General features: G+C 40.6%; 89 protein-coding genes, 1 tRNA gene, 2 pseudogenes and 1 other annotated feature (1 of these 93 running past the window's edge). Of the genes and pseudogenes, 43 read left to right on the top strand and 49 right to left on the bottom strand.

Translation table 11 applies throughout. The features are described 5' to 3' along the window. Together clpB and H6G06_RS15200 are read left to right on the top strand one after the other, a co-directional pair. Window positions 1–1,816, top strand: the 3' portion of a protein-coding gene (clpB, locus tag H6G06_RS15205; RefSeq protein ID WP_190561547.1) for an ATP-dependent chaperone ClpB. Its footprint begins 869 nt before the window's first position; the window shows 1,816 of its 2,685 coding nt (coding positions 870–2,685); its start codon lies beyond the left edge, outside the window; the stop codon is at window positions 1,814–1,816. A gap of 87 nt (window positions 1,817–1,903) precedes the next feature. Further along, on the top strand, window positions 1,904–2,479 hold the full coding sequence (locus H6G06_RS15200; protein WP_190561545.1) for a Uma2 family endonuclease: 576 nt from the start codon (window positions 1,904–1,906) through the stop codon (window positions 2,477–2,479). 129 nt (window positions 2,480–2,608) lie between these two features. Here H6G06_RS15200 and H6G06_RS15195 read toward each other — a convergent pair whose 3' ends face one another. The 5 genes and pseudogenes from H6G06_RS15195 to H6G06_RS15175 form a co-directional block, all read right to left on the bottom strand. Then, on the bottom strand, window positions 2,609–3,061 hold the full coding sequence (locus H6G06_RS15195; protein ID WP_190561542.1) for a type II toxin-antitoxin system VapC family toxin: 453 nt from the start codon (window positions 3,059–3,061) through the stop codon (window positions 2,609–2,611). Continuing rightward, on the bottom strand, window positions 3,058–3,306 hold the full coding sequence (locus H6G06_RS15190; protein ID WP_190561540.1) for a hypothetical protein: 249 nt from the start codon (window positions 3,304–3,306) through the stop codon (window positions 3,058–3,060). Before H6G06_RS15190 ends, H6G06_RS15195 begins: the two co-directional genes overlap by 4 nt. An 821-nt stretch (window positions 3,307–4,127) precedes the next feature. After that, a pseudogene (locus H6G06_RS28135) lies at window positions 4,128–4,256 on the bottom strand (type II toxin-antitoxin system HicB family antitoxin); the annotation flags it as partial. 54 nt (window positions 4,257–4,310) lie between these two features. Continuing rightward, window positions 4,311–4,442 (bottom strand): type II toxin-antitoxin system HicA family toxin, encoded by a 132-nt coding sequence (locus H6G06_RS15180; protein WP_338422943.1) that lies wholly within the window; start codon window positions 4,440–4,442, stop codon window positions 4,311–4,313. Window positions 4,443–4,446: 4 nt separating this feature from the next. After that, window positions 4,447–4,836 carry a hypothetical protein gene (locus H6G06_RS15175; RefSeq protein ID WP_190561538.1) on the bottom strand — a complete coding sequence of 130 codons (390 nt, stop codon included), beginning with the start codon at window positions 4,834–4,836 and terminating at the stop codon, window positions 4,447–4,449. 229 nt (window positions 4,837–5,065) lie between these two features. On the opposite strand from H6G06_RS15175, the gene htpG reads away from it, so the two are divergent. Next, window positions 5,066–7,033 carry a molecular chaperone HtpG gene (gene htpG, locus H6G06_RS15170; RefSeq protein ID WP_190561536.1) on the top strand — a complete coding sequence of 656 codons (1,968 nt, stop codon included), beginning with the start codon at window positions 5,066–5,068 and terminating at the stop codon, window positions 7,031–7,033. Window positions 7,034–7,405: 372 nt separating this feature from the next. On the opposite strand, the gene H6G06_RS15165 is transcribed toward htpG, so the two are convergent. Together H6G06_RS15165 and H6G06_RS28130 are read right to left on the bottom strand one after the other, a co-directional pair. Beyond that, window positions 7,406–8,707: a Rid family detoxifying hydrolase gene (locus H6G06_RS15165; protein WP_190561534.1), complete on the bottom strand. Its 1,302-nt coding sequence runs from the start codon at window positions 8,705–8,707 to the stop codon at window positions 7,406–7,408. 686 nt (window positions 8,708–9,393) lie between these two features. Then, window positions 9,394–9,534 (bottom strand): annotated as a pseudogene (locus H6G06_RS28130) (ISH3 family transposase); the annotation flags it as partial. Between H6G06_RS28130 and H6G06_RS15160 the strand changes: the two are divergent. The 3 genes from H6G06_RS15160 (at window position 9,522) to H6G06_RS15150 (ending at window position 18,661) form a co-directional block, all read left to right on the top strand. Then, window positions 9,522–13,715 (top strand): non-ribosomal peptide synthetase, encoded by a 4,194-nt coding sequence (locus H6G06_RS15160; RefSeq protein ID WP_190561532.1) that lies wholly within the window; start codon window positions 9,522–9,524, stop codon window positions 13,713–13,715. The pseudogene H6G06_RS28130 and the gene H6G06_RS15160 sit on opposite strands and share 13 nt — an antisense overlap. Before the next feature lie 17 nt (window positions 13,716–13,732). Further along, window positions 13,733–16,999, top strand: coding sequence for a non-ribosomal peptide synthetase (locus H6G06_RS15155; RefSeq protein ID WP_190561530.1), 3,267 nt, complete (start codon window positions 13,733–13,735; stop codon window positions 16,997–16,999). A gap of 126 nt (window positions 17,000–17,125) precedes the next feature. Then, entirely contained in the window at window positions 17,126–18,661 is a 1,536-nt protein-coding gene (locus H6G06_RS15150) for a glycosyltransferase (protein WP_190561528.1), read from the top strand. A 23-nt stretch (window positions 18,662–18,684) separates the two neighbouring features. On the opposite strand, the gene H6G06_RS15145 is transcribed toward H6G06_RS15150, so the two are convergent. Further along, a complete protein-coding gene (locus H6G06_RS15145) occupies window positions 18,685–18,822 on the bottom strand; it encodes an alpha/beta fold hydrolase (protein ID WP_190561526.1) in 138 nt (45 codons plus the stop codon). Between the two features lie 438 nt (window positions 18,823–19,260). Here H6G06_RS15145 and H6G06_RS15140 point away from each other — a divergent pair, with 438 nt between their 5' ends. Then, window positions 19,261–20,181, top strand: coding sequence for a hypothetical protein (locus H6G06_RS15140; RefSeq protein ID WP_190561524.1), 921 nt, complete (start codon window positions 19,261–19,263; stop codon window positions 20,179–20,181). Window positions 20,182–20,874: 693 nt separating this feature from the next. After that, entirely contained in the window at window positions 20,875–25,584 is a 4,710-nt protein-coding gene (locus tag H6G06_RS15130; RefSeq protein ID WP_190561520.1) for a non-ribosomal peptide synthetase, read from the top strand. A gap of 130 nt (window positions 25,585–25,714) precedes the next feature. Here H6G06_RS15130 and H6G06_RS15125 read toward each other — a convergent pair whose 3' ends face one another. The 3 genes from H6G06_RS15125 to H6G06_RS15115 all read right to left on the bottom strand — a co-directional run bounded on the left by H6G06_RS15125 (window position 25,715) and on the right by H6G06_RS15115 (window position 28,069). After that, window positions 25,715–26,257: a hypothetical protein gene (locus tag H6G06_RS15125; protein WP_190561518.1), complete on the bottom strand. Its 543-nt coding sequence runs from the start codon at window positions 26,255–26,257 to the stop codon at window positions 25,715–25,717. Window positions 26,258–26,376: 119 nt separating this feature from the next. Next, window positions 26,377–27,657 (bottom strand): LbetaH domain-containing protein, encoded by a 1,281-nt coding sequence (locus H6G06_RS15120; protein WP_190561516.1) that lies wholly within the window; start codon window positions 27,655–27,657, stop codon window positions 26,377–26,379. Between the two features lie 184 nt (window positions 27,658–27,841). Continuing rightward, the gene (locus tag H6G06_RS15115; protein WP_190561514.1) at window positions 27,842–28,069 is read right to left on the bottom strand and encodes a hypothetical protein; all 228 of its coding nucleotides are present in this window, start codon (window positions 28,067–28,069) and stop codon (window positions 27,842–27,844) included. A 565-nt stretch (window positions 28,070–28,634) separates the two neighbouring features. Here H6G06_RS15115 and H6G06_RS15110 point away from each other — a divergent pair. After that, complete coding sequence (locus H6G06_RS15110) at window positions 28,635–29,354, top strand: cation diffusion facilitator family transporter (RefSeq protein WP_190561512.1); 720 nt, start codon at window positions 28,635–28,637, stop codon at window positions 29,352–29,354. A 377-nt stretch (window positions 29,355–29,731) separates the two neighbouring features. Here H6G06_RS15110 and H6G06_RS15105 read toward each other — a convergent pair whose 3' ends face one another. Next, on the bottom strand, window positions 29,732–30,163 hold the full coding sequence (locus H6G06_RS15105; protein WP_190561687.1) for an NUDIX domain-containing protein: 432 nt from the start codon (window positions 30,161–30,163) through the stop codon (window positions 29,732–29,734). 344 nt (window positions 30,164–30,507) lie between these two features. Between H6G06_RS15105 and malQ the strand changes: the two genes are divergently transcribed. Further along, window positions 30,508–32,016 carry a 4-alpha-glucanotransferase gene (gene malQ / locus H6G06_RS15100; RefSeq protein ID WP_190561510.1) on the top strand — a complete coding sequence of 503 codons (1,509 nt, stop codon included), beginning with the start codon at window positions 30,508–30,510 and terminating at the stop codon, window positions 32,014–32,016. Between the two features lie 233 nt (window positions 32,017–32,249). Here the strand turns inward: malQ and H6G06_RS15095 are convergent, their stop codons facing one another. Beyond that, window positions 32,250–33,050, bottom strand: a complete 801-nt coding sequence (locus H6G06_RS15095) for a helix-turn-helix domain-containing protein (protein ID WP_190561508.1) — start codon at window positions 33,048–33,050, stop codon at window positions 32,250–32,252. Between the two features lie 27 nt (window positions 33,051–33,077). Continuing rightward, window positions 33,078–33,842, bottom strand: coding sequence for a pseudouridine synthase (locus H6G06_RS15090; RefSeq protein WP_190561506.1), 765 nt, complete (start codon window positions 33,840–33,842; stop codon window positions 33,078–33,080). 173 nt (window positions 33,843–34,015) lie between these two features. Between H6G06_RS15090 and H6G06_RS15085 the strand changes: the two genes are divergently transcribed. Continuing rightward, complete coding sequence (locus H6G06_RS15085; protein WP_190561504.1) at window positions 34,016–34,738, top strand: LmeA family phospholipid-binding protein; 723 nt, start codon at window positions 34,016–34,018, stop codon at window positions 34,736–34,738. A 69-nt stretch (window positions 34,739–34,807) separates the two neighbouring features. Here H6G06_RS15085 and H6G06_RS15080 read toward each other — a convergent pair whose 3' ends face one another. Both H6G06_RS15080 and cbiT read right to left on the bottom strand, forming a co-directional pair. Beyond that, window positions 34,808–35,695, bottom strand: coding sequence for a phosphatidate cytidylyltransferase (locus tag H6G06_RS15080; protein ID WP_190561502.1), 888 nt, complete (start codon window positions 35,693–35,695; stop codon window positions 34,808–34,810). 63 nt (window positions 35,696–35,758) lie between these two features. Further along, window positions 35,759–36,361 carry a precorrin-6Y C5,15-methyltransferase subunit CbiT gene (gene cbiT, locus H6G06_RS15075; RefSeq protein WP_190561500.1) on the bottom strand — a complete coding sequence of 201 codons (603 nt, stop codon included), beginning with the start codon at window positions 36,359–36,361 and terminating at the stop codon, window positions 35,759–35,761. Between the two features lie 82 nt (window positions 36,362–36,443). On the opposite strand from cbiT, the gene H6G06_RS15070 reads away from it, so the two are divergent. Both H6G06_RS15070 and tatA read left to right on the top strand, forming a co-directional pair. Beyond that, window positions 36,444–37,838, top strand: coding sequence for a serine/threonine protein kinase (locus H6G06_RS15070; protein ID WP_190561685.1), 1,395 nt, complete (start codon window positions 36,444–36,446; stop codon window positions 37,836–37,838). Between the two features lie 40 nt (window positions 37,839–37,878). Beyond that, on the top strand, window positions 37,879–38,046 hold the full coding sequence (gene tatA / locus H6G06_RS15065; RefSeq protein ID WP_190561498.1) for a twin-arginine translocase TatA/TatE family subunit: 168 nt from the start codon (window positions 37,879–37,881) through the stop codon (window positions 38,044–38,046). A gap of 536 nt (window positions 38,047–38,582) precedes the next feature. On the opposite strand, the gene cphA is transcribed toward tatA, so the two are convergent. Together cphA and H6G06_RS15055 are read right to left on the bottom strand one after the other, a co-directional pair. Further along, window positions 38,583–41,285 (bottom strand): cyanophycin synthetase, encoded by a 2,703-nt coding sequence (cphA, locus tag H6G06_RS15060; RefSeq protein WP_190561496.1) that lies wholly within the window; start codon window positions 41,283–41,285, stop codon window positions 38,583–38,585. 172 nt (window positions 41,286–41,457) lie between these two features. Next, window positions 41,458–42,321 (bottom strand): cyanophycinase, encoded by an 864-nt coding sequence (locus tag H6G06_RS15055; RefSeq protein ID WP_190561683.1) that lies wholly within the window; start codon window positions 42,319–42,321, stop codon window positions 41,458–41,460. 715 nt (window positions 42,322–43,036) lie between these two features. Between H6G06_RS15055 and trmD the strand changes: the two genes are divergently transcribed. The 8 genes from trmD (at window position 43,037) to argH (ending at window position 50,051) form a co-directional block, all read left to right on the top strand. Continuing rightward, window positions 43,037–43,768 carry a tRNA (guanosine(37)-N1)-methyltransferase TrmD gene (gene trmD, locus H6G06_RS15050; RefSeq protein WP_190561494.1) on the top strand — a complete coding sequence of 244 codons (732 nt, stop codon included), beginning with the start codon at window positions 43,037–43,039 and terminating at the stop codon, window positions 43,766–43,768. A gap of 36 nt (window positions 43,769–43,804) precedes the next feature. Next, the gene (gene ispF / locus H6G06_RS15045) at window positions 43,805–44,287 is read left to right on the top strand and encodes a 2-C-methyl-D-erythritol 2,4-cyclodiphosphate synthase (protein ID WP_190561492.1); all 483 of its coding nucleotides are present in this window, start codon (window positions 43,805–43,807) and stop codon (window positions 44,285–44,287) included. A 23-nt stretch (window positions 44,288–44,310) separates the two neighbouring features. Then, entirely contained in the window at window positions 44,311–44,889 is a 579-nt protein-coding gene (locus tag H6G06_RS15040) for a hypothetical protein (protein ID WP_190561490.1), read from the top strand. Between the two features lie 11 nt (window positions 44,890–44,900). Beyond that, on the top strand, window positions 44,901–45,530 hold the full coding sequence (locus H6G06_RS15035; protein ID WP_190561488.1) for a PIN domain-containing protein: 630 nt from the start codon (window positions 44,901–44,903) through the stop codon (window positions 45,528–45,530). Window positions 45,531–45,555: 25 nt separating this feature from the next. Further along, a complete protein-coding gene (locus H6G06_RS15030) occupies window positions 45,556–47,343 on the top strand; it encodes an ABC transporter substrate-binding protein (RefSeq protein WP_190561486.1) in 1,788 nt (595 codons plus the stop codon). A gap of 99 nt (window positions 47,344–47,442) precedes the next feature. Next, window positions 47,443–48,228, top strand: a complete 786-nt coding sequence (larB, locus tag H6G06_RS15025; RefSeq protein ID WP_190561484.1) for a nickel pincer cofactor biosynthesis protein LarB — start codon at window positions 47,443–47,445, stop codon at window positions 48,226–48,228. A 102-nt stretch (window positions 48,229–48,330) separates the two neighbouring features. Then, window positions 48,331–48,573, top strand: coding sequence for a hypothetical protein (locus H6G06_RS15020; RefSeq protein ID WP_190561482.1), 243 nt, complete (start codon window positions 48,331–48,333; stop codon window positions 48,571–48,573). Between the two features lie 86 nt (window positions 48,574–48,659). Then, entirely contained in the window at window positions 48,660–50,051 is a 1,392-nt protein-coding gene (gene argH, locus H6G06_RS15015; protein WP_190561480.1) for an argininosuccinate lyase, read from the top strand. 192 nt (window positions 50,052–50,243) lie between these two features. Here the strand turns inward: argH and H6G06_RS15010 are convergent, their stop codons facing one another. Beyond that, complete coding sequence (locus tag H6G06_RS15010; RefSeq protein WP_190561478.1) at window positions 50,244–50,411, bottom strand: hypothetical protein; 168 nt, start codon at window positions 50,409–50,411, stop codon at window positions 50,244–50,246. A 526-nt stretch (window positions 50,412–50,937) separates the two neighbouring features. On the opposite strand from H6G06_RS15010, the gene H6G06_RS15005 reads away from it, so the two are divergent. Further along, window positions 50,938–51,432, top strand: coding sequence for an NUDIX hydrolase (locus H6G06_RS15005; RefSeq protein ID WP_190561477.1), 495 nt, complete (start codon window positions 50,938–50,940; stop codon window positions 51,430–51,432). A 221-nt stretch (window positions 51,433–51,653) separates the two neighbouring features. After that, window positions 51,654–52,466: an alpha/beta fold hydrolase gene (locus tag H6G06_RS15000; protein ID WP_190561681.1), complete on the top strand. Its 813-nt coding sequence runs from the start codon at window positions 51,654–51,656 to the stop codon at window positions 52,464–52,466. On the opposite strand, the gene H6G06_RS14995 is transcribed toward H6G06_RS15000, so the two are convergent. Both H6G06_RS14995 and H6G06_RS14990 read right to left on the bottom strand, forming a co-directional pair. After that, the gene (locus H6G06_RS14995; RefSeq protein ID WP_190561475.1) at window positions 52,467–52,685 is read right to left on the bottom strand and encodes a hypothetical protein; all 219 of its coding nucleotides are present in this window, start codon (window positions 52,683–52,685) and stop codon (window positions 52,467–52,469) included. Between the two features lie 11 nt (window positions 52,686–52,696). After that, complete coding sequence (locus H6G06_RS14990) at window positions 52,697–53,500, bottom strand: pantothenate kinase (protein WP_190561473.1); 804 nt, start codon at window positions 53,498–53,500, stop codon at window positions 52,697–52,699. Window positions 53,501–53,610: 110 nt separating this feature from the next. Here H6G06_RS14990 and H6G06_RS14985 point away from each other — a divergent pair, with 110 nt between their 5' ends. The 3 genes from H6G06_RS14985 to H6G06_RS14975 all read left to right on the top strand — a co-directional run bounded on the left by H6G06_RS14985 (window position 53,611) and on the right by H6G06_RS14975 (window position 58,214). Further along, window positions 53,611–55,359: a diflavin flavoprotein gene (locus H6G06_RS14985; protein WP_190561471.1), complete on the top strand. Its 1,749-nt coding sequence runs from the start codon at window positions 53,611–53,613 to the stop codon at window positions 55,357–55,359. A 306-nt stretch (window positions 55,360–55,665) separates the two neighbouring features. Continuing rightward, window positions 55,666–57,378, top strand: coding sequence for a diflavin flavoprotein (locus tag H6G06_RS14980; RefSeq protein ID WP_190561469.1), 1,713 nt, complete (start codon window positions 55,666–55,668; stop codon window positions 57,376–57,378). A 272-nt stretch (window positions 57,379–57,650) separates the two neighbouring features. After that, window positions 57,651–58,214, top strand: coding sequence for a Uma2 family endonuclease (locus tag H6G06_RS14975; RefSeq protein WP_190561467.1), 564 nt, complete (start codon window positions 57,651–57,653; stop codon window positions 58,212–58,214). 5 nt (window positions 58,215–58,219) lie between these two features. Here H6G06_RS14975 and H6G06_RS14970 read toward each other — a convergent pair whose 3' ends face one another. After that, window positions 58,220–58,765 carry a GIY-YIG nuclease family protein gene (locus H6G06_RS14970; protein ID WP_190561465.1) on the bottom strand — a complete coding sequence of 182 codons (546 nt, stop codon included), beginning with the start codon at window positions 58,763–58,765 and terminating at the stop codon, window positions 58,220–58,222. A gap of 305 nt (window positions 58,766–59,070) precedes the next feature. Between H6G06_RS14970 and H6G06_RS14965 the strand changes: the two genes are divergently transcribed. Continuing rightward, complete coding sequence (locus H6G06_RS14965; RefSeq protein WP_190561463.1) at window positions 59,071–59,448, top strand: hypothetical protein; 378 nt, start codon at window positions 59,071–59,073, stop codon at window positions 59,446–59,448. A 405-nt stretch (window positions 59,449–59,853) separates the two neighbouring features. Here the strand turns inward: H6G06_RS14965 and H6G06_RS14960 are convergent, their stop codons facing one another. The 5 genes from H6G06_RS14960 to rpsT form a co-directional block, all read right to left on the bottom strand. Beyond that, a complete protein-coding gene (locus H6G06_RS14960; RefSeq protein WP_190561461.1) occupies window positions 59,854–64,032 on the bottom strand; it encodes a DNA-directed RNA polymerase subunit beta' in 4,179 nt (1,392 codons plus the stop codon). A 107-nt stretch (window positions 64,033–64,139) separates the two neighbouring features. After that, complete coding sequence (locus H6G06_RS14955; RefSeq protein WP_190561459.1) at window positions 64,140–66,017, bottom strand: DNA-directed RNA polymerase subunit gamma; 1,878 nt, start codon at window positions 66,015–66,017, stop codon at window positions 64,140–64,142. 261 nt (window positions 66,018–66,278) lie between these two features. After that, window positions 66,279–69,623 (bottom strand): DNA-directed RNA polymerase subunit beta, encoded by a 3,345-nt coding sequence (gene rpoB, locus H6G06_RS14950; RefSeq protein ID WP_190561456.1) that lies wholly within the window; start codon window positions 69,621–69,623, stop codon window positions 66,279–66,281. An 881-nt stretch (window positions 69,624–70,504) separates the two neighbouring features. Continuing rightward, on the bottom strand, window positions 70,505–71,308 hold the full coding sequence (locus H6G06_RS14945) for a TatD family hydrolase (protein ID WP_190561679.1): 804 nt from the start codon (window positions 71,306–71,308) through the stop codon (window positions 70,505–70,507). 72 nt (window positions 71,309–71,380) lie between these two features. Further along, entirely contained in the window at window positions 71,381–71,677 is a 297-nt protein-coding gene (gene rpsT, locus H6G06_RS14940; RefSeq protein ID WP_190561454.1) for a 30S ribosomal protein S20, read from the bottom strand. Between the two features lie 443 nt (window positions 71,678–72,120). On the opposite strand from rpsT, the gene hisD reads away from it, so the two are divergent. Next, complete coding sequence (hisD, locus tag H6G06_RS14935; RefSeq protein ID WP_190561452.1) at window positions 72,121–73,422, top strand: histidinol dehydrogenase; 1,302 nt, start codon at window positions 72,121–72,123, stop codon at window positions 73,420–73,422. 175 nt (window positions 73,423–73,597) lie between these two features. Continuing rightward, window positions 73,598–74,026, top strand: coding sequence for a universal stress protein (locus tag H6G06_RS14930; protein WP_190561450.1), 429 nt, complete (start codon window positions 73,598–73,600; stop codon window positions 74,024–74,026). Between the two features lie 78 nt (window positions 74,027–74,104). Here the strand turns inward: H6G06_RS14930 and H6G06_RS28000 are convergent, their stop codons facing one another. Next, window positions 74,105–76,135 carry a tetratricopeptide repeat protein gene (locus H6G06_RS28000; protein WP_190561448.1) on the bottom strand — a complete coding sequence of 677 codons (2,031 nt, stop codon included), beginning with the start codon at window positions 76,133–76,135 and terminating at the stop codon, window positions 74,105–74,107. Then, a complete protein-coding gene (locus H6G06_RS14920) occupies window positions 76,092–76,544 on the bottom strand; it encodes a helix-turn-helix domain-containing protein (RefSeq protein ID WP_190561446.1) in 453 nt (150 codons plus the stop codon). Before H6G06_RS14920 ends, H6G06_RS28000 begins: the two co-directional genes overlap by 44 nt. Window positions 76,545–76,751: 207 nt before the next feature. Here H6G06_RS14920 and H6G06_RS14915 point away from each other — a divergent pair, with 207 nt between their 5' ends. Together H6G06_RS14915 and H6G06_RS14910 are read left to right on the top strand one after the other, a co-directional pair. Then, entirely contained in the window at window positions 76,752–77,525 is a 774-nt protein-coding gene (locus H6G06_RS14915) for a 2OG-Fe(II)-dependent halogenase WelO5 family protein (protein ID WP_190561444.1), read from the top strand. Window positions 77,526–77,609: 84 nt separating this feature from the next. After that, a complete protein-coding gene (locus H6G06_RS14910) occupies window positions 77,610–78,320 on the top strand; it encodes an alanyl-tRNA editing protein (protein WP_190561442.1) in 711 nt (236 codons plus the stop codon). Between the two features lie 813 nt (window positions 78,321–79,133). On the opposite strand, the gene H6G06_RS14905 is transcribed toward H6G06_RS14910, so the two are convergent. Next, window positions 79,134–79,520: a hypothetical protein gene (locus H6G06_RS14905; protein WP_190561677.1), complete on the bottom strand. Its 387-nt coding sequence runs from the start codon at window positions 79,518–79,520 to the stop codon at window positions 79,134–79,136. 124 nt (window positions 79,521–79,644) lie between these two features. Here H6G06_RS14905 and hslO point away from each other — a divergent pair, with 124 nt between their 5' ends. After that, window positions 79,645–80,550 carry an Hsp33 family molecular chaperone HslO gene (hslO, locus tag H6G06_RS14900; RefSeq protein WP_190561440.1) on the top strand — a complete coding sequence of 302 codons (906 nt, stop codon included), beginning with the start codon at window positions 79,645–79,647 and terminating at the stop codon, window positions 80,548–80,550. 164 nt (window positions 80,551–80,714) lie between these two features. Further along, window positions 80,715–82,808, top strand: coding sequence for a chromosome segregation ATPase (locus tag H6G06_RS14895; RefSeq protein WP_190561438.1), 2,094 nt, complete (start codon window positions 80,715–80,717; stop codon window positions 82,806–82,808). A 315-nt stretch (window positions 82,809–83,123) separates the two neighbouring features. Here H6G06_RS14895 and crtD read toward each other — a convergent pair whose 3' ends face one another. Further along, window positions 83,124–84,638 carry a C-3',4' desaturase CrtD gene (gene crtD, locus H6G06_RS14890; protein ID WP_190561436.1) on the bottom strand — a complete coding sequence of 505 codons (1,515 nt, stop codon included), beginning with the start codon at window positions 84,636–84,638 and terminating at the stop codon, window positions 83,124–83,126. Between the two features lie 157 nt (window positions 84,639–84,795). On the opposite strand from crtD, the gene H6G06_RS14885 reads away from it, so the two are divergent. Further along, window positions 84,796–85,515 carry a hypothetical protein gene (locus H6G06_RS14885; protein ID WP_190561434.1) on the top strand — a complete coding sequence of 240 codons (720 nt, stop codon included), beginning with the start codon at window positions 84,796–84,798 and terminating at the stop codon, window positions 85,513–85,515. A 350-nt stretch (window positions 85,516–85,865) separates the two neighbouring features. Here the strand turns inward: H6G06_RS14885 and H6G06_RS14880 are convergent, their stop codons facing one another. Continuing rightward, a complete protein-coding gene (locus tag H6G06_RS14880) occupies window positions 85,866–86,333 on the bottom strand; it encodes a hydrocarbon-binding protein (protein WP_190561432.1) in 468 nt (155 codons plus the stop codon). Window positions 86,334–86,837: 504 nt separating this feature from the next. On the opposite strand from H6G06_RS14880, the gene H6G06_RS14875 reads away from it, so the two are divergent. The 6 genes from H6G06_RS14875 to H6G06_RS14850 all read left to right on the top strand — a co-directional run bounded on the left by H6G06_RS14875 (window position 86,838) and on the right by H6G06_RS14850 (window position 94,602). Then, a complete protein-coding gene (locus H6G06_RS14875; protein ID WP_190561430.1) occupies window positions 86,838–88,115 on the top strand; it encodes a M16 family metallopeptidase in 1,278 nt (425 codons plus the stop codon). Window positions 88,116–88,241: 126 nt separating this feature from the next. Continuing rightward, window positions 88,242–89,114: a fructosamine kinase family protein gene (locus tag H6G06_RS14870; RefSeq protein ID WP_190561428.1), complete on the top strand. Its 873-nt coding sequence runs from the start codon at window positions 88,242–88,244 to the stop codon at window positions 89,112–89,114. 73 nt (window positions 89,115–89,187) lie between these two features. Beyond that, window positions 89,188–89,805: a 2OG-Fe(II) oxygenase gene (locus H6G06_RS14865; protein WP_190561426.1), complete on the top strand. Its 618-nt coding sequence runs from the start codon at window positions 89,188–89,190 to the stop codon at window positions 89,803–89,805. A 469-nt stretch (window positions 89,806–90,274) separates the two neighbouring features. Beyond that, window positions 90,275–91,999: an adenylate/guanylate cyclase domain-containing protein gene (locus tag H6G06_RS14860; protein ID WP_242039707.1), complete on the top strand. Its 1,725-nt coding sequence runs from the start codon at window positions 90,275–90,277 to the stop codon at window positions 91,997–91,999. 200 nt (window positions 92,000–92,199) lie between these two features. Further along, complete coding sequence (locus H6G06_RS14855; RefSeq protein WP_190561422.1) at window positions 92,200–92,652, top strand: SRPBCC family protein; 453 nt, start codon at window positions 92,200–92,202, stop codon at window positions 92,650–92,652. Between the two features lie 78 nt (window positions 92,653–92,730). Continuing rightward, window positions 92,731–94,602, top strand: a complete 1,872-nt coding sequence (locus tag H6G06_RS14850) for a serine/threonine-protein kinase (protein WP_190561420.1) — start codon at window positions 92,731–92,733, stop codon at window positions 94,600–94,602. A 117-nt stretch (window positions 94,603–94,719) separates the two neighbouring features. Here the strand turns inward: H6G06_RS14850 and rplL are convergent, their stop codons facing one another. From rplL to H6G06_RS14800, 10 genes are all read right to left on the bottom strand, one after another. Continuing rightward, window positions 94,720–95,109: a 50S ribosomal protein L7/L12 gene (gene rplL, locus H6G06_RS14845; protein WP_190561418.1), complete on the bottom strand. Its 390-nt coding sequence runs from the start codon at window positions 95,107–95,109 to the stop codon at window positions 94,720–94,722. Window positions 95,110–95,207: 98 nt separating this feature from the next. Next, window positions 95,208–95,759 (bottom strand): 50S ribosomal protein L10, encoded by a 552-nt coding sequence (gene rplJ, locus H6G06_RS14840; protein ID WP_190561416.1) that lies wholly within the window; start codon window positions 95,757–95,759, stop codon window positions 95,208–95,210. 124 nt (window positions 95,760–95,883) lie between these two features. Further along, window positions 95,884–96,052, bottom strand: a sequence feature (ribosomal protein L10 leader region). Window positions 96,053–96,113: 61 nt separating this feature from the next. Continuing rightward, a complete protein-coding gene (gene rplA / locus H6G06_RS14835) occupies window positions 96,114–96,830 on the bottom strand; it encodes a 50S ribosomal protein L1 (RefSeq protein WP_190561414.1) in 717 nt (238 codons plus the stop codon). A gap of 151 nt (window positions 96,831–96,981) precedes the next feature. Next, complete coding sequence (gene rplK / locus H6G06_RS14830; RefSeq protein ID WP_190561412.1) at window positions 96,982–97,407, bottom strand: 50S ribosomal protein L11; 426 nt, start codon at window positions 97,405–97,407, stop codon at window positions 96,982–96,984. 6 nt (window positions 97,408–97,413) lie between these two features. Continuing rightward, window positions 97,414–98,043 (bottom strand): transcription termination/antitermination protein NusG, encoded by a 630-nt coding sequence (gene nusG, locus H6G06_RS14825; protein WP_190561410.1) that lies wholly within the window; start codon window positions 98,041–98,043, stop codon window positions 97,414–97,416. Further along, window positions 98,043–98,264 carry a preprotein translocase subunit SecE gene (secE, locus tag H6G06_RS14820; RefSeq protein WP_190561408.1) on the bottom strand — a complete coding sequence of 74 codons (222 nt, stop codon included), beginning with the start codon at window positions 98,262–98,264 and terminating at the stop codon, window positions 98,043–98,045. The genes nusG and secE overlap by 1 nt, the downstream gene beginning before the upstream one ends. Before the next feature lie 186 nt (window positions 98,265–98,450). Continuing rightward, a tRNA-Trp gene (locus H6G06_RS14815) sits at window positions 98,451–98,523 on the bottom strand. Window positions 98,524–98,677: 154 nt separating this feature from the next. Next, on the bottom strand, window positions 98,678–99,040 hold the full coding sequence (gene rplS / locus H6G06_RS14810; protein ID WP_190561406.1) for a 50S ribosomal protein L19: 363 nt from the start codon (window positions 99,038–99,040) through the stop codon (window positions 98,678–98,680). 514 nt (window positions 99,041–99,554) lie between these two features. Beyond that, the gene (locus H6G06_RS14805; protein ID WP_190561404.1) at window positions 99,555–102,773 is read right to left on the bottom strand and encodes an efflux RND transporter permease subunit; all 3,219 of its coding nucleotides are present in this window, start codon (window positions 102,771–102,773) and stop codon (window positions 99,555–99,557) included. 56 nt (window positions 102,774–102,829) lie between these two features. After that, complete coding sequence (locus tag H6G06_RS14800) at window positions 102,830–104,215, bottom strand: efflux RND transporter periplasmic adaptor subunit (RefSeq protein ID WP_190561402.1); 1,386 nt, start codon at window positions 104,213–104,215, stop codon at window positions 102,830–102,832. A 561-nt stretch (window positions 104,216–104,776) separates the two neighbouring features. Between H6G06_RS14800 and H6G06_RS14795 the strand changes: the two genes are divergently transcribed. The 3 genes from H6G06_RS14795 (at window position 104,777) to H6G06_RS14785 (ending at window position 106,543) form a co-directional block, all read left to right on the top strand. After that, window positions 104,777–105,319, top strand: a complete 543-nt coding sequence (locus H6G06_RS14795) for a phycobiliprotein lyase (protein ID WP_190561400.1) — start codon at window positions 104,777–104,779, stop codon at window positions 105,317–105,319. A 297-nt stretch (window positions 105,320–105,616) separates the two neighbouring features. Next, the gene (locus H6G06_RS14790; RefSeq protein WP_190561398.1) at window positions 105,617–105,952 is read left to right on the top strand and encodes an RNA recognition motif domain-containing protein; all 336 of its coding nucleotides are present in this window, start codon (window positions 105,617–105,619) and stop codon (window positions 105,950–105,952) included. A 222-nt stretch (window positions 105,953–106,174) separates the two neighbouring features. Beyond that, complete coding sequence (locus tag H6G06_RS14785) at window positions 106,175–106,543, top strand: Dethiobiotin synthetase (RefSeq protein ID WP_190561396.1); 369 nt, start codon at window positions 106,175–106,177, stop codon at window positions 106,541–106,543. A gap of 23 nt (window positions 106,544–106,566) precedes the next feature. On the opposite strand, the gene H6G06_RS14780 is transcribed toward H6G06_RS14785, so the two are convergent. The 7 genes from H6G06_RS14780 to H6G06_RS14750 all read right to left on the bottom strand — a co-directional run bounded on the left by H6G06_RS14780 (window position 106,567) and on the right by H6G06_RS14750 (window position 114,631). Continuing rightward, window positions 106,567–107,178 carry a hypothetical protein gene (locus H6G06_RS14780; RefSeq protein ID WP_190561394.1) on the bottom strand — a complete coding sequence of 204 codons (612 nt, stop codon included), beginning with the start codon at window positions 107,176–107,178 and terminating at the stop codon, window positions 106,567–106,569. Window positions 107,179–107,384: 206 nt separating this feature from the next. Then, on the bottom strand, window positions 107,385–108,428 hold the full coding sequence (locus H6G06_RS14775) for a zinc-dependent alcohol dehydrogenase (protein ID WP_190561392.1): 1,044 nt from the start codon (window positions 108,426–108,428) through the stop codon (window positions 107,385–107,387). 92 nt (window positions 108,429–108,520) lie between these two features. After that, window positions 108,521–110,737, bottom strand: coding sequence for a CHASE2 domain-containing protein (locus tag H6G06_RS14770; protein WP_190561390.1), 2,217 nt, complete (start codon window positions 110,735–110,737; stop codon window positions 108,521–108,523). Window positions 110,738–110,749: 12 nt separating this feature from the next. Further along, window positions 110,750–111,550, bottom strand: coding sequence for a DUF928 domain-containing protein (locus H6G06_RS14765; RefSeq protein WP_190561388.1), 801 nt, complete (start codon window positions 111,548–111,550; stop codon window positions 110,750–110,752). Window positions 111,551–111,830: 280 nt separating this feature from the next. Beyond that, on the bottom strand, window positions 111,831–113,000 hold the full coding sequence (locus H6G06_RS14760; RefSeq protein WP_190561386.1) for a beta-ketoacyl-ACP synthase: 1,170 nt from the start codon (window positions 112,998–113,000) through the stop codon (window positions 111,831–111,833). Between the two features lie 121 nt (window positions 113,001–113,121). Beyond that, on the bottom strand, window positions 113,122–113,907 hold the full coding sequence (locus tag H6G06_RS14755) for a peptidylprolyl isomerase (RefSeq protein WP_190561384.1): 786 nt from the start codon (window positions 113,905–113,907) through the stop codon (window positions 113,122–113,124). Between the two features lie 154 nt (window positions 113,908–114,061). Beyond that, window positions 114,062–114,631, bottom strand: coding sequence for a photosystem I assembly protein Ycf4 (locus H6G06_RS14750; RefSeq protein WP_190561382.1), 570 nt, complete (start codon window positions 114,629–114,631; stop codon window positions 114,062–114,064). Between the last annotated feature and the right edge of the window lie 712 nt (window positions 114,632–115,343).

The raw sequence follows: 115,343 nt of genomic DNA, 5'->3' as shown, positions 1-115,343 counted from the left end.
AGTTGGTGCAGGTTCTAATCAACAAGGATCAATGGACGCAGGTAATTTACTTAAACCCATGTTAGCACGGGGTGAGTTGCGTTGTATTGGTGCAACCACATTAGATGAATATCGCAAATTCATTGAAAAAGATGCAGCTTTAGAACGGCGGTTTCAACAGGTATATGTAGACCAACCAACCGTAGAAAATACAATCTCGATTTTACGCGGTTTAAAAGAACGTTATGAAGTGCATCATAACGTCAAAATTTCCGATTCTGCTTTAGTAGCAGCCGCAACTTTATCAGCGCGTTATATTGCAGATCGCTTTTTACCAGATAAAGCCATTGACTTAGTAGATGAAGCCGCAGCTAAGTTAAAAATGGAGATTACCTCCAAACCTGCGGAGTTAGAAACCATTGATAGACGCTTGATGCAGCTAGAAATGGAAAAGCTGTCCTTAGCAGGAGAAGACAATAGTATTTCCCCAACTCGAGAACGATTAGAACTGATTCAGGAAGAAATTGCCACTTTAACCGTCAAACAGCAAATATTCAATGAGCAATGGCAAGGTGAAAAGCAGTTATTAGAAGCAATTAGCACTTTAAAGAAAGAAGAAGATGCGCTTAGGGTGCAGATTGAACAAGCTGAAAGAGATTATGATTTAAATAAAGCTGCTCAATTGAAGTATGGCAAATTGGAAGGAGTGCAGAGAGAACGGGAAGTTAAAGAAGCGAAACTCCTAGAAATTCAAAGCCAAGGTTCTACCATGCTGCGAGAACAAGTGACAGAAGCCGATATTGCGGAAATCGTCGCCAAATGGACTGGAATTCCTGTAAATCGTCTTTTGGAATCAGAACGGCAAAAATTACTGAAACTAGAAAGCCATTTGCATGAAAGGGTGATCGGACAAGAAGAAGCAGTTTCCGCCGTCTCTGCGGCTATTCGTCGCGCCCGTGCAGGGATGAAAGACCCCTCCCGCCCCATTGGTTCATTCTTGTTTATGGGACCAACTGGCGTGGGTAAAACAGAACTCGCTCGCGCTTTAGCTGAATTTCTCTTTGATTCTGATGATGCTTTAGTGCGGTTGGATATGTCCGAGTACATGGAAAAACACTCGGTTTCCCGGTTAGTGGGTGCGCCTCCCGGATACATCGGTTATGAAGAAGGCGGTCAACTTTCCGAAGCAATTCGCCGTCATCCCTATTCTGTTGTGCTTTTAGATGAAGTAGAAAAAGCCCATCCCGATGTGTTTAATATTCTGCTTCAGGTATTAGATGACGGTAGAGTTACTGACTCCCAAGGACGAGCAGTGGATTTTCGGAATACTGTCATAGTAATGACTAGCAACATCGGGAGTGAGCATATTTTGGATGTATCTGGTGATGACTCCAAGTATGATATGATGCGGAATAAAGTAATGGAAGGTTTAAGAAGTCACTTCCGCCCCGAATTTCTTAACCGCGTCGATGATCTCATACTTTTCCACACCCTCAGCCGTTCGGAAATGCGGCATATCATCCGTATTCAACTCAAAAGAGTCGAAAAACTCCTGCAAGAGCAAAAAATCTCCTTTGAGATATCACAAGCAGCCTGTGACCACCTTGTTGAAGCCGGATATGATCCTGTTTATGGCGCACGTCCGCTAAAAAGGTCAATTCAGCGGGAAGTCGAAAACCCCCTTGCTACCAAGTTATTAGAAAATACCTTTATTTCTGGTGACACAATTATCATTGATAAAGGTGAAAATGGTCTTACCTTCGCTAAAAAACAGTCAGTAAAAGTGTCAGTGGGGAAAAAGACTGTGAAGTTATTAGAAGCATCTTCTGATGTGTAAGTATATACAGCTTATGGGGTTGGATAGGATAATTAACCCCACAAGATTATGTTGCATTACCTAATATATTTACCGAGGTGATTTTCTATGATTGCAACTCCCAGTTATAACTATATTTCCCCTGAAGAATATTTAGAATTAGAAGAAACAAGCCCTATCAAATATGAATACAGACAGGGACAAGTTTATGCAATGGCAGGTGCTAGTAATACTCATGTAGTTATTACTCTCAATATTGCTTCAATGTTAAGAAATCATCTGCGTGGAAGTGGATGTCAAGCTTATGTTTCCGACACAAAAGCGCATATTGAAACAATGGATATTTATTATTATCCTGATGTAATTGTTAGTTGTGATTCAAGAGATAAAGCCTTTAATAACTTTTTACGTTATCCCTGTTTAATTATCGAAGTTTTATCACCAACTACAGAAGCTTTTGATAGAGGTGATAAGTTTGCTGACTATCGTAATTTAGATTCACTTCAGGAATATGTGTTAGTCAGTCAAAATAAAATCAATGTAGATGTTTTCCGTCGTAATTCAGAAGGACAATGGGTATTGTATAGTTATGGAAAGGAGGAAAATTTACATTTAGCAAGTGTAGATTTTCAATGTTCTATAAATGATGTTTATGAAGATGTGAATTTTGAAACTCCCTCTTAATTTGGCAAAGCATCTAATTGTCTGAATCAGGATGTCCAGGATTATAGGATTTACAGGATGATTTGAAGATAGTTCTTCCTTATCAAATTCAGGATAACATATATTAAATTGCAAGTTAATAGCTGTTTATTAATTAATATCTTTCCATACAGATGGATCTTTTACCAACTGGGCAATATGTTTTCCTAGTCTTATAAAATGTTTAGAGTTGAATGTCAATAAAATATCTACATTTGCTTTTATGGCTGTTTGAGCAATAATTGCATCATAAATTCCACCTCCTGTAATATTGAGATGCGTAACATTTTTTAAAACTTGTAGATAGTCAGCACTTTCTAAATCAACAGTATGAAAAGATTCAAGATTGTTAATGATTATGTCATGAACTTGTTGAGTGCTGAGAGGTTTGGGTAAAGGCAATCGTGTTATGACTGCATACAGTTCTGCTATAGAATGGGTTGAGATATAACCTGAAATACTTTTGTTTCTAACTCGTTGTATCCAAGGAAGACTGATAGCATGATTTGGATGTGCTTCAATCATAGCTGAAACCAGAATATTTGTGTCGAATAGTGCTTTCATTGTGATGTAATATCGTTGATTCTTTCTTCACGGACAAAATAAACCCAATCAATATCCGGTAAAGAACCTTGTGCTTTAATTACCATGAAGCCGTCAATGCAATTCAAAAGGCTTTCATCTGTTTCAGTGATTGAGGATGATAGTTGTGGTTGAAATTGGAGAAGATGTAAAAAATCAAGTAATTGTGAAACTATATTTTCTGGTGCTTGTTCAATTTCATGAATCAATTGCTCTTTTATAGTCATATACTTTCCTCCTGTTATTTTTAGATTAACATTTTTTATAAAAAATAAGCTGATTAGATATTAAACAGGTTTTATGTATTGTTGTCGGATGTTTCAAGAATAATTGTCTGAATCAGGATGTCCAGGATGATAGGATTTACAGGATGATAGATACAAGAGTGATTATTGTGGATGATTTATAGATTTCACTTGAATCACTGTGCCATTTTCTATCTAAACAGGTTTCGATTTATGGTTTTAGTAGTTCTAATGGTTTTTGGTAAGTTAACTATGAATTTTACGTAAATTATACATACTTAGTTGAGTGAAAATTTCCCACAAAATCGTACTATATTGATTTAACTCAAACATGAATTATTCAGGATTTGAGTAATTTATCAAGTATTTTGACACTTATAATCCTATACATCCTGATTCAGACAATTAGTTTAGTAAGAATTTATCACAAAATCGCACTATATTGATTTAACTCAAACATGACTTATTCAGAATTTGAGTAATTTATCAAGTAATTTGACAGTTATAATCCTGTAAATCCTATCATCCTGGATATCCTGATTCAGACAATTTTATGATTGCAGTGAAAACTTGTTTTTATGTATTGCTATCAGAGACCATTTATAAAGTAAATCTTTAGACAACAAGACGACGTAACATAATACGAGTCATGACAGCATATATAGCTGCTTCAGAGATTATTTCAAGATACCCACACCAATATGCGTGAGATAAAATTCCTCTCCTTCTGATTCCCGTAACGCATCCAAATAAGCATCAATACCACGAGGTTGAGGAATTTCACTATCTTGAAGATGGAAAACTAGGGCTGAACGCATATTCTCTAAAGTTGTTTCCAGTGTCTCACCTGTAGCAACGCAACCCCACACATCAGGGGAGTATGCGGAAAATCCTGTTTCGGTTTTTTCCAGAACGATCAGATATTTATCCATTATTTGAGTCCTGCTTGTCTGAGAATGCTTCCTAACGTTCCTTTTCTGACATCATCACTTATTTTTCGATACCGTTACCTTACCTAGCTTTGTTGGATGTTTAAACTGACGATGACTACCCTCTGTTCCTACCAGATACCAACCATCTGATTCAAGCAAGTTAATAACTTCTCGTACTTTCATCATAGATTCAGAAATTACTGAAGTTGTTTGTTTGACTGCCGCCTGTACCAGCTTGTGAAATGTTAATCTGTTTACCAATAATGTTAATTGTGCCACCTGCTTTCACTGCTTGATACTTGTCCGCAAATGTGGCATTTTCTTCTACATCAGCGGTAGTAACCAACTCCGCAAAAATCGGATCGGGTGGAATTTGGTTAAGGACTTCTGGATTGAGATTTAATGCTTCTGGATTACCTGCTGCTAATGCTGTGGCTGTTTCTGGGGAATGGTTGCGGATTTTAGCGATCGCTTCACCAACCTTTTTTGTTAAACTCTCACTAAATGTCTCACCGGATTTTTCTAAGGCTTTGGTCAGAAATATGGTAGCAATGGCGATCGCTAAAGTTGTAGGTTCCATGATGTTTTTATTGAAACAGTCTAATATCCCATTGCATCATAATTACTTAGAACTTTCAACTAAAATTCTCTTCCCAGTCCCTAGTCCCCAGTACCCAGTCCCCAATCCCCACAGATGGTAGTGTAATCCGAATCATTATTAAGAGGTATTCCTTACCTCAAAAAAGACATAGATCGACGAAAATTGATTTTCAGAATTATCAGCAAGCAAGTAAAACAGACGGTTAACTATGCTAGAACAAGGCACTATCAGTATACATACTGAGAATATTTTCCCAATTATTAAGAAGTCTCTCTATTCAGACCACCAAATCTTCTTGCGGGAACTGGTATCCAACGCTGTAGATGCCATCCAAAAATTAAAAATGGTCTCCCGCGCTGGTGAGTATAATGGAGACACAGGCGAAGACGAAATTACAATTGCCATTGATAAAGATAAAAAGACTCTCTCCATCTCCGATAACGGTATTGGGATGACAGCAGAGGAAGTCAAAAAATACATTAACCAAGTTGCTTTCTCCAGTGCAGAAGAATTTATTCACAAATATGAAGGGAAAGCAGACCAGCCAATTATTGGACACTTTGGTTTAGGTTTCTACTCCTCCTTCATGGTGGCAAAACAAGTAGAAATTGATACTCTCTCCTATAAAGAAGGTTCTCAAGCTGTTCATTGGACTTGTGATGGTTCACCAGCATTTACCTTAGATGAGTCTTCCCGCACTACTCGCGGTACTACTATTACCCTCACTTTAATGCCAGATGAGGAAGAATATTTAGAAGCTGCGAGAATTAAGAATCTAGTCAAAACCTACTGCGATTTTATGCCCGTACCCATCAAATTAGATGGGGAAGTATTGAATCAACAAAAAGCTGCTTGGAGAGAATCTTCTAGCAATTTAACCAAAGAAGATTATCTAGAATTTTACCGCTATCTTTATCCTTTTCAAGAAGAACCTTTGTTATGGGTGCATCTGAATACAGATTATCCGTTTATTATTAACGGGATTTTGTATTTTCCGAAAATGCGACCTGATGTAGATGTAACCAAAGGACAAATTAAGTTATTCTGCAATCAGGTTTTTGTGAGTGATAACTGTGATGAAATTATTCCCCAATTTTTACTACCAATGCGGGGTGTAATTGATAGTACAGATATTCCTTTGAACGTTTCTCGCAGTGCTTTACAAGGCGATCGCACCGTAAAACGAATAGGAGATTATATCGCTAAAAAAGTCGGCGATAGACTCAAAGAACTTTACCACGACGACCGCGAACAATACATCAATGCTTGGAAAGATTTAGGAACATTCGTTAAATTTGGTGTTCTCAACGATGAGAAATTTAAAAAACAAGTCGAAGACATCCTCATCTTCCGCAGCACTGCTAAATTAGAAACCAAACCCGCAGAAACACCCGCAGTAGAAGTTCAATCTTCAGATAGTGATGTTTGGCAAGATGTCACCCCATCTAATACCAGCAGCACACCATATACCACCATCAAAGAATATCTAGAACGCAACAAAGAACGCCACGAAAATAAAGTTTTTTACTGTACCGATGAAGCGGGTCAAGCCACATACATCGCATTACATAAAAACCAAGGTTTAGAAGTCCTATTTATGGACTCTTTCATTGATACCCACTTTATTAACTTCTTGGAAAGAGAATATCAAGATGTTAAATTTACACGGGTAGATTCTGACCTTGATAATACATTATTAGATGATAAATCCGGCGAAATTGTTGACCCCACAACCAATAAAACCAAGAGTGAAATTATCAAAGAATTATTTGAAAAATCACTCAACAAACCCAAAGTTAATATCCGCACCGAAGCCTTAAAATCAGACGACCCCCAAGGAACGCCACCAGCAATGGTATTGTTACCAGAAATTCTCCGTCGTTTGCGGGATATGAACGCCATGATGCAGCAGCAAAATGCTGAATTTCCCGAAGATCATATTTTGTTAGTAAATACTGCCCATCCCTTGATTCAAAACCTCGTTAATCTCAATCAAGGTAGCATTATTCAAGGTGATGGAGAATCACCCACAGCGCAGTTAACAAAAATGATTTGTCAGCACGTTTATGATTTAGCGTTGATGTCTCAAAAAGGCTTTGATGCTGAAGGAATGAAATCCTTTGTGGAACGTTCTAATGATGTGTTGACCAAGTTAACAGAACAAGCGAGTAAATAGATCGGGTTTTAGGCTGAACTTTTAACTTACGCAAAATTCAAGGGTTTAGCATTGCTAAACCCCTACCTTGTCATTGTTGACATATTTATTTTTACATAGTTCTTCCTTATCAAATTCAGCACAACAAATTTTAAATTAGTTGTCAACCCCCAATACTCTTTTTTTGCGTTGAGTCAAAAGAGAAGAAAGCCATTTTCATAGATTACCAAGGAAGCCAAACGGCTTTACAAAGAATATATAGAACAAGAAAAACAACGTGCTGAAAGATTAGCTGTACAACTGCGTGCAGCAGGTATTGTAAAACTTCGCCCAATATCGAACCAGAAAACTAAAACTTTGATAAAACTATGGTGGGCATTGCCCACCGTATAATTAACCAATTACAGCAATACACTCAATCTCTACTAACACATTTTTAGGTAAACGCGACACCTCAACACAAGCACGCGCAGGGGCTGTATCTTCAGAAAAATATTTTGCATAAACCGCATTGACAGCGGCAAAATCATTCATATCAGCTAAAAATACACCTGTTTTAACCACATCATTAAAAGTAGCGCCGGCTTCTTTCAGGATAGCTTCAATATTTCTCATCACCTGTTCCGTTTGCTTGGTGACATCATCGGTATAAACAACATCACCTAAACGGGGATCAATAGCAATTTGTCCAGCAACAAACAGCATTTGTCCAGAAGCAAGAATAGCTTGATTATAGGGTCCAACTGGTGCAGGTGCTTTATCGGTACGGATAACTTGACGAGTCATAACGATCTCTTTTGGTAAGGGTGCATCTGATTTAATGAAGTCTAAATCAACATCTGTTGTGAAAACTTCTCCATCTGGCATTATCGCACCTGTGAGGTCAGCATTATTAAAGGTTGCACCATATATATTTGCGCCGGTTAAATCTGCTCTTCTCAGGTTTGCACCATCGAGATTTGCTCTAGTAAGATTTGCCCATCGCAGTTTAGCTCTTTCTAAATTTGCTCCTTGCAGAATAGCTTTTTTAAGATTTGCACTGCTAAGACTTGCTTCTGTAAAATCTAAATTAGCTAAATTCATACCTGACAAATTAACTTCAGATAGATTTGCTTTATGAAATTTAGCTCCTTGAATTTTGGATTTTTGTAACTTGGCTTCACTTAAAGTTGCCAAAGTAAAATTAGCTCCAATTAAGTATGCTTCTTCCAAATTGGCTTTATTCAACAAAGTTTTACTCAAATTTGCTCCGGATAATGAAGCTACAGCAAGATTAGCATTAGTAAGATTTCCACCACTGAGGTTTGCTTGATCTAGGTTTGCAAATAATAATTTTGCATTACTTAAATTTACTCCTATCAAATTTGCTTCTTGTAAGTTTGCAGAGTTAAACTCAGTATCATTCAAAGTTGACCAACTCAAATCAGCACTATTCAGGTCAGCAAAAGTAAATGTTGCTGAAGAAGCAGTCACTGAATAGAACTGTGCATTTTTGAGAGATGCTTTAGTTAGATTTGCAGTGGCAAGATTGGCTTGATTTAAATTTGCTTTCTCTAAATCTGCTCCACTCAAATTTGCACCGTATAGGTTTATCTCACCCAAGTCAGCACTTTTGAGATTTTCTTCACTCAGATTTGCTTGTTTAAAATTCCGTTCTCCAGCAGCGTATTTCTTCAGCAGTGTTTCAGCGTCCATAATAGCACCATTAAATATTGTTTTAAAAGTATAAAACAATGCTTAACGCTAAAGTACAAATCTCATAGCAGAATTCCGTGAAGACGAAATGAATAAACTCACTAATGAACTCAATATCAGTAAACCAAAAAGTTTTTCTCCGAAGAGCGATAGCGAAGCGCCCCGTAGGAATCGCTAAGTATTATGCAGTGCGTAGTAATTTAAAGTACAGAGTATAATAACTTGTAGACAACCATATATATTAAAAATACTTATACACTAGACATCTCCGGTAATTAAATGTGCGTGGTTTGAAACCCTTGTAGAGACGTTCCGGCGGAACGTCTCTACCATATTTCCGGAGAGGTCTACTAATAATTAACAAAACAAGATACTAACCGCAAGGAAGATAAATAGTTCCAAAAAGCATAAGTAGGTAGGCGGGAAAATTTCAAGGTATGTCATTGCGAACGGAGCGTAGCGGAGTGAAGCAACCGCAAGGGTTTTGATGATTTTACATTTTGTTACATAGTTAGGTTTATTTGTGCCTACCTACTTAGACAAATATCTCATGCCGTTTGTTTGCCGGGAATAACCCCAACAGGGCGTTACAGCACTTCCCTTCGGCGAAGGCATAGGAGGCACTACAACGCCCGCTATCCCTAGACTAAACGCTGTCGGGACCACTTTTCTTAAAATATTTAAACTACCATTAATAGAAGTTTTACAATACCAACGAATAATAACCTCAAAACTGGATTTTTATTATTGGTTCTAATACAGCAAAAGTTTTTGATTCGGTAACTACTTTCAATCCCAAATCGTTGACGATAATATGGATCAATATATTCTCGGTAGCCTCACGGCTGATGAAGAACTCAATTTTTCTGATGAAGCAGAGGTTTTTGTCTTCCCCACTTCTTTCGCCCAGCAGCGATTGTGGTTTCTCGACCAATTAGCATCGGGCAATCCATTTTACAATGTGTCAACAGCACTTTGCCTGAAAGGTTCCCTCAACTTTACCGCATTAAAGCAGACATTCAACGAAATTGTCCGTCGCCACGAAACCTTACGCACTACGTTTGTTATGGTAGAGCAGCAACCAGTGCAGGTAATCGCACCCAGCTTAACCATACCTCTTCCCTTAATAGATATACGCAATTTCGATCAAGAATGTGAGATACAAGTACGGCGCATTGCAACCGCAGAGGCTCAACATCCTTTCAATCTCACCACCGGGCCATTGCTGCGAGTGAAGCTGCTACAACTAGATGAAGCAGAATATGTACTGCTGCTAAATCTACATCACATTGTTGCCGATGGCTGGTCAATTGGGGTGCTAATTAGAGAACTGGGGGTATTATATAAAGCCTTTGTAGAAGATCAGCGATGTTTGGTGTCTACACTTCTGCCAGAATTACCCATTCAGTATGCAGATTTCGCCCAATGGCAACGAGAGTGGCTGCAAGCAGTGGGAGAAAACGGCTGTTCGCCTTTACAAACGCAGTTAGCTTATTGGCGAAAACAATTAGACGGGATTTCAGCCCTGAATCTCCCCACCGACAGAGTAAGACCAGCAGTTCCAACTTACAGGGGTGCAAAACAATTTTTAGAACTACCACACTCCTTAACTCAAGCGATAGAAGCACTTAGTTACCAAGAAGATGTAACCTTGTTCATGACAATGCTGGCAGCATTTCAGACTTTGCTCTATCGCTACACACAGCAAGAGGATATTGTCGTAGGTTCAGCGATCGCTAATCGTAACCGTAGCGAACTAGAAGGGTTAATTGGTTTTTTTGTCAATAGTTTGGTGCTACGCAGCGATTTATCAGGGAACCCGACGTTTCAAGAATTATTAAATCGAGTGCGAGAGGTGACTTTAGGAGCATACAGCCATCAGGATTTGCCCTTTGAAAAGCTGGTGGAAGAACTTCACCCAGACCGAGATTTGAGCCGGCATCCCTTATTTCAAGTCGTATTTAGCCTGCAAAATACTCCTATTGAAGCACTAGAGTTACCTGGGTTAAAGCTTTCATTATTCGACTTCGACAGCAAAATTGCAAAGCTTGATTTAGAGTTCCATCTGTGGCGAGACTTGGAAACTCTCAAAGGAGAAATCGTGTATAGTACCGATTTATTTGATCAAAGCACCATTACGCGAATGCTGGGACATTTCCAAATACTGTTAGAAAGTATTGTTGCCAATCCAAAACAGCGTATTTCAGATTTAGGTTTGCTTACTGAAGGAGAACGACAGCAATTATTAATTGATTGGAATGACACTAAGAAAATTTACCCAGATAACAAATGTTTCCATCAATTATTTGAGGCGCAGGTGGAGACAACTCCCGATGCGAACGCACTAGTATTTGGTAATCAACAACTCAGCTACAAAGAGTTAAATATACGTAGCAATAAACTTGCACATTATCTCAGAAAAAAAGGTGTACAAACTGAATCTTTAGTTGGCATTTGTGTGGAGAGTTCACCAGAAATGATAATTGCCATATTAGGCATTTTTAAAGCTGGCGGTGCATACCTTCCTTTAGATTCCAGCTATCCTCAAGAGCGTCTTAACTTCATGTTGAAAGATGCACAAGTTTCAGTTTTGCTGACACAAGAAAAATTACTTCAACATTTTACAGAATTATCGAATCCAATTATTAGTATAGATAAAGATTGGGCAACTATTACACAACATAGCCGAGAAAACCCAACCAGTTGCGTAACACTTGAAAACTTAGCTTATGTCATCTACACTTCTGGCTCAACAGGGCAGCCAAAAGGCGTTTTAATCGAACACCGAGGATTGGCTAATTTAGCAGCAGATCAGATTGAGGTTTTTAACTTGCAACCGAGTAACCGCATTCTGCAATTCGCATCATTAAGTTTCGATGCCTCAATTTTCGAGATTGTCATGGCATTGCAAACAGGATCAACCCTTTATTTAGCAAAGAAAGAATCTCTTCTACCTGGAAAAGCTTTACTTCAACTATTAAGCGAAAAAGCTATTACTCACGTTACTCTCCCACCTGCGGTTTTGGCAGTTTTACCTACAGAATCATTACCTGCATTACAAACTATTATTAGTGCGGGTGAATCATGTTCTGAGGATATAGTAAAACGTTGGTGGAATCCTAGCCGTAGGTTTTTTAATGCTTACGGGCCTACTGAAGCAACCGTTTGGTCAACTGTTGCCGGAATTAAATCTGTGAGTGAAAAACCGCCTATTGGTCGCCCAATTGCTAACACTGAAATTTATATATTAGATAAGCATTTACAACCTGTACCAATTGGGATTTTAGGTGAATTATACATCGCTGGTGATGGACTAGCACGAGGCTACGTCAATTGTCCTGAATTAACTGCAAAAAAGTTTATTCCCAATCCTTTTAATAGTAAAAAAGAAGCACGGCTTTACAATACAGGTGATTTAGCTCGATATCGACCAGACGGTAATATTGAATTTTTAGGTCGCATCGATAACCAAGTAAAAATTCGCGGTTTTCGTATTGAATTATCAGAAATTGAAACAGTTATAAGCCAGAATAATAAAGTAGAAAAAGCAATTGTAATTACTCAAGGTAATCTATCTGATAACAAGCATTTAGTAGCTTACATTGTTTCTAAGTCACCGCCGGAGCAAACAATTATTGAATTACGTGAATTTCTAAAAGAAAAATTACCAGAATACATGATACCAAAAGCTTTTGTAATTCTGGATTCTTTGCCGTTAACGGCTAATGGCAAAGTGGATCGTTATGCGCTAAAAGTAGTTGATAGTCAAAGCCGCTCAATCAATAAAGCCTTTCTTGCTCCTCGGACTCCAACTGAATCAACCTTGGCAAAAATCTGGGCTGAAGTCCTTAATGTTGAGAATGTAGGTATTCATGATAACTTCTTTGATTTGGGAGGAAATTCGCTGCTGGCTGTACGTTTATTAGACCAAATAAATAAACAGTTTGAGCGTGATTTACCTTTATCTAACCTGTTTTTAAATCAAACAATTGAAAGTTTAGCAATTGCACTATATACAAAAACAGATTCTCTGGCGTGGTCTCCTTTAGTTACGATTCAACCGAATGGCTCAAATCCGCCTTTCTTTTGCGTCCATCCAATATTTGGTGTGGTCTTTCCTTATTATGAATTAGCTCATCAATTGGGTGAAAATCAGCCACTTTATGGGCTACAGCCTATTGGAATTGATGGGGAAACTCCACTAAATCGCATTGAGGATATGGCTACCCATTACATTGAAGCATTGCGCTCAGTACAACCGAAAGGCCCTTATTTTATAGGAGGTTGGTCTTTTGGAGGATGGGTTGCTTTTGAAATGGCGCAACAACTTGAAAATTCTGGGGAAGAAGTAGCTCTACTTGCTGTGCTTGACACGGTAGCACCAATTAAGAGCAATCTACCTTCTTTGAGCAATGCTTTCAAGTTTATTTTTACTACAGTCGTGCCATATATGTGGCCCTTTTTCCTTGATTATTTGCGTCTAATTACTGCTCATAGTAAAAACCGGAATAAAAGTTTAACTTCTCGATTGACTAATTTTCAGAAGTTGATGCGATACTCTTTTTGGGAGTCGCTAACGCTCAAAAGAAATCTGTTCTCACATTTCATCCAAAAGGAGGATGCCACAGTCAACCTTGTATCTCAAGAATCCAAGGGAAGGCTTTTAAGTGAGTCGGCAATTATCCCTATGCTTCGTGTTTTTTACGCCAATAGCCAAGCAGTTCTCAACTACGTTCCGCAAGTCTACCCTAAGCGAATTAATCTTTTTAGAACAAAAGTTCAGTTAAACGTTGCCGAGGAGGAGCCGAGTATGGGTTGGGATCAGTTCGCTGTGGGAGGAACAGAAATTCATCATATTCCTGGGAATCACCTAACTATGCTGAGAAAACCCCATATTCAGGTTCTAGCCGCACAGTTAAGAGGCTGTATTGAGAAAGCACAGACTCTAATTGTAACGAACCGCAGAGACGCAGAGAACGCAGAGAAAATAAAGAGAGATTTTCAGTAATGATTTAGGATTGCTATATGTCTTTTGAAGAGGTTTTTGTCTTTCCAGTATCTTTTGCCCAACAACGGTTATGGTTTCTTGACCAGTTGATCCCTGACAATACTATTTATAATGTGCCGACAGTAATTCGCTTAACAGGTTTGCTTAACTTAACGGCACTGGAGCAGACTTTTAACGAAATTGTACATCGCCATGAAAGCTTACGCACTACATTTATAGTGGTGGATGGGCAACCTCTACAGGCGATTGCACCCAGTTCAACAATACCTATTTCTGTATTAGACCTCCAGCTACTGCTAGAAGATGAAGGAGAGTTGGAAGCAAGCAGGATTATTAATGCAGAGATAGAACATCCTTTCGATTTATCCTCTGGACCATTGCTGCGAGTGAAGTTGCTTGTGCTTTCTAAGACTGAACATATTCTATTACTGAATATGCACCACATTATCTGCGATGATTGGTCTATTGGGGTGCTGATTCGGGAACTGGGAACGCTGTACACAGCTTTTGCACAAAACCAGCTTTCCCCTTTATTAGAACTACCTCTTCAATACGCTGACTTTGCCCACTGGCAACGCGAATGGCTACAAGGAGAAGTGCTGCAAACGCAATTAACTTATTGGCAGCAGCAATTAAATGGTATTTCTATGCTGCATTTACCTACCGACAAACCCAGACCAAGTATACAAAGCTATGAAGGTACAACACAATTTTTTGAGTTACCAAAAAAGCTAATTGATGCATTAGAAAAGCTTTCACAGCAAGAAGGTGTAACTTTTTTTATGATGATGTTGGCAGCATTTAAAACTTTGCTCTACCGCTACACAGATCAAGAAGATATTGCGGTAGGTTCGCCAATTGCTAACCGTAATCGTAGCGAAATTGAAGGACTAATTGGTTTTTTTGTCAATAGTTTAGTCCTACGCAGCAATTTATCTGGAAACCCGACTTTTCGAGAACTGTTACACAGAGTCCGAGAGGTAACACTAGGAGCTTATAGCCAGCAAGATTTGCCATTTGACAAGCTAGTTGAAGAACTGCACCCAGAACGAAACTTGAGCTATCATCCGTTATTTCAAGTAGTGTTTAGTTTCCAAAATGCGCCAATGTCGGCACTAGAACTACCTGGATTAGTGCCTAGCTTTATGAATATTCATTTAAAAAAAACGCGTTTTGATTTAGAATTACACTTATGGAAGTGTTCTGACGATTTCAGGAGCTTATGGGGTGCAGACTGGGAGTATTCTGAAGGACTTCGTGGCGTAATAGTTTACAACACAGATTTGTTTGATAAAGCTACTATCAGCAGAATGCTAGAACATTTTAAAATTCTGTTGTCGAGCATTGTTACCAATCCAGAACAGTGCATTGCAAAATTACCGCTTTTAAGTGAAGCGGAGCTACATCAGGTATTAGTGGAGTGGAATAATACTAACACAAATTATCCTCATCATAAGTGTATCCATCAATTGTTTGAAGAACAGGTACAACATCATCCTGATTCTATAGCATTAGTATTTGGTGATGAAAAACTTACTTATCAGGAATTGAATAATCGTAGCAATAAAGTAGCATATTATTTACAAAAAATCGGGGTTTGTTCAGAAAAATTAGTAGGTATTTGCATTTCACAGTCTATAGAAATGATAGTTGGCTTATTAGGCATTCTGAAAGCAGGAGGAGCATATCTTCCTTTAGATCCCAGCTATCCTCAAGAACGCCTAAAATTTATGCTGGAAGACGCACAGGTTTCAGTATTGCTAACACAAGAAAAGTTGCTCAAGCATTTTGAATGTTTCTTGAATCCAATTATTTGCATAGATAAAGACTGGGAAATTATTACTCAAGAAAACAAAAATAACCTTGAAATTAGCGTTACCTCTGACAATTTAGCTTATGTTATTTACACTTCCGGCTCTACAGGCAAACCCAAGGGAGTAGCTATAATTCACAAAGCTGTAAATCGGCTAGTGTGCAATACAAACTATATAAAATTATCATCATCAGATAAAATCGCCCAAGCCTCAAACACTTCTTTTGATGCAGCAACATTCGAGATTTGGGGAGCGTTACTTAACGGCGCTCAACTTGTAGGTGTTAGCAAAGATGTAATCCTTTCGCCTCATGAATTTGCATTACAGCTACAACAAAAAGAAATTAGTGTCTTGTTTTTGACAACAGCTTTATTTCAACAGATTGCTAGAGATGTTCCGCAAGCTTTTGCAACTTTGCGATATTTACTATTTGGTGGCGAAACTGTTAATATAAGATGGGTGAAAAAAATTATCCAACATGGTGCGCCAAAGCATTTGATTCATGTCTATGGTCATACGGAAAATACCACATTTTCATCTTATTATCATATCCAAGAATTACCAGAATCAGCCACATTTATTCCCATTGGTTCACCAATCAATAATACAGAAATTTATATATTAGATTCACATTTACAACCTTTGCCTATTGGAGTTATTGGCGAATTATATATTGGCGGCGATGGTCTAGCACGAGAATATCTCAATCACACAGAATTAACTGCTGAACACTTTATTACAAATCATTTTAGTGATAATTCAAAAACACGTCTTTATAAAACTGGTGATTTAGCCCGCTATCTACCAGATGGCAATATTGAATTTTTAGGTAGGATTGACAATCAAGTAAAAATTCGTGGCTTTCGCATTGAATTATCAGAGATTGAAGCGGTGTTGAGTGAACATCCATCTGTGAAAGAAACAGTGGTTATCGCTGATGAGGACATACCTGATCATAAATATTTGATAGCTTATATTGTTCTTAATGTAGTAGAAGTATCAGATTTGGCATCTGTATTACGTAAATACTTGAAAGAAAAGTTACCAGAATACATGGTGCCAACAGCCTATCTGCAACTAGAATCAATACCACTAACAGCTAATGGCAAAGTAGACCGTCGTGCTTTACCTAGACCAGATATAGTAACTTTCGATAGATATGATTATGTGGCACCGCGATCGCAAGTTGAAGAGTTACTTGGAGAAATTTGGGCTAGAGTCCTGGGAAAAGAGCAGATAAGTGTAAGTGTTCATGATAATTTCTTTGAATTGGGCGGTCATTCTCTACTAGCGACTCAGTTAATTTCCCGAATCCGAGATACCTTCCAAATAGATGTAACTGTACGCAATTTATTTGAAGCACCAACTATTGAACAACTTGCTAAGTGCATTGATACAATGTTTTGGGCAGCAAAAGGTGCAGATAAAACTGAAACTACGGGACAACAGCGAGAAGACGTTGAATTTTAAGGAAAAATATCACCCTACCATTTCATTTATATCATCCGGTATATGTGCGCCAGCCCCAATAGCGATTAACTTAAACATTGGGAAAATACGCGGTTTGGCTGGGTTTAAGTTAATAGGAAGTGGGCTATGCATATTGGATTTCTCAACCCTCAAGGCAATTTTGATTCAAATAATAGTCATATAACGAAACACCCAGATTTTGGGGGTCAGCTGATCTACGTTAAGCAAGTCGCCCTCGCCATAGCTCAAATGGGTCATAAAGTTGATATTCTCACCCGTCAAATTATTGACCCTGAGTGGCCAGAGTTTGCTGAAGTGATTGACACTTATCCAGGGGTAGATAACGTCCGCATTATCCGCTTACCAGCTGGGCCAAAAGAATTTCTCCCTAAAGAGTTGTTATGGCCTCATCTGATCGTTGATTGGGTACCTAACATCTTGAAATTTTATCAACAGCAAGGAGGTGGCTTACCTGATGCTATGACTGCTCACTACGGCGATGGAGGACTGTGTGGCGTTCTAATTGAAGAGGAGACAGGCATACCTTTTACCTTTACTGCTCATTCTCTCGGCGCTCAAAAGATGGATAAACTGGAAGTTACGCCAGAAAATCTCACGGAAATAGACGAGCAATTTAATTTCAGATATCGCATCTTAGCCGAACACCTGAGCATGAATCGCTCGGCCATTAATATCACCAGTACACGACAAGAACGCTTTGAACAGTATTCTCATCGAGTCTATAATGGTGCAGTGGATGTAGACAACGATAACCGCTTTGCAGTAATTCCACCGGGAGCAGATTTCTCGATTTTCGGTGCAAAGGCACGTTCCGAAAATGAGGAAGCTACCGAAGAGTTAATTCAGGAGCGATTGGCACGGGACATTGCAGAAACCCGTCGAGATTTGCCCGTCATCTTAGCATCCAGTCGATTAGAGCCGAAAAAAAACATATTAGGGCTAGTGCAAGCCTTCGCAATGAGTCCAACACTTCAGGAACGAGCTAACTTGATGCTAATTACAGGGGGGCTAGACGATCCTTTACAAGAGGAGGCTAGTGACGACATAGCTGAAGAGGTATTAGCCCCTATTCGGGAAGTGGTCAAAGAAAAAGACTTGTGGGGCAAGATCAGTGCCTTTAGCTTGTCAGATCAGTCTCAAGAGTCACTGGCAGCAGCTTATCGGTTTATGGTTAAACGCCGCTCAGTATTTGCGCTGACGGCACTTTACGAACCCTTTGGGCTTGCTCCCTTAGAAGCAGCAGCCGCAGGTTTGCCAGTGGTAGCAACCAAGAACGGTGGCCCTAGCGAGAGCTTCCTACAGGGAAATAAGGAATATGGTGTACTCGTTGACCCAGAAGATCCTGCTGATATTGCACGCGGCTTAGAGCGGTTGCTATGTGATGCTCAGGAGTGGGAGTATTTTGCCCAAGTGGGTCAGCAACGGGTGTTGAAGACTTACACTTGGGAATCTACTGCTGAAAACTACCTGTCTTCGCTTGAGCAGATTTTGTCTTCCCCGGAAACCCGCCCTCGCGCTGAACTCCTTCCCATCCATCCCTACTTTCGTAATCCAGAATCGCAGGCGGATATTTTTTTAGAAGAATTGGGCGAACTTTACTTTGGAAGTAATCAAAAAGTGCTAAGTACATCTAGCCTTTAATAAGCTTCAGGTAGTGATCCCAGCTATAAGCAGCCAGTACAAAACGTGCTGACTGCTTCGGCAAATTGTTTGTTTTGTTCCATTAATGCCATGTGTCCACCTGGTTTTAGGGTGACTCGTTCAGAATAAGGCAATTCTGCTTTCATGCGATCGCTCGCCACAGGTTTTGTCGCTATCAGGACTTACGCAAAACAGAACGGAAGTAGGGGTAATTCATGAATTACCCCTACGCAAGAATCAGGTTTTGAGTTCAATCTTGCGTAAGTCCTAGCTATATCTGAAGCCCCACACATTACCAATACAGGAACGTTAATAGTTGCAAGTATTTGTGTTTCGTCCAACCTGAACATTATTGCCAGTGTGCCACGAGCCAGAACACCAGATGACCCCAATAGATCTGCACTCAGGTTCACCATTAATGAGTAGATATATACTCCTTGCGCTAGGGATGATTATCGAGATTAATAGTTACCTTAAATTAATAAAGCTAATTGAACGTACAAAGTATTATGAATGACAACAAGCAACCTCTTAACCAAATTGATACCAATCCTTTCCTCCACGAGGAAAAGATCGTTAGGAGTGAGAGTGAGAAAAAATTGCCTTTAAATCACGCTGAAGAAAATTCTGAATCCGAGCTAGAACAAACATCAGACTCTTCTTCCGGTTCAGGCATTAGTGCTAGGGTAGCTGGAGCCGCAATTGGCGGTGTACTAGGCGCTCGCTCTGGAGGCATTATCGGTGCTGTCGCCGGCTCAGTTGCTGGTGCCATAATTGGTAAGGGAACTGCTGATACGGTTAACCGCGCGGTAGATAATTTAGGGGATGCTGCCCACTCTGTCGCAGAGGGTGTTAAACATTCTATAGAAGACATAGGCTCGGCAGCCAAGGAAACGATTGAAGAAGTCAAGCCATCTATCAAAGGGACAGCAGAAGCCGTCCAGCAAACAGTTGAAGAGTCCAAGCCTTCTATTAAAGGTATAGCCGAATCAGTCAATCAGACGGTTAGAGAGGCTAAACCTTCTGTAGTAGACGCAGTTAGGAATGTATCCGAAGAAATCAAACCTACGATTAGAGACGTAAAAGAGTCAGTTCAACATACAATCGAAGGTGTTCAGCCTTCTGTAGAAAGGGCTGCTAACTCTATTCAAAACGCTGCTGATGACATTAGGCCTTCTGCCAAAGCTGTCGCTAAGGAAATTGAAGGTGCTGCTAAGGATGTTCGCTCAACAGTTAAAGAAACAGCCAAGGCAGTCGAGCCATCTGTCAAAAGTGCAGCCGAATCCCTCAAATCCTCGGCTCAGAACGCTACTGAATCCCTGAAAGCCTCGGCCAAGAACGCAACCGAATCTGCCAAAGAAGCTGCTCAAGATATTAAGTCATCTGCCCAAATTGCAGCTGAATCTGCCAAAAAGGACAATCAGCATAACGATACCCGTATCTCCGGCCGCCCAATACCACCAATACCAGAAGTCTTGATCATCAAGGAAAAGGGAATTATTGAAGACAAGGCCAGATAAAGACTAGCCTCTAGCTCTGTTATATGCCTGATAACAAAGTTTCAGGCAGGGTGGATCTAACAAAAAGTTCACCTTTTATCCAGAAGGAGTGAATTAGCGATCGCTCTAAGTAAGTCGGCACAATAAAACCAACCTATGTGAAAAAGAGGCAATAAGGCTAAAACCCTTTTCCCTTATGCCTCCTGCCTCCTACCGGGAGTAACGATAATTATTTACGCCGACCTAACTTATAATCAGGGAACTCCAAAAATCAAATTATCCCAAATTTGCTGTTAGTAGGGTGCGTCAGTACAAATAATTTCTTGGTATTTACAGGTTTTATTTGACTGAACCACCCTAAAATATTGGATATTTGGGGGAGGGAACTCTTAACAGGGAACAGAACAAGATTACATAGATTTATATTTTTTGGCAAAATATATGGCTCTTTGGTTGTCTCCCAAGGGATACAAAAATCAGGCGTTGCTGATTTGATGTATGAAAATAATTTTTGATGATATCCAAACTCTTGTAGAGACGTTCCGCCGGAACGTCTCTACAAGGTTTCAGCAACGCCCAAAAATCAAAGCGAACTGCCATATCATAGTTACAGTTATGAAACTTTCATCCCCTGGAACGATTTATACGCTGCTATAAGTGTGATAAAAAATTGAGATTAATTACTAGTCACAACTGTTGCGAAGAGGTGTAATTTTGAATACGGTTGAGTTTTTATCTTATCTTTGCAGCTTAGATATTCAAGTTTTTATTGAAGATGAAAAGATTCGCTGTAACGCGCCCGAAGGAACTCTGACGGCAGAACTGCGTACAAAGATTCAAGAGCGTAAATCAGAAATTATTGAATTTTTAAAAGCCACTAATCGTACTAATAAGCTCAACTTTACACCTCTTGTACCTATTTCGCAGTTAGGAAATCTTCCCCTCTCCTTTGCTCAACAAAGGCTGTGGTTTCTTGACCAATTAATCCCTAATAATCCTTTCTATAACATTCCACTAGCACTACATTTAACAGGTTCGCTCAATCAAGCCGCGCTAGAGCAAACTTTTAACGAAATTGTCCGACGACACGAAGCTTTACGCACCAATGTTGTCATCCAGTCAGGGCAACCAGTTCAAGTAATTAATCCCACGCTAACAATACCCTTATCAATAATAGATTTACGGCAACTGCCACAAGCCGAACGAGAAATCCAAGCACGACGACTCACCACCCAAGAAGCTCAACGTTCTTTCAATTTATCAACTGATTTGTTGCTACGCGCAAAACTGCTATGGTTGGATGAGACACAATACATCCTGCTGCTGACTATGCACCACATTGTCTCAGATGGTTGGTCTATTGGGGTGCTGATTCAAGAGATAGCAGCACTCTACACAGCCTTTGCCAGCAATCAGCCTTCTCCTCTACCGAAACTGACAATTCAATATGCAGACTTTGCATACTGGCAACGTCAATGGTTGCAAGGGGAAGTATTAGAAAAGCAACTTAGTTACTGGCAGAAGCAATTAGACGGCATCTCTATATTAAATCTGCCAACCGACAGACCAAGACCATCTGTTCAAACTTACCAGGGTGCAAGGCAACCTCTGCAATTATCAAAAAGTTTGAGCGAAGCACTTTTAGCTCTCGGACAGCAAGAAGGGGTAACTTTATTTATAACCCTACTATCAGCATTTAAAGTTTTACTTTACCGCTACACACAACAAGAAGATATTGCGATCGGTTCACCTATTGCCAATCGCAACCGTAGTGAAATTGAAGGATTAATTGGTTTTTTTGTCAATAGCTTAGTATTGCGTACCGACTTAACTGGAAACCCAACTTTTCGAGAATTATTGAGTCGAGTCAAAGAAGTAGCTCTAGGGGCTTATGCTCACCAAGATTTGCCTTTTGAAAAACTTGTAGAGGAATTGCATCCAGAGCGTAACTTGAATCAAAATCCGCTCTTCCAAGTGGTGTTTGCTCTGCAAAATGCGCCTATGTCAGCATTAGAGTTAACTGGCTTAACTTTAAGCCCCCTACCATTTGAGACGGAAACAACACGCTTTGATTTGGAGTTCCACTTGTGGGAGCCAAATAGTCAAAACAGTTTATGGGCAGATAGCTCAGAAGGAATTAGTGGTTTTGTAATATACAGCACTGATTTATTTGATGATGCTACTATCACCAGAATGTTAGGACATTTCCAAACATTACTTGAAGGTATAGTTACAAATCCAGAACAGCGAATTGCACAATTATCTCTTTTAAGTGAATCTGAGCGACATAATCTATTAGTTGAATGGAATAATACTCAGTTAGATTATCCTCAAGATAAGTGTATTCATCAGTTATTTGAGAGCGTTGCTCAACAGAATTCTGATGAAACTGCACTAGTATTTGGCGATGATAAACTCAGCTACAAAGAGTTAAATATACGTAGTAACCAACTTGCACATTATCTAAAAAAATTAGGAGTGAAAACCGAAGTTTTAGTAGGGATTTGTGTAGAACGTTCTTTTGATATGGTCATCGGGATGTTGGGCATTCTGAAAGCAGGTGGAGCTTATGTACCTCTAGACCCAAGCTATCCATCTGAACGTTTAAACTTTATGCTTGAAGATGCTCAAGTCTCAGTTTTATTAACTCATGAACGATGGCTTGAACGTTTGGAAAACTATAATTCAAACATAATATGTTTAGATAAAGATTATAAAATTATTGCTCAAGAAATTGAAGATAATCTTCCTAGTGAAGTTGCAGTAGACAACCTTGCTTATGTCATTTATACCTCTGGCTCAACAGGAAACCCTAAAGGCGTACAAATTGAGCATAGAGGATTATTGAATCTGGTTTTTTGGCATCAAAAAGCCTTTAGAGTTTCACCTCTTGACCGAGTAACGCAGATAGCCGGGATTGCCTTTGATGCTTGTGGTTGGGAAATTTGGCCTTACCTTAGTGCTGGAGCAAGTATCTATATTGTAGATGATGAAATCAGGCGATCGCCTGAATATCTCCGAGATTGGTTAATCTCGCAAAAAATCACAATTTCTTTCTTACCAACACCTATAGCAGAAAAGTTTTTGTTATTAGATTTTCCTGAAGATGCCGCTTTACGAATATTGCTTACAGGTGGAGATAAACTAAATCAATATCCTTTAGTTTCGCACTCCTTCCAAGTATATAATAATTATGGGCCTACAGAGAACACCGTTGTTACAACTTCTGGTCATATTTCTGTTAAGAATAAAGATAATTTAGCACCTGCAATTGGTCAGGCGATAGCTAATACACAAGTTTACATATTAGATAAACATTTACAACCTGTACCCATTGGTGTTTCAGGAGAGTTGTACATAAGCGGTCATGGATTAGCACGAGGTTATTTAAACCGTCCTGATTTAACGGCTAAATACTTTATTTATCATGCTTTTACTAATAATTTAAAAGCGAAACTTTATAAAACAGGTGATTTAGTTCGCTATCGATTAGATGGCAGCATTGAATTTTTAGGTCGTCTCGACGAGCAGGTAAAAATTCGCGGCTACCGCATTGAATTGGGAGAAATTGAAGCGGTACTGAGTCAACATCCAGCAGTACAGAAAACTGTAGTAGTAAGTCGTGAGGATGAACAGGAAAAGCGCCTAGTAGCTTATGTGATAGCGAAAGCTGAATACAGCAATCAGCAGGAGAACGTGCAATTAATGCAATTGCAGAATGAGCAAGTTTTGCAATGGCAGATGCTCTATAACGAAACTTATAATCAACCTGTTGATTCCGATCCAGAATTAAATATTGTCGGCTGGAATAGTAGTTATACAAATCAGCCTATTCCAGTAGAGCAGATGCGTGAGTGGGTGGATAACCAAGTCGAGCAAATTTTGGCTTTGCAACCCAAACGAGTCTTAGAAATTGGTTGTGGAACAGGGTTAATTTTATTTAGAGTTGCACCTCACTGCACTAAATATTGGGGAACAGACTTTTCCTCAGTTTCACTTCACTACATTCAGCAGCAGTTAGAAAAGCAAGAGATGCCACAAGTCAAACTGTATCAGCAAATGGCTACTGACTTTGAGAAAGTAGAAACAGCCGCTTTTGATGCAGTAATTCTGAACTCAGTTGTACAATATTTTCCTACTATTGATTATTTGATTAGTGTATTAGAAGGTGCTGTCAAGGCAACTGCTCCGGGTGGCTTTATCTTCATAGGAGATGTGCGTAGTTTGCCACTATTGCCAGCTTTCCATGCCTCAGTGCAATTGTATCAAGCTGAACCTTCCCTCACCCGTTCTGAGTTGCAGCAACGGGTTCAAATGCAAATTTTCCAAGAAACAGAATTGGTGATTGACCCAACTTTTTTTAATGCCATAAAACAACGCCTTCCGCAGATTAATCATGTACAAATTCAACTGATGCGGGGAAAACATCATAATGAGTTAACTGAGTTTCGTTACAATGTAATTTTTCATATTCATGCCAAAACTGTTAATACTAGTGAAAATTATTGCGTGCTGAACTGGCCAGAAGATAATTTAACAGTGTCAACAGTGCGTCAGTTATTAATTGAGGATCGACCAGAAATATTATGTATTAATAATGTACCTAATGCACGGGTGATGGCATCTGTTAAAACAGCAGAATGGCTATCAGACGTAGAAAACTTTAAAACTGTAGGTCAAATGCGTAAAGCTTTGCAAGAACTGGAAGATTTTGGAGTAGAACCAGAAGATTTTTATACACTGGATGTACCTTACAAAGTTGAGATTACCTGGTCGCATTCAGGTATTGAAGGACGCTATGATGTGGTTTTTGTAAGGCAAGATGAAATAGGTAAGAGAGCTATTTTTCCACATAATACGACTCACTCTCGTCCCTGGGAATCTTACGCCAATAATCCCTTACAAGCCAAAGCTGCGCGTAAATTAGTGCCGCAGTTGCAGACTTACATAGCACAAAAACTGCCTGAGTACATGATGCCATCAGCTTTTGTAGTTTTGGAGTCTTTACCTTTAACAGCTAATGGTAAAGTTAATCGCCACGCTTTAAAAGCATTCCATGATGCAATTCAGCCCCAATTGTCTGAAAATTACATCGCACCTCGGACTCCTGTCGAACAAGTGTTGGTGAAAATTTTTGCTGAGGTTTTGGGACTTAAGCACGTAGGAATTTATGATAATTTCTTTGAATTAGGCGGTCATTCATTACTGGCAACTCAGCTTGTCTCTAGAGTGCGTGATGTTTTGCGTGTGGAGTTACCTTTGCGGAGTGTATTTGAAGCATCAACAATTGCACAACTATCTAAGATAGTGGAAAGCTTTAAAGAAAGCAATGCTCAAAGTCAAGCCCCAGTTTTAGTACCATTATCACGTGAAAGTCGGCGGATTAAGTTATCTTCGTTAAACGAAGATAGCAAGGGGCGTTAGAGGATGTTTGAAAAGTTGGGAAGGATGTAAAAAAGCTTTCTTTGATATTGAAAAATCAATCATATCATATCTCTTGATTAGCTTTTATTTCCCCTAAACCCTACATCCCATAGCCCTTACGCCAGAAATATCAGGGATTTACACTGATCTGAGTGCCATTTGTTTCAGACACAGTAGTTGCACCAACTGCCATTACTTGAGACCATTCACTGACACGGTTACTATCTACAACAGCACGCACTCGATAACCAAGCTGAATCTTGTGCATTAACAAGATTAAATCACGGTTGAGTAATCCTTGTGATTTTTGGTTTTCATTAGATGCAGCTTGTAAACGAAAGCAGCGATCGCTTTGGCGTTTCAACTTTGGAGATTTCCCTTCCACAAGCACCGTCTGTAGCTCGTATTCTTTAGCTTCAGGATATGGTTCCCAACAAAGTTGCCAGTAAGTTGACCAGCGAATTAAGTCTGATGGTAATTCCGCGACCTCATCCGACAATGTAGAAACAAGTCCGGTGACTGGAGGTTGTACAATTTGAGGCTGATTTGAGGTGATTTCAGCAGCTAAAGTTGAACCGCCATCAACACTTAATATCAGTCCGAATATCAAAGTGAACAACACAATCAATCGTAGGCATTGTAATTGCACTAGCGACAAGATTTTCCGATTCATAATGATGTAAAAGTCAGTTGCTTACACCTGGGATAGGTAGAATTGTTTCAGAGGTCTAGAACTGTTTGATGGTAAGGATTTTGAATCCAAAATCTAAGATCCAAAATCCAAAATTGGTATTACCACTCCACAGGTAAAATCAAGTTGCCGTTATCAGCATAGATTGTTCGAGCAGCGATCGCTGTTCTGGGAGCTACTGTAGAATTAAAGACTGCGCTTCTTTGTCCAAGTGCTGAGTTATTGCCAATGCTGGCGCGGAATATAACAGAGTTCGGACCTAACCCTACGGCATCACCTACGCTAGTTTCAGGCCCATTAGCAACACCATTGACAACCTGCCTACCGCCATGAACTAGAGCGCGGGGCCCATACCCAATCCCATTACCAAGACTCAAGCTAGTTGTTTCTAAGGCGTGAAAGACGACATCATTTGCCATACCAGCAATTTGTCCAACATTAAAAGGTTCACCTTCATCAGCACGCAGCGAAATTCTATTACCTATTTTGTTGTTGAGGTTTGCTAAAGAATCTTGCAGAACAATATTACCGATGATGCGATTACGGAAGTTTGGAACGCGAGTCGCACTTCCACCTATTTGTGGCAGACCTCCAGAATTAAAAGAGGTTACTGGGGCGTAATTTATCCCTGTTACGTTTGTCAAGTCTGCCCTAGCTAAGTCTGTATAACCTTTGGCAAATGCTTCATTGACTTCGATAATGCCTTCCATCAATGCAACGTCGGCTTGTGTTAGATTGGCGACTTTCCCCAAACTGCCACTACTAGCTTGTAGGTTAGTTGTGACGTTTTTACCAGGTAGGACAACTTTACCAGCCGGTAAGGTAACACTAGGTCCAACTCGCGCGAGAAAGTTGACTACTGTGTTTCTTTCTATAGTTGCACCGTCTATTTCACAGTTGAAGGCGAGAAATGTCTCTGGAATAGTGTTGCTGAACTGAGTATTGGTAACTGGATTGGTAAAAGGCCCGGTTGAGCCTTGAATCCCGATTTTAGCTGCACCTTTAACAACGGCCATGTGTGCCATAATCACACGCTCGCCAATTTCCACTCCCGTTCCCGAAGCGGTGATTTTCACTTGGTCTTGGGCATTAGAATCTGCTGCAATGCTAATAGGCGCATTAGTAGCGTCTAACTCAGCAAATGGGGCAACATAGACTTTTTCGCCCAAGGTTATATTTGTGGGATTGGTGATTGTTGCAGTTGGGTCAACGAAACTAGCTGACGCTGAAGGTGCTGTACTTGGGCATATAGGTAGGTTTCCCCCAGTTGGATTACACGTTCCTCCAAGGGCTACTGCGGGTTGTATATATATCTGTGTGCTGATGGCAAACGCAAGGATAATCGCCGTTAAGGCAATAAAAATTGTGCGAGGTTTGAACATAGAAAGAAAAGTCCTCACGGGTTATGGAATATTTAGCTATGGGATAATCTGCGTTAATGAATGAGAAATTTATTGAGGCGAGTCTGGCGACAAGACACAGATCGTCTACGCAGGCAGAGAAATTACCAAAAAATTACACTGCAACAGCCTCTATTTAGGCTCTTTTTAGGTATGAGACAAAGAATTACCCCCCCCAAAAACCTGCCAAATTGAAGAAAATTTGTAAGACAAGTGATAATAAAAAGCCCAAAAGTGGGACTGAAATTGTTGTTGTTGCCCCAGCAACCGCATCATTGTAGACAGTCTCCCAAGCATCTGGCCCGGTAGTAGATTGCCCATAGACTTTTGTACTTACGGCCAGCGTGAAGCCTAGCACTGTTAAACCAGCCAGTATTGTGCGACGTTTTAACATTATTCTTTGATACCTAATAGTTTGCCAAGTTTATTTGGTAGAGTAAATCAAAAATCTAAAACAAAAGTTTTAACTTTTAGCTTTACCTAACCTCATAACTCTCAAATTTCAGTCGATGAAAACTAAATTGCTATCAGTAGCCATTAACAGCTTATTGTAAAGCATTTGCTACTTTAAACTAGGGAGTTTCAGATTAGTAAAAATTATATTTTTGATATAAATGTTAGCTAATTTATGATTGAGAACTTTATTTTTAGCCTGAACAATAAGAATGTAAAAATTATCTATCTTACGATGGATGTTTTCTCTTTTACTTTAATGATTGGCTTCTAGAAGTTAATGTTAATAATATAAATTAGCTATTGATAAGTTAAAGCTAATTTGATAATAGACAACCTTAATAATAATTGACTCAAAGGCAGTGAAAAAAACTTGCAATTCCAGTTCAGACACGAAGGGGTTTTGTTTTTACAAAGCGACAAACGGTATTAAGCAGTATTTAGCAATCGATACTTTAGATAGATCCCAAATGGGTTCTATAAAACAAGTCAGAGGGTCAGTTGCAATGTCATCAACCCCAGTGCAGAAGAAAGTTCAGGCTCTTTGGACTGCCTTACTTTTACTTGGTGTTTTTTTTTGCATAGAGGTAGGGACGGGAATTTGGAGTCATAGCTTATCGCTTTTAGCTGACGCTGAACACATTTTTGCGGATGTAGCAGCGTTAGGTTTAGCACTGGTTGCAGCCTGGTTATCTCAATCTATATCCCATAAAAGTATACTTGGACGCTATCGCTTAGAAGCCTTAGCAGCCTTGATTAATGGCATCAGTTTAGCGGCTGTTGCTGTCTGGATCATTCAAGAAGCTCTGGTGCGCTTCCAATCTCCCGCCATAGAGATTCATGGTGTACCGATGTTAGCAACTGCCCTGATTGGTCTACTTGTGAACGCTTTTAACGCCAAGTGTTTGCACAAATGTAGTCATCATGACCTCAATATGAGAGGAGCTTTACTGCATCTGCTAGCAGATATAGCCAGTTCAGTGGGAGCAGTATTAGCAGCGATCGCAGTGATCTGGCTAAATTGGACTTGGGCTGATGGTGTCATCAGTTTAATTGTGGCAGTGTTGATAGCTACATTTGCAGCTTATTTAGTGATTCAGAGTGTACAGTGTTTGCGTGGTCAGATTACTGATGTGACTTGCATTTGTGATGTGAAAGCGGAAGATTTTAGTGATCGACAGCAAGCAGAAAAGCTATTATTTCCTACTTTAGAGGAGCTTGTGTGATGATTTCATTACCGAAGAAAGGCAGAGGCTAAACTGCCTGTTTAAGTATCTTGTTTTGTTCATTATTAGTGTATAAGTATTTTTAATATATAGGGTTGTCTACTGGTTAGTATACTCTGTACTTTAAATTACTATACACTGCACAATACTTAGCGATTCCTACGGGGGGCTTCGCTAACGCTCTTCGGAGAAAAACTTTTTGGTTTACTGATTAACAGAATTCAACAGTTTTGATAAATCTATCTGAATCTTCCTCTCTTCTTCTCTCCCCCTCTTCCTTCGTTTCCTTCGCGCCTACCCTTCGGGAACTGCTGAGTGCTACGCACCGCTACGCGAACGCAGAACGTGGTTCGTTAAAATCCAAAGTCCAAAATCCTCTACCCCAACCGAGGACGAATCCCATAATTTCTATACCGCCAATAATCCCGCAAAATCTGATCATGGTCAAAACATAAATTACCAGGAACAGACCAAGGCTCAAAAATCCCCACACCCTGAGCATCATCACCCGCTACAGGTTCACCCGTCGCTGTCGCCAAAAACACAATGCTAATCGTATGCTGTCGGGGGTCACGACTGGGATCAGAATAAACCAAAAACTGCTCAATTAACTCTATTTGTAAACCTATTTCTTCCTTAGCTTCCCGTCGTGCTGCCACTTCCACAGGTTCACCATAATCCACAAAACCACCGGGAATAGCCCATCCTAAAGGCTCATTATGTCGCTCAATTAATATAATCGGTCGATGTGGTCTATCAATTAATTCGATAATAATATCAACTGTAGGGGCAGGATTTTTGTAAGCCATCATTTCTTAATAGTTATTTTGATTAATCTTCTCATTTCTTTACCATCGTTCCTATATCTTCATGAAGCACAACTGTCAGTGCTAACTATGCCATGATAAATTCGATGGGTGTCTTTAACGCGATCGCCTTTGGCACTGCGCGGAGCGCAATCGCTTCCTTTTATAGCAACCGCCAAGGTGGTTAGGACATCAATTGATAATGAAACTCCCTCCAAAAAAGGGTTTGACTCCTGACTCCTGTACGGGCGAAGCATTCAGAAAATATCCTTTGGCAAAAACTGATAATTTATCACCCGAATGCTTCGCCCCTACTCCTGACTCCTGCTATATATTTCAGGTTAATTATGCCTTTTCCTAGATCAAGCGGAATTTTACTCCATCCTAGTTCTTTCCCCAGTCGATTTGGGATTGGAGATTTAGGTTTAGAAGCTTATCGTTTTCTTGATTTTCTCAAAGATAGCTACCAGCAATATTGGCAAGTTTTGCCTCTAGGTCCAACTGGTTATGGTAATTCTCCTTATATGTCATACTCAGCGATGGCTGGAAATCACCTGATGATTAGTCCAGAAAAGCTGGTGGATGAAGGTTTATTAGTTGCCGGAGATTTTGGTAATTTACCAGAATTTCCCGCTGATAAAGTGAATTTTGAGCAAGTTATCCCCATTAAAGTAAATCTGCTCAAAAAAGCCTGCGAAAATTTTAAACCTCACGCCACAGCTATTCAAAAAAAAGCCTTTCACACTTTTTGTAACACTAGAGGCTATTGGCTGAATAATTATGCTCTGTTTATGGCGCTCAAAGATGCCCACAATGGAGCAAGTTGGCACACTTGGGAACCAGAACTGGCAAAACGCGAACCAGCGGCTTTAGCCCGGATGGAACACGAATTAGCACAGGAAATATTTTATTACAAGTTCATCCAATATGAGTTTTTCCGTCAGTGGTCAGAACTGAAAAATTATGCTAATCAAAATGGGATAGACATTATTGGTGATATCCCCATTTACGTAGCTCATGACAGTGCTGATGTGTGGGCAAATCCTGATATTTTTGCCTTAGATGAAGAAACAGGTGCAGCGGCTTTAATGGCAGGAGTTCCACCAGATTATTTTAGCGCCACAGGTCAATTATGGGGCAACCCAGTTTACAAGTGGGACGAGTTGCAAAAACAAGACTTTCAGTGGTGGTTACAACGTTTTGAGGCCATGCTGGATTATGTAGATATAATTCGGATTGACCACTTCCGAGGATTTGAGGCTTATTGGGCTGTACCCCAAGGTGAAGAAACTGCTGTGAATGGTAAATGGGTAGAAGCACCAGGGGTAGCTTTTTTTGAAGTCATTAAACAAAAGTTGGGCAAATTACCTATCTTGGCAGAGGACTTGGGGATTATTACGCCAGAAGTGGAAGCACTGCGAGATCAGTTTGAGTTTCCCGGTATGAAGGTATTACAATTTGGCTTTGGTTCTGATCCCGGTAATCCGTTTTTACCCTTTAATTACCCCAGAAATGCTGTAGTTTATACTGGCACTCACGACAATGATACGACTGTGGGCTGGTTTAATACTGCGAATAATTACGAAAAGCAAAATTTGTTGTTGTATTTGGGATCTATCAGTCCTGATGGGATAAACTGGGATTTAATTCGTTTAGCTTTGAGTTCCATCGCCAATCAAGCGATTATTCCTTTACAAGATGTTTTAGGCTTGGAAAACGAAGCCAGAATGAATTATCCCAGTACGGCTGAAGGTAATTGGGAATGGCGTTATCAAGCAGAAGTTCTGACTGATGAATTAAGTGATCGCATGAAAATTCTTACCAAACTTTATGGACGCGCTCCCAGAAATTCCTGATCCACGGTTTATGAATGCGTAGTATAAAGTAGGAATCGCCATTCCGTACTCAAAACCTAGTGCTTAGGTAGGGACTGGTTCAACTTAATTGGTAGAGCAAAGGCAACATAGCTATTTTTAGTTATGTGCATTAGTTCACATTGGCAGCTAACCGCAATATTGCCTACAGTGTGCTGCATCTCAATGATAAATTCTCTATCTAGCCAGACCAGCCCCTACTGAATCACGAAGTTTCAAGACTTGAGCTTCGCTGCGATCCTGATTTCTTCAACTTTTCCTGGTTTGCCCATTTCCTTGGGTTGTTGCTCATTAATACTCATTAACACACCCCCAGCATTATCAGTTTTCACTCGAAGTTCCTCAGTAGCTTTCCAGTTGCGGTGAGATCCTTTTGGCAGAACGCCCTCAAACTCGGTTTTACCATCAGCGACAACACGAATCCAAGATGATGACTTCAAGGTGACACCAATTTCTACAGATTGAGCTTCGGAAGTGTTGATACCAACTTGAATTTCCTCTAAACCCGTAACTTGGAGTTTCTGAGGTGTTAAATCGGAATTTGTTTGTATCTTTGGTTGATTTGGGTTATTCTTCGCTTGCAGAGCGGTCTGATTCAATAACTGAGATAACCCATTCACAGAGCAGATAATAACGAAAATGTAAAGCAAGTAAAGATGAAGAGGACGTAGTTGAAAAAAGGGTTTAGGTTGCCAATTGCTTTGAGAACTCACCTGTTGAAAACCAACAGGAAAATGGCTGGCAAATTCTGCCCCCTTGAGTCCCAGTGCATCAGCAAATTGCCTGATTAAACCCTGAATATAAATTGGTTCTGGCAAATCGTCTAAATCACCTACTTCAATTGCGTTCAATAATCTTCGAGGAATTCTCGTTACTGCCACAATTTCATCCAGTGATAAACCCTGTTGTTGACGCAAGTCCGCAAGTTTAGCGCCCAATTGTGTCAATTTATCTGCCTGTTGTTGTTCTATTGACGGTTTGCTCGGCTTTTCCTCTTTTTTTCTTGGCCATTTCATGATTTTTATTACACTCCTTAACTCAACTTAATCATTAATAGGTATCCGCTTTATCTGATTGTTTAAAAAAATAATCTCTTCTGGGGTGAGATGACGATAGTCACCGGCACCTAGAAATCCAGCTTTTGGTGTTTGTAATTGAATTGAACCTATCGCAGTGCGATGAAGTTGGATTACAGGATATCCTAACTGTTCAGCTACACGGCGAATCTGGCGATTTCTTCCCTCCTGCAAAATTATTTCTAATTTGCTTTGGTTCACCAGAGGTTCAAGCAAGCGTACTTTAGCAGGTCGTGTTTTTCTCCCTTCTAGTACAACACCTTCACGCCACATCCTCAGAACTGCTTCTGGGGGATGTCCTTTTACCACAACATGATATGTCTTAGAAATATTATGACTAGGATGAGTTAGCGCAAATGTCAAGTCCCCATCATTTGTAAGTATTAACGCACCCGTAGATTCCGCATCTAAACGCCCAACTGGGTGAATACCAGTACCCTGTTGTAATTTTTGGGGTAATAGATCCAAAACAGTGGGTCTTCCTTGGGGATCATTGCAAGTGGAAACAAATCCCGCTGGTTTGTGCAGCAACAAATAAATTAAAGATGGGCGCTGGCTTTGAGAGACAGGTTTACCATCAATACAGATGCTGTCTCGTTGGGGATCGACTTTTTGACCTAAATGTGCCAAAATCCCATTTATCTTCACTCGTGATTGCTTAATCATCTCTTCAGCTTCACGACGTGAGGCTATACCCCATTGAGATATAATCTTTTGTATCCGTACCTCCATGTAAAAATTGCTTCTTTTTTTAATCAGTTGTCCGTTACTATTGTTGAGTTTTCTTTGATTTCATACCGAAAATCTAATCTTCCCATTTTCTAGTTAATAGTAATAACTATTACATTTAAGAACTGTTTAAGATTTCGGAATTTTTGAGCAAATATAGACAATAAAGTTGTTAAATGGCAAATAAAACTTCTCCAGCGGCAAATGGTAAGAAAGTACGATTAATTACTAAAGCTCTCACCACGGCAATCAAACTATGGCTAAAAACACAATTAACTCAAGTATCCCAGATTGAGGTCGAGATTGGAGCAAGCGATCGCCAACTCCTTTCTGGCGGTATTCCTGCGGTATCTATTTTTGCTACTAATGCAGTTTATCAAGGTATTCATGTTACACGCATTCAACTTTCTGCTGAAAATATACAGATAAATATTGGTTCTGTACTTAAGGGTAAGCCCCTGCGACTGTTAGAAATAGTGCCAGTGGTTGCTGAACTGGTAGTAGAAGAAGGGGATCTGAATAAATCCCTACCATCTGAATTATTATCAACTGCCTTAAATGATGTATTGGTTAAACTATTCCCAGTATTACCAGAACAATGGGAAAAATCCAAGCCTATTTCTTGGCAGGAAATTACCATTGACAATCAGCGTTTAATACTCTACGGAGTTTTACCAACTGATAGTAAACCTACATCCCTAGAGATTTCTGTAGGTTTAGAACTACTCAACGGTCAAGAACTACAATTAACACAGATTAAAATTCTGTATAATCAAGAACCAATTTTAGAAAATAATTCTGGATACCATTTAGACCTTGGTTCAGATGTTGATCTACAAGAATTAACTTTGAAATCTAGCCAAATATTATGTCGTGGTCGCATCAACGTCAATCCTTAGATCTGGGGACTGGGGACTGGGGACTGGGGACTGGGGACTGGGTAGTAATTGACAATTACGAATTACGAATTACCTTAACAAAGGCAAAATCAGCGTTACGAAATAGTAAACCAAAGGGGCTGTAAAAATATAACTATCAGTCCGGTCTAATATACCACCGTGACCGGGTATCAATTGTCCTGAATCTTTAACTCCTGCATCTCGTTTCAGCATAGATTCGGTCAAATCGCCTAAAAGACTAGCAATACCAATCAATAAACCCAAGGTTAAACCAGTAATTAGAGAGTAAGGTAATGGGAGAAAATAAGCTCCTGCTACAGCTACGATAACACTGGCTGTGATCCCAAAAATTGCACCTTCTACAGTTTTTTTCGGACTGATATCTGATAAACGGGTTTTGCCAAAAAACTTGCCAATAGTGTAAGCACCAATGTCAGCTGCCCAAATACAGAAAAAAGTTAAAACTGTAAATGTTAAACCTTGTGGTAGAGCATCTAAATTTCCCTGTGTTAAAATCTCATTCCAGTTTTTAGGCCAGAAACCACCGAAGGGAAGATTGCCAATAATATTTGTACTATCAAGATTTCGCAACCGTACCCAGTAACTCGGTAAGTAACCGACATAAAATAGCCCCATAATAGAAGCGGAAATATCCGCAATGGTAGCAAATTTGGGTTGAAACAGCAGGTAAAAACAAATAAAAGTTCCTGCTATGGGCATGAGCGCATCCGCTAAACTGCTTTCAAGAGTACAAATAGCTAATAAAATTAAACTGACAAATATGGTAGTTTTGGCAGCAGGCGCTATGCCTCTGGCTCGAACTAAATTAAAATATTCCTGTTGACCTAAAAAGACAATGATCGCAATGGCTATGGTAAAATACCAACCCCCTAACAGGGTTGAAGACAAAGCGAGGGCGATCGCAATAACTCCACTAATAATTCGAGACCAAGGCATAATAGTATTTTGGATTTTAGTTTTGGATTTTGGATTGAATCCAAAACCGAAAACCGAACAGATTTAATCTAGTTTCTCACCACTGACAATAAAAATCGGATCAGCAGCAACAAAGGTTTGAGAAAAACCGCGTGTTTCTAAGCGGTTCACCGCAGACTGCACAACTTCAATATTTCTGGCTCTTAACTGAGAAAAGCTCTGGGAAATAGCATACAGACTTTCTAGATTAGCAGCTGTAGCGACAACTCGACCGGATAAAGGCAAATAAAGCCAGACAGCCTGTAAAATTTCCTGGATGGCTTTTCCCCCTTCTATACACACACGGTCAGGGGTCGGTTTAATATCATGCAAACACTCTGGGGCGCTACCTTCAATCACTTTTACATTTTTCACCTCAAAGCGATCGCAGTTGCGTTTAATTAAATTAGCCACTTCTTCATCTCTTTCCACCGCAAGAACCCTTCCCTGTGGACACAGCAACCCCACCTCCACAGGAATTGTACCTGTACCAGCGCCAATATCCCATAACACTGAATCTGGTTTGAGTCGCAGTTGAGAAATTAACAACAATCTTAATTCTCGCTGACTCAGGGGAATACCCGGTAAATTCTCAAATAACTCATCAGGAATACCAGGGGTAATGTAAGGCCAAAGTTGGGAAGGCATAGGACTATACTAGGGATTGGGGACTGGGTAATAGGACTGGGGATGAAAAAATCCTTTTAAATTCATCTTTTAAGTAATCATGATGAATAGGGAAGTATTAGGTAAACGCTACGAAGTTCAACAGCAGTTAGGCAAAAAGTCAGGACGAAGAACTTTATTAGCGCGTGACGTAGTGACAGGTAACTTGGTAATTGTCAAGTTGCTTTCTTTCGGTAGTGACTTTGAATGGGATGATCTCAAACTGTTTGAGCGAGAAGCCGAAACTTTAAAATCTTTATCCCATCCCTCTATACCCTGTTATCTCGACTATTTTGAGGTAAATTCACCAAATTATCAAGGATTTGCCCTCATCCAAACTTATATCCCAGCTAAAACCTTAGAAGAATACTTACAAACTAGCAGGACTTTTACAGAAAGTGAAGTTAAGGAAATAGCTACATCAGTTTTAGAGATTCTTGTTTATCTCCATGAGTTACATCCACCCGTGATCCACCGTGATATTAAGCCTAGCAATATTTTGTTAGGAGAGCGATCTGGCAATAGTGTGGGAAAAGTCTATTTAGTAGATTTTGGGTCAGTACAAACCGTTCTCGCAGCAGAAACAGGCACAAGGACTGTTGTAGGAACCTATGGTTATATGCCACAAGAACAATTTGGGGGGCGTACAGTTCCCGCATCTGACCTTTATAGTTTAGGTGCAACTCTGATTTATTTGCTCACGGGTACTCACCCAGCAGACTTACCCCAAAAAGATTTTCGCATTCAATTTGAACAAGTTGCAAATGTTAGTCCTAGCTTGACTAACTGGTTAAAAAAGATGATAGAACCAGATTTAGCCAAGCGGTTTACATCTGCAAAGGCAGCACTGACAGCTTTAGAAAAACCAGAAAATACTGATATTACAAATTTAACGATTGCTAAACTAGCAGGTAGTAAAATTCAAGTTATTAAAAATCAAGACCATTTAGAAATTATGATTCCTCCTGTTGGGTTTCACCCGATCATAATATTAATAGCTCTGTTTATGGGAGGTTGGTTTTCATTTGTTTTATTCTGGACTATTAGTGCGCTTTCTCTGCCTTTTCCTGGTAATATAGCCATGGCTGTATTCTCTTTACCTTTTTGGGGGGCGGGTTTAGCGGTAATTTATGGAATTTTATTTGCTTATTTTTGCAGTTTAAAAATCAACATCAATCAACAAAAAATATCCATTGATTATTATGTACGGCAATGGAAAATTAAAAATCATATTTCCTCGCCCAGAGAACATATTAACCGAATTATCTATACTCCCAAAGATGTGCGAAAAAATTCTGAAGGAGATGTCTTTGAAGTACCTCCAAAATTAGTAGTTTGGGCAGGTGTCAAAAAAATTGAATTTGATCTCAAGAGCGAAAATATCAAATCTGAGTTAGAATTAGAATGGTTGGCTAATGAATTAAGTAATTGGTTAAATATACCAATTAGGACAGAATAAATTGTATAGATAATTTAAAGTGACTTAAGAGGAAAATGATATGTTTGGACTAGGATGGCCAGAAGTAGCGATCATTGCCATAGTTGCGATTTTGATTTTTGGACCCAAGAAAATTCCTGAGTTGGGGGGAGTATTGGGAAAGAGTTTGAGAAGTTTCCAAGAGGGAATTAAAAAGACTGATGAGGAGGATAATTCAGAACAATCATAATTGTCTGAATCAGGATTTCCAGGATTTGAGGATTTACAGGATGTGATTTTTAAATAGTAAATTCAACTAGATTTTAGTCGGTTTTAACCGACTTTAGCTTTTAGACAGGGAATAAATTACCTGTGTAATTTCATGATGTGATTTTTTGTCTGAATCAGGATTTCCAGGATTTAAGGATTTACAGGATGTGATTTTTAAATAGTAAATTCAACTAGATTTTAGTCGGTTTTAACCGACTTTAGCTTTTAGACAGGGAATTTATTCCCTGGGTTATTTAGTATTGCAAGGGTATTACTATCAATAATCTGTTTTAAATCTGGATATTTATTAGAGGATGTTTTAATTTTGATGTAGAAATAATCCTCATAATAATATTATCTTGTTCTTAACCTTCCTCTTTCCTCCAAGCATACCACCAAGACAATTTTTAACGCCAACCTACTTAGGAACTAATAAAAAAACCGACGACCAGACGAACCAACAACACAAAGAAAAATCATCAGTAGGGACAATTCATTAATTATCCCTACCTGACATTAAAGTAGGGTATTAACCACGGAAGAAGGTGCTACCCCATTTTGAGAATCACTGATAGTAGTAGTTTGACTTTGTGGCTGAATTTCTTCCTGAACACCCCGCACCTTAATTAACTTAATAGCCCGGTTAACGCTTTCTGGCAAAATTACCACCAGACTTCCATCGGGAGCCATATCTAAGGCTTTGTTAATGGCTTGGGTTTCATCTAGAATTGATTCAAAACGGCAGTTAGGCTTGGCTTGAGTAATGCCTTGAGTAATCAAATCAGAAGCTGAACCGCGTAGCCGTCCTCTGGTGTCATCATCCTCCTTGATAATGATGTAATCAAAGATATCTGCTGATAATTTACCCAGAGTCACAAAATCTTCATCACGGCGATCGCCAGGTCCACCCACCACTCCTATGCGCTGTCCAGTTGTCCAGTTGCGGACAAAAGAACCTAAAGCTTCGTAACTAGCGGGGTTATGGGCATAATCTACCAAAGCATGGTATTTACCCAAATTAAACAAATTCATTCTTCCCGGTGTTTGACTAACTGAAGCGCGGAAAGTCTTTAAGCCAGAACGAATTTGCTCTATTGTCACATTCTGCACAAAAGCTGCCAAACTTGCAGCTAAAGCATTGGCAATCATAAACGGAGCTTTTCCGCCCATTGTCAAGGGAATATTTTCTGCTCTTTCTATCCGGTGTGTCCAATCACCTTTGACAATTGACAAATAGCCATTTTCATATACTGCTGCCACTCCTCCCTTTTGGATATGCTTTCGCACCAAATCCGAGTCTGGGTTCATGGTGAAGTAAGCAATATTGGCTTTAGTTTTTTCTGCCATTGCGGCAACGCGGTGATCATCAGCATTGAGAACTGCATAGCCATCAGGGTATACAGCTTCTGCAACCACACTTTTCAGGTTAGCTAATTGATCAATGGTATCAATATCACCAATACCTAAATGATCTGCGGCTACGTTCAACACCACACCAACATTAGCAGACTCAAAGCCTAAACCAGAGCGAAGAATGCCGCCACGAGCCGATTCAAGTACAGCTATCTCGACAGTTGGATCTTGCAGGATGACATGGGCGCTTTGGGGGCCAGTGTTGTCTCCCGCCTCCACCAAGTAATCACCGATATATGTGCCGTCTGTAGTCGTATAACCTACAACATTACCTGTTTGCTTATAAATATGTGCTAACAGACGAGTTGTAGTAGTTTTGCCATTAGTGCCTGTGACGCTGAGGATGGGAATGCGGCTGGGTTTTTCGTTGGGGAACAGCATATCCATCACTGCCCCAGCAACGTTACGGGGGATGCCTTGACTGGGAGCAACGTGCATTCGGAAGCCAGGTGCGGCGTTAACTTCCACAATTACAGCGTCCATCTCCCTGAGAGGGCGGCTAATATCCGAGGTAACAATATCCAAGCCTGCAATATCCAAACCGATAATTCTCACTACCCGTTGTGCCAACCAAACATTTTCCGGGTGGATTTCGTCGGTGCGGTCTACAGCACTACCACCTGTACTCAGGTTAGCTGTTGCCCGCAGATAACAAATTGTACCCTTTGGAGGTACACTTTTGAGGGTGTAGCCTTGTCTCTCTAATAATTGGTAGCTGGTACGATCTAGTTCTATTTTGGTGAGGACGTTATCGTGACCTTCACCACGATTCGGGTCTTGGTTGGTTTCCTCAATCAGTTCAGCGATGGAGGATCTACCATTACCAACTACATGGGCTGGGACTCGTTCAGCGACTGCGACAACTTTGCCATCCACCACCAATACTCTATGGTCACGCCCGACATAATACCGTTCCACAATAATAGAACGGGAAACCTGCCTGGCTGCTTCATAGGCTGCTTCAGCTTCATCCCAACTTCTGATATCAATGGTGATACCACGTCCATGATTACCATCTAGAGGCTTGATGACTATAGGATAACCACCAACATGGTCAATGGCTTCTTCGAGATCATCCAAGAAGTTGATCACCGTGCCTCTGGGTACTGGCACACCATTGGCGGCGAGGATGCGTTTAGTGGCTTCTTTATCACAAGCTAGTTCTACACCGAGAATGCCTGTGTTATCACTCATTGTTGCCTGCATCCGTTTCTGATTGACACCATAGCCTAGTTGAATCAGAAACCTTGCTGCTAAAGGCATCCAAGGAATACCTCTTTTTTCTGCTTCTTTGATAATTGCTTCTGTGGAAGGACCAAGCGAAGCATCGCGGCAAAAGTCTTTGAGGTCTTGGATGTCTTGCTCTAGTTCTGCCTTGGGATAACGGCCCCGATCAACAATGCTTTGACACAGCCGTACTGCTGCACGTCCGGCATAACGTCCCGCTTCCTCATTTAGGTACTCAATCACTACCTGGTAAACTCCAGGTGTGGCAGTCTCACGGGTGCGGCCAAAACCTACGTGCATTCCAGCTAATTCCTGGAGTTCTAGGGCTACGTGTTCTACGATATGGCCCATCATTGTGCCTTCTCGGACACGCATCAAAAAACCTCCACGACAGCCAGGCGAACAATAGTGACCCTCTAGACTAGGCAGAGCCTCAACTAATCCTTCATAAAAGCCGGGGATTTGATTCGAGGGCGTTTCGGCAAGGGTTTCTAAATCGAGGCGCATGACGATGAGTTTATGGCGTCGAATGCTCCAGTAGTTTGGGCCGCGTAAGGTCTGGATCTTGAGGATTCTCATGGGAATAGGTAGATGGAGATTCGGAACCAAAATTCTAGTTTCTTACTGGAATTGACCGCTAAACTGTTCATGACAAACAGTTTTTTCTTTTTAGATAGTATTCATCTGATTATTTTTGCAACAACAAATAAATGCGCGGTCAACACAGTGTAACCTTAGATACTCTATCCCGTCAGCTGGAGATCCGATGCACAGCAGGTAAAACAGTACGTTGGTAAAGATGGAAGCGATCTCCGTAACTGAGGATATGTAGACGTAAATTATGCACAGTTAAGGGTTCGTTGGCGCTGACATGGGGTTCATTAGTATGGGTAAGTTCTGTGGGATCAACAATTGTCACACTTCCTTTGCCCATGACTTGCAACCAACCATCACGTTCAAACACAGCACAGGTATCTTCATCAATGCCAATGCCAAGGCGATCTGGATGGGCAGCGATCGCACTTATCAGTCTTCCCATCCGATTACGGTTGTGAAAGTGCTGATCGACAATGACTTCAGGAATAAATCCCAAGCCTGTTGCCATATCAACTAGGGAACGATTTGGCGTTTCACCACTACCTCCACCTGCAATCATGTGATGCCCCATTACTGCCGCCCCCGCGCTGGTTCCTGCTAGGGTCAGTTGTCCTGCTCTCACCCGCTGCCGGATAATTTCCATCGCTGGTGTATCTGACAGAACTCCACAGAGGCGCAATTGGTCTCCCCCTGTTAAAAAAACCCCAGTACAGGCTTCTAAGGATGCTTTAATCTGAGAGTTTTCGCATTGTTCGCGTTCACGAATGTCTAAAATCTCAACCTTTTCGGCACCCATTTCTTCAAAAATGCGAATATACCGACCACCAATGATGGCTGGTTCGCGGGAGGCTGATGGAACAATTGTAATATATGCCTTGCTAGCACCAGCACGAGCAACAAAAGTCCGCAAGATTTCGCGTCCGTGAACTTTGTCTTCTGCGCCTCCGATAACTAGAACGGCGGTTTTAGTTGCTTGGGGTGTCCTCATTTCCAGCGATTTAGCTTTTAATTGCTGCATTGTGTTTCTTTGGTCAACAACTTCAGGAGCCATCGCCTTGGACGGGTCCCCCGGCTTGTGGCGAATGGCGTGTGAATTTAACAAGGTTTAGTAGCCTGTTGATTTTCGCCCTTTGCTTCTTTGAGAGGACACTTTTGATAAGTGTGGAGTGGCGAAATCCGTCTCTCCAACTTCTCCTTGAACGCACACGAAGCCTCAGTTCTGTCATGTTCGTTACTGTTCCTCATCGCCAGCACCTTGTTTTTCACTTATCTATTTATTCCAGACTGGCAAAATAAAATAGTGCTTTAAGGCTGGGTTTACCCTCTGGGGTTGGGGCTTTGCAGGTCTTGACACTCTTTTTTCTGAGGCTGGCTCGATGCATCCTGGAAGTTGTTAACTTTGGTGGGATTATTAATTTAAATTTAGTTGTGACAATATTTAAACATAAATTAAGTAATTAGAAAAACTTTTGCTCCCACCAAAAAGCTAAGAATTCTGGTAATTTTAGATACTGTTGATTAAGTCTATCTCCTCTTGACTTCAAGGGAACCCTTAACGGGGAAAAATGGGGTGATGGACAGAAAAATAAATTCTCAGTCCTGATAGCGCCGAGTGGCGTATGACTCCTACGTCGCCACGCAAGCTATAGCCATACTCCTGGGCAACTTACGTTAATGAGAAATTTACGTTAAATGTTCCAATCTCATCTTAGTGTCATTAAATACGAATTACTGTGCGTTTTGATATAGTTACGCTTTTTCCTGATTGTTTTAGCTCGGTTCTGAGTTCCGGTCTTTTGGGTAAAGCCCTAGCCAAGCAGATTGCTGAAGTGCATCTGGTTAACCCCAGGGATTTTACTACTGATAAACATCGTAAGGTAGATGATGAACCTTACGGCGGCGGTGTGGGGATGCTGATGAAGCCTGAACCAATTTTTGCTGCTGTGGAGTCGCTGCCGATTCTACCGCGCCGAGAGGTGATTTTGATGAGTCCCCAAGGTCAAACGATAAATCAGCCCCTCCTGCGAGAATTAGTGACCAATTATGACCAATTGGTGGTGATTTGTGGTCATTATGAAGGGGTAGATGAGAGAGTGCTGAATTTAGTCACTCGTGAAGTGTCTTTGGGTGATTTTATTCTCACTGGTGGAGAAATTCCAGCGATGGCTTTACTCAATGGGGTTGTGCGCTTACTACCGGGGACGGTTGGTAAGGTAGAATCTCTCAAAGCTGAAAGTTTTGAGGAAGGTTTATTAGATTTTCCCCAGTATACCCGTCCCGCCAATTTTCGCGGCTGGAAAGTGCCAGATGTGCTACTGAGTGGAAATCATGCAGAAATTGCCCGTTGGCGTTTTCAACAACAAATTCAACGCACAGCTTCCCGTCGTCCCGATTTGCTGGAAAAATGGGAACAAGAGAGGGAACAGGGAGCAGGGGAGCAGGGGAGCAGGGGAGCAGGGGAGTAGGGGAGAAAAATATTCTTTTACAACTGACAAATAACTATGAACATCAGAATTGGTAACGGCTACGATATTCACCGATTGGTGAGCGATCGCCCTTTAATTTTAGGCGGTGTTCACATTCCTCATGAACTAGGTTTGTTAGGACATAGTGATGCTGATGTCCTTACTCACGCGATTATGGACGCTATGCTGGGAGCATTATCCTTAGGGGACATTGGCCATTATTTCCCCCCCAGCGATCCCCAATGGAAAGGGGCTGATAGTCTTGTACTATTAAAACAGGTACATCAGTTGATTCTTCAACAAGGTTGGAAAATAGGAAATATTGATTCTGTCGTTGTTGCAGAACGTCCGAAATTAAAACCTCATATTAATTCAATGCGGGAGAAATTAGCAGCAGTTTTACAATTAGAACCTAATCAAGTTGGTGTCAAAGCTACTACTAATGAAAAATTGGGACCAACTGGCAGAGAAGAAGGTATTTGTGCTTATGCTGTCGTTTTGTTAGTGGCAGATGATTGATTTATTAATGGAAGGGTATGACAATGTTTAGTTCAGAGAAAATAAATCAAGGAATAGAGGATATAACATCAGGAATTTGGAAAACATTATACACAGGATTAGCGAAACTCAGTTTTAAGGCTAATAATCATGCTGATGTTATTGTTGTAGATAAAAATGGGAATGTTGTTTTATTGGTAAAAATAAAAGCTGTTTCTATACAAATAGAAGATATAAAACAGCAGTTTATTTCACAATTAGAACTAGAGGATTTACATATCCCTATTCCTAATATATTATCAATGCCACCACAAAGGAAAAAAATATTTTGTTTTATCATGCTGGTTAATCTAGTAAATGTAGAAGTTATTAAATTTTATAATGACAATTCTATGGAATCTGTTATTTTACTGAACACAGAGAACATCCTGAAATATTACGATCCCGAATTTAGCCATAAAAAAATTTTAAATTTATATTTAAAAACACTAATTGAAGCTTGGCTAAGAGATTTAGCTTACCATTGGAAATTAGATACACCACCAGCATCGCAAGAATTAGACGAAATTGGTTTATTATCAAAAATAGAAGGCGGAGATACTTATTCACACAATGATTATTAGGTACAACTCAGGTGCTGATACTTTATATTGAAACTAACTTTTTAATGGCTATTGCTAAAGGACAGGATTCACAAGCAGCAAATTTACTGTATAATCCGCCTCAGTCTGTCCGCATATTTATACCAAATATTTGTTATATTGAAGCAGTTTCTACATACAGAATAGAAGAAAAATATGGATTACATTTCCAGGAGGAAATGGGTAAAAAAATCCGAGAGTTAGGACGAGATAAAAGTTCTAATTATGCTCAATCTTTTTTGAGAAGTTTAGAGCAAGCCCGTATTGATAATATGTCCTTGATGAATGATATTAAATCCCGCCTTCTTGATGCCATTGATAAGATAAATACTAACGCGCAAATAATACACGTAAGTGACTATACACTGCATAATATCTGTCAAGCATTTTTGACGGAAATGGAAGTTTTACTGATCAAAAATGATATTATGGATAACTTAATTTTGCAATGTATACTGGAACAAGCTAATTTACATCCTGAAGAAGAAAAGGCTTTTATCAGCAATAACACCAAAGACTTTAATGAACCTGAAGTCAAAGATGCTTTACGCAGTGCTGGAATCAGATATTTTACAATGACACAGCATTTTCTCGACTGGTTTAACTCTAGTGAATCAAACTAAATACTATTTATTATTTTGGGAAAATATGAAATTCAATAAAAACATTATCAATCACACAAAACGCCTTTTATTACTCATCACTATCCTGTCATTTACAGCAATATCAATTACTGCTTGCAACCCCAATAATTTCAAAAGTAGTGCAAGTCAGCAAGTACCGCAATTAGTAACTAGTATTCTTAGCGATCCCAAAACCTTTAACTATGCTCTTAGTTCCGAATCACCCAATATTTTTGGTTATACTTACGAAGGATTAATTAACCAAAATCCTCTTACCGGTAAACTTGAGCCAAATTTAGCAGAATCATGGGAAGTTTCTGAGGATAAATTCAAGATTACCTTCACTCTTCGCGAGAACTTAAAATGGTCTGATGGTAAGCCATTGACGGTAGATGATGTAGTATTTACCTATAACGATATTTATCTCAATGAAGAAATACCCACTGACCTAAGAGATATTTTGAGGATTGGTAAAGATCGCAAACTTCCTACTGTGACAAAAGTCGATAGTAGACGGGTAGAATTTAGCGTACCAGAACCTTTTAGGCCTTTCTTACAAAATGCTGGTGCTGCAATTTTACCTGCTCATGCGTTACGAGAATCGGTGAAAACGAAAGACCAAGATGGGAAACCGAAGTTTCTAACAATGTGGGGTGTGGATACTCCACCTGAGCAAATTATTGTCAATGGACCTTATAAACTAGAACGTTACGATACAAGTCAACGGATAATTTTCCGCCGTAACCCCTATTATTGGCGTAAAGATGCTCAAGGTAAACCCCAACCTTATATTGAAAGAATTGTTTGGCAAATTGTTGAATCAACAGATACTTCTTTGTTGCAATTTCGCTCTGGTGGTTTAGACTCTGTAGGTGTGACACCTGATTATTTTTCTTTGCTGAAAACACAAGAAAAACAAGGTAATTTCAAAATTTATAATGGTGGACCATCTTCTAGTACAAGTTTTGTAGTTTTCAATTTAAATAAAGGTAAAAGAAATGGTAAATCTCTTGTAGATCCAATTAAATCGCGTTGGTTTAATAATCCAGAATTCCGCCAAGCTATAGCTTATGCAATTGATAGAAAAACCATGATTAATAATACTTTTCGTGGTTTGGGACAAACTCAAGATTCACCAATTTCTGTTCAAAGTCCTTATTATTTATCACCTGAGAAAGGTTTAAAAGTTTACAACTACAATCCAGAAAAAGCCAAAAAATTACTACTCGAAGCAGGGTTCAAATACAATTCTCAAAATCAACTAGAAGATGCTCAAGGAAACCGTGTTAGGTTTGCTTTACTTACCAATGCAGGTAACAAAATTCGTGAAGCAATGGGTTCACAAATTAAACAAGATTTGAGCAAAATTGGTATTCAAGTTGATTTCACGCCTTTAGCATGGAATACTTTTTTAGATAAGCTATCTAATACTTTAGATTGGGAAGCATCTTTGCTAGGTTTGACCGGTGGTTTAGAACCCAATGATGGAGCTAATGTCTGGTCTCCTGAAGGTGGGTTACATATGTTTAATCAAAAACCCCAACCAGGACAAAAGCCAATAGAAGCGTGGGAAGTTGCACCTTGGGAAGCAAAGATACACCAACTTTATATTCAAGGCGCACAAGAATTTAATGAAGAAAAGGTTAAGGAAATTTACGCGGAAAGTCAACGATTAACACAGGATAATTTACCATTTATTTATTTAGTAAACTCCTATTCTCTCTCAGCGGTGCGAAATCGTTTTGAAGGGATTAAATTTTCTGCTTTAGGTGGTCCTTTCTGGAACATTCATGAAATTAAAATCACAAAGTAGGGGACTGAGGACTGGGTAATCAATTTTATTTTTTCCTATTACCTATTACCAAAATATCCATCCAAAATCCAAAATCCAAAATCTAAAATCCAAAATCGGATGACTCAACCTGAAGCTTTGCGATCGCTCTTAGAAGCTGTTGCCAATGGTAAAGTAACTCCAGAGATGGCTTTAGACTCACTTAAAGACTTAGCTTATGAATCTGTAGGTGAGTTTGCTAAAATTGACCACCATCGTCATTTAAGAACCGGTTTCCCAGAAGTGATTTGGGGGCCTGGTAAAACACCTGATCAAATTGCTCAAATTATGGAAGTTATGCGTCAGCGTGCTTCTGTAGTCATGGCCACGCGCATTTCCCTTGATGTTTATGCGGCACTGCAAAAAAAGGTCAGAGGTCTGCAATACTTTGAATTAGCGCGAATTTGTGCCATTAAACCCCCTGTGATTGAACCCATCTTCCCTGGAGAAATTGGTATTCTTTCCGCTGGTACGGCTGATTTACCTGTTGCAGAAGAAGCCGCAGTTACAGCTGAACTTTATGGTTTCCGGGTTCAGCGTCTCTGGGATGTGGGTGTAGCGGGTATTCATCGCTTACTAGATAACCGTCACCTCATTAATTCCGTATCGGTATTGATTGTAGTAGCGGGGATGGAAGGTGCTTTACCGAGTGTGGTTGCTGGTTTAGCAGATTGTCCTGTAATTGCTGTTCCCACCAGTATCGGTTATGGTGCAAGCTTTGGTGGTTTAGCACCTTTATTAACAATGCTTAATTCTTGCGCTGCTGGTATTGGTGTAGTTAATATTGATAACGGCTTTGGTGCAGCAGTTTTAGCAGGTCAAATTTTGCGAACTTCAGAGAAATTGCGCTTGGCATCTCAAACTTAATAAGCTAATAAGGTAAAGACTGTGTATAATTGCGGTTATTTGATATTAGATTAATTACTGCAATTTTTGAGAAGAGTTTACTAGCCCTTTGGTCAGAGGATTATGGAACATTTGAATGATACAGTATTTTCGCTCTTGGGGAACTTGCACTTTCATATTAGCTTTCCAGTAAGTGATCACACTCATCTTTTCCTAGTTGGTGATTACACTAACGTTAAAGATGCTGACCTGTTAGGTCAGATCCAACGTAATTGGAATAACTTTGTCAAAACAGGTCAAATTTGGGCATTGTTTATTGGTATGATTATTGGCTATATGTTGAAGGGTTTAACCAGTTACGGTTAAATGGACTGTGGATTTTAGATTTTGGATTGATTTTGATTCAAAATCTAAGATCAGCAAATTTGTCCTTTCCTCTCCCTTCTAAATTTATGACCGAAAAACCAACTTGGAGCCAGCGGTTTGAAACCTCATTACATCCAGCGATCGCTCGTTTTAATGCTAGTATCAGTTTTGACATTGAACTCATAGAATATGACATTACTGGTTCCCAAGCTCATGCCCAAATGCTGGCTCACACAGGAATTATTTCCCCAGAAGAAGGAGAGCAACTAGTAACAGGTTTAGAAAAAATCCGCCAAGAATACCGACAAGGCCAATTTCAACCTGGTATTGATGCCGAAGATGTACATTTTGCCGTAGAAAAGCGACTCACAGAAATGGTCGGTGATGTCGGTAAAAAGCTGCATACTGCCCGTTCTCGTAATGATCAGGTAGGCACTGATACCAGACTCTACCTGCGCGACCAAATTCAACAAATTCGCCAGTATTTACGGGAATTTCAAACAGTATTACTCGAAATAGCTGAAAAAAACGTTGAAACCCTGATTCCCGGCTATACCCACCTACAACGCGCCCAACCTCTGAGTTTAGCTCATCACCTTTTGGCATACTTTCAGATGTCACAACGGGACTGGGAACGGTTAGGAGATGTTTACAAACGAGTGAATATTTCTCCCTTGGGTTGTGGTGCTTTAGCGGGAACAACTTTTCCCATTGACCGACATTACACAGCCAGCTTATTGCATTTTGACAATATTTATGCTAATAGCTTAGATGGAGTGAGCGATCGCGATTTTGCCATTGAATTCCTCTGTGCAGCCAGCATGATTATGGTTCACCTCAGTCGTCTCTCAGAAGAAGTGATCCTCTGGGCATCAGAAGAATTTCGCTTTGTCACCCTCAAAGATAGCTGTGCCACAGGTTCCAGCATCATGCCCCAAAAGAAAAACCCTGATGTACCAGAATTAGTGCGTGGAAAAACAGGGCGTGTTTTTGGTCATCTCCAGGCTATGTTAGTGATTATGAAAGGCTTACCCCTGGCATATAACAAAGACCTACAAGAAGATAAAGAAGGCATATTTGACACCGTTAAAACTGTTAAAGCCTGTTTAGAAGCAATGACAATTTTGTTGCGGGAAGGTTTAGAATTTCGCAATCAACGCTTGGCGCAAGCAGTTACAGAAGATTTTTCTAATGCTACCGATGTCGCAGATTACTTAGCAGCAAGGGGCGTACCCTTCCGAGAAGCCTACAACCTTGTAGGTAAAGTAGTAAAAACCAGTATTGCCGCAGGTAAACTTCTCAAAGATTTAAAGCTAGAAGAGTGGCAACAAATACACCCAGCCTTTGCTGCGGATATTTATGAAGCAATATCACCCCGCCAAGTGGTTGCAGCCCGTAACAGTTACGGTGGTACTGGTTTTGCACAGGTTAAACAAGCTATAGTGGCTGCCCGTACTCAAATACGCGCCGAGTATTAAGTAATGCTTGAGTAGTTGTTGACGCATGATTGGGGTCTACAGGGAAACCCGTCCCACGCAGTGGCTCCCCAATACCGCCCTATTTCACCTGTCACCTGCTATATTCAACCATAAGCAAGGGCGTACAAATCTAAATAAATGTACGCCCAAACATGGCAAATTAATTCCAGAGTAAATATTTAAACAGTTAATTTAATCAGCTGCGTCAACTGCTGCTCCTGTTTCTTCTTCTTCACTCTTAGGTGGTCTTTGTTGGAACCTTCTTTGCATTCTTCCTGTCGTAGTCCGTTTACGAAACTTTCTGGCATAAGCCTGGTTCCGTAGCGCCTTTTCTTTTTTCGGGTTACGGCGCTTGGCCATATTCACCTCATGAATAAACAACAAAAAAGCTACACTTAGGCAAAATCCAGCTACCGATGTTATTGATACACTTTTAGCCTAGTGCAGAAAATAGCTATAGCTGAAACAGCATACTAATATAACCTATCTAAACAGGCTATGTCAAGCTAAATTTATCATCATTTCTCAGACACTGACTTTTTTCATTAAATCATCCAACCAGGGGATGAAAAATAGTTTATTGATGTCAATAAGAAAACAGAGGCTATGTAAAGACTAATTTATTTAAACAATTCGTCAGTAATTCAAACCAGCAATATATTAAAAAGGTAGCACAGGTTTATTAGTTCACAAATCCATTGTATTGGTAAATCCTATGCGCTTACTGACAGCAGATGTTAAAATTGACTGATTCTCAGGATCAGCATGAGAATAATAACCCTAACACTCTATGGATTTGTATATAACAAAACACAATTAATATTTTGTTAGTTACATTTCTATTAAGTGCTAGGCAATTATAAAGTACAACACAAAAATTTGAAGATTGAATATTCTTGCTTTTCTTACTTCATTGCTCCAGTCTACACGTAGCTTATGGCACGTTGGGCAAACAGTATTGGGTATTATTTTTCGCCATCCCATTACTGGTACTAGCGTTATTCCAATTTTACCTGATGGTCGAATTGTCCTAATTCGACGCAGCGATGATGGTTGCTGGTCTTTACCTGGTGGTATGGTGGACTGGGGAGAGGATATTTCTAGTGCAGTCCGTCGAGAATTAATGGAAGAAACTGGACTAGAATTGTTGAAAATTCGGCGTTTGGTGGGTGTTTATTCCGCACCAGATCGAGATCCAAGAATTCATTCAATTTGTATTGTGGTTGAAGCTGAAGTACAAGGAGAAATGAAACCTCAAGATAATTTAGAAGTGCTAGAAATTCAAGCTTTTCCTCCTAGTTCTCTTCCGCAACCACGGATGTCTCATGACCACCATCGGCAATTACAAGACTACTTAAATGGTTTAACAACATTGGCATAATAAAAATTTGTAAGAATTCAGGAGTCAGAATAGTTAGAATGTTGCATAAATCACTAGATCATCAAATAGTAATTTTTGACGTAAGCGTGAGAAAGCTGACTGCTGATTGCTAATAGCTGAATGCTTACAAAAATTTTAGATTTTAGATCTTAGATTTTAGATTTAGTATAGAATCTATAGTTTAAAATCTAAAATCTGTAATTGTTAACCCATATATGATGATGGATACCCTATTTCGTAACTCCCGGAGAAAACTTTCTCAAGGGCTATTGTTTTGGCGTGAAATTGGTAAAGGGACTCCAGTAGTATTATTACATGGCGCTTGGAATGATAGCAGCCAATGGGTATCGATAATGAATTTACTTTCTCAGTATTTTCATTGCTTTGCACCAGATTTATTGGGTTTTAGTGAATCAGAAAATCCTAATATACATCATTCGATAAATTTACAAGTAGAGTGTTTAGCTGAGTTACTCCAAGCTTTGAAATTAGAAAAAATTTATTTAGTAGGAGATTCTCTGGGGGCTTGGATTGCTGCCAGTTATGCCCTAAAATATCCAGAGCAAGTATCTGGTTTGGCACTCCTAGAACCAGAAGGTGTAAAAGTAGCAGAAGAAGAACAAAATTGGCACAAAATGCAGCGTTTAGTTAACTTTTCACCGCTAGTAGTTAAACTATTACGCTTACTAACTCCTTTGATTAAATTAATCGGTTGGGAGCAGAAAATTACCGAAAATTTACAACTCCGACAAAAATTGTTACAATATCCTACTGCTTGTCAGTTACTATTTAACCGCAAACAACCTGAAATTGAGGCAGAATTATTGAACAATCGCTTGTACTCTCTAGAAGTCCCTTGTTTAATTTTACAAGGTGGTCAAGATACAGCAAATGCTCAGGCTAAGAGCAATACTTATGCTCGCATGATTCCTAAAGCTGAGTTAAAAATTATTGCTCATGGGGAAAATAATTTACCAGAATCTTGTGCTGGGATTGTGGTTGGATATATTCGGGATTTTGTGAAAGAAAATTAGCTATGGGAAATTAGATTTTAGATGTGAAATTATTTTTCCATATTTTGCTAGATTATTTTGTGTTAAGGCTACTTCAAGTTGAGGGTATGTTTCTTTATCATATCCTGATTGATCAGCCATCCATTCATCTACGAGTTTGATTAATTTTTCTAAGGAATCATCGTTTTCTAGCTTGGATTCAGATATTTGGTTAAATTTAGATGAGTCAAAAATATCCATATTTATTATTTTTATTCCTTATTTACCATGAATACTTCTCTCATTCCCCAAAAAATCAAATTTCTTTCGGAAATTAACTTTTCTCCTATTTCTGGAAAATGTTTTTTTAGATAGGTTTTTAATAAATCACTATTTCCTCCGGTAATGGCGATTTTACTTTTAGGGAATAACGATAACCAATTATCAATAAAATCTTTAATTCCCGCTAATAAAGTGTAAATTATTCCACTTTTAATAGCCTCCTTTGTATCCAGAGCAAAACGTGGTGGTAATTCGCTAATTTCGCTAATTTCTAATAATGGTAATTGTCCGGTTTGTTGTCCTAAGCTGGTAAGTTGTAAACTCAACCCTGGTAAAATTGCCCCACCTACTAAACGCTGGTTTGCATCTGCACCTGTAAAAGTTAATGCTGTTCCGGCATCAATTATTAATATAGGAAATCCCCAAGTTGTTCCTGCACCAAACAAAGCCAAAGCGCGATCAATGCCTAGTGTGGGATACATTCCCGCTATGGGTATTTGATCTAAGGTAATTAACTGTGCATTTGGGTAATTTTGCCACGTTTCTGTTTGAGCGGGAACTACGGAAGCGAAAATGAAGGGTAGATGACCAGTATTTTGAGAGACATAAGATTCAGCGTCCTCTGGTTGTGGGTAGATGGTCATATTTTCGATACCAGGTTTAACTGTATGACTGCTATCCCAAGTGGAGTGGAGATTTTTGCCTATAAACAACGCCCAATGTAACCGAGAGTTACCAACCATTAAGGCTAACCAAAGCTTATAGGTAGGTTCTGATTTGCTGTTCTGTTTCACAGTTTTAACTTTTTTAAGTCATTCATAGGTTTTTTAATAAATACTAATATTCAAGCCGTGCCACAATAAAGCAAGAGGAATAAATACTCATATTGTCAAGGAGGGGAGTTATGGTATTGCTCACCGATAAACATGATGGACAGGGAAGCCCAGCCCCTGCAAAACGGCTCACCATAAAGACTGTAGAGATTGCTCAAGATACCACAGCCATTCGCTCTTTGGACTGGGATCGAGATCGCTTTGATATTGAGTTTGGTCTCCAAAACGGTACAACTTATAATTCGTTTCTGATACGCGGTGAGCAAACTGCCCTGGTTGATACGTCTCACGAGAAGTTTCGTCAACTATATTTTGATACACTCACAGGTTTAATCAATCCCCAAGATATTGATTATTTAATTATCAGTCACACGGAACCAGACCACAGCGGCTTGGTGAAAGATTTGCTGTCTATGGCTCCTGAGATTACCGTCGTTGCTTCTAAGGTGGCAATTCAGTTTTTAGAAGATTTGGTACATCGGCCTTTTAAACGGCGGATTGTCAAAAATGGCGATCGCGTAGATTTAGGAAACGGTCACGAGTTTGAATTCGTGATTGCTCCAAACTTACACTGGCCTGATACTATTTTCAGCTTTGACCACCAAACCCAAATCCTCTATACTTGTGACGCTTTTGGGTTGCATTACTGCACAGACAGCACTTTTGATGATGACTTGGCAGCAATTGAAAAAGATTTTCAATATTACTACGACTGCTTGATGGGTCCAAATTCCCGGTCGGTATTGTCTGCGATGAAGCGCATGGCAGAACTGAAAACCATCAAGATGATTGCTACAGGTCATGGTCCGTTACTCTCCCATAACGTTGAAGAATTAACGGGACGTTATCGTAGTTGGAGTCAAAGCCAAACCAAGGCAGAAACAGCAGTTGGAGTATTTTACGTTTCTGAGTATGGCTATAGCGATCGCTTGGCACAATCAATCGCTAACGGTATTGCTAAAACCGGTGTAGCGGTAGAAGCTGTCGATTTGGGTGGAGCAGTCGATTTACAAGAGTTACGGGAGCTTGTAGGACGCTGTGCGGGGTTAGTTGTGGGAATGCCACCAGCTTCTGGTAGTGCCACTATTCAAGCTGCACTGAGTACAGTTTTAGGTTCTGCGAAAGAAAAACAAGTGATCGGTATTTTTGAAACTGGTGGTGGTGATGATGAACCCACCTACCCGCTATTAAATCAATTCCGTGCTGCTGGGTTGAGTGTAGCTTTCCCTGTAATTGAGATTCGGGAAACACCGACAGAAAACACTTTCAAAAAATGCGAAGAAGCCGGAACCGACTTAGGACAGTGGGTGACAAGAGACAAAAGTATCAAAGCTATGAAATCTCTCGGTGCTGACTTAGATAAAGCATTGGGGAGAATTAGCGGCGGTTTATATATCATCACTGCTAAAAAAGGCGATGTATCCAGCGCCATGTTAGCTTCTTGGGTAAGTCAAGCCAGTTTTAAACCCTTGGGATTTTCCATTGCGGTAGCTAAAGATCGGGCGATTGAATCTTTGATGCAAGTGGGCGATCGCTTTGTTCTCAATGTACTGGAAGAAGGGAATTATCAAACCTTGATGAAACACTTCTTAAAACGTTTTGCCCCTGGTGCAGACCGTTTTGAAGGAGTCAAAACTCAACCAGCAGAAAATGGTGCGCCCATTTTAGGTGATGCCCTAGCTTATATGGAATGTGAAGTAGTCAGCCGGATGGATTGCGGTGACCACTGGGCAGTATACAGCACCGTTTACGCTGGACGAGTATCAAAACCCGAAGCACTGACAGCAGTTCATCACCGGAAAGTTGGGAACCACTATTAATTCATAATTCGTAATTCGTAATTGAAGAGAAATTAAAAATGGCGAATTATGAATTGTTAATGATTTTGTAGGGTGGGCAATGTCCACCTTACTAAAAATTCAGGTATTATACAGTTTGGTTTTTTGGGAATTTTTCAGAAACAAATTATTTGATAAACGAACCGCAGAGGACGCAGAGAACGCAGAGAAATAAGAGTTTGAGGTATTTTGCTTTTGGTTGGTTGCATTTGTTTTGATTGAATGTCTTGAAGTTGAAATAAACAATATAAATACAAGCAAAGATATTAAGAAATGGAGATTAAAGTTATGTCAGAAAATACTAAACCCCGTGATGTTCAAATTTTGCCTATTGGCACAGATACAACAATACTGCGATCGCGCAGTTGGACTAGGTTAAGATTTGAAATAGAATACGCCCTGGCTAAAGGTACAACTGCTAATTCTTTTTTAATTCAAGGTGATAAAATCGCTTTGATTGACCCACCGGGGGAAACTTTCACGCAAATTTATTTAGAGGCTTTACAACAAAGGATTGATATTAAAGCCGTTGATTATGTAATTCTTGGTCACGTCAATCCTAACCGCGCTGCGACATTAAAAGCTTTACTAGAAATTGCCCCACAAATTACTTTTGTGTGTTCAAATCCAGGAGCGATCAATTTAAAAGCAGCATTAGAAAATCAAGATTTACCAATTTTGGTAATGCGGGGAGAAGAAACTTTAAATTTAGGTAAAGGACATCATCTGCAATTTATTCCTACACCTAACCCCCGCTACGCTGATCAACTTTGTACTTACGATCCCCAAACGGAAATTTTATTTTCTGATAAGTTATTTGGGACGCATATTTGTGGTGATCAAGTATTTGATGAAGGTTGGGAAGTCTTTAATGAAGATAGGCGTTATTATTTCGATTGTCTCATGGCTCCCCACGCCAAACAAGTAGACACAGCGTTAGATAAATTGTCTGGTTTACCAGTAAGATTATATGCCACTGGTCACGGTCCGTTAGTTCGTTATGCGTTAATTGAACTTACTCAATCTTATCGGGAATGGATTCAGCAACAAACTAATGCTGACATGACGGTAGCTTTAATTTATGCTTCTGCTTATGGGAATACTGCAACTTTAGCTGGTGCGATCGCTCGTGGTATAACTAAAGCTGGTGTTAGTGTTGAATCAATTAATTGTGAATTTGCTGACCCCGAAGAAATCAAAACCGCCATCGAAAAATCCGCAGGTTTTGTCATCGGTTCTCCCACTTTAGGAGGACACGCACCCACACCAGTACAAACAGCTTTAGGAATCGTTTTATCAACAGCAACCAACAATAAATTAGCTGGTGTTTTCGGTTCTTTTGGTTGGAGTGGAGAAGCAGTTGATTTAATAGAAAGCAAACTCAAAGATGCAGGTTACAGATTTGGTTTTGACACCATTCGGGTCAAGTTCAAACCCAATGAAGTCACCCTCCAAACCTGTGAAGAAGCAGGAACAGATTTCGCCCAAGCATTGAAAAAAGCAGCGAAAAAATCAGTTGTAGCTAGACAACCTGCAACTAATCTAGAACAAGCTGTAGGTCGCATTGTTGGTTCTCTGTGTGTTGTCACAGCAACTCAAGGAGAAGTGAAAACAGGGATGTTAGCTTCTTGGGTGACACAAGCCAGCTTTAACCCTCCTGGTTTAACCATTGCGGTAGCTAAGGATAGGGCGATGGAAAACATGACCCACACTGGTAATCAATTTGTTGTTAACATTTTGGCAGAAGGTCGGGAAATACGCAAGCATTTTATGAAGGTCTACACCCCCGGACAAGATAGATTTGCGGGTTTAGCGACGGAAGAAGCCAGTAATGGTGGTGTGATTTTGAATGGTGCTTTAGCTTACCTGGAGTGTTCTGTCCAAAGCCGCATGGAAGCCGGTGATCATTGGTTGGTTTATGCCACTGTTAATGATGGGAAGGTGTTAAATCAAGATGGTGTGACGGCTGTGCATCATCGCAAATCCGCGAGTTATTATTAAATAATGCTTGTGGGGTAGGCATTTTGCCTGCCCTTCAACAGCGATCGCTTTCTATCCTAATTGTAGAATTAAATTAACGATAACCGTATTCCTCGTTCCCAGACTCCGGCTGGGAATGCCTACCAGGAGGCGCTGCCTCCAAACCCAGAATACAAGCCACTTTACCCGATTTTGTTCTGGTAGTTGAGTCAGAGACTCATCAACTGCATTCCTAGTCAGAGACTAGGAACGAGAAAAACGAGAAAAAATAATTTAAGGCTAAGAGTAGTTAAATGAATACAGTTACCTTAAACCTAGATCCCATTCTTCGCCTTACAGATGAACAGTTTTACCAACTCTGTATGGCCAATAAAGATGTAAGCTTAGAACTAAATGCACAAGGAGAACTGATTATTGTGCCACCAGTAGGAGGAGAAAGCGGCCGTAGTGAAGCTGACTTAATTATTAAAGTAGGTAATTGGAATCATCAAACAAAATTAGGAATTGTATTTAGTTCCTCAACAATATTCCGACTTCCCAACGGTGCAAAACGTTCACCTGATGTAGCTTGGACAAAATTAGAACGCTGGGAAGCATTAACAGAAGAAGAACGGGAAAAATTTCCCCCACTTACACCAGATTTTATAATTGAACTGAGATCAAAATCAGATAGACTCAAAACCCTGCAAGAAAAGATGCAGGAATATATAGAAAATGGTTTGTGTTTAGGTTGGTTAATTAACCCCCAAGACAAACAAACAGAAATTTACCGACCTGGAAAACCTGTAGAAATTGTCCAACTTCCCGCGCTACTTTCTGGAGAAGACGTTTTACCAGGATTTGAATTACAGCTTTAAAAACATCATTTTAAATCTAGTAAACCTTCTTCTTTTAATTTAGGATTAAAGCGAATTTGGGTTTTTAACCCCCGTGCTTCTAACACCGCTAAAATTTCAGCTTCAACTCGTCGCGCCACATTTTTAATGAGTTTCATTTTTACCAAATCATCAATTAGTGGATTTTGATAATTAGCTTGTTCTTCAGTTGTCATTAGTAGCAGACTATTAATAGGGTTAGTCCATTTTTCTTTATTTTCCCCATTACCTAAAGGAAGGCTACCATTTTCAGAAATCCAGGCATTTTCAATATTTTCTAAAATTGTGCGGTTAGGGCGTTCAATTGTTTCTACCTTCAACCAATAACATTCTTCTGGTTGACGGACTAAATGCTGCTTGCAACTGAGATAAACATCACGGGAATAACCAACAAATTGCAGAATTTTTTCTTGGTTAAAAATCGCGTAAACTCCTATTTTACCCTGAAATTGTTCTGGTAATTCACCATTTTCATTAATGTAAGCAACATATTCTACATTGTCTAAAGCAGGAATATTATTTTCAGAATTCATCTTGATGAAATTTATGATTTACGAATTCAAATACACAGAATGAAGTATAGCTGACAGAGGGCTTTTGTGCAAACTTGTCACTCTAAAATAGCCTATTGGATTTTACAACTTATGTCAGCCATAGAAAGACAGCAAGAATATTAAAAATATTGAATTTTCACAGACTTTTAATAAGAAAAATAGAGAAAAGTTTTATTAGTTCCAGAATCAAGTCTAAATGTGGTTTAAACTTGTTTTATGTAAACAGTATTTATGCTTAACAGATTCTAATTTTTTCCATAGTCTTAAATCCTAGCCAACTTAATATGAAATCTTCTCTTTTAACCTTAGTTGTTGTGATTGCTGGCATCGCTATCAGTCCCAGTGCTGATGCTAACCCCAAACCAAATTCTGCTGTCACAGTTAAACCCAATCAAGCCGCAAATTTAGTAACAGAAGCAGCCACACTTAGCAGAAAGTGGAATCTTGTCAGCGATACTGTTAATAACAATGATCCAGGTTTGAGAGTAACTGATCCCGAATGCAAGAAAATTAAGCCACTAGAGTATCTCAACAATCCAGAGAGCTTTTTTCAACCATGTTCTGCAACAAATAACCCAAATCGTCAAAATTATGAACCAATCGAGTATTTAAAGGTTCCCCGGCTTGATTCTGGTTTAAGTGTGACGGTTACTAATTTTTGATTTAGGCAATTTTGCTTGGATCAAAATTCAGAGGGAACAGGGAACGGGCAACTCTTAACAGAAAAACTCATGTTTAAAAACATGAGATTGAAATAATGACACTGTTTTTCTTCGTTGCTCGTCATCTCGAAAAACATCTTTTTTTTTTACTGAGCTTTAAGGGACTTCCAAATAAAAAAACACTCAACCACCTAACGTAAAAAACCTTTCAAACCCTTATTCCTCTGTGTCCTCTGCGCCTCTGCGGTTCGTTAATCTGGATAATTTATTTCTTGGAAGTCCCTAAACTCAGCAACTTTTGTTTCTTATCTGTTCCCTGTTCCCTGTTCCCTGTTCCCTTTTTTGTACAAGAAAAAGGCAAAAGTTTATTTTTCTTTTGCCTTTTTCAAAAATTACCTTTCGGCCTTATTCCTCATCAAAATCATTATCTTCCTCGTCTTCTTCGTAGTCATCTTCCTCCTCTTCTTCAACACCCGAAATCACTTCATCAGCAATCAAATCATCATCATCATCTAAAATCGCCCTATCATCCCGTCTACCACCATAACTACCATCACCTAAACTAGGAGTATCTAAGCTATAAAGTTTGGCAGTGCGGTCATCTAAAACCATATCCAGTGGATCATCCACCTCATCTAAAACCCCGCTGCCCAAATCAGTACCAAAATCCTCAATGGCGCTGGGTTCATCATAGGTGTTGTAACCAGTACCAGCTGGAATCAACCGCCCAATGATCACGTTTTCCTTCAGACCACGCAACCAATCAGACTTACCCTCAATGGCAGCTTCAGTCAACACCCTAGTAGTTTCTTGGAAAGAAGCCGCCGAGATAAAGCTGTCAGTATTGAGAGATGCCTTAGTAATCCCCAACAACACAGGAGTGTATTGAGCCTTAGCACCACCAGTAATAGACATAGCCTCATTCACCTGTTCCACTTGGCGCAGTTCCACCAACTCACCCGGCAACATGGTCGTATCCCCACCATCATCAATGCGGACTTTGTTAGTCATCTGCCTGACAATAACTTCAATGTGCTTGTCAGAAATCTCAATGCCTTGAGACTGGTACACCATCTGCACCTCGTTCACCAAAAAGCTTTGTACCTTTTGCAGAGCATAACTAGCACAGGCATACACCCCGTCATCAGAACCGAGACTAAAGAAAATTTCTAAAATCTCATGGGGGTTAGAGGGTCCATCAGTCAAAGGTTGACCAGCCAAAACATGAGCGCCATCAGGAACAATCAGGTTTTGTCCAGGCCCAAGGGGATAATCGGTGACAACACCACCAGATTCCAATACTTTGATAGCGTAGGCTTCCCGCGCCATCAGCATTGCTTCATCCCCATCACCATAGACCACCTTCACCTCTCCAGGACGACGGCACAAAATGCAGGCTTCCTTGGGTTTACGGGCTTCTAGCAATTCTTCAATCCGGGGCAAACCTTGAATAATGTCTCCAGTCTTGGCTCTCTCAAACACCAACAACACCAAGTTGTCACCCCGTTGTACCAGTCCTCCATCCTCAATTTGCAGCACCGCACCAGGACTGACTCGATAAGGACGACCAACGCGAACAGTGACGGCATAGGGTGTGGTAGAAAGAGCAGATTCTTCTTGGCCTGCACCTGACCCCCGACTCCCTACACCCTCTCCTCTAACTGAAACCACTTGACCTGATTCCGGCGCTAAAACACCAGGAGCAATCTCTGTTCCTTCTACCAACAAATCACCTTTTTTAACCTTTGGTGTTGTCGTCGTAGTCACAGTCATCATGTCGCTTTCTCGCAACACCAAACAGCGGCGCACAGCTTCCGCATCTCGACGCACACCCCGGACTATACCCCCTTCCTTACACAAAATCTGTGTCCGGGCTACCACCGCCCCAGGAGCAATGGTCATGCCATCTTCCACTTCTAGGGTAGTGTGGGTGCTGCCTTGGGTGGCATCAGCCGCAATATCTCGCCGAATCACCAAAGACTCCAAAATCACCAACTGCAATCTTTGAATCTCAGCATTTTCACTGTCGGGGACTAATTCAATATCAGCAGCCAAAGGCGAAGCTGTATGATCCTGATCTGCTTCTTGCTCAATTTCCAACACTAGTTGAGTCCGCAGCAGTTCCACCCCTTCCACAGACTTCACCCGCTCAGAATCTTTGTAGGGCAACCGCTGCACAGCCCGCATTTGAATTGACCTGCCAGTTTGTTGACTCACAGAAGTGGTGGAAGGCAAGTCAGGATTACTGGGAACATCAAACTCAACCACCGGACGGCTTAACAAAGCTGGTCCCTCTGGCGATTCCACATACTGGATATAACGCAGTTCTGTGGCCACAGTTCCTTGAAATTCCTCCCCTGGTTGCACAAAGGTGTTATCCCGCCCTAAAACTGCCTCCGGATCATCCACCATCAACAGTTCACCGGGCTTAATCACTATTTCCCGCAGGATGTCGTTTTTCTGGGTAACTTCAATCACGCCACTGGTTTGACAGAAAATGTCTTTGACAACTTCTGTTCCCGCTTCCACAAACTGCCCATCTTCCACCAACAACAAAGAAATATCCTTGTTAACTTCGTGGGTTTCTTCGGGAATCCACAGCAGCGTACCACCAGTGACTACTTCATAGCCTAACTTGGCCTTGCCTTTCTTCTGCACCTCAATGCCAGCAAACTTCAAGAACCCGCCCGTAGTAGTGCGATAACGGTCATCAATTAATTCTGCTACTACTTGTCCATTCTGTACCTTCGTTCCCGGAGTCGCCCGGAGGTTGAAGGTTTGGGATTTGGGGAATGGGGATTGGGGATCGGTGATTGGGGATTGGGAAAAACTCTTATCCTGTCCCTCTTCCCCAGTCCCTAGTCCCCAGTCCCCAGTCCCCAGTCCTGTATGAACTAAATAATTATTCTTACCTTGAGAACTGTGAACTGTGACAGTAGCTTGATCCAGCACCACCGAAGCAGTGATGATTTCAATTTCTCTGGTGGCCTTGCCTGGAATCGCTTCTGGCAGCCGCACCACTCCACCATGCACACTGGTGACTTTGGTTTCCGCCAAAACTCCGTTGGTGGCGATCGCATCACCATTTTTCACCACCAGTTCTGCACCCGGTGGCAAGTTATAAACTTCCCCAGACAAAATCCAAATCAAACCACCTCTCGATGCTGTGGTGGTGGTGTTGCCTTGACGGTCGGTTTTTTGTTCTGCCACCACATCGGCAAACTGCACTTCTCCCGCTAGGTCAGAAGCCACGTCTTTCACCGCTTTTTCGGTATTTGCCCTTGTGGTTCTGCCTCCTAGCGCCACTTCTGCTAACAGTTGGGCAACTTTTACCTGTTGTCCCGGCACAATGTATAGTGTTGAACCTTGGGTAATGGAAATTTCTTGGTTTTCTGCTCCCCCCTTGGCTTCTAACACCATCGTGCCGTTGTTTTCAGCATAGAGGGCATCTTCTCCATGACGAGTCCGATGAGGTCTGGTTTTGAGCTTGCGCGAAAATTTCACCGTCCCGTCAATTTTTGCCCTTACCTGTTGGGCAACTTCCCCGGTGAAAACTCCCCCAGTGTGGAAAGTCCGCATGGTCAACTGAGTTCCCGGTTCCCCAATGCTCTGCGCCGCAATGATTCCCACCGCTTCGCCCAAGTCCACCATTTTGGCGTGTGCCAAACTCCAACCATAACAGTGCTGACACACAGAACGAGCCGCTTCACAGGTCAGAGGCGATCGCGCTACCACTTCTTTGACTCCGGCTTTTTGAATCACTGCGGCCAAGTCATCAGATATGGGTGTGTTGCGGGTCGCAATGATTTCGCCCGTAGTCGGGTGAACTACGTCTTGAGCCACCACCCGCCCCATCAATCTCGTGCCGATGGGAATCAGAACCTTAGCACCTTCAGTCATATCCCGAATGGGAATACCTCTAGTAGTGCCGCAGTCAAATTCACGGATAATTACGTCTTGGGATACATCCACCAACCGCCGTGTCAGATAACCAGAGTCGGCAGTCCGCAGCGCCGTATCAACTAAGCCCTTCCTGGCTCCGTAACTAGAAATAATATATTCTGTAACTGTTAGTCCTTCCCGGAAGTTGGTTTTAATGGGTAAGTCAATAATTTCCCCTTGAGGATCTGCCATCAGTCCCCGCATCCCCACCAACTGCCGCACCTGAGAAATGTTACCTCTGGCTCCAGAAAAAGCCATCATATACACTGAGTTGAGAGGATTGGTTTTTTTGAAATAGGTAACAACTTCATCCTTGAGGCTTTCTGATGTTCCGTTCCAAGTGTCAATTACCTTCTGGAATCGTTCAACTTCCGTAATTTCCCCCCGCTTAAACCGGGCTTCAGTGCTGAGAATTTCTTCTTCTGCTGCTTCTAGGAGCGATCGCTTGGAGGGAGGAACCATCAAGTCATCTACACTAATCGATACCCCGGCTTTGGTGGCATAGCGGAAGCCCAGGTCTTTGAGCTTATCCGCCATCACCGCTGTCCGCGCTGTCCCATAATGGGTAAATGCCCAGGATATCAAGTTTCTCAGCTGACCCTTGTTAACGACAAGGTTACGAAAAATCATTTTTTCAGTCATTAGTCATTAGTCCTTAGTCATTAGTCATTAGTTGTTAGTCATTAGTCATTAGTCATTAAGTTCTTGAATTTTGACTTTTGACTTTTGACTTTTGACTTCCCGAAGGGTTAGCTTGCTAACGCTTCTTGAATCGCTTTGTTATAAATCACCCGACCAGGGGTGGTGTAGATATACTGAGAAATTAAATTTCCTTGGGCATCTTGGCGGACACGGCGGAATTTATACAGCAAAGTCCGAGTACCATCCTCGTTTTCTATCACTTCTAGGGGTTCATGATCTGGTTGTCCAGTTTCCATTTCTCCATCAAATCGCACATAAACATAGGCATGAAGATCAACCTGTTCTTGTTGATATGCCATAATTACGTCATCCAGAGAAGAGAAGTAACCATTCGCCCCCTTAGTAGCACCGGGATTTTCTGCTGTTAGGTAATAAGCTCCTAACACCATATCTTGGCTGGGAGTGACAATAGGTTTACCCGTTGCAGGTGAAAGAATGTTGTTGGAAGCTAACATCAACAATCGCGCTTCTGCCTGACTTTCCAATGATAGAGGTACGTGAACCGCCATTTGGTCGCCATCAAAGTCGGCGTTAAAAGCAGGACATACCAGAGGGTGAAGTTGAATTGCTCTACCCTCTACCAAAATTGGTTCAAAAGCCTGAATCCCTAGCCTGTGCAGTGTGGGCGCTCGGTTTAACATCACCGGATGCCCTTCAATCACCTCTTCCAACACATCCCACACACTGGGGTCATTGCGAGAAATCAGCTTTTTCGCCGCCTTGATATTGTTCACCATCCCCGAACGAATCAACCGATTGATCACAAACGGCTGAAACAACTCAATCGCCATTTCTCTCGGCAGTCCGCACTGGTGAATTTGCAGCTTGGGACCCACCACAATCACCGACCGTCCCGAATAGTCCACCCGTTTACCCAACAGGTTTTGGCGAAATCTTCCTTGTTTACCTTCAATAATGTCTGAAAGCGACTTCAGCGGGCGGTTGTTTGCCCCCACCACAGTCCGACCCCGCCGACCGTTGTCAATTAAAGCATCCACTGCTTCTTGCAGCATCCGTTTTTCGTTACGGACAATGATCTCAGGAGCCAAAATTTCTTGCAGTCTGGCTAACCGGTTGTTACGGTTAATTACCCGCCGGTACAAATCATTTAAATCACTGGTCGCAAATCTCCCCCCATCCAACTGCACCATTGGGCGCAAATCTGGAGGAATGACGGGAATTGCTGACATCACCATCCACTCTGGTTTAGAACCAGTGGCAATAAAGTTATCAATCACCCGCAGCCGCTTAATCAACTTCGCCCGTTTTTGTCCCTTGGCGTTGTTAATTTCTTCCCGCAGGTTTTCTGCTTCTTGCTCTAAGTTAATATCTGCCAACAGTCGCAGCAGCGCCTCAGCCCCAATGCCCACCTCAACTCCCACCAGCAGCGAATCTTCACTGTAGATAGCATCCTCAATTTCTAACCACTGGTCTTCACTCAACAGTTGTTTGTAGGTGAGAGTATCCGCATTACCCGGAGCCAGCACACAGTAGGAGTTGAAATAAACAATTTGTTCCACATCCCGCAAAGGCATATCTAACAAAATGGCGATATAGCTGGGGATGCCCTTGAGATACCACACATGAGCCACCGGTGCTGCCAGCTTAATAAAGCCCATTCTGTGCCGCCGCACTCGTGACTCTGTTACCTCAACTCCACACCGTTCACAGACAATGCCTCTGTGACGCACCCTCTTATATTTACCGCAGTGGCATTCCCAGTCCTTCGCCGGTCCAAATATCCGCTCACAAAACAAACCATCCATCTCCGGCTTTAGAGTCCGGTAGTTGATGGTTTCTGGTTTTGTCACCTCTCCCACCACCTGACCATTAGGTAAAGTTCTTTCACCCCAAGCCCGGATGCGTTCTGGTGAAGCTATGCCGATTTTTACGTAGTCAAATTGATTAGATTGAACAGAGCGCATAAACAGTTATCAGTTATAAGTTATCAGTTATAAGGTGACAGTTGACAGTGAAGAAGAAGCAGGGGAGCAGGGGAGCAGGGGAGCAGGGGAGCAGGGGAGCAGGGGAGCAGAGGAGCAGGGGAGCAGGGGAGCAGAGGAGAATAATCTATTACCTTTTGCCTTTTGCCTTCTGTCCCCAGTCCCCAGTCCCCAGTCCCCAGTCCCCAGTCCCCAGTCCCCATTCCCCAGTCCCCAGTCCCCCAGTCCCCAGTCCCCAATCACCTATTCTTCTTCTTCCAACGACTCACGAGAAAGTGACTCATAGGTGGGACGAGGTGGAGTGCGGCGGGCTGATTGATCCGCCATCAGGTCAACTTCCACATCCAACGAACTGCCATCGGCTTGGGTTTCTACCTTATGCACAGCAATATCTAAACCCAAAGATTGCAACTCTCGCATTAATACCTTGAAAGATTCTGGAGTACCCGGACGAGGAATAGCCTTACCTTTAACGATCGCATTGAGAGCCTCATTCCGCCCTTGCATATCGTCAGATTTCACTGTTAACAACTCCTGCAAGGTATAAGCAGCGCCAAAAGCCTCCAGCGCCCACACTTCCATTTCTCCAAATCTTTGACCACCTTGTTGGGCTTTTCCTCCCAAAGGTTGTTGAGTCACTAGAGAATAGGGTCCTGTGGAACGGGCGTGAATTTTGTCATCAACTAAATGCACCAGTTTGAGCATATAGGCGACTCCCACCGTGATGGGACGGTCAAAAGGTTCCCCTGTGCGTCCGTCATAAACCATGATTTTGCCCGGATCATCGGGATTGTAGACCCAGTTTTTCCCGGTTTCGTCCCTAGCTTCTTGCAGTTTGCCATGGACAATGCGGCGAGAAGATTCTTCCCCATACATTTCATCAAAGGGAGTGATCTTAAACCTCACTCCCAAATTCTGACCCGCCCAACCTAACAAACATTCAAATACTTGACCCACATTCATCCGGCTAGGAACACCCAAGGGGTTAAGCACAATATCCACCGGTGAACCATCAGGCAGGTAAGGCATATCTTCCGCTGGCAAAATCCGAGAAATAATCCCCTTGTTGCCGTGTCTCCCTGCCATTTTGTCGCCGACTTGGATTTTGCGTTTCTGTGCCACATACACCCGCACCACCATGTTTGCTCCTGGTGGCAGTTCGTCCCCTTGTTCTCTGGTGAACAACCGCACATCAACGACTCGGCCTTTTTCACCATTGGGAACTCGCAGAGAGTTATCCCGCACATCTCGAGCTTTTTCACCAAAGATTGCCCGCAGCAGTTTTTCTTCTGGTGGTTGGTCAGACTCACCCTTCGGCGTGACTTTTCCCACTAGAATGTCTCCAGCTTCTACCCATGCCCCAATGCGGATGATTCCCTGTTCATCTAACTGTCGCAGGGCATCTTCACCGACGTTGGGAATTTCTCTAGTGATTTCTTCTGGTCCCAGTTTGGTTTGTCTAGCCTCAATTTCATATTTTTCAATGTGAATTGAGGTGTAAATATCATCCTGCACCAATCGCTCAGAAATCAAAATCGCGTCTTCGTAGTTGTAACCTTCCCAAGGCATATAAGCCACAACAATGTTTTGTCCCAGTGCCAACTCTCCCCCCTCGGTGGAAGAACCATCTGCCAACACCTGTCCGGCTACCACTTTTTCGCCAATGCGGACTAGGGGTTTTTGGTTCAGGCAGGTGTCTTGGTTGGAACGTTGATATTTAGACAGCACATATCTAATTTCCTGGGGTTTGGCAGCAGTGTTGCTGTTTGCATCTTCACCACTACCTATTGCTTTTTCTCTAACTCTGACGCGAATTTCAGCCGCATCTGCATAAACTACATCGCCATCAGTACGAGAAACAATCACCATCCCAGAGTCTCTAGCACCTTGGGCTTCTAAACCTGTTCCTACCAAGGGTCGCTCTGGTTTGAGTAGGGGTACTGCTTGCCGTTGCATATTAGAACCCATCAAGGCACGGTTAGCGTCGTCATGTTCCAAAAAGGGAATCATGCTGGTTGCTACTGACACTATCTGCACCGGAGAGACCGCTACGTAGTCTACTTGTTCGGGTGTGGTGGTGGAAAATTCTTGACGATAGCGAACTGGTACTTGCAATCCCATGATGTGTCCGTTTTCATCAACGGGAATGTCTCCTGGTGCTACCCGCAGGTCGTCTTCTTCATCCGCAGTCATGTATACTGCTGCTTTTTCGTAGCAGACTCGCCCGTTTTCTACTGGTCTAAAGGGGGTTTCTAGGAATCCATATTGGTTAACGCGGGCATGGGTGGCTAGTGAGCCAATTAATCCGGCGTTTGGTCCTTCTGGTGTTTCAATGGGGCAGATGCGTCCGTAGTGGCTGGGGTGAATATCCCGGACAGCAAAACCCGCTCTTTCTCTGGTTAGACCGCCAGGACCCAAGGCGCTGAGTCGGCGTTTATGGGTCAGTTCTGCGAGGGGATTGGTTTGATCCATGAACTGACTCAGTTGGCTGGAACCAAAGAATTCTTTGATTGCTGCTACTAAGGGTTTGGGGTTAACTAGGGAAGCTGGGGTGAGAACTTCGGCATCGGATACGGTCATTCTTTCCCGAATGATGCGCTCTAAACGGTTCAAACCTACTCTGACTTGGTTTTGTAGTAGTTCACCTACGCTTCTGACTCGGCGATTTCCGAGGTGGTCGATGTCGTCAATACTGCCAATGTCATACTCTAGGTTGATCAGATAATCTACTGCGGCTAGGATGTCCCCAGGGGTGAGAACGCGCATGGTATCGGGGACGGAGAGGCGAAGTTTTTTGTTGAGTTTGTATCTGCCTACTCTTCCCAAGTCGTAGCGTTTGGGGTCGAAGAAGCGGGAGTCTAGGAGTTGCTGTCCTCCTAAAACTGTGGGTGGTTCACCGGGACGCAGTTTGCGGTACAACTCCATCAGGGCTTCTTCTTCGGAAAATTGCCCTTCTTTTTCGATGGTTTTTTGGAAGTACTCTGGGTGACGTAGGGCATCAAAGATTTCGTTGTCTGATAAACCTAGTGCTTTGAGTAGTACCTGTGCTGATAGTTTGCGGGTTTTGTCGATGCGTACCCACACTAAATCGTTACGGTCTGTTTCAAATTTTAGCCATGCTCCCCGGTTAGGGATTAAGCTGGCAGAATAAGTCCGTCTACCGTTTTTGTCAATTTCTGATTTGTAATAAACTCCTGGCGATCGCACTATTTGGTTGACGATAACCCGCTCGGCTCCGTTAATAATAAACGTACCCCGATCTGTCATCAAAGGCAGATCACCTATAAATACTTCTTGTTCTTTAATATCCCCTGTTTCTTTGTTTAACAGTCTTGTGGGGACATACATTTGCACTGCATAAGTGCTATCTCGCCGTTTGGATTCTTCGACGCTATACTTAGGTTCTTTGAGTTTATAGTTATGACCTAAAAAGTGCAGTTCTAATTTTCCCGTGTAGTCTGTAATCGGACTAAAGGAGTTCAACTCTTCTATTAGCCCTTCTTCTAAAAACCAGCGAAAGCTTGAACGCTGGATTTCAATCAAGTCGGGTAACAGAAAGGCGGGTTCCATATATGTTTCGTTAGTCATGCCTCTACCTTTGTCAACCTGGTTAAACTTTCGCTTGGATACTGTTGTGGTAATTTTCCCGACTCTAGCGTTGTGTATGCAGGCTGTCGATTAACTTCTCCTGACATCACCTGCTATTCACAGATGCGGGCTTTCCGCTGCAATTAAAATTGGCATGGGCGCTTTTGAGAAGTGGATAATCGCCCTTGAAGATCAGCAAGGATGGCTAAAATCCACTGCCGGGATTGATGCAACAAGAACAGATGGTTGATATCTTGCTGAGTTTGATTTGTTTTTCTCACTCCCACCCTCCAAAACAGCCTGTTCAATCTATGCACATCCATACTGTTGTATCTTTAAAAGACCTCATCTATACTCACAGTGAGACCCCAAAAATGATGAATCCGCGAGTGTAGGCTTTGAATCAGGATGGATTTATTTTGCTGAGTTTTAGTCACAAGGCTCTTACTTTTAATAATTTTCTATAGTTCAATACACATTCGATACACAGAGATAGGCTGTTTTGCTTGCATTCCATATCAAACTATGCTGCCAGGGTTTGTTATCTATTGAGAGCATCTGCTTGTAGAGATATTTTAGATGTCCGTGAATTTTGGGTTCTATTTTATCAACAATCACCAGTATTTAGTCGTTGAGATAGATTTTATACCTATCATTAACTAGCATTTTTCAGTAGTTATTTAAAAATTCCTTCCTTTATCATTATGACGCAAGTGAAATGTTTTGGAGGGAATAATATTAGCACGGTTTTGTCATCCGAGAGTCTTATTTTTGCTTTCTTTCTGGGTTTACTCAAGGCAATGCTCCCAAAGCAGTTGATGATAGAGGTACTGGGGGAGTGCTTTTTGATGATGCTTGATGATTGGTAGACGAGCAATTTATCAGGTGCAATCGCTCTGTGTTAATGAAAGTCCGAATAATTTGCAAGCATTTTCAGTGGTTTGATGGGCGATCGCTTCTACCGTTTCCTCCCTTAATTTAGCTAATTGTTCGGCTACATAACCTACATAAGCTGGTTCGTTGCGTTTTTCGCCTCTTTTGGGTGTGGGAGCCAGAAAAGGACAATCTGTTTCTATAAGTAGGCGATCGCTACTCACCATAGCAGCTGAGGCTTGTATGGCTTTCGCGTTTTTAAAGGTTACTGTCCCACTGAAGCTAATGTAGAAGCCTAAATCAAGAAACCATTGGGTTTCTTCTGGCGTTCCACTCCAACAATGCATTACACCCCGCAGTCTTTCTCCTTGATTTTCCCGCCATTTCTGCAATACTTCTCTTACCTGTGGTGCTGCATCACGACAATGGATGATCACTGGTAGGTTAAGTTCAGTAGCGATCGCTAATTGCGTCTCAAATACTATGTACTGTTGTTCATAGTTATTTGCCTTGTAAAAATCTAGTCCCATTTCCCCAATCGCCACCACTTTAGAATCGGAACAGGCTAGAGATGTGATTTTCTCTGCTGTCTGGTGGTTCCATTTGGCTGCATCTAAAGGATGTAAGCCAACGGCAAAACTGATTTCGGGGAACTGGTGAGCTAAAGTTTGAATGCTGGCAAATTCTTCGGGATGAACACAGGAATGCACTAAACTTACTATCCCTGCTTCTTGCCAACGCGATCGCACTGCTGCTAAATCTGGCTGAAATAGATCAAAGTTGAGATGTACGTGGGTGTCTACTAATTGCATGATGGAGTCAGGAGTCATTACTGGGTATGGGGTAAGTCATTAATCTCTTAGCTAATGACTAACGACTAATGACTACTCTGCTGTTTGGGTCAGCGGTTTGAGTTTGTGAGCTAACCTTGACTTTTTCCTCGCCCCGGTGTTGGGGTGTAGCACACCCCGCTTTACAGCTTTATCAATTTTGCTGTAGGCCTCAGACATCCGAGCATCTACTACTTGTTTTGATTCTGGAGTAGGATTAGCCGCATGAGCTTCAACAGCAGTCAAGTATTTTTTCATCAGCGTCTTTACTGCTGATTTATATGCTTTGTTACGCAGTCGGTTGCGTTCTGCGATTTGGGCGCGTTTGAGAGCAGACTTTGTATTCGCCACAGTCAATTCCAAAAAAACTATTAATTAATATGTACACACACTACTAGATTTACTAATATAGCACCAAAGTTGCCAATGTTATAATTTCTAGAAAAAATTTCCTTCCTGAAGTTGCCAATCAGGGTCAGGCTAGTGTCGGCAGAGGTTAGCTGAAAAATTTCCATGCCTTTGGAGTTGGAGAGTCGCAAAATCAGGAAATAGGTTAAAATAAGTTACTGAACCAAATAGTGTCCTAACTCACCACAATCGAAAGAAGAGGTGTGACTGCTAATTCAGTTCATTTCCCATGAGGATGTATTTTCACAGGCAATAATCCTGGGAGTATCAAAAAAATCCGGGTTAAGCTAGAGAAGAGAATTAGGATGAGCCTGATCCCTGAATGGGTAAAGAGCCAAACTGATTCTCAAACGGGAACATTCTAATTTTGGCATTGTCCTTACTCCATGCTGCGAATTATTACTCAGCAGGCAGACGTTATATCCGAACTACAACGTATCTGCGAACGCACTCATGACGAACAGGTGCTTCACAAAGAAGCAACGGTGCGGGAAGTGTTGCAAGCAGTCAAGCGCCAAGGCGACAAAGCTGTACTGCACTACACAGCCGAATTTGACCACCAAACCTTGCAACCAGAAGAACTAAGGGTTACAGGTTCAGAACTGGATGCAGCTTACCAACAGGTATCAAAGGATTTGTTGGCAGCTATTCAGCTGGCTTGTCGCCAAATTGAAGCGTTTCACCGTCAGCGAGTACCAAAAAGCTGGGTACACTTTGGCGATGATGAAGTGGTACTGGGTAAACGCTATACTCCTGTAGATCGGGCAGGTTTATACGTCCCTGGAGGTCGGGCTTCCTACCCCAGTACGGTGCTAATGAATGCTATACCAGCTAAAGTGGCAGGTGTACCACGTATAGTGATGGTAACACCGCCAGGGGCAGGTAAAGCAGTTAATCCAGCAGTCTTGGTGGCTGCCCAGGAAGCTGGGGTAGAAGAAATTTATCGGATTGGGGGCGCTCAAGCGATCGCTGCGTTAGCCTACGGTACAGAAACAATTCCCAAAGTGAATGTGATTAGTGGACCTGGTAACATTTATGTCACCTTGGCCAAAAAACTAGTCTACGGCACAGTGGGTATTGATTCCTTAGCAGGACCAAGTGAAGTTCTGATTATTGCTGACGAAACAGCCAATGCTGCCCACGTGGCTGCGGATTTGTTGGCACAGGCTGAACATGATCCAATGGCGGCGGCGATTTTGTTGACAACAGATGCGGGTTTAGCGAAAAAAGTCCAGGTAGCTGTAGATAGACAACTGGTAGATCATCCCAGACGAATAGACACAGAAAAAGCGATCGCGCATTACGGCTTAATTGTCGTTGTCGAATCTCTAGAAGCAGCAGCAGAACTCTCAAATGAATTTGCTCCTGAACACCTAGAATTAGAAGTTCAAGATCCTTGGGCTTTAATTTCCCAGATTCGTCATGCTGGTGCTATTTTCCTGGGTAATTCAACACCAGAAGCTGTAGGAGACTATTTAGCAGGACCTAACCACACCTTACCTACCTCTGGTGCTGCCCGTTATGCTTCTGCTTTGGGTGTAGAAACGTTCCTCAAACACTCTAGTATTATCCAATACTCATCAACAGCACTTGGGAAAGTGGCTGGTGCAATTGACACTCTTGCTAAAGCTGAAGGTTTGCCTTCCCATGGTGATTCAGTACGAAGGCGAATTGCGGACAAAGAGTAATTTAGAATGCAATATTTTTTCCTGAATGCGGTTGACAGCAGCTACTTCATAGTTAATGATAGTGAGTTTGTGACTTTAGCAAACGAAAGTTCACATTAAGAAAATTGTTGGTGTTCAAACCAATAAAATTCTTGATGTGATAATTTAAGGGGTCTACCTTGAGGAGACAAAAGCGGTGTTAAAAACTATTTTAGTAGCTCTGGATGGCTCGGAAATTGCTGAACGAGTAATTCAAACTTTAGGTGATTTGGTGCTGTCGTCAAACACTAAAGTTATTCTTTGTCATGTATTTCCTACCCCAGAGTCAGAAATAGAATTACCCGCTGATCGTCCTCATCCAGACTCACCAAAGTCGTTTTATTTCCATATTGAAAAGCAGCTGCAATCATATCAGGAACAATTGTCAGTCAAAAGCGAGTTAGAATTAGTAACTGGTGATCCTGCTGACGAAATTATTAGACTAGCCAATATTTATAAAACTGATTTAGTGGTGATTGGTAGTCGTGGGTTAACCGGGATGAAGAGAATTGTTGAGGGTTCTGTTAGCACTCAAGTCATGGAAGAGGCTAATTGTTCGGTGTTGGTGGTAAAGCCTGGGAAGTAATTTAGAATTTATAATTCATAATTCATAATTATATAATTCATAATTCATAATTAAGAATGTAGTAGGGGTTTAGCATTGCTAAACTCTTACATTTTGTGAATCAATATTTCCTCTTTTGGCTTTTTTCGCTTTCTCAACTTGCTTGGGTGCTTCCATTTCTTGATACAGTTGGATAGCTTCGTTAAAGTTGGTGTTGCTTTTTTCGGTTTCACCCATTTTTTGATATGTTAAGCCTAGTTGGTAGTATGCTTCTGCTAAATCACATTTAGCACCGATTTTATCTAAGATTTCGATTGATTCTGAATGCTGGTCAAGAGATTTTTCAAAATTGTCTTGTTCTCGGTGTATTTGTGCTAAACCCACTAAAGTTTTCCCTTTCATCTGAATAAAGTTAATTTTTTCAGCATAGGATAAAGCAGATATTAGTATTTCAAGTGCTTGATTAAAATTACTTAAATTTATATATGTTAAACCTAAAAAAAGTGATCTATAACCAGTAGACTTAATTCCTAAAGGGGTACTAGGTATTTCATGATAAATTTTTTCTGCTAAGTAAGTTGCTTTTTCCTGAAATCCTAAACATGAATATAAAAATGCTAAATTAAACAAAATAGATACAGAACGTACGTGCCATTTTGAATATTCAGAGCTTGCATGAGCCTTTTCCAGTAATTCTATGGCTTCAGCTATTTCCCCTAATTCCACTTTACAACGACCAATATTATATAAAGAATCTATCTCTAAGTAATCTAAATTTTCTACGTTAAATTTAATAGCTATAGCTTGAGAATCTTGATAAGATTTAATAGCTTCGTGAATATATCCTATCCGCCAATAAAGGTCGCCAAGGGTGTTATTAAGCTGAATTAATAAATATCCCTGTGGGATATAGCAAACAATTTTCCTTATAGAAAAAATCATTCTTTCTAACAATCCGAACCTGGAGAAAGAACCTGCAAGACTGGGAGGTAAAGTTAGACGCTTATGAACGTCTTTCTTCCAAGGCTCATCTCTCCTTTGAATAATCACTGCAACACACTTCTCAAAATCATTTATATCTAAATAGTGATAATACGCCTCAAATGCTTTTTTCGCATCCTCTATCGTTCTAACTGTATTCACACTCTCAGTCCAAAATTCAGCCGCTTTACGATTTACCTCCTCCCATTCTCCACTTGCTTTCAACCTCTCTATCGCCTGTTCTCTAACGACTGGATGTAACCAGTATTCTCCCTTCTCGAATTCATTTCGCAAAGATTTAATTACATCTCTCCGCTTATCTTCAGAAATATCCCACAATAAAGCTAATAGTGCATCAATAGAAACTCTGGGTACATCTTGATAACGAAAACATCCTAACCGACAAAGTAATTTATAAGCATCAATATCTAAAGTTTGCAAACGGTTAAACTGACTTTCAACTAAATTTTTTAATTCCGTTTCTACCAAAGTACAATTTTCTTGCCAATAAGCGGACATATCCCCATCATAATCTGTTCTTATTACCCCCAAGAGAATATCCATTGCTTTAGCATTACCCCCATAAATTTTGTGCATTGCTTCTAAAGATGGGGTATCAATCTTAATTTTACGAGTTGTAAAAAATTCTGACCATGCGGTTACATCTAACACAGCTAAAGGATAATGATAGATACTACGATCAATACGATCATCACATAACCTTTCTCTACTGGTAATTAGGGTGAGAGACTGCACATTTTCATCACCTAAAACTCGTAATAGTTCTACATAAAGATTATGTTTTTCAATGAACCTACCTTGTTTATCTAGTGCAGGTTCTAAGTTATCAATTAATACTCCTACTTTGCGGGTTTGCAGTTGTTGTTTTAGCCTGTTTAGAGTAGTTTTAAAATCCCTTCCTGGTTCTTCTTGAAAGTATTGTTTTAGCCATGTTTCAATTTCACTTTCAACAGCTGTAATATTTTCTGTATCTTTCGCCATTTCTAGTGGTAAGACTAAATCAAAGTTTTTATATAAATATTGCTTTGCTAAAGTTGTCTTTCCTACTCCTCCTGCTGCTTGAATGACGATGATTTTGTGGCGTTCACTGATGAGGGTGTTGATATCGGTAATTGCTGTCTGTGTCACGTCCGACAAAATTAGACTCTGATGAATAGCATAGAAGATTCTCTATACCTAATTCTGAAAGCTGTTTTATGTTGTTATTTTCTCTCTCAGTCTCCTCAATATTTGCTGTTACGGTATCTGAAACTTTGGGTAATTCACGTTTTTGTAGTCTCTCTATAACTACCTGTAGGTTTTTCACGCCAACCTTTTTCTCTCCTGTTACGTCCTCCAACAGTCTCCATAACTTGGGAGCATATTCACGTTGAATAGAACTATTTGCATAGCCTACAACTTCTACATCCTTTAGTTTCTTACCTTCTAATATCTGTTGAATTATTGCCTTTTGGACATCTGACAGCGGTTCTCCTGTCTTCGCAACAACCCAGTTATCAGCAAGTTCTATCAGTTTCAATGCTTCTTCCGCAGTCATCTGTTGATAGGTATTAGTAGTTACAGTTGCCCCATGAAATTTGATAATAGCTGAATTTTATGAATTTTTAGGATATTTTTCTGAAATTTATGAAATATTTACGATTTTGTTGCAATTTTGATAGATAAAACTTATGAACTTTTTGAATTGCCATTAAATTCAATATGAGTAAAAATCTACTCAATTGAACAATATCGGAGATAAGAGATGAATTACATCCAGCAAGAAAAATTAGATTTAGAGTCTCTCAAAAAACTCATAAGAGGAGAAATATTAGCTATATGGGTTCCTAATTATTTTCCCATAAATAAAGCAAAAAACTGTGCAGATACAATTTTACAAGATGAGTATGAATTTTATGCTTATGCTCCTGGTGAAGTTGGTAGATATGGTTTATCTTTTTCTGAAACTCAGTCATCTGAGAAAATTGCAAGTCAGTATTTTACCTCAGCTAAACCATCAATTGATAGAATTCGGCAATACTTTACTCCATCCTTATCACCTATAGATATTCTGCGGTTAGAATTAGACGAGATATGGCCATCTGGAGCAAATATTGAACGTTATAATAAACAATTAATGTTTGTGGGTTTATGTCGGGTTATAGAACCAGAAACATACGTACTTCCACATCAAGATATGGTTACATGGAATGTTTCAAATGAGTCTAGTTTACGGTCAATAAAAACCCAATTGGCAGCAAATATTTATCTTCAAGTTCCTGAAAATGGAGGTGATTTGGAACTTTGGTCATTTGGTTTAGATTATGGATCTTATCAAGAAAAATCAGATGGTCTTTATGGTATTAATCATTGTCATTTACCAGAACCATCAACTAGTCTTAAGGCATTTACTGGTGATTTAATTCTGTTTAACTCCCAAAATCTTCATTCAATTCGTCCAGGAAATACACATAGGTTAACAGCTTCATGTTTTATTGGTTATCGAAACGATAATTTACCGCTTACCTACTGGAGTTAGAATTTTCCCAATGAATTAATAATAGTAGGTAGTCTCAAAAAATTCATCTAAATTTTCCCAAAAATAAGTCAAGGAGATTAAATTATGCAGCTTGCCACAAATCCAGTGTATATGACTCATCAAGACCAATATGAATCAACAGCTAAAGTTACGGATATTCAGCAGATAGAATTCGGTGGATATAATGTCTATTCTATTCGTGTTGACGAAACAATATTTCACCCTCAAGGAGGAGGTCAACGTTCAGATAAGGGAAGAATAAATGACATAGAAGTTGACTTTGTGCAAAAGGAAGTTCTTGATCCTACTAATCCCAATCTCATTCAGATTAACCATATTTTGAAGGAGAAACCTGATTTTGAAATTGGAAGTATGGTTATCCTGCGTGTTGATAAAGAATGGCGTTTTCAACAAATGTCTTTACATTCCGCAGGACACATATTAGCTGCTTTAGCTGAAAAAATTGAACCAAACTTGAAAGCAGTCCAAGGACATCACTTTCCTGGAGAAGCTAAAGTCACATTTATAGGTAGTCCTATGGATGAAGATAAGTTAAAGCTAATGTTAGAGGAAAGACTTGATGAAGTAATTAGAAATAGTATGCCACTGAAAATAGTTAATGAAGCAGGAGTCCGTAAATTGGATGTTGGTGGTTTAACAAAAGAAGCTTGTGGTGGAACACATTTGACTAATGCTAATCAAATTAGTTCCATTAGAATCCGAAATATTAAGAGTAAAAAACAAAAAACACAAATTGGGTATGAAGTAGTTACCACTCTGAATCAAAAGGGCTAAAAGATTAAGATTCACTCAAGAGTGTTTTCTTCAGTGATGGTTAGCTAAATATTGAATATTGACCTATAGCGATCGCTCTCTAGCCTCTAGCCACATTCACTTCACAAGAGCGACACCTGCGGTAAGCTAACGCTAACGCTTTTCTCATTCTCATTCACTGAAAATAGAAAATAGTTAATACCGTTACTTACCATTTATTCTTCTTACTAATCCAGGCTACATACCATAAAATATTTGATTTGTCAATACCCCAAATTATAACCCGCAAACAACAGCATCAAATATTTGTAATTCTCTTGTCAGAAAATTTTGAGAATTTGCTCAATTTTTTTGCAGATGTTCAGTTTTGCGAGTTCCGAAATACTTATAAATAAAAGCTTTCAATCTGCTGCTGTAAACGCAGTCTTAAAAATAGACACAATAAGGGAAATTACAAATTCTCCTAAATCATAGCAGATCGCTGAAAGTATTGCAATACCGTTGATAAATAAAAATAATTCTCAATTAATTATTAAGAAAATATAAAGAGGAAAACTTTGGAAGTTATAAAATTCTAAACTGTTTTTAGTTTTACATAATTGAAATTTATCTAAAAGCCAAGAGAGAGCGATCGCATAGAATAGATATCTATTCTGAATATATTCATCAAAAAGAAGTTATTCGCTTTTAATTATATCCGATGAGCAAAATTGTAATTTCTCACTGAGTGAGTTAGGTTGAAAAATCAGTTTATTTCCCAACCCACCCCACAAAAAAACTTAACATTTAACTCTCTGCGCCTCTGCGCCTCTGCGTGAGCATAGAAAAACTTTCTTATTTTTGTTTACTCCTCAAAAACTCCCGCAAACTCAACAAACTCACAGTCTGCCCCAAATTCAAAGGTAAAATTGACACACCTTCCAAACGAGACTGTACCCAACCTTCCCCCCAATACCACTCATGAAAACCGTCAATACCCCCACTGAGTAGCAAACGCAAGCAATTAGTTTTCGCTACATCGACGTGATGATGAATTTGGACAGGTCCGGTGGAAGTAGTAAAATCAAATCCAGATAATAATTTTTTCGGCATTCCAGGGGAAAAACTTTGTCCTAGTAGCCATTTTTGCAGTTGTGCTGGAATTAACAAACTATCGTGAATAGCATCTGCTGATGCTTCGATTTCGATTCGCAGTTGGCTTTGTTGAAAAGTACCCAGCATAGTTAATTCGTAATTCATAATTAATTATTCTCGCTCATCTTTCCTTTTTCCCACCAGTCCACCGTCTAGTGCCTGGAGAAATTACAATAGAGAAGTCATCTTGTTAAGAATTGTAAGGGTTTTCATGGCGGATCAATTAATGCGGGCTACAGCAGCCGATGGTGGTATTAGAGCGGTTGGTGTGATTACCACACGCTTAGTTGAAGAAGCAAGAGTACGTCATAAATTGTCCTATGTGGCCACAGCAGCACTGGGAAGAACAATGTCAGCAGGTTTGTTGATGGCTTCTAGTATGAAGCGTGTTGGATCTAGAGTCAATGTCCGGGTGAAGGGCGATGGTCCTTTGGGTGGTATATTGGTAGATGCAGGCTTGGATGGCACAGTCAGGGGCTATGTAGGCAACCCATCTGTAGAATTGCCCCCCAATGCCAAAGGTAAGCTAGATGTTGGCGGTGCTGTGGGTAGTGGATATCTCTATGTTGTTCGGGATATTGGCTATGGCTATCCTTACTCTAGTACAGTTGCACTTGTTTCTGGGGAAATTGGTGATGATGTGGCACATTACCTGGTAAATTCGGAACAAACACCTTCGGCTTTGGTTTTAGGCGTGTTTGTGGGAGCAGGTGGAGTGACAGCATCTGGAGGGATACTAATACAAGTTTTGCCTAAAGCGGCTAGAGATGAAGCCTTAGTTGCAACCCTAGAATCAAGAGTATCTGCTTTATCAGGTTTCACGCCTTTGTTGCAAGCTGGAAAGACGCTAACGGAGATTTTTGGTGATTTACTGGGAGATATGGGACTGACAGTTTTCCCAGAAAGTCAAATGTTGCGCTTCCACTGTGGTTGCTCCTTTGATCGGGTGCTGGGAGCATTGAAAATGCTAGGAGAAGCAGAACTTCAAGACATGATTATTAAAGATGATGGTGCTGAAGCAACTTGTGATTTTTGTGGCAATGTTTATCAAGCAAGTAGTGATAATCTAGCACAATTAATTGTTGATTTACAGAGGGAAGCTTCTGTTTCAGAATAAGTGTGAAATACTACTAAAACCAAGAAATATAAATGGTATTTGTGGAGGCAGGACGATAGAAAATGAAAAAAATAACTGTTTAATGACCAGAAAGAAAGTTACTATGGCAAAAATAGAATTATCAGTTTGAGCAAAACTGTTATTCAATTACTTTGGTGTGTGAGATGACAGATCGGGATATTTCAGATAGTTGGTCTCCAGCCAGAGCTAGAAAGCCGGATCAAAATACAAGATTATCCCGAACTCCAGAAGTCGGGACAACTCAACCATCTGGTGTCCCAGCTACTGGTTCTAACTTTAAATCAGTGACACAGCAACAAGATAAAAATACAGAAGGATTACCTATAAATAACCATTCAGAGGAATCTTTTGATACTAAAAAGATAATAGGGAAATTGCCCCGCTGGATGAAAAGCTGGGTGCTGTGGTCAATTTTATTAACGTTGATTCCTAGCGGCATCGGATTTATATCAATGTCAATGCTGCTCAAGCTGCCATCAGCGCCAAATTGCCCCAAAATCTTTTGGCCTTTAGCTAGTGCCTCGGTACGTTTACACTGCGCTTCCTTGGCAGCTTCTAAGCAGAATGTGAACGATTTATTACAAGCGATCGCACTGGTGAGAGAATTACCAGAAAACCACCCACTCAGGGGACAAATTAATACTTTTTTAGAAGAGTGGTCACGAGATATTCTTAAGTTAGCTGATCAAAGTTTCCAATCTGGGAATTTAGAGGAAGCGATCGCAACTGCTCGGCAAATTCCGGAAGACCTGGAAGCTCGGAAAATAGTAGAAGAGCAAATTACTAAATGGCAGTCTACCTGGTCTAAGGCAGAAGAAATCTACCAAGAATCAATTAAAGAACTGGGACAAAGGCATTGGCAATCAGCGTTTATGCTGTCATCCAAACTGCTGCGTGTTAATAATCAATATTGGGCAACTACTAAGTACGACGAACTAAATCGCATTATTGTTACTGCGCGGGAAGATGGTGATAAACTCTATAAGGCTGAAGGCCTAGCAAAAGGTCGCTCAGTAGATAATGTCCTAGCAGCTATTAAATTAGCTGAATCGATTAAGTCGGATAGTTACCTGTATCAAAAAGCTCAGGAATTAATTCCTGAATTTGGGCGCAATATGCTGAAATTGGCAGAAGCCAAGATGGATAGGCGAGACGCGGATACAGCATTGGACATTGCCAGACAAATTCCGCCAATTGCTTCATTACAATCAGAAATTGATGATTTTATTGTTTTAGGTGAAGCCCAAAGAAGTGCTTGGATAGGTACGGTTTCTGGTTTAGAGGCAGCCATTTATCAAGCTCAACAAATTGATGCTTCCAGGGAAGTGTATGAGAAAGCACAAAAACTGATAGCGGTTTGGCAATTAGAAATTGAAGATGTTTCTCGTTTGGAAAAAGCGCGAACTCTAGCTAGTCAAGGCACAATCAATGATTTAACAGCAGCAATATCCGAAGCTCAACAGATTCCTGATAGCAACCCCCGCGCTCAAGAAGCTAGACAGGAGATGGGTCGCTGGCGTTCCCAAGTGGAATCTATTCAAGACAGACCTTATTTGGAACGTGCTGACCAAATAGCTCTGTTAGATGATATTAATTCTTTACAAACTGCGATCGCCGAAGCTAGTCAAATTCGCTCTGGTCGTGCATTATATCCAGAAGCACGGAAAAAAATTAGCACTTGGACTGCTAAAATTCAACGCATCCAAGACCAACCTTATTTAGATCAAGCAAGGATTATTGCTGAAAGTGGTGATTTAAACACTGCTATTAGAGAAGCTCAAAAAATTGCTTCATCAGGAAGGGCGCTTGCTAGTGAAGCACAAACAGCAGTCGATAGTTGGCAAGAACAAATTCGTGCCAGAGAAAACTGGAGAAAAGCCAGAGAAGTGGCTATTACTGGTACACCAGAAGCTTTAGCTGAAGCGATCCGGTTGGCTGATCGGGTGTCAAACCGTAATGTTTTACGCATGGATGTCAACGTAGCTATTGATCAATGGAGTCAGCAATTGTTACAAATGGCACGTTCTCAAAGCGAGTTTGATATTTCTCAAAGCATTGCTACTGCTAGATTAATTCCCCGTAGTAGTTCTGCTTACAGAGATGCTCAAGAGCAAATTAGAACTTGGAGACAATTTTTGATACCCCGTATATCACCTACACAATTACCTGAGTCATCACCTACGCCATCACCTGAAGCGGAACAATCTCCAGCATCACCAATCAGTGATGGGTTGTAATGGGTAATGAGTGATTGGTGATGAGAGAATTTTAATGATTACCCTTGGGGACTGTATCAAATTAGTCCCTTTTTTTTGTTGAATATTATTCATTTATTGCCAGTTTTACCCAATTACGAAAAGCGCGAGTTGCGGACATTTGTCCAATTTTTTTGCGGGTGTTGCTGTTGTTACCATAGTTTATTTTTCTCACAGGGCATATTATTATTTTGCTTTTTGCTTTCTCAGTACCTGCATATCTTAGTCTGCCATGCAATGTATTTCAGGTGCATGACATAACGAAAATCCTCTCTGCGCCTCTGCGTGAGAAAAAATCTACCATTGCGCTTGAATTTGTCTAACCACAGTCAACGCTGAATAACTTACCCCTGCTGTACCTTCCCCTGGATGAGTTGAGTCACCCACTAACCACAAATTATTAATAGGTGTACGATTAGCAAAACCAAAGGGTCCAAAGGTAGGAATTCTTTGACCAATTCCGCCCACAATTCCCTTTTCTCTGCCTGTAAAATGAGCAAAAGTTTTAGGTGTAGCAGCTTCTACATGAATAATTGTTTCTGGCTTTAAATAGAAATATTGGGAAAGTTTGGATATTGCATCTTGGGTGAATTTTTGTTTTAATCCTTGATAATCTTGAGTATTCCACCAGGGAGTAAAATCAACAAAAGAAGAAGCAATAATTGTAGCTTTTCCCTTTGGTGCGCGTCCGTCTCCCTCATGACTTACAGATACAAACAAGGAATTATTTTCACCAATTGGACCATTAATATCATATAGAAATTGTAGATGGGGCGGACATTCATCAGGAATTGCACTCTTATCTACACCTAAATAAATCACAAATGCACCGGAAGCAGGTGGTAATTCTTCTACTCTTTGTTTATATCCAGATGGGGCATTTTCTGCTAATAATTCTACTAAGTTTTGAACAGTGACGTTAGCAACTACATGATCTGCTGTTTCTGTCCAAATTTCCCCTGTTTTCTGATTTCTAATAACTACAGCGTTAGCTTGGTTATTTTCAACTTTGATTTTTTCGACGGTGTGACGCATTAATAATTTACCGCCGTCTCTTTCTAAAGATTCGACCAGGCGATCGCTCAATACCTGCATACTACCTTGGAGGTGATACAATCCTTGGGGTGATTGGGATACACTTAACGCTGTAGCCGCATAAAGCAAAGCAGTTTCTTCGGCGCTAACTTGAGAATATAACTTGAGTTGTAAATCTAAAAATTTCCGCAGTCTTTTGTCATTTCCCAAACCATATAATTTTAAAGCATCCCCCACCGTCATAAAAGTGAAAGGTGCAGTAATAAATGTACTCGGACGCACTGCTTTTATTAATTGTCCTAAATCCCATAAATTCCGGGGGGGTAAAACGGGGTCACGTCCTTGAAATTCCCAACTAGCATTAAATAAAGTTGCCAATAATTGCCAAAACGGGTCACTTCCTGGAAATTGTCTTTGTCTTTCTTGTTTCCATTTTTCAGGATCACGCCACACGTTGATAGGTGTAGACTCTCCCGGAAGATAAACTGCACAAGCTGGATCACAAGGAGTAGCTGCGGGTAAATCTATATTTAATTCGGAGAAAATGCGGTGATGAATTCCTCCTGGTTCTAACCCTGCAACTTGAGTTGCACCGACATCAAAGATAAAGCCTTGGCGTTTAAAGGTGGAAGCACAACCACCGGGAACTAAAGCCTGGTCAAGAATTAAGACGCTATAACCTCTATGTGCTAATAATGCGGCAGCGGTTAGTCCACCTATTCCCGCACCGATGACGATGACGCGGGATTGGCTGTTGTTCAGGGATAGACTAGGCATTGATACTTAATTTTACAATTCTTAATATTACTACTCATAATTTTAAATTAAATCGGGCAGTATGGGAGTTAGCTGTCACCTGTTCCCTGTCACCTGCTTTATACTGGCATTTGGTAATAAAGTATTCATGCTGCGACAAGAATAGGCAAAATTAAACATGAGTAAAAATTTTGAAATCCAGGAATTAGCGATCGCAATTACCGCTAAAAATCTTAATCCCACCGTTCTCACTCCCGATTTTCTGAAATATACCGGGATTATTCCCGCAGATTGGGAGTTAGCCAAACAACCGATTTATACTAATGGTGTAGTCCAGATATTTTTCACCACAGGTGTAGGAATTGTTGCCCAGCCTAATAGTGTCACTGTAGTAGAGGCCATAAGTACAAAACAACTGGGAGAAATTCAAATCCCCAAAATTACACAACAGCTAGTAGAAAAACTATCTCAAGTTGAATATCAGCGGGTTGGTATTAACCCTAGAGGATTTGTTACTTTTAACTCAGATGCGGAAGCATATCAATACATCAATGGTAAACTTTTAGCACCTGGTTCATGGCAGGAATTTGCAGGAGCAAAAGTTAATGCTTCCCTGCAGTTAAGTTATCCTTTGCAACGGGGAATACTCAACTTAAGTATTAACCAAGCAAATGTGCAGTTTCCTGATAAAGTAGCAGCTGCGATTTTGTTTTCTGGTAATTTCAACTATTCCTTATTAGGAAATACTCCGGTTGAAAAATTACAAGATTTGCAACAAATAATTCACAACTGGCAAGATTCATTAAAGACTTTCCAACAATTGTTGGTAGATAAATTTTTACCATCAACTGAAGCACCAAGAAGCATTTCTGTTTTTCCACCAATGGCAAAAAGTTAAGGATAACTAGGGGTTTATCAAAAAATAGCATAAAAACCCCGGCATCAACCCCTAAAACCCAAAATGTTTTTAGGGGTTGAAGTCTTTTAAGCCGGGTATTTACCTTGCTTCCGACAAGGTAAGGTAAGCTAATTCAGGTGTTTATGCCTCAGTGACTTCATGATAATATATTAGTATGAAAAAAGTTGTCACTTGCTACCTGAAAGTCCGTGAGAAACCAGACAAGTGGAGACAAGTAAAAATGTTTTTCTGGGTTTATTACCATTTTGAGAATTCTCTATTATTCTCAGTGAGAGTTGAAGATTGGCAGAAAATCCTAACTTCCAAACCTATAGTCAAATATATATCGGTTATCCTAAAGGAGTGAATTCAAACACATCATGAGTACCACCTCTAAGTACGGATTCAGTATGTACTCCTTTTAAACGCTTACCCATTAGTTGCTCAATAGCACCCCAAACTGCGCCCATAGTAAAAGTGCATTTGCGGGGTGAATTTAGTGGTTCACCAGCAGAACACACGGTTTCAGTAGTATAAACTTTAATGGTTTCATCTTCAGCGACAATTTTATGAACTATACACAAACGTGTACCTTCCTTGCCTAAAGCCTGCTTTAATTTAGCTGCTGTTTCATCTAAAGAAATTGAAGTTCCCACTAAACCTAAATCTTTAGCTAACTTTTTACCCCTAGCACGACCGGCTGTGGTTAGTGCAATGGCTGTAGCTTTTTCTCCTAGAGCGTCTTCCATGCCTGTAATAACTGCTTTAAAGCAAATAATACTAGAAAAATCGCCTAGTTCTGTTCGTAATTCTGGCATAATTTAAATCTCAGTATAGAGGAATATGGACGGAATACTTACGTAGTATGCTTTTAAAGATGCAATTAATTATGCTTCACCGGATGATATATAAGAAAGTATGCAGTCTGTAATACCTGTAAAATAGAGATTTACATCTCCGTACTTTCTCACGAATGGTTTCGGATTGCTAAATTTTATCATCATCGTCATAGCTTCTTTGTAAGTATAAAATACATTTCGTGTTTACGCAACAGTTGTTAATACGCAAACCTGCGGCTTGATTAGTTGCACAGACATCTGTAATTCGAGCAGAATCACCTCAGCAACGAACCAAGCTTAAGCTATCGCTCCTCTAGGTTGATAGGGTGCATCACCATCAAAAATCTCTACAATAGATACCCAACGATTCCTAAGCGTTTCAGGGATTTTTCATGGTTATGAATAGATAGGCTGGATGATCAAGTCTTACCGTCTGAATCACTCCTAGCTAAGATAAAGAAAGTAACATTGCTCTCACCACCAATGACATCAACTTTGTTGAAATTTCCTCGCCTTCATGCCCCCAAGGTGCATCATCTACCAAATGGTTTAACCATCATCGCCGAACAAATGCCGGTGGAAGCAGTTAACCTGAATGTATGGGTAAAAATAGGTTCTGCTGTCGAGTCAGATGCTATTAATGGCATGGCTCACTTTTTAGAACATATTGTTTTTAAAGGAACAGAGCGACTAGCTAGTGGTGAGTTTGAACGTCGGATTGAAGAGCGCGGCGCTGTCACTAATGCTGCAACCAGCCAAGATTATACACATTATTATATCACGACTGCACCCAAAGACTTTGCAGAATTAGCACCACTGCAAATAGATGTTGTCTGTAATCCTACTGTTCCTGATGATGCTTTTGAGAGAGAAAGATTAGTCGTTTTAGAAGAAATTCGACGTTCAGAAGATAACCCCAGAAGGCGCATTTATCGGCGCACAATGGAAACCGCTTTTGATGTTTTACCCTATCGTCGTCCGGTACTCGGTCCCGAAGCAGTAATTTCCCAAGTTACACCCCAACAAATGCGCGATTTCCATCATACTTGGTATCAACCATCTTCAATCACTGCGGTAGCGGTAGGTAATTTACCTGTAGAACAATTAGTAGAAATTATCGCTGAGGGATTTAGTAAAAACAGTGAACAATCAACAGTTAACAATCAACAATTAACAATTAGTCAAGAACCGGCATTTACAGAAATTGTCCGCCGCGAATTTATTGATGAAAGTCTACAACAAGCCAGGTTAATTATGCTGTGGCGAGTACCTGGATTAGTAGATTTAAATGATACTTATGCTTTGGATGTGTTAGCGGGAATTTTGGGACATGGACGCACATCTAGATTAGTCCATGATTTAAGGGAAGAAAGAGGACTTGTTTCCTCAATTTCTGTTAGTAATATGAATCATAGACTCCAAGGAATATTTTCTATTTCTGCTAAATGCGAAGTGGAAAATTTAGCAGCCGTAGAAGAGGCGATCGCTCAACATTTGCGAACAATACAAACAGAATTAGTCAAAGAATCAGAAATTGCTCGTGTGCAAAGACGGGTAGCTAATCGGTTTATATTTGGGAATGAAACACCAAGCGATCGCTCCGGATTGTATGGTTATTATCAATCTTTAATAGGTGACTTAGAACCTGCATTTAACTATCCCCAATATATACAAGCACAAGACGCAAATAATTTAATGCAAGCTGCACAACAGTATTTATCCCCCGAAGCTTATGCTGTAGTTGTGATCAAACCAGCGTAGGGAACAGCAAAAAATAAATTACCCAAAAACTGTAGGGTGGGTTAGGCGCACAAGATCAGATAATTAAGATTCAGATTTGCGGCCATTGCGCCGTAACCCACCATTTACATTAACAACTCATAAACTATGATTTGGCAGGAAATAGATACTCATATTAGCCAAGTAACTGGACATAAATTTCAAACCTCACAACATTTATCTGTAAGTGGTGGCTGTATTAACCAAGGTTATGCAGTTAGTGATGGTAAAGTCACTTACTTTGTTAAACTTAACCAGGCCTCTCAAGCAGAAATGTTTGCAGCCGAAATGCTGGGTTTACAGCAAATGTATCAAACAAATACTATTCGTGTTCCTCAACCTTTATGTTGGGGAACTACAGGTAATTCTAGTTATATAGTATTGGAATGGCTAGAAATGACCGATGGTAATAACAAATCTTGGCAGAAAATGGGGCGTAATTTAGCAGAAATGCACACAACTATTAGTAACCAAGGGTTTGGCTGGAACATGAATAATACTATTGGTTCCACACCCCAAATTAATACTTGGAAATCTGACTGGATAGAATTTTACACCCAACATCGTTTAGGTTATCAATTTCAATTAGCAAAGCAACGAGGAGGGAGTTTTCCTTTACAAGATAAATTATTAGCCGCTATTCCAGAATTATTAGCAGAGCATCAAGTACAACCTGCCTTAGTACATGGAGATTTATGGGGAGGAAATGCAGGATTTACTATTGATGCTGAACCTGTGATTTTTGATCCAGCCACTTATTTTGGTGATCGAGAAGTTGATATTGCCATGACAGAATTATTTGGGGGGTTTCCAGCAGATTTTTATAAAGGATACGAGGAAGTATTTCCTTTAGAAGATGGTTATGAACGACGGAAAACACTCTATAATCTATATCACGTTTTGAATCATTTTAATTTGTTTGGTGGTGGTTATGCCTCCCAAGCAAATGGGATGATTGAGCGAATTCTGCGGAATGTGTAATGTGTAAATTCAGAAAAATTTTGTTTGCTTCCCTACACCGAACCTAAATAAATAAGTTTGTGATTTACCGAATGTGAAATACTATCAACTACAAACCAACGTTTTACCTAATAATTACCTGAATGACTTGTGGGGAGAAATTCAAGCTAGTCCTTACTTTGTTATCAACAACCTCAACCGCGATTTCATTAATACCAAAGGATTTTCCGTAGTTTTTCAGCGTCAGGGATTAACAACAGTCGCCCAAAAATTTCCCTTTTTTAAACCTTATTTAGATTTAGCACTTCAGCCCAATTGTAATGCTTTCTATCTCAACCCCTTACTATTAAAAGAAGGTTCTCGTGTCGATCCACACATAGATCGCTCTTTGCGTTCTTATTGCAAAACCATTGAACCACCTCACCTTGTCAGCGTTCTCTATGTGCGAGTACCGGAAAACATGGAGGGAGGGGAATTGGTGCTGAAGTCAACTAAACGCCAAGTTGGACAAGTTAAACCGCAAACTAACACCTTGGTTTACTTTCAAGGTGATTTAACCCATTCAGTTAATGCAGTCACAACTCCAGGAAATCGCTTAAGTTTGGTTTGTGAACAATATAATTTAAGTGACGCTGAACTTGAAGAAATTCCCATTTTTACATTAGAATCAAGGGCTAGTCAATCTACAAATAAAAAACGAAACTATAGATAGATAAACCAGCAACCTAAACTATATCGATATACATTTGCAAGGCATCTTGTGTAGCATATTTCATGAAAACAAAGCCGCTGAATACTGGTGCTTAATGCGATTATTTAGTTATTTATTAAAATTTGTGTATTATTATTGACATTATTTATAGCTGTAGCCAGGATAATTAGGACATGATTAGTCCTTGAAACCAAGGAATAACAAGGGTTTTACTCTTGCCTTTTGCCTATTGCCTCTTGCCTTCTGCTATACTTGCCATATAGAATACCTTTTAAGTATTTAGTCAGCAATTTTTATTGGTGCAGGATGTTAATTAATGCGTAATTCCTGATATTCTCAAACTTAAGGTTATGAAATGGCGCAGTTATTTTTCAAACTAAAAAACTGGTTTCTCAATCTTTTTCTAAAGCAGACTGTGATTTGCCTGATTATTCTATTTTGTATTGGAATAGGGGTTGCACTATCCAATATGTCTAGTCTCTCCAATAGTCTAATAGAGTTACAATCACTTCAGAATTCTAGAGATCAAGCTAATTCAATTGTTAAGACTTGGCAACTCTACAGTCGAGCCGCAGCGGTTCGTTTGGGAAAAATAAAAGATGTTACCATCCGACACGATTATTTTTTAAGAGAGGGAAGTATTCCGCCCCCTGCTACTTTTATCATTGAACTGGGACAGCAAATTACTGGTAAAGAAGAAGGCTCGGCAATTAGCTTATACAGTGATTATCCTTACGCCTGGAGAAAAGACCGCGCCAAAAATAAATTTGCAGAGGAAGCACTGACATACTTCCGAGAAAATCCTGAAAATAAGGAATTTTATCGGCTTGAGAAAAATAATAATCGCCCCCGCTGGAAATATGCCCAAGCAATGATTATGGAAACTAGTTGTGTAGCTTGTCATAATACTGATCCAGAAAGTCCTAAAAAAAATTGGAATGTGGGAGATATAAGGGGCGTAATAGCCATTAGTGAACCTTTAGATAAAATTACTGACCAGACGAAAAAAGCATTAGGAACAGCATCTATTATGTTGGCAGGCTTTTCTTTTTTAGGGATATCTGGTCTGGCATTAGTTATGAACAGACTAAATCAAACAACTAAAGAGCTAGAGAGTCGAGTTAGGGAACGTACTGCTGATTTAGCTGGCGCGAATGAAGATTTAGAAAAAAGGAATATCCTAATTCGTCAAGTATTTGGTCGCTATTTGAGTGATGAAATTGTCACGAATTTACTCAACAGTCCCCAATCTTTAAATCTCGGTGGTGAGAGACGGAAAATCACGATTCTGACTTCAGATTTACGCGGTTTTACTGCCGCATCAGAACGCTTATCGGCTGAAGAGGTGATCACAGTCCTCAATATTTATCTAGAAAGTATGGCTGATATTATTACCCAATATCAAGGAAGCATTAATGAATTTATGGGTGATGGGATTTTAGTATTGTTTGGTGCGCCGACAGAACGAAATGATGATGCCTTAAGAGCTATTGCTTGTGCAGTAAAAATGCAATTAGCAATTGGAACTGTCAATCAGAAATTGAAAAACCTCGGTTTTCCCCAACTGGAAATGGGTATTGGCATCAACACCGGATTAGTAGTTTTGGGCAATATTGGCTCAGAGAAACGGACTAAATACGGCATTGTCGGTAGTCAAGTTAATCTCACCTATCGCATTGAATCTTATACAACTGGAGGTCAAATCCTGATTTCTGAATCTACTCTTAGGGAATCGGAGTCAATCGTTTCAGTTCGTGGACAAAAGCAAGTACAACCGAAAGGGGTGAAAGAGCCGATTATCATCTATGATGTTGGCGGAATTCGGGGTGCTTATAATCTCTTTTTGCCAAGTGAAGACGAAATTTTTGTAAATTTGACTGAAGAGGTCGCCATTCAGTACACAATTTTAGAAGGGAAACATCTTGGTAATAATATATTTCAGGGTCGTTTTATCCAACTATCGAAGAAAGGCGCAAAGGTTAAAGTTGAGTTTCTAACTGATAATGCTGTTCCTCCCATCTTTGCAAATCTCAAAATTAATTTATTTACCACTAATGATTCTCAAGAAATGAGTGAAGATATTTACGCCAAAGTTAGCGAAACTTCATTGGAAGAGGGGACATTTTTTATCCATTTCACAGCTAAAATTCCTGCCTTGCAGGAAAAAATAGATAGATTATTTGTGTCAGGTTAATAAATGGGTATAACAGAGAAAAATAAATTCTTTTGCTCATTTACATACTGAGTACAGGCAATAGAAAAACCCACACACCCTACCCTTCGGAAACGCTTTCAGCGAAAGGGAAGCCAATGTGTGTATTCCCTGTGTAGGTTAGTTTTATAACCGCCAATAACGCCAATATAAAGATAAAAACTTCAAGTTTAAATCACATCATGACAGAATATAAATTCATCACAATTTGGATTATTGACGCACCCATAGAAAAAGTGTGGTCAGAAATTATTAATTATCCAAACTGGCCGACTTGGTGGAAATATGTAGAAAGAGTGATTCCTATCCAAGATTACCACCGTTTCATCTGGAAAACACCCCTATATTATAAAATTGCATTCGACACCAAATTAATTCGAGTCCAACCGCCAATAGTGCTAGAATTAGTTGCTAAAGGAAATGTAGATGGTGTTGGTTTATGGGAACTGGAGTCAATTGAAAAAGGGACTTTAGTCCGCTACACCTGGAAAGTCAAAACCACAAAAGCTTGGATGGACATCTTGGCAATATTTATCCGTCCCTTAATGGAATCGAATCATAACACTATCATGGAAGAAGGAGGAAAAGCATTAGCACATCTGCTAGGTGCAAATTTGCTTTCTGCACAATTGTAAATCACCAGGAAACATCCCATCGCTATATCGTCAGAGTATCTGGTATACATTGGGAAAGGATCTCGCGTGTAACGTTTCATGACAACAAAACTGTTAAACAACCGCTATCAAGTTATCCAGGTACTCGGTGCAGGGGGCTTTGGGGAAACCTCTCTCGCGGAAGATACCCATCTACCTTCCCGTCGTCGCTTTGTCATCAAGGAACTTAAACCCATTAACCATGATCCAGCGACCTCTCAAATGATTCAACAAAGGTTTGAGCGAGAAGCTGCTATCTTGGAAAATTTGGGGGAAACAAGTGATCAAATACCCAAACTTTACGCCTACTTTCCTGAAAATGGTAAATTTTATCTTGTTCAAGAATGGATTCAAGGACAAACCCTCACCCATATTATCCAATCAAAAGGCAAATTAAACGAAACTATTGTTCGGGAAATTCTGTTAAGTTTGCTGCCAGTTTTAGATTATGTCCACAGCAAAGGCATCATTCATCGAGATATAAAACCAGATAATATAATACTTCGCTCCCACGATAACAAACCAGTTTTAATCGATTTCGGTGCCGTTAAAGAAACTATCCGTACCCTCATCAATCCTTCAGGAAATGCCATACAATCAATCGTCATAGGTACACCAGGGTATATGCCAAGTGAGCAAGCCATCGGTCGCCCAGTGTATGCTACTGATATCTATAGTTTAGGCTTGACGGCGATTTATCTACTCACAGGTAAACAACCCCAAGAATTAGAAACTCACCCCCAAACAGGGCAAATACTTTGGCAACAATACGCTGCTGGTGTCTCCCCAGAAATGGTGAACATACTCACTCAAGCTATTGAAGCACGTCCTGGCGATCGCTACACCACAGCCAGTAAAATGCTTTACGCTTTAAAATCTGGTCATCCTATTTCTTCCCATTCTCCCACTACCAGCGCCACAATTAGCCTTAGCCCCCCTCCTCCAACAAGCCACCAAACCCAGCCAATATATTCACCTGCAAAAACTCCCGTTATCAGAGAAATTAAGAATCCTGCAAACTGGCAAAAACCTGCTGTCATTGTTGGTAGTGTGGTAATCGGTAGTTTAATTGGTGCCGTAGCAATTTCTAGCATTAGCAGGCAGTCACAATCTTCAGCCCCAATGGCCACCAACTCTACTGTTATCAGAGAAACACAGACTCCCAATGTTTTACCGACAAATTCCCCTGTAGCTGAGGAAGTTTCCCCAACACCAGTAATTAAACCAACTCCCCCTCCCCCTATTAAACAAGAAATCATTTCTAGTCCCATACCAGAAACCAATTCTTCCCAGCCATTAACACCACCACCAGTAGATGATCCTGTAATCCAAGATACTCCCACTCCCATAGTCACATCAACACCAGAAGCAGAAATACAACAACAGGAAGCTCAACCAGAAATAGTTCCCACAGCAGAGGTATTTTTAAATACCCAGAAAAAGCCAGTTAAAAAAAGACAAGAATTATCTGATCAATTAGCCACCAACGTCAGGCAAAGTGTACCAGTATTTCCTACAGGCACATCAAGAAGTAGTGTAGAAGCAGCACTGGGCAAACCAAAAAAGGATCTAAGGGGATTATGGCGTAATACCCGTGCTATCACTTATAAAGTAGTCCCAAACCAAATAGATTTAGGTTATTTATTTGATCGTGACACTGGTAGACTCAGGCAAACTGAAGTAGCTTTCGCCTCATCTGTAGACAATCAACTTATGCAAACAACCTTAAATGGTTTATTATCTGGAAAAGCTACAGCAGAAATTAAACAAGGACTGCAACAGATTCAACAGCGTCAAACAGATAATTTTACCTTTAGTAAAGGTTCAATGAAAGGTCAAATAGTCCGGCAAAACTGTGATTTCATCTACATCAGTATTTGGGATGCAGATTTACATGATTTTGTTAATCCTGCCAGTGCTAAACAATGTTGAACAAGTCAAAATTAAACATTAAAAAAGGAGTCTCACAAGACTCCTTAATTAACTAATTAATAATTCCTAATTCCTAATTAAGATCATAATTACGAATTAAGAATTATAAGTTACAAATTACTTGATGGTTACTGTACCACCAGCTTCGGCGATGCGCTTCTTGATGTCTTCAGCAGCGTCCTTAGCTACACCTTCTTTAACTGGCTTAGGAGCAGCTTCTACTAAGTCTTTAGCTTCTTTGAGACCTAAACCTGTGATTTCACGGACAATCTTCAGAACTGCAATCTTCTTATCAGCTGGTACAGATTCGAGAATGGCATCAAATTCGGTCTTCTCTTCTACTACTTCAGCAGCAGCAGCACCAGGAGCAGCCATCATCATCATTCCACCAGCAGCAGGAGCAGCACTTACACCAAAAGCTTCTTCAATTTGCTTAACTAATTCAGATGCTTCCAACAAGGTCAAAGATTTCAACTGTTCTAAAATTTGTTCGGTTGCAGCAGACATGGATATACTCCTAAAAAATTTTGATGTGTTTTTTGTCAGTTATTCATTAGTCATTAGTTATTAGTTGCGACTAACAGCATTCAACTAATGAAAAAGTTTTATTCAGTCGCAGTTTCAGCACTATTGTCTTTGTCTTTATCAGCGACAGCCTGAATACCGCGAGCCAAAGAACTGGGAACTTCGTTGATACCCACAGCAATTTTGGTAGCCAAAGCGTTGATAGCTCCAGCAATTTGCGCCATGAGTTGTTCCTTAGATGGCAAGTCTCCTAGTGCTTTGACATCCGCTTCTTTCAACAGGCGACCGTCCATAACGCCGCCACGAAGTTCTGTCTTCTTGGAGGTTTTTTGGAATTCTTGGTAAGCCTTAATTGCTGAAGAAAAATCTTCTTTAACTAGTAAAAAGGCAGAAGAACCTTTGAGCAGTTCTGACAAAGGTTGCCATTTTTCATCTTCCTGAATGGCAATGCCCATGAAGGTGTTTTTAGTCACCTTGCAGACTGTGCCACTAGGACGCAAACGCCGCCTTAAGTCAGTGATTTCGGCAACTGTTAGACCTTGGTAATCAATTACCAGTGCTAAAGTTGACTCACTCAAAGTGCCTTTGAGGTCAGCTACTATTTCTTTCTTATTTTCTAACGTTCGACCCATTATCTTTTCACCTCCAAGGGCAAAATCTTATTAGTGGTCAGTGGGAAAAGGCAAAAGGCAAAAGGCAAAAGTTTAATTTTTCCAGTCCCCAGTCCCCAGTCCCCAGTCACCTTTGTTCTGACGTGCCGAAAACGATAAACCCCAGCTATCTTAGCCGGGGTTTCACAGTGGTACTTTTAATGCTTTAGTTCTCATACTTGTGTTGAGCAAACTTCAGTCATTTAAAATTACAACCTCGGCAGGATATTTAAGCTCTTAGCACCTGCTGTCTCCGGCTTTGCTTATTCAATTTTGGTCATTGGTCATTGGTGATAATATTCAGCTATTACCAATTACCTATTACCCATTACTAAATTATGCAGCGTCAGTCAGTTTTAAATCTCTGAGGGCGCTGATATCGATTTTAATCGAAGGTCCCATTGTGGCAGAGACGTAAAATGTACGCCAATAACGGCCTTTTGCTCCTGAAGGACGGTTACGGTCAATTGTCTCTTGCAAAGCTTTGAGGTTGACTAATAAATCTTCAGGGGAGAAGGAAGCCTTACCAAACATAACATGGACAATACCAGTCCGATCAGCACGAAATTCTAATTTACCAGCTTTGAATTCGGAGATCGCACCAGCTACATCAAATGTCACTGTACCACCTTTGGGTGATGGCATCAAACCACGAGGACCAAGCAACTTACCCAGCTTTGCTACCTGTGGCATCACATCGGGAGTAGCAATGAGCTTGTCGAAGTCCATCATGCCTTTTTGAATTTGGTCAATCAGTTCTTCGGAACCAGCTATGTCAGCACCCGCATTAGTGGCTTCTGTTACCTTTTCACCTCTAGCGATAACTGCTACCCGCACTATTTGCCCTGTACCTTTAGGCAGTGCTACCGTTGTCCGCAGCTGTTGGTCTGTATACTTGGGATCAATTCCTAGCCGGATATGTGCTTCTGCGGCTTCGCTGAATTTAGCTGTTGCTGTCTCTTTTAACAGATTTAACGCATCTAATGGTGCGTAATCCATCTCTTCTACTTTGTCTTGCAACGCCTGCAAGCGGCGTGATATTTTCTTTCCCATTTTTTTCTCCTGGGGTGATCTCGAAGTATCTCACCTCTCCCCCGATACGATTTTGGATTTTAGATTTTGGATTTTGTAATTGGTTCTTGGTTCTTGGCAAGTTGCTAGTTGACAGTTTTTATCTTTCTTATTTGCTGTCACCTGTCACCTATTAATCTGTGATAGTAACACCCATGTTTTTGGCTGTTCCTGCCACGATATTCATCGCTGCGTCGATGTCGTTAGCGTTGAGGTCAGGAAGTTTAGTTTGGGCTATTTCCTTTAACTGTGCTTTGGTAATGCTCCCAACTTTCTTTTTGTTGGGTTCATTGGAGCCTCTTTCAATTTTCGCTGCCTTGCGAATCAATACTGATGCTGGGGGTGTTTTGAGTACAAATGTAAAACTCCGGTCTTCAAACACCGAAATTTCTACGGGTATCACCATTCCAGCTTGGTCTGCTGTTTTGGCGTTGTACTCTTTGCAAAACATCATGATGTTAACGCCATGTTGACCCAGTGCGGGACCTACAGGCGGTGCTGGGTTGGCTTTCCCAGCATTCAAGGCCAATTTAATGACCGCTACTACTTTCTTCGCCATTTGGATTTAGCTCTGTTTTTCTACCTGATTAAATTCCAATTCTACTGGTGTATCTCGTCCGAAAATCGAGAGTAGAGCTTTTAGTTTACTCCGTTCTGGCGAAACTTCAATCACCTCACCTTCAAAATCCTTGAACGGACCCGAAAGCACCATTATCTTATCACCTGTAGCCATATCAATTTTGACTACTGGTTCTTGTTCTGTCGTTTGTTTGAATATACGTTCTACTTCTGAGTTACTCAGGGGTACTGGCTTGACGTGACCACGACCCCTGCCGCTGCCACGTTTTTGTTCGGCTCCCACAAAGTTAATTACATGGGTAGTGTTACGTACCACCTGCCAAGTATCATCACTCAGCATCATCCGCACTAACACATACCCTGGAAAGACCTTTTCCTCTGTGTGCTGGCGGCTACCATCTTTACGGATTTTTACCGCTGGCGTGTGGGGAATTTCTACCTGGATGATTTTGTCAGCTACATCAAAAGTTTGAATTCGCTGCTCTAAATTTGTCTTCACGCGCTTCTCACAGCCAGAAGCTACTTGCACCGCATACCAGCGTGCTTCTTTGTGCGCTGCTTCTAGTGCTTCCTCTGACTGCAAAGCATCCCGTGGTTCGTCTGTTGCAAAAGTCATCAGAATACCTGTTTTGCTGCCCAAGCAAACAATCCATCGACCAAATATATCAAAGATGCGGAGAGTGTCACCATTAATAACACAGCTGCTGATTCACTCACCAACTGCTTCCGACTGGGCCAAACCACTTTGTCAAGTTCTTCCTTTGTTCCTTGGAAGAAGTTGTTTAAGCTAAACCCATTTCCGGTTTCTGGCATTTCTGCTTCGTTTTTTTTGGCCACGGTCGTCATACCCCCCGTTTCTTACATTGCTTCACCTTGTTATTTTGCACCAAGGTTTACAGCTTTGACCCATTTGATGGAAACAAAAAAGCTGTCAGTAAAAAATAATTAGACCCGAAATAATCAACGCTGGCTGCTATTGTAGCAGATGCGTTTTTGTTTCGGGCTATATTTTTTGCTTTTTAGCGCGCCCTGGAGGACTTGAACCCCCGACATCAGGTTTTGGAGACCTGCGTTCTACCAACTGAACTAAGAGCGCACAAGCTGTTTTTGTTTCAGGGATTGCGCTGAACTTTTTTTAGTTTAACACAATTCCTTTGTTATTGTAACTTAATTTTTTTGAAAAAGCAAATTAGCGGCAGATGCCGCTTTTAGCTTGAGATTCCTGGGTCCTACTACTAGGACTAACCAAATCACAGGGCGCGGTCAAACCGTTGCTTAATCCGGGTGGCCTTACCAGATAGCTGACGCAGATAATATAGTTTAGCGCGTCTTACCTTACCACGGCGCATAACTTTGATGTTATCAATCCGGGGTGAATGCAGCAAAAATACTCGCTCAACGCCTACACCTTGAAAAACCCGACGGACGGTGATTGTTTCGTTAATTCCGCCATTGCGCTTACCAATTACCACTCCTTCATAGGGTTGGACGCGGTATTTCTCGCCTTCTTTAATTTTGACTCCCACCCGTACTGTATCACCTACATAAATTTCGGGCAGATCGGATTTAATGTGTTCCGCTTCGATAGAACGAATAATTTCTTGAGCGTTCATAATCTTTCTATTTTCTGAAAAAAACCCACGATCATCAATCATAAATCTATTACTGCCTGAGAGTCCAGATATTGCAAATTGATGATTTTCCCGGTCTCAGAGACCGATGGCATAAATTTTACAAATATCCTAGCTAGGGTTTGCTGAAAAAGCTATCTGTGAGGACAGGGAACGGGGAACGGGGAACGGGGAACGGGGAACGGGGAACGGGGAAGAGGGGAAGAGGGGAACGGGGAAGAGGGTTTTGGTGAATTTACTTTTTGTTATATACTTCAGTTTTTTCCCATCGACTTACTTACTCCTGACTCCTGACTCCTGACTCCTGACTCCTGACTCCTGACTCCTGACTCCTGACTCCTGACTCCTGCTATAGAATGGCTAAATGTTGCCTATGTGCATCAGGAAACTTTGGCACTGTATTGTAAAACATAAAGAGTTAGTGAATTTGTGATCATTGAAAAACTCAGATCCCCCAATTCTTGAAAAATTAGGGTATCTTTTTTATCTGAGAGAATTATGCTTTATTGAAATTTTTCTTCCAGATACGGAATTTGATAAATACAGGTTTTGCCCAACGTCCACCAATTACATCGTGCAACAGAGTATAAAAACAGGGGATAATAAACAGGGTTAGCAGTGTTGCTAAAGATAACCCAGAAAAGACTACCACACCCAAAGGTTGAAGAAACTCTGATCCTTCCCCAATTCCCAAAGCCAAGGGAAACATCCCTAAAACTGTAGTAATTGTTGTCATTAAAATAGGGCGTAAACGTTGAGGTGCTGCTTTTAAAATAGCGGTGCGACGGTCAATTTTTTCTCTTTCTCGAATTTGATTGGCTAATTCCACCATAATAATGGCGTTGTTAACCACAATACCTACTAATAAAACTGCACCCACAATGACTGTTGCACCAATGGCAGTGTCAGTCATATAAAGCCCAAAAATACCACCAGCTAAAGCCAGCGGAATGGTAAGCAGAATTACCAAAGGGTCAACCAGGGAATTGTATTGTACAGCCATCACCACAAAGACTAAGAAGATTGCTAAACCTCCCAACAGTTGCAGCGAGTTTTGTAGTTGTTGATTTGATTCTACTGTGGCACTGGGCAAAAGACTTATACCTTGAGGGAAATCTGCACTGTTAACGACTTGATTTACCTGTTCTAAGGCTTGACTCAGACTTGCTCCTTCTGCCAAATTACCAGCAATTAAGAAAACTTGGCGCTGGTTAATACGTTGAATTTCTCCTGGTGCTTGACCTTCAGCAATTGTTGCTACATCACTCAAGCGAATTTGGTAATTGTTGTCTACAAATAAAGGTAATCTCTCTAACTGGGAAACTGTTTTTACCGAGTCTTTATCTAACTCAACTCGCACGTCAACCAAACGGCTATTGCGTTGCAGTTGAGTGGGTACGCTACCTGTAATTGCGGTCTGAATTGTTTCGCCAATATCTTTGGTATTTAAACCAACATTAGCCACTCGTTCCCAGTCGGGTAAAATCTGGATTTCTGGTTGACGTGCATCTGCATCAGGACGGAATCTAACTGAGGTGACTTTCTCTTCTAAGGTTTTTAATAATTCACGACCTGCTTTTTCTAAGGTTTCCGAGTCATTTCCTTGCAGAATTAAATCCACGTCAGCACCGCGAACGGGAGAGTTGTTGAGAATTAAACCCCTGACACGACCAGGGGAGAGACGCAAACGAATATCTACTAAATTAAGCTTGCCAAATTCTTTGGTGACACGCTCAATATAATTCTCTATATCTGAGTTTGGTTTCAGGGTAATGGTGCTGGAACTCCGCAAGGGGTTGGCGGTACTATTGCTACCAAAAAGAGAACCACCAACTGTAGAGAAGACATATTCTGTTTCTCGCTGCTGACGGAGAATGTCATCTACAGCCTTCATCACTTTTTGGTTGGTTTCTAGAGGTGTACCGGGGGGAAATTGAGCTATTAAGCTAACTTGTCCGGTGTTGATGGGGGGAAGAATTTCTTGGGGAAGCTGAGGTGCTATCCAATAACTACCGCCACCTAATAAAATAATTGCGATCGCAATTGTTAATAACCGCCAACGTAATATTCCAGATAAAAAACTGCCATATACTCTCGTAGCTGCATCAAAACGGCGATTAAATGCCTGAAAAAACCAAAAATCATTCAGAGAAATAGGAATTGGTAATGCTAATAACCGCGATGTCAACATGGGGACAACGGTGACAGCAATTAAAATTGAAGCTGCTACCGAAAAGCTGATGGTGAGAATTAACTCATTAAATAGTAATGAGATAAAACCGCCAATCAGCAAAAATGGTAATACTGCTACTAAGTTTGTACTGGTAGAAGCAAGTAAGGCTGATTCAACTTCCTGACTACTTTGTGCTGCTTGTTGAATAATTAACGCAGGTGATAATTTTGATGTTTGATTTTGTAATTTTGATTGATTAATTCCCTCGGCAATATTTTCCAACATGACGATGGAATTATCAACTACAATTCCCACGCCTAAAGCTAAACCACCCAAGCTAAAAATATTCAGGGATAAACCAAACATTCCCATCATAATTATTGCCGCTAAGGTTGCTAAGGGAATAGACAGGACAATAATGAATGTTTGCCGTAGAGAACCTAAAAACAATAGAACTGCTATTGCCGCTAAACCCGAACCGATCAAACCTGAAGAAGTAACATTAGCTAGAGAATTACGGATAAATATTGATTCATCTAAAGTAGCTGTGAAAGTTGCTTCGGGAGGAATAACACCAGATTGTTTAAGTTCTTCTAATCTTTGTTTGACTCCATCAACAACGTTGACAGTATTAGCATCTGCTTGTTTTTGAATGCTGACTTTTACCGCTTCTTGTCCATCGAGTAAAACGTACACCCGTTGCTGTTCTGAACCATCAATAACTTCAGCAAAGTCACGCAAATAAACACGATTTTTGATAGGAGAATTAGGAGTTGATACTTCAAAGGAAAGATTGTTTATTTCCTCTGCATTCTGAAAGCGTCCCACAGTCCGGGTTAAGGGTTCAGAATTGGGTCCTAAAATTCTGCCCCCGGAGATATCTTGGTTACGATTTTGGAGTTCGTTTAACACATCAGTTAAACCGACACCAATGGACTGGAGGCGCTCTAAATCAATATTGACTCTAACTTCTTCCTGGACTCCTCCTGAGACATCTACCACCGCTACACCTGGTACTACACCGAGTTCACGAGCTAATTCTTCTTCAGCAAAAACTCGCAAATCAACATTTTTAAGTGTAGGTGAAGTGAGCGCAAATTCATAAACTGGTAATTGGGAAGGATCGACTTTAAATAAACGCGGTTCTTGGATAGTATCTGGTAATCTGTTTCTAGCTCGGTTAAAGGTAGCTGTAGCATCGTTCAATGCTTGGTCAATATTTCCTCCTGGTTGAAAATACAGATCTAAACTCACTTGACCTTCACGGGTCTGAGAAAAAACTTGAATTACACCTTCTGTCGCCGAAAAAGATTCTTCCAGCGGTTTTGTAACTTCATCAACTGCTACTTCTGGAGAAATTCCCGGTGCTTCTATTCGCACACCAATGCGGGGATAAGTAATTGATGGAAGTAAATCTACAGGTAAACGAATAATGAAAAATACGCCCATGACAATTACAGCCAAAGTCAGCATGAGAGTACCAATATGCTGACGGATAGAAATGGCGCTGATACTAAAGCCGTTGTTGTTTGTTGTTTGCATCTTTACCAATTCAAAATTTAAACTGCATCTGACAAATTAGCCCTTGCTAAAAAAACTTACAAATTCTTTCTTTGTGTCCTTTGCGGTTTGTTTAAATCTTTTTCCGACAAAATGGATAACTTGACGACTTCACCATCTTTTAAGGGCTTACTACTGCGAACAACATAACTTTCTCCTGGTTGTAACCCAGAAAGAACTTCTACATTACCATCAGCTTTTTTACCCAAAGTTATAGATTGTTCTTTTACCTTGGGTTTCCCCTCGGTTTCCTTGACGATAAATACCGTACCTGTACTATTTTCCGATTGGGTTTGTTGGTCATTTTTATTAATTGCTGTTTGTGACACCACGACTCGCTGTGGTGTCTGGGTAGTAAAATTAACTCGTGCTAGTAGTCCGCTACCAATTTTTCCGCCACTGTTGGGAATGACTACTTCTATCGGTATTAACCGGGCTGTAGCATCAGCAGATGGAGAAATACGTGCTACTCTACCAATGATTGTTTGATCGGGAAAGGCATCTAAACGCACTTGTACAGATTGCCCTACCTGAATTTTTGCTAGTTCTAATTCAGAGACTTGGACTATAACTTTAATCCGACTCAAGTCAGCAATTTTTAAGACTTCACTTCCTGGTTGCAGGAGATTACCAGGCTCTGTGACTTTTTCGGTGACTACGCCGGCGATGGGAGAGATTAAGCGGGAGTAGGAACGACGTTCTTTGGCGGCTTTAACTATTGCTTGTTGGGCAAATACTCTACCTTGGGCTGCGGCTACGGCTTGTTTTTCTGTACGGACTTGTTCAATAGTTGCTTTTAGGGCTTGTTGGGCGGTTTGGGCTTTGGTTCGCGCTTGTTGGGCAGTTTGTTCGGAAATTGCTCCTTCTTTCAATAGTTGTTGCTGTCTTTGAGAATCGGCTTGGGCTTGGATGACTTCTAGCCGGGCTTTTTCGACTTCAGCTTGAGCATTACTTACCTGTGTCATAGCCCTAGCGACTTCAGCTTGACTGGTTGCGAGTTCGGCTTCAGCTTGCTGTGATGCTGTCATTAATAGAACATCATCTAGCTGGCTGATGATTTGTCCGCGTTTGACTGTGTCTCCGACATCTAGATTTAAGGCGATCAGTCTTCCTTCTACTTGCGATCGCACCGATACTGTCCGAAATGGGGTGGTGTTACCGATATAATCTGCGGAGGGACGTAATAAGTTAGTCCGGGCGATCGCTACATCTACCGCTGTTTCACTGTCACCCCTTTCTCTACCACCAGGCCGCCTCGATTGGGCTTCGGCTGATTCTTTTGGTAATGAACCACAACTGGCTGTTAGTAATCCCAGTAACAGCAGACAGAACATTAATAAACTATGGTTCTTTATAACTGGGCTGACAACTATAGGAGTTGATATTTTCACCTGTTTTTGTGACTTATTTCCGTCCAAAACCATGAATTTTTCTCCAATTTGGCAGTATTTCATTCAAACAGCCTTTTATTAGCAAGTAATTTGGAATAGGTATGAATAACAAAAAATAGCGATAAAAAATGAGGCTGTTTTCTAGTGGTTTATGTATTCCTAATTACTTTTTTTGCTAGATAAAACTGACAAAATTTTCACCATATCCTGTGGATATAGATGTATATAATTTCTGACAATCCTAGAAATTATAAAATTAGTATAAAGATTATGCCAGCAATAGGTAATAGGTAATTGGTCATGATTTTAGTTGCTAGGAGTTTTCAGTACCCAGCCGATACAAAAATGTGCCTAGCAGACTAGTATTTTTGAGGCTTTTGTGTATATATTAAGAATATTAAACAAATCTTGCTTTTGTGAACACCATGGAGTAATGCCCGATTTGTGACGAGGCTGTAGTCTTGACACGTTGTCTGGGATTGCCTTTTGGCTGGAGAAGAAGGGGTGTAGGGGAAAAAACTTAATTCTGCCCTCTGCCTTATTCATCCAAAATCGCAAATCTAAAATCCAAAATTGTTTGAGGAAGGTAAACAAGTGAGATCACTGGTCAAAATTGCCCAAACTGCTGATGAAAAGCAGATTGCCGAATTTTTCCAAGCATCAGTAGGTCAGTGGCGCTCTGAACGGCGCTATTACACCCTACCCCAAGGAGAAAATAAGGAGATGGTAAGTATTATTACCATCCGGTTTTTGGAACAGGGGAATGATGAATTGCAAGAGTTGGCTCAGTTACATGATTTGCTGGATTTAGGGAGCTTGAGTTGTGGTGCTAAAGTCTCTTGGGAAAGCACAGATTTACACACAGCTAGAAAAGAAGCAAGTGGTGTGACGGTGTTTGGTGCTGTGGGAAATATTTTGTATCGCGATCGCGGTTTTGCGACAACCAAACCAGTTACGGCTCAATATTATTTCCCCAATCTGAAAACCCTGTGTTTGCGAACTGAGTACAATAATTCAGTATTTGAGGAAGAAATCAAACTCATTGGTGATAAATACCGCACCAGACAAACTATTATTTCCCGTGCCGGTGAGCAGTTGATGATTGGTCAATACTTGGAAAAGCGTATTCAAGCTTAATTATTCCTTGTTAGGTTGGTGCTGTTCAAGGTTGTACTCAGCAATTAACCTTCAGTTATCAGCTTAGGATACTAATCAGCACCCAGCCATGAATAGCTGACAAGATTTTTGACAAAATTTATGAAAATTTTGTAAAGTCTTGCCCCAAAAACTTGATTTGTATGTCATGATTATGGAGAGAGTTAATTCGGCGATTAGTGTTTTGTTGTTAGTATTGACAGGCTTTTTACTTGTGGTATTTACAGACTGCTCTCCGAAATCTAAATCTCTACAAACTCGTGATTTTGGAGACATAATATGTCAGTTTACGTAGGCAATCTTTCTTACGAAGTTACCCAGGATGCTTTGACTTCCGTATTTGCAGAATATGGTTCTGTAAAACGGGTTCAGATTCCTACTGACCGGGAAACAGGCCGTGTACGCGGTTTTGCTTTCGTGGAAATGGGTACAGAAGCAGAAGAAACAGCAGCCATTGAAGCACTAGATGGTGCTGAATGGATGGGTCGTGACTTAAAAGTTAATAAAGCCAAGCCCAAGGAAGACCGTGGTGGTTCCTATGGTGGTGGCGGCGGCGGCGGTGGTCGCGGTGGTTACGGCGGTGGTGGCGGCGGCGGCGGTCGCGGTCGCTATTAAGTTTCCCCTAAACCGTTGATTTGCGAATAATAAAAGTAAAGTAACCCATTCCGACGGCGGAGTGGGTTGCTTTTTGCTTTTAAAGCTTTGACATTCTGCTCTGTAAAACCTAGACATTATCTTCTGGAACCTTTGTCAGGCAGGAGTTTTCAAAAGCTAACTGCTGACTGCTGACTGCTATATTACCTCACACCTACACCTTAGTTCTGGTAAGCTGAAGGCATGAACTACGAAATAGCACGCAAACTACTCATAGACCAAACAGCCAACGACAAAAACCCCGATACTTTGTTAAATCGTCTAAAACAGGGAAAACCACCAGTACCAGGTCAAATTACTTCCGTTTTGTTAGCCTTGAAAGTGGTGTTTGAAGCTCTAAAAGATGCTAATAGCTTAGATAAAGAACTAGCCTTGGCATTATATAAATTAGGTATTAGAGCCTTACAGTTATTTGCTACAGGAAGGCAAGCAGGTATTGACTGGCCGCCACTGCTAAAAGAAGATTTACAACGCATTTCACTGGCATCTGAAAGTATCTTTTCAGGTACATGGGAAACCCTATCGGTTGGCGGTAAGCTGAATGAAGGATGACGGATGAAGTAGCCTTTGTTACACTAACGGGTTCTTAGTTCTGCCTCTAACTTGTCCAAGTCAGATTTAAGAAAAACCGTTACTTTGCCACTCAAAGCTTTACCTTCTCTCGGTTTAGCAATTTCTATCCAATAGGCGTAGCGATCTCCTACCCGTAACTCTCCTTTTAATGCTTCCCGAATCGGGGTTTTTGCCAAACGCGCTTGATTAATTGCACTCTGGTTAGGATACTCATAAACCACCTGAGCGCGATTATAGTCTTGATAAATATCTGGGCTATAAATTACCCGTAAAGATTCCTCAAGACGCTGAACTGTTACACCATTAACACCGTCATACATGGTCATACTCTCAGTACGGACTGTGCTGCGGTCTTTAGTAAATGTTACCCTACCTGGAGGTAATACCGACGCTTGAAAAGTGAATCTTTGGGCTGCTGTATCACTCTTACTTACAAACAATCGCTCCCCACTTCTGGGGCGAAGAGTTGGATGAGCTTGAATCCAGGTTAATACTTCCTCAGTGCTTTCTCCTGGTAGTGCTTGTGCTGGAGAATTCAGCAGCATTACCCCAGATAAACAAGGTATAAAGGAACAAGAGAGAATTAAAAAATTACGCAGAGATTTTTTTAGCATTTTCCTATTCAGGAATAAGATCACAATTGAAAATAGTATTCACTATTTTTTCCATAGCATTAAACTTTATCTCAAGTTTTATCATTTGCTCAGGGTTGCAAAGCTAAAATAATTAGCAGTAGTTAGGTCAACATAATTACACATAAAACTTTCACTATATAGATACCTGACTTCTTTGAGAAGTCGGGGATCTGAGTCCATATTCATCAAAAACTGGGATGGGAAGGTGCGATCGCCACCTTAATAACCTTACGTGCTTTCATATCCGCAAACACCTGTTCTAAATCTTTTAATGGACGCTGTTCACTAATGAGTAACTCAAAAGGAATCTTCCTACTAGCTATTAGTGATAAAGCAGCCTGTACATATTTAGGAGTATTGTGAAATACACCTTTTAACGTTAATTCACTATAATGCAGATGTTCTGTATTTACATTAATTGTCGTATCTCTAGGACAGCCACCAAATAAATTTACAGTCGCACCAGGACGGGCGCAAGCGATCGCTACTTCCCAAACACTAGGAATGCCAGTAGCCTCTATGACTACATCTGCACCCCAGCCTTCAGTGCAATCCTTGACAACACCAGAAATATCAGCAACCTGATGATAATTAAAAATCTGTGCTGCACCTAATTTTTTACCAATTTCTAGCCGTTGGTCATTACCTCCCCACAGCAACACCTCAGCTTTCGTTTCCGCAGCTAAAATCGCCACAAACATCAGCCCAATAGCCCCATCTCCCAGCACAACTACCCGGTCTTGAGGTTTGACATGAGAACGCCCCACCCCGTGCAGTACACAGGCTAAAGGTTCAGTCATTGCTGCTAAAGCAAATGGTAACTCATCAGGTAGCCGCAACATATTATGCTGGACAATGGGTGCGGGAATTTTCAGATATTCGGCAAAAGTGCCATTGTTCCATGTCAAATTTGGACAGAGTGAATATTCTTGACGTTGACAAAAAAAACATTTCATGCAGGGAGCAGAATTATTGGCGACAATGCTGTCACCCACCTGCCAATTATGCACACCAGCACCAACAGCTACAACGGTTCCTGCTGCCTCATGGCCAAACAGGGTCGGCGGTGTCAACATCCTAGCATGGCCACCACGTCGCCACACCTTCAAATCTGTACCGCAAGTAGTAGCTGCCCCTACCTGAATCACCACTTCCCCAGATGCGGGAGTTGGATCGGGGACTTTTTCCAGACGTAAATCTTCCTGTCCGTAAAGTAAAGCTGCTAACAAAGCTTTTCACCTCAGAATTAGCTGCCCCTAGATTTTACCGGATCTTGCGGAATATGGTTACATCCGCGACTTCTTTGAGAAGTCCGGGATATTTAACCTAAACCCTGTCTTACCTTCCTAAGTCGTTTGAGTCCCTGGGGAGGAATTCCTGTAAACCGAATCAAAAAATGATTTTCTGGAACATCAAATTTTTTCATAACTTTGGCATATATATCTGGTTCTTCGGTAAAAATGGCTGTTTCTGTCAATAACTTGAGTTTGATATTAGTCAATAATTCCAAATCATATTTATAACGTAATTGTGCGCCATTATTTGATAATCCAACTAATGTACCTGGTAACAGATGTCCATCTGCGTGTTTACCATGTAAAACAATAAATTCGATAGCTAATTCCTCACTCAAAATCTCTATATCCTCATCAACTTTGGGCAAATATAAATTATATTTTCCACCAATACCACCAATTTCATAAAGCATGACAGAATGTTTTACGCCTTTTGGTTCTACCTGAAATTGACTATCAATTCTCAAATCAATATTGGCATCTTCCCAAGAATGCTCAGAAATTAAAATCTGTCCTCCTACAGAATAGGACTCAATTCGCGCGGCTAAATTTACATGACTACCAATCACTGTATATTCAGCCCGTTTTTGAGAACCAATATTTCCGGCTACAACTTCCCCTGTATTGATACCAATCCCCATTTCTAAAATTGGTAAATTCATTTGCTGATTTTTTTTATTAACCTTTTCCATTGCTAACTGCATAGCCACAGCACAAGCAATTGCTCGTTGAGAATCATCTTCACGACTAATAGGCGCACCAAACATCACCAAAATCCCATCACCCATAAAATCATTAATTGTCCCTTTATACTGATTAATAACATCTGTCATTACTTCCAGATAAAGATTGAGAATTTCTACCACCTGTTCTGGTGGATATTCTTCAGAAATTGCTGAAAACCCTCTGACATCAGAAACTAAAGTTGTGACCTTTCTCCTTTCTCCTCCTAGCTTTAAACCAGAAGGAGTTTCTATTAAATTGGTGACAACTTCATCTGTTAGATAACGCCCAAAGGTTTTTTGCATATTGGTTGCACTGTGGGCAATATACTGAATAATAGTAATTGTTGATCCTGCCAAAACCAATATTGGTGGTACTAAAGGAATCCACCAGCCAGCTAAAAATGCTAGGAAGCAGCAGCTTATTAAAGCAATAGCAGCTATAAAAACACTAACAGTAATTAGATATATATTGTGGCGTTGCTGCCAAGATAATATAGAGCCAATAGTAGACCACAGCAAAATCCACAGCCATTCTTGAGCTTCAGACCAAGACTGAATTTGCGGACGACCATCTATAGCTGAACTCAAAATTTGACTAGTTAAATTCGCATGAATAGTTATACCTGTCATCCTTTCTGGAGCAGCAAATACTTTACTACTATAAGGTGTAAAAAAGCTATCTCTTAAACTCTCAGCAGTGGAACCAATTAATACTATTTTTCCCAGCATTAAATCTGCTTTGACTCGGTTTTCTAGAACATCTGTCAGCGAAACTGTGACAAACTTATGTCTCGAACCCCGATAGTTTAATAGTATTTGGTAGCTACCAGCATTTTCCCTAACGTAGCCTCCATCATTAGCCCTAAACCTGGGGAAAATTCCCCGTCCTAATTGTAAGTATTTGGGATTAGTTGTTGCGGCTTGTTCTGTAATTCCTTCAGCTTTTAAATACAACAGTGCTAATTTGAGGCTGAGGCTTTGTCTATAGTCTTCTTGACTTAGATAGAAATACAAAAATCCCCGACGAATTTTTCCATCACCGTCAGTAGGTAAGTCATTTCCTCCCACTTTTTGAAGTTTTTTCAAAATCGGGGATGGTTGAACTAAAAAACTATCTGTAGATTCTAATACTTTTTCGATACCAATCAAATTGGGTGTAGATTCAAATAACTTAACTAAGCCTTGATGACCTGGATTGACTACTAAGTTCCGATAAATGTCCAAACCGATAGCTCTAGGTTTTTGCTGCTGAATTTTCTGTAATAATTTGGTCAGCACTGCATCAGAAATTGGCCACATTTTCTGATTAGTGATATCCTGTTCATTAATCTCAACTATAACTATGCGATTATCAATTGCCTCTTGTGGACGCAAAATAAACAATTGATCTAATGCTATTAATTCTAGGGATTGAAGCAATCCACTTAAACGGAGTGCTATAACAATAAATGTCACATTGGGAACAGCAATTACAACACCTCGCCATTCCCATATTCGCCTTTTTAGCTTTTCCCACATACAAGTCAATGATTAATTCTTGATCTTGCAAAAATCGACTAATGGCTCAGATACAATATCATTCAATCCTACGGAGTCTAAAAGTTGTCTCCAATGAAGCTTTACTATTGAGTCATTTGGCTGATTACAACGTAATTTAACTAACGAAGCCAGTGCCTCATACCAAATTCCCTCTTGTGCATAGATAGTCGCCATCTCAAGTAAGTTGTCCTTTGCTAGAGACTCAGATAAGGCTAACTTTGCTGGGATGCGTTTAACCAAACCCTCTACATAAGGATTGTTACTGGAGTCTTCAGGATCACAAATCAGGGTTACATACCAGCGATAAGTTTTATTGGCTTCTAGTCCAGTTATAGTCTTAGGCAAAGTAAAGCTGACTATTCCCGGTTGATCAGGTAGGGTCAAAGTTGTTTTATAAATTACTTTCTCCTCTCCATCGGTGATGATAAGAAATTCAGCGTTTTTGACTGGAGCCGGGGGTATATGCCAAAAAAATGTAGGATGCTTATTCAAGGTAAGTCCTGATTGATTGGCAGGTAGTAAGGGAGTCATTACCTGTTTTTTTAGACATGAAGGCCCACGGGTTGCAGCACCAACCGTAGGGGGGTTGGGGTCATCATCTATTGGTGGTTTAAATCGGGTTCCAGCACCAATAGTTGCAGGATTGGGCTGATTATCTATTGGAGGCTTAAATTGTTGACTTATTTGCCAAGTTCTTTTTGTGGGGTGTGACTGAGCTAGTACGGATGGTGCTACGGGATATAAAGTTAAATAAAATACTACAAAATATAGAGATGTCTGGAGCAATTTCATAGTTAAATATCCCATTGATTAATTACTTTATACTGTACTATCTAAGCCTTTACTTAAAAGCCAGGGTGTTCTTAACTCACTATAAGTCTCAGTATTTACTCTGTTTTGATAGTAGTCCATCCCTTGAAGAAGATGGCAGGAATGACTCACTATTATGTGATACAAAGCTTTATGGAACTAGCCTGAATAATTTGATAATTTTTTACACACTGTTTAAAATTTAATAGACGTGATATTTATCAACCGTGTTCCTCTACTAGATTCAAATTTATCACTTATATCAATATATCAAATTGCTACTACTTATAGCGATCGCTGTATTTTGTCCACCAAAACCAAAACTAAAACATAGCACTCGCTGCATTTCACATTCTCTTGCTGTTGTCACGAAATTTAAATCAACTTCTGGCTGTTGCAATCCCACGCAAGGAGGTAATATTTTATGCTTTAAACCCATGAGGGAAAAAGCTACACCCAAAGCTCCCGATGCTCCTAGTGTATGACCTGAAGCGCCTTTAGTAGAACTAATTGCTACTTGTGGAGGAAATAAATACTGTATTATTTTGCTTTCTATACGGTCATTGAGGAGCGTAGCCGTACCATGAGCATGAATGTAGTCTATATCTGCGGGTGTTAAATCACTACGTTCTAAACATTGATTGATTGCAGCGATCGCGCTTTTTCCTTCTGGCTCTGGTTGATTACCATGAAACGCATCTGCTGTCAAGCCAAAACTCAGAATTTCTCCATAAATATTTTCTGGGTTTGCTTGACGTTGTTTTATTAACTCCGCAGATTCGAGAATCAACACAGCACCACCTTCACCTAATACTAAACCTTCCCGGTTGACATCAAAAGGATAAGCGCCTGTTTTTGCTAAAGCCCCCATTTGCTGAAATCCACAGATACTAAGGGGGGTAATAGGTGCTTCCACTGCACCAGCGATCGCTCGTTGACATTGCCCAGTTTGAATTAACATAGCAGCTTGGGAAATTGCCCAAATTCCCGTACAACAAGCCGCCATAGGTGCTAAAACCGTACCTGATGCTCCGATTTGTCTAGCTACAGCGATCGCATTCATCTGCGGCAAGGTATCCAACCAAGTTTCTAAATTTAATAGTTCTGGGTTGGTATCTTTCCCATACATCTGTCGTGCTAACTTCTCCCAAGACGCTTGATAGCTACGACTAGAACCAATTACCACCGCACAATCAGGTAAAGGTGCTACTAATTCAGCATCTTGTAAAGCAGAATTAACAACCATCTGAGTCAGGGTACTCAAATCAGAAGGTTGTTGACCAATTAAACCGAGAGGAATTATTCCCAGTTCTGGAAATGGTTGATGTAATTTAATTCCCGTTTTCAGAGCCAGTAAATTCTGCCAGCTATCTTCTAAGCTTTTACCTAAAGCAGAAACTAAACCAATACCAGTGACAAAAACCCTAACCAATTTTAGATTTTTAGATTTTAGATGAGGAGTCAGGAGTCAGGAGTCAGGAGTCAGGAGTCAGAATAAATATTACCTCTTCCCTATTCCCTGTTCCCTGTTCCCTGTTCCCTCTGTTAACTAACTACTGAGGAGGTTTGAAATTTTCAGCACCTTTAGTGACTTTGGCAGAATCAATGCGATCGCCTTGCTGAATTTTGTTTACTACATCAAAGCCATCGGTAACATAAGCAAAAACAGCGTAGTTACCATCTAGGAATCCCAGATCCGCTAAAGCAAAATAAAACTGAGAAGAAGCAGAATCAGGCATTTGGGATCTTGCCATTGCTACTGCACCAAGCTTGTGAGTCAAAACAGGCTTTTTAGTAATTGTTTGACTGTAAACTGGCTGGTCTGCACCTTCTGGCTTAATTTCTAATGGTATACGGCGTTCAGTCTTAATTGTTGGGTCTATATAGCCACCAGTTCCCAATTGTTGTGCGGGAGTGTTGGGATTTTTACTCTGAGGATCACCACCTTGAACAACAAACGGCTGAGGTTCACGTACAACCCGATGGAATACTAAACCGTCGTAAACACCCTTTTGGACTAAATCAACAAAGTTTCCAGCAGTAATGGGAGCATTATTTCCATCCACTTCGATGGTAATTGGTGCGCCTTTAACTGTCATCACTACAGTAGCTTTACCTTCGAGCCGTGGTAAATTTTTGATTCCTGGAACACGCTCACTATTGTTTTTTGATGGCGTTACTGCTTCCGCAGTTGACTTCGAGCTTGCCTCAGTTGCCTTTGAGGTAGCTGTCGAAGCTGGAGATGTACTAGAAGAGACCTTCTCTGTTGAACATCCTCCCAACATCAAACCACCAATCATCAACAGAAGCACTAAAAATTGTGAAAATTTTAACCGCATTGACAGTTACTGACTCAACCACAGTATCTTAGCAATTTTGGATTTTGGATTTTGGATTTTAGATTGAGAATTCTTGTAGTCATAGGGTAATTTTGTATTCTGAGGCAGTAAATTTTTGATTTACCACCAATCCCAAATCCAAAATCTAAAATTCTTAAAGTCCTTCCAAGGGTACACCCAAAAAGCGGGCTAATTGAGCGCCTTGAGTTTCTAACTCAGCCAAAGATAAGGGTTGACCAACCCGTGTTAGGGGAATATCTCGTCGTCCTTTCACCTTGAGATAAAGTGCGCGTTGGGGATTTAGACCTTCCTTAATCGAGATACGTACAGATTGTACGTCCTGGATGCGGTTCTCAATCTCAATTTGGCGGTTTTTACCAGGAAACCCCCAACGAAAGATTTTGAATTTACCAGTTTCCTGGTTGAATTCGTTGTAACCGCCACCTACATCCCATAAAATAACCAACCACAAGTATAAGGCTAACAGTACGCCAGCTATGCCATATAATCCCATCACCAGTCCTTGAGGGACAAATATTAATTGAGTGGGATCGGTGACAATGAGTAAATTGACTTTCAGATAGCTGGAAATGCCAGCCAATAAAAAGCCGGATGCTCCCAAAGTGACAATAGTTGCCCACCAGTAGTTACTCAACCGACGAGAACCGAGAACGTTTTGATGCAGGAGGCCATCGCCTTTATTAATCGTTGTTGATGCCGTCATTTGGACTACCTTAGACCGTTAGATATTCTCTGTGAACTGGGGACTGGGTAATGAGACAGGTATGGATCTAGATTTTAACCTCACCCAAACCATTAAAATATATTTTCTCAAGCCGTTAATGATTTTATAACAAACATCATTGATATTTCAGGCACGCTGGGGTGATCGGGTGATGGGGAGAGAAATCAACTCAAAAGTCAGAATTAAAGAACTTCTACCTCCTGCCTCGTGAACTCCTAATTACAAGTTATAAGATTTATGAGAAAAGGTGTGTCATTTTGTTAAAATTCTGATATTCATAATCTTTAACTTCCTCAATACCCGATTAATTTGCGTATCTCCAGCGCAAACCCTGACGAATGTGATAAGTTAAGAATCATTAAGTTACCACCAACTAGATTACTGGGAAGTGGCAAGCATAATGGCATAATTCTGAGAAATGCCCAATTAGTTAGAAGGTCATTCTCAGTATCTGGGCTGCTGACAAGTAGCTAAGAGTGCCAAAAAAACAAAACGTTGAATTCCTCGCGGCAGTAGCTCAGGGAATAAACCTCCAAAAGCATCATGCCTTAAAAACGTCGCCATTTTAGTAAAAAAGAGGATTTGAGTTCAATGACCATCGCAGTTGGACGCGCCCCCTCAAGAGGGTGGTTTGACGTACTAGACGACTGGTTAAAGCGCGATCGCTTCGTATTCGTAGGTTGGTCAGGAA

This window comes from Anabaena sphaerica FACHB-251, from assembly GCF_014696825.1.
Taxonomy (GTDB): Bacteria; Cyanobacteriota; Cyanobacteriia; order Cyanobacteriales; family Nostocaceae; genus RDYJ01.
Note: the sequence above shows the minus strand (reverse complement) of the source record. Positions and strands in the feature narration are given on the sequence as shown.

Coding starts and splice junctions, on each gene's coding strand:
- H6G06_RS15200 (WP_190561545.1), top strand. CDS start 1,904: ATGATTGCAACTCCCAGTTATAACTATATTTCCCCTGAAGAATATTTA.
- H6G06_RS15195 (WP_190561542.1), bottom strand. CDS start 3,061: ATGAAAGCACTATTCGACACAAATATTCTGGTTTCAGCTATGATTGAA.
- H6G06_RS15190 (WP_190561540.1), bottom strand. CDS start 3,306: ATGACTATAAAAGAGCAATTGATTCATGAAATTGAACAAGCACCAGAA.
- H6G06_RS15180 (WP_338422943.1), bottom strand. CDS start 4,442: ATGATGAAAGTACGAGAAGTTATTAACTTGCTTGAATCAGATGGTTGG.
- H6G06_RS15175 (WP_190561538.1), bottom strand. CDS start 4,836: ATGGAACCTACAACTTTAGCGATCGCCATTGCTACCATATTTCTGACC.
- htpG (WP_190561536.1), top strand. CDS start 5,066: ATGCTAGAACAAGGCACTATCAGTATACATACTGAGAATATTTTCCCA.
- H6G06_RS15165 (WP_190561534.1), bottom strand. CDS start 8,707: ATGGACGCTGAAACACTGCTGAAGAAATACGCTGCTGGAGAACGGAAT.
- H6G06_RS15160 (WP_190561532.1), top strand. CDS start 9,522: ATGGATCAATATATTCTCGGTAGCCTCACGGCTGATGAAGAACTCAAT.
- H6G06_RS15155 (WP_190561530.1), top strand. CDS start 13,733: ATGTCTTTTGAAGAGGTTTTTGTCTTTCCAGTATCTTTTGCCCAACAA.
- H6G06_RS15150 (WP_190561528.1), top strand. CDS start 17,126: ATGCATATTGGATTTCTCAACCCTCAAGGCAATTTTGATTCAAATAAT.
- H6G06_RS15125 (WP_190561518.1), bottom strand. CDS start 26,257: ATGAATCGGAAAATCTTGTCGCTAGTGCAATTACAATGCCTACGATTG.
- H6G06_RS15120 (WP_190561516.1), bottom strand. CDS start 27,657: ATGTTCAAACCTCGCACAATTTTTATTGCCTTAACGGCGATTATCCTT.
- H6G06_RS15115 (WP_190561514.1), bottom strand. CDS start 28,069: ATGTTAAAACGTCGCACAATACTGGCTGGTTTAACAGTGCTAGGCTTC.
- H6G06_RS15110 (WP_190561512.1), top strand. CDS start 28,635: ATGTCATCAACCCCAGTGCAGAAGAAAGTTCAGGCTCTTTGGACTGCC.
- H6G06_RS15105 (WP_190561687.1), bottom strand. CDS start 30,163: ATGGCTTACAAAAATCCTGCCCCTACAGTTGATATTATTATCGAATTA.
- malQ (WP_190561510.1), top strand. CDS start 30,508: ATGCCTTTTCCTAGATCAAGCGGAATTTTACTCCATCCTAGTTCTTTC.
- H6G06_RS15095 (WP_190561508.1), bottom strand. CDS start 33,050: ATGAAATGGCCAAGAAAAAAAGAGGAAAAGCCGAGCAAACCGTCAATA.
- H6G06_RS15090 (WP_190561506.1), bottom strand. CDS start 33,842: ATGGAGGTACGGATACAAAAGATTATATCTCAATGGGGTATAGCCTCA.
- H6G06_RS15085 (WP_190561504.1), top strand. CDS start 34,016: ATGGCAAATAAAACTTCTCCAGCGGCAAATGGTAAGAAAGTACGATTA.
- H6G06_RS15080 (WP_190561502.1), bottom strand. CDS start 35,695: ATGCCTTGGTCTCGAATTATTAGTGGAGTTATTGCGATCGCCCTCGCT.
- cbiT (WP_190561500.1), bottom strand. CDS start 36,361: ATGCCTTCCCAACTTTGGCCTTACATTACCCCTGGTATTCCTGATGAG.
- H6G06_RS15070 (WP_190561685.1), top strand. CDS start 36,444: ATGAATAGGGAAGTATTAGGTAAACGCTACGAAGTTCAACAGCAGTTA.
- tatA (WP_190561498.1), top strand. CDS start 37,879: ATGTTTGGACTAGGATGGCCAGAAGTAGCGATCATTGCCATAGTTGCG.
- cphA (WP_190561496.1), bottom strand. CDS start 41,285: ATGAGAATCCTCAAGATCCAGACCTTACGCGGCCCAAACTACTGGAGC.
- H6G06_RS15055 (WP_190561683.1), bottom strand. CDS start 42,321: ATGCAGCAATTAAAAGCTAAATCGCTGGAAATGAGGACACCCCAAGCA.
- ispF (WP_190561492.1), top strand. CDS start 43,805: ATGAACATCAGAATTGGTAACGGCTACGATATTCACCGATTGGTGAGC.
- H6G06_RS15040 (WP_190561490.1), top strand. CDS start 44,311: ATGTTTAGTTCAGAGAAAATAAATCAAGGAATAGAGGATATAACATCA.
- H6G06_RS15030 (WP_190561486.1), top strand. CDS start 45,556: ATGAAATTCAATAAAAACATTATCAATCACACAAAACGCCTTTTATTA.
- larB (WP_190561484.1), top strand. CDS start 47,443: ATGACTCAACCTGAAGCTTTGCGATCGCTCTTAGAAGCTGTTGCCAAT.
- H6G06_RS15020 (WP_190561482.1), top strand. CDS start 48,331: ATGGAACATTTGAATGATACAGTATTTTCGCTCTTGGGGAACTTGCAC.
- argH (WP_190561480.1), top strand. CDS start 48,660: ATGACCGAAAAACCAACTTGGAGCCAGCGGTTTGAAACCTCATTACAT.
- H6G06_RS15010 (WP_190561478.1), bottom strand. CDS start 50,411: ATGGCCAAGCGCCGTAACCCGAAAAAAGAAAAGGCGCTACGGAACCAG.
- H6G06_RS15000 (WP_190561681.1), top strand. CDS start 51,654: ATGGATACCCTATTTCGTAACTCCCGGAGAAAACTTTCTCAAGGGCTA.
- H6G06_RS14995 (WP_190561475.1), bottom strand. CDS start 52,685: ATGGATATTTTTGACTCATCTAAATTTAACCAAATATCTGAATCCAAG.
- H6G06_RS14985 (WP_190561471.1), top strand. CDS start 53,611: ATGGTATTGCTCACCGATAAACATGATGGACAGGGAAGCCCAGCCCCT.
- H6G06_RS14980 (WP_190561469.1), top strand. CDS start 55,666: ATGTCAGAAAATACTAAACCCCGTGATGTTCAAATTTTGCCTATTGGC.
- H6G06_RS14975 (WP_190561467.1), top strand. CDS start 57,651: ATGAATACAGTTACCTTAAACCTAGATCCCATTCTTCGCCTTACAGAT.
- H6G06_RS14970 (WP_190561465.1), bottom strand. CDS start 58,765: ATGAATTCTGAAAATAATATTCCTGCTTTAGACAATGTAGAATATGTT.
- H6G06_RS14965 (WP_190561463.1), top strand. CDS start 59,071: ATGAAATCTTCTCTTTTAACCTTAGTTGTTGTGATTGCTGGCATCGCT.
- H6G06_RS14960 (WP_190561461.1), bottom strand. CDS start 64,032: ATGACTGAAAAAATGATTTTTCGTAACCTTGTCGTTAACAAGGGTCAG.
- H6G06_RS14955 (WP_190561459.1), bottom strand. CDS start 66,017: ATGCGCTCTGTTCAATCTAATCAATTTGACTACGTAAAAATCGGCATA.
- rpoB (WP_190561456.1), bottom strand. CDS start 69,623: ATGACTAACGAAACATATATGGAACCCGCCTTTCTGTTACCCGACTTG.
- H6G06_RS14945 (WP_190561679.1), bottom strand. CDS start 71,308: ATGCAATTAGTAGACACCCACGTACATCTCAACTTTGATCTATTTCAG.
- hisD (WP_190561452.1), top strand. CDS start 72,121: ATGCTGCGAATTATTACTCAGCAGGCAGACGTTATATCCGAACTACAA.
- H6G06_RS14920 (WP_190561446.1), bottom strand. CDS start 76,544: ATGACTGCGGAAGAAGCATTGAAACTGATAGAACTTGCTGATAACTGG.
- H6G06_RS14915 (WP_190561444.1), top strand. CDS start 76,752: ATGAATTACATCCAGCAAGAAAAATTAGATTTAGAGTCTCTCAAAAAA.
- H6G06_RS14910 (WP_190561442.1), top strand. CDS start 77,610: ATGCAGCTTGCCACAAATCCAGTGTATATGACTCATCAAGACCAATAT.
- H6G06_RS14905 (WP_190561677.1), bottom strand. CDS start 79,520: ATGCTGGGTACTTTTCAACAAAGCCAACTGCGAATCGAAATCGAAGCA.
- hslO (WP_190561440.1), top strand. CDS start 79,645: ATGGCGGATCAATTAATGCGGGCTACAGCAGCCGATGGTGGTATTAGA.
- H6G06_RS14895 (WP_190561438.1), top strand. CDS start 80,715: ATGACAGATCGGGATATTTCAGATAGTTGGTCTCCAGCCAGAGCTAGA.
- crtD (WP_190561436.1), bottom strand. CDS start 84,638: ATGCCTAGTCTATCCCTGAACAACAGCCAATCCCGCGTCATCGTCATC.
- H6G06_RS14885 (WP_190561434.1), top strand. CDS start 84,796: ATGAGTAAAAATTTTGAAATCCAGGAATTAGCGATCGCAATTACCGCT.
- H6G06_RS14880 (WP_190561432.1), bottom strand. CDS start 86,333: ATGCCAGAATTACGAACAGAACTAGGCGATTTTTCTAGTATTATTTGC.
- H6G06_RS14875 (WP_190561430.1), top strand. CDS start 86,838: ATGACATCAACTTTGTTGAAATTTCCTCGCCTTCATGCCCCCAAGGTG.
- H6G06_RS14870 (WP_190561428.1), top strand. CDS start 88,242: ATGATTTGGCAGGAAATAGATACTCATATTAGCCAAGTAACTGGACAT.
- H6G06_RS14860 (WP_242039707.1), top strand. CDS start 90,275: ATGTCTAGTCTCTCCAATAGTCTAATAGAGTTACAATCACTTCAGAAT.
- H6G06_RS14855 (WP_190561422.1), top strand. CDS start 92,200: ATGACAGAATATAAATTCATCACAATTTGGATTATTGACGCACCCATA.
- H6G06_RS14850 (WP_190561420.1), top strand. CDS start 92,731: ATGACAACAAAACTGTTAAACAACCGCTATCAAGTTATCCAGGTACTC.
- rplL (WP_190561418.1), bottom strand. CDS start 95,109: ATGTCTGCTGCAACCGAACAAATTTTAGAACAGTTGAAATCTTTGACC.
- rplJ (WP_190561416.1), bottom strand. CDS start 95,759: ATGGGTCGAACGTTAGAAAATAAGAAAGAAATAGTAGCTGACCTCAAA.
- rplA (WP_190561414.1), bottom strand. CDS start 96,830: ATGGGAAAGAAAATATCACGCCGCTTGCAGGCGTTGCAAGACAAAGTA.
- rplK (WP_190561412.1), bottom strand. CDS start 97,407: ATGGCGAAGAAAGTAGTAGCGGTCATTAAATTGGCCTTGAATGCTGGG.
- nusG (WP_190561410.1), bottom strand. CDS start 98,043: ATGACTTTTGCAACAGACGAACCACGGGATGCTTTGCAGTCAGAGGAA.
- rplS (WP_190561406.1), bottom strand. CDS start 99,040: ATGAACGCTCAAGAAATTATTCGTTCTATCGAAGCGGAACACATTAAA.
- H6G06_RS14805 (WP_190561404.1), bottom strand. CDS start 102,773: ATGCAAACAACAAACAACAACGGCTTTAGTATCAGCGCCATTTCTATC.
- H6G06_RS14800 (WP_190561402.1), bottom strand. CDS start 104,215: ATGGTTTTGGACGGAAATAAGTCACAAAAACAGGTGAAAATATCAACT.
- H6G06_RS14790 (WP_190561398.1), top strand. CDS start 105,617: ATGTCAGTTTACGTAGGCAATCTTTCTTACGAAGTTACCCAGGATGCT.
- H6G06_RS14785 (WP_190561396.1), top strand. CDS start 106,175: ATGAACTACGAAATAGCACGCAAACTACTCATAGACCAAACAGCCAAC.
- H6G06_RS14780 (WP_190561394.1), bottom strand. CDS start 107,178: ATGCTAAAAAAATCTCTGCGTAATTTTTTAATTCTCTCTTGTTCCTTT.
- H6G06_RS14770 (WP_190561390.1), bottom strand. CDS start 110,737: ATGTGGGAAAAGCTAAAAAGGCGAATATGGGAATGGCGAGGTGTTGTA.
- H6G06_RS14765 (WP_190561388.1), bottom strand. CDS start 111,550: ATGAAATTGCTCCAGACATCTCTATATTTTGTAGTATTTTATTTAACT.
- H6G06_RS14755 (WP_190561384.1), bottom strand. CDS start 113,907: ATGCGGTTAAAATTTTCACAATTTTTAGTGCTTCTGTTGATGATTGGT.
- H6G06_RS14750 (WP_190561382.1), bottom strand. CDS start 114,631: ATGACGGCATCAACAACGATTAATAAAGGCGATGGCCTCCTGCATCAA.